The following is a 110185-nucleotide window of genomic DNA, read 5'->3' as shown; positions in this document are numbered from 1 at the left end:
CTTCCCGTTACCTGGAACTAGGAAAGAAGAACCATGGCAAAGATCAGTTTCCACCACTCCGACGGCAACGTTGACGTCTTGGACGTGGACCCCGGAACCTCGCTCATGCGGGCCGCGGTCACCAACGGCGTGGACGGGATTGTCGGCGAATGCGGCGGCCAGGCGATGTGCGCCACCTGCCACGTCTACGTGCGGCCCGAATACCTCGACGCGCTGCCGGAGATCGGCGAGGATGAGGAAGAGATGCTTGAGTGCACCGCCGGCCCGCGCGACGAGACCCGTAGCCGGCTCGGTTGCCAGATCACGGTTGGCGACGGTCTGGAGCAGATCGAAGTCGACGTTCCGGACGACCAGATCTAAGGGCAGGGGCTGAACGCGATGAGTACTCCTGAAAATGTGGTTGTTGTTGGCAACGGCCAGGCCGGCATCCAGCTGGTGGATTCGCTGCGCAAGGAAGGCTACACCGGACCCATCACGCTGCTCGGCGAAGAGCGGCACCACCCGTACCAGCGCCCGCCGCTGTCCAAGGACTACCTCGCCGCCGGCAAGGACCCGATCCCGCTGCCGCTGCGCCCGGAAAAGTTCTTCACCACCAACGACGTCGATGCCCGCCTCGGCGTGCGCGCCACCTCCATCGACCGCGACGCCAAGACCATCGCCCTCGACGACTGCACCACCCTGGCCTATACGAAGCTGGTGCTGGCCACCGGCGCCGCCAACCGCGAACTCACCGTGCCCGGCGCCGCACTGTCCGGCATCCACGGCCTGCGCACCCTCACCGACGCCCAGGCCCTGCACGCCCGCCTCGATGCGGTGCGCTCCGTCGTCGTCATCGGCGCCGGCTTCATCGGCCTGGAGTTCGCCGCCGCCGCCCGCGCCCGCGGCCTGGACGTCACCGTGCTCGAATACGCCGACCGGCCGATGGGACGCGCCCTGACCCCGGTGACGAGCGGCTTCTTCGCCGACGCCCACCAACGCCTCGGCGTCACCCTCAGGCTCGGCGAGGGCATCGCCTCCTTCGACGGCAACGACGCCGGGCACGTCACCGCCGCGGTCAGCACCACCGGGGAACGCTACCCGGCGGACCTGGTGCTCGTCGGGGTCGGCGTCACCCCGCGCACCGAACTCGCCCAGGCAGCCGGCCTGGAGGTGGAGAACGGCATCGTGGTGGACGGCAGCCTGCGCACGTCCGACCCGGACATCTTCGCTCTCGGCGACTGCGCGTCCTTCCCCAACGTCCACGCCGGAGCCCGGACCCGCCTGGAATCAGTGCAGAACGCCACCGACCAGGCCCGCCACGCCGCCCGCGCCATCCTCGGTGCAGGCCCCGGCTCCGGCCCCCGCGGCGAGACCGGCGGCTACGCCGACCTGCCATGGTTCTGGTCCAACCAAGGCCACCTGCGCCTGCAGATCGCCGGTCTGTCAGCCCCCGGCGACCAGACCGTACTGCGCGGGAACCCGGCGGAGGAGAAGTTCTCCGTATTCTGCTTCCGCAACAACACCCTCACCGCCGTCGAATCCGTCAACCAACCCGCCGACCACATGGCCGCCCGCCGCCTGCTCTCCGCCGGCCGCACCCTCACCCCGGAACAGGCCGCCGACCCAGACTTCGACCTCAAGACCTACTCCAAACAACAACCCGCAGCGGTGTAGTTCGGGTCTTTCGGGGAGCCCATGCTCTTGCCGGCTAGCTCGGTGCCGGCGGCGCGGCAGGAGTAGGGAGCCCGGCAGACGTCAGGGGCTGATCTTTGAATCTTGTCCGGGCATACTGGTCTCATGGTCGCCACACAGGGTTCGTTCTCGAAGGAAGATGAGGATTCTGTCGCGAGAATGCGACCCTCCGAGCTTCTACTGAAGACAATGAGCCGGGGGTCACATCGGTTCACACCACCCATTGGACGCCCGTCCTCAGCATCTCCCTGAAAAGAGCAGCTCATGATGCCAGATCAAGAGCATCCCGTTCTAGAACTCGATTCAACCGACTCGTGGAACCTGCTGGCTGGGTCCGAACTGGGGCGAATTGCCGTCTCTGTGGGCGATGTGCCCGAGATCTTTCCCATCAATTACCTCGCACACGAGGGCGTTGTTCTTTTCTGCACGGCGGAGGGGAGCAAGCTGGTAAACCTGACCATCAACCGTCACGTGGCGTTTGAAACCGACGGGTTCACCGAGGATTTCGCATGGAGCGTTATTGTTCACGGCACGGCGGAAATCCTGCCTAATGGGGCACAGACGGAAGCCGCAGAGAAGCTGCTGCAACATTCGTGGATTCCTACGGTGAAATACGTCTTCGTGGCCATCACCCCTGAGCAGGTCACCGGGCGTCGCTTCGCCCGGGGCCCTGCCCCTGATCGCTGGTAATCGCGTAGACGCTAAGCGGCGCGGCAGCCTAACACCAACCGCCACGTTGAGCGCCGAGGGCGTCAGGACGAAACCTTCCATTTCGGCGCCCTCTGACCGCCGCGGGGCGGGAATTATGCGTCCTCCCGTACGGGACAATGGCAGGCACGGGTGGGAAAATGACCCTATGAGCATCAACGTGTCATCCCACGAACCGGCACGGGGAAACTCGCCGGACCCGACACTGCGGCTGACGTCCGTGGTTGCGGTTTCGCGGGAACTCTACGGTGCTGATGCCCCGGCCAGATACACGGTTTCGGCTGCGTTTTCCCGGCGTGTTCTTCCAGCCGAAGCGCGCCTGATACAGGGACCGGCGGCTCACGAGCGGCTCAGGGAGCAGGGTTACGGCCACATCAGCCTGGTGATCACCGATGCGCGGCTGGAGATCGTGAACACCAGCTTGGAAGAGCTGAAAGCCGGCCTGGCCTCCGTCATCGGTTCCCTGATCCGGGAAATCAGCGATCAGACACGCCGAGAGCAGGAACAACTGGATGAAGATGCGCTGTCAAAGCGCCTAGCCCATGAGGCTCGGCGGCAAGAAATCGAGACCCTGGCCCACGAAATTTCCTTCGACTAGCCCTTCCGTAGGGGCAGCATCCCCACTTCTCCGGCGGCTGCAGAAGGGGCTCTAACCGCATTGGTCCCATCTCCTGCCGTGGGTTGTTGGCTCAACGGCGTTTTCCCGGGACCTGCCGAAGAGTTGAAGCAACTGCTGCCTTGCGCTCGGCGATATGTGCCTTCCACAGTGCTCGGGACTTGCCCTTCGTACCGACCCGGTCCGGCCCGGCGTCGGTCATTGGTTGGGTCCAGATCTGGATAACCGCCCAGGTCACCGCCGCCAGCGGCACCGCCAGCAACGCGCCGATGATTCCGGCGAGGATGACACCGGCTGCCAGGGCCAGGAGGATGACGAGGCCGTGCAGGCGCAGGGACCTCCCCATCACAATCGGCTGCAGGATATGGCCGTCGAGCTGGTTGATTCCGATGACGATGGCCACGACTATCAGCGCAACAACGGGCCCGTTGGCAACTAGTGCGACCAGGGCGGCAAGTATCCCGGCCACCGCCGCCCCAACCATGGGTATGTAGGCCCCGAGGAAAACGATGACGGCCAGCGGAAGGGCCAGGGGCACCCTCAGAATGAAGAGAGCCACACCGATGACCACAGCCTCGATCAGAGCGATGATCGTCGTACCCCGCACATACTGGCCCAGCACCACAAGCGTCCTCGCTCCGGAGCTGCGCAGTCTACGCCGGCGTTCACCGTGAAAGGGCCGGAGGAAAAAGTCCCAGATCCGCCCGCCGTCTTTGAGGAAGTAGAAAAGTACAACTGCGCTGAGCAAAACACCCGTGATGACCTCCGCCGCCGTCGAAATCCCAACCAGCGCACCGGCCCCGAACTGGCTGCTAGTGGCAAATGCGGTCACGGCGTCGATGCCCCTGTCAAGCGTTTCCTGGTCCAGCGGTAGGGGCCCGGAAACGACGAACTTCTGGAGCTCCTTGAACCCGTTGACGGCGGCCGTGCCCAATTCGTTCCACTCGCTGCGGACAGCAAAGACGACGCCGGTAACTATGCCTCCGAACACGACGATGGCGGACAGCAAAGTAATCCAGGTCGCCAGTGCACCGGGAAGTCCTTTGCCGCGCAGGAAGGCGACGACCGGATTAAGCGCTGCGGCCAAGATGAGGGCCACCATGAGCGGGATCACGATGAGCTTAAGCTGTATCAGCCCGTAGATCGCAACGGACACGGCGATCAGGAGCAATATGAATTGCGCGGCACGAGTACCTGCCCGACCGAAGCCATCGGCCCACAGGCCGCGGATCTGGAAGGCGCCGCCGGTAGACGATGTTGTTGCCATAGAAACCATCCCCTCATCTCGTGCTGCACTGGTTCCTTTAGGATGCGCCTCCCAACTCGGCCCGCCAAGAACCCGTCCAGTGGGATGAACGGCTGCCCCGGAACCAGGCGGCATCTCGCAGACTGCCAGGTCCCGGCCCAAGTTTCTTTCCCCAGATCGGTTTACCTCCTTTATTCCGGGCTAGTGTGAAAGAGCCGGTGACAATGCCGGCAGTCAGCAGGGATAGCACAATGAATATGGATATCTCCAGCTCCGCACAATTCACCCAACATTTAAAGAGCGTCGGCGGCGACGCCACGGCGTTGAAGAATTTCAGCTATGTCCCCGCGGACGACGAGACGGTCGAAGATGTAGCGCTACAGCTGCGCACTGAAAATATCTCGCATGGAAGGCCTGCCGGAGATCAGTTCACGCTCCACGCCCTGGCAGAGATACTGATCAGCATCAGAGACGAGAAAGCCCCCTCGTTGCCTCCGGACCGGTCCCGGCCCGGGGAGTATCACCTGGAAATCTACCTCGCTGCCGGTTCAGGGACCCGCACCCCCGTGCCTCGGACGGACCTCAACGACGCCAAACTGTGGGCCCAGAAACGGATCGACGCCGTCGGAGCGTCCTTCGGCGCCATCTATTTTCCCACCGGCGGCAGCGACCGCCGCGGCACGGGATCTCTCGTCTCCAGATATGACCGGAACGTCGGCTGGTACGAATAACCCGCACCGTGCGGCTTCTCAAACCCTCTGCTCACAGTTCACACACTCCGGCTCAAACCCGCAGGGCAGCGTGACTTCCTATCGATTAGTGAGGTGAGCAATATGCAGAGATCTTTCGCGTCCGGCGGGGAAGGGCGCAAAGTCGACGCCTCGGTAAAGGCCTACATCATGAACACGCTGGTTGGTAAAGGCCACTTGTTGCAGATGAACAGAATCGGAGCGATCACCGCCGTCACGGCGGAGCTCAACGCAGGCGCATTTCAGACGGTCGTTTGGGATTGGCGTGCCCAGCAGGACCCGGACGTCGGGTGGATCGTTGCCGAATTTGAGACCTTGGAGTCGGCCGAGGGCTTCCACTTCGCCCTGACCGAATCGCTGTACCACGGAGAGTTCGGCAGCAGCATGCGCGACGAAGCCGCGCGGTTCCCTGCGGCGGGAACGATCCTGCCGGAGTAATCCGCACTGTGTTCAGGCGCCACTCGGACCGGCCGTGGCTATCATCGGAAGAGTTCATCAGTCTGCAGAGTGGAGTAACCCCGTGGAACTCGGCGCATTTTCGGTCAGCCTCGCCGTCAAGGACATCGCGGCTTCCGCTGCGTTCTACAAGAAGCTCGGTTTTCACGATCACGGCGGTGATACCGCGCAGAACTGGTTGATCCTGAAGAACGGCGAGACCGTCATCGGGCTTTTTCAGGGCATGTTCGAGAAGAACGCGTTGACCTTCAACCCGGGCTGGAACCAAAACGCCCAAGCGCTCGATTCATTCACGGACGCGCGTGAGCTCCAGCGGAATCTGAAGGCGGCGGGCGTGGAATTTCTGTCGGAAGCAGACGAGGCATCGACGGGTCCCGCGAGCTTCATGGTGCTGGACCCGGACGGCAACCCGATTATCGTGGACCAGCACGTTTAACAAACGTTGCACGACTACGCCCCCGGACCACAGGGTCCGGGGGCGTAGTTCGTTCAGATAGTTAGAGCGTGCGGATGTTTTCGGCCTGTAGGCCCTTGGGGCCTTGAACCACGTCGAATTCCACCCGCTGGTTTTCCTCCAGGGAGCGGTAGCCGCCGGAGGAGATGGCCGAAAAGTGCGCGAACACGTCCGGTCCATCGTCATCCTGGCTAATGAAGCCGAAACCCTTTTCTGCGTTGAACCACTTGACGGTGCCTGTTGCCATGCTGATTATCCTTCTTGGCCGCACCGCCGGCTCCCGGTCGGGAACCTATCCCCGCAGGCGTCCACCTCCAACCTAGGGGCGTCGAGCACCGGCGGCAATACCCCAGTGGACCTCGACGGAAGCAGCGCACCTTTTGAGGGTCGGCGTGAAGTGCGTCATCGCAGAGGCGGATGCAACGTTCAGCCGGCGTCGGAGCGCCTGTAGATGTTGATCAGGATCCCGGATGGCAACGCGCGGGACTCGGCCAGGCTGAGCCTGCTAAACGGGAAACCGTCGCCGAACAGCTTCTTGCCGGTGCCCAGCACCAGTGGGTAAACAACCAGTCGGTACTCATCGATCAGGTCGTGCTCGGCCAGCGTCCTGACCAGCTGGGTACTCCCCCATATGCGGATCTCGCCGCCCGGCTCGGAACGCAACTGCTTCACTGCGGCCGGCACGTCGGGGCCGAGGAGCTGCGAGTTCTTCCAGCCGAACTCGGTCAGCGTGCGCGATGCTACGTACTTGGGGATGCGGTTATATCTGCGGGTCAGTTCACCCAGCAGGCCCTCGGCATTCTCGTCCCACACTCCCCAGGAGCGGGCGAAGATCTCGTACGTCTTGCGGCCCAGCAGCAGTGCCTCGGTCCTGCTCTCCCACTCGCCTACGATGTCCCCGTCGTCGTAGCCTGCCTGCCAGCCGCCGTGCTCGAAGCCGCCTTCGCGGTCCTCATCCGGCCCGCCGCCCGCCTGGACGACGCCGTCCAGAGTGATGAACGCCTGCACCACAACCGTACTCATGCTCTCTTCTCCTGGTCTGCTCCGGGCTCTGCCCTTCCCCGAGCACAGCTTTGAGACCGAGTCGACCCCGGAATCAGCGCCCTGTCAAGGGTGCTGCCACCCACCAAAGGGCGACGTCAGTGCCCAGCTGAGCACCGACGTCGCCCTTTGGGTTGTGGTTGAGGTGGGGAACGAACCTCAGGCGTTAGCTGTCTTCGGCGGCCTTGCGGGAGCCGAGCTGCTCGTCCAGGCGCAGCAGGCCGGGGCCGTCGTCGTTGACCAGCTTGACGCGGCCGATGATCTCGCCGACGGTGGCTTCTTCTTCGAGCTGCTCTTCGACGAACCAGTTGAGCAGCGGGATCGAGTCGATGTCGCCCTCCTGCTGCGCCAGCCGGTACAGGTCGCGGATGGATTCGGAGACCTTCTTCTCGTGCGCCAGCGAGGCTTCGAACGCCTGCAGCACGGTCCCGGCGGAGACAGTGGGAGCGGTGATCGCCTGGATCTTCGGGTGCGCGCCGCGGTCCATCATGTGGTCGATGAACTTGTTGGCGTGGAGCACCTCTTCCTCGGCCTGGGCCCGGAACCATCCGGCGATGCCGGGCAGGTCGACGGCATCCATTTCAATGGCGAGCTGGCGGTAGACCACGGAGGCCTGAAGTTCCAGCGTGACCTGGTTGTTAAACGCTTCTGCAAGTTTTCCTGTGAGTCCCATGCTTCCCAGATTATGCGCCGGTTTGTATCACCGCCACCAAGGTAAGGCAAGCCAAGCTGAGGGAAGCCTGCGCTATCCGTGCGCTCAGCTACCGATGGCGTGGACCGGCACGGCGGGCTTGGCCAGGCCTTCAACAACGACGGCGTGGGGCAGCTTGGCCAGTTCCTGCGGCTTGAGCAGCCGCTTGCTGGTGCGGTTGCCGCCGCCCATCACTACGCGCTCGCGCTCCAGCACCGCTGCGTCGATGTAGATGGTGTGGCCCGAGGTGCCGATGGAGGTCACTCCGCCGATCTCCATCCCGGTTACCGCTTGGGTGGTTTCCGCATCGGCGAAGGAGGCCCGTTTGACTCCCAGCAGCTCGCGGACCGACTTGTTCACGTCCAGCCGGGTGGTTCCCAGCACCACGCAGACCGCGTATTGGGCCGGCTCCACTTTCTTGGACGTCACCAGGATGGTGTTCGCCGACTGGTCCAGCGAGAAGCCGTAGTGGTCGCAGAACGCGGCGGTGTCCGCCAGGTCCGGGTCGCATGCCAGGACCTCGTAGGAAAGGCCGTGCTCGGCGAGCGCCGCCTCAACGGCGGGCAACAGGGTGGCAGTGCTCATGACGCCTGTGTTGCCCCCGCCGTCTTGGTGACCGCGGCCAGAATGGCCTCGCCCAGTTCGGCGGGCTTGGTGAATTGCGGCCAGTGGCCGGTGGGCAGGTGGACGTATTCCACGTCCTTGATATTGACCAGTTCCACCACCTGCGGGGCACCGGCGTCGATCCAGCCTTGGAGCTGTTCCGGCGTGAACTCACAGGTGATGATGGTGGCCGGGACGTTAAACCGGCGCTCGTCGGAGAGGTGCTGCGGGTCTTGGGCGACGCCCCTCGGCTGCGGAATGGCGCGGGCGCGGAAGGCAGCCCGGAGCCCATCGTCCAGATCGGTCAGGTCTTCTTCCCCGAAGAGGCTCCAGTCCGGCAGCGGCACCTCGTCCCCGTCGGCGGGCAGCTCGTCGTTGATCACGCCGCCTTCGCCCAACGGGCCGCTGTCCACGTAGATGGCGCGAAGAATGCGGTCCGGGCGCTGGTCCACCACGCCGTGGATGATGGCTCCGCCGCCCGAATGTCCCACCAGGATCACCGGCCCGCCCAGCTCGTCCACTGCTTTCAGCGTGGCATCAATGTGGTCCCGTAGGCCGATGCCTGCCCGTGGGGCATCCACGGACTCCAGCCCGGGCAACGTCAGGGGGTAGACCCGATGTCCTGCGGCTTCCAGCGGCGGAGTCACCTCCGACCACGACGACGCGTCCAACCAGAATCCGGGTACCAAGATGATGTCCATGTCAGGTGACTCTAGTGCCCGGACCGTGGCCCGGGACACCCCTCGGGCCGAATTCAGGACAGCTTCCGTCCTAAGACTTCCGTACCGGCGGGCTGAGGCCGGGTGACGCTGCCGAGGAGCCCTAGGCTGGGTTGTGACAACATCGCTGAGCCGACCCGGAGGACCGCAGTGGGAATCATGAACGACCTGCTGGGTCCGTCCGCGGTGACGCAACTGCGCACGTCGCTGGCCGTGGCAGCCGACCAGCCTGCCTGGCCGGCCCTACGGGAAGCCGCCGACCGGCTCGAACCACTGGCCCTGCGGGCCCGGGCCGGCCTGCTGGCAGCCGCGCTGATCGACGACTTGGATGCAGGCTACGAGCGGGCCGCTTCGGTTTTCCGCACCGCTTTCGCCGATGACGGCTTCACCGGCTGGATCCTGTGGCCGGTGGGCGAGGCCGCGGTCACCCTGGCGCTCCGGGATGGAGGCCAGCGGGCGTTCGATGACGCGTTGGCCCTGCTCGCGGAACTGACTCCGCGGATGAGTAGCGAGTTTGCCATCCGGCGGCTGCTGATCCAGGACCTGGACCGGGCGCTGGGAGCCATCCGCGGCTGGACGGCACACCCGGACGAACAGGTTCGGCGGTTGGCCAGCGAAGGCACCCGGCCGTATCTGCCGTGGGCCGTCCGCGTACCCGGCATCATCGCCCGGCCGGCGGCGACGCTGCCGATCCTCGACGAGCTGTACCTGGACGGCAGCGACACCGTCCGGCGCTCGGTGGCCAACCACCTGAACGACATATCCCGGCACGCCCCGTCCGAAACGGTGGCCACCGCCGAACGCTGGAGCACGACGCCGGACGACCGCGCGGCCTGGGTAGTCCGGCACGGGCTGCGCACCCTAGTGAAGAAGGCAGATCCCGGCGCCCTCGCCACGCTGGGCTTTACCTCCGGAGCAGTGGCGGTGTCCGCTCCCCAACTGGACCAGAGCATCGTCCGCCTGCCCGGGGAACTGGGCTTCGCCGTCGAACTCCGCAATGAAGCTGCGGTGCCGGCACGCGTTGCGGTGGACTACGTGGTGCACTACGTCAAGGCCAATGGTTCGCTGGCCCCCAAGGTGTTCAAGCTGGCGGTGGCTGATCTGGCACCGGGCGAGATGCGCCGGTTCCGCACATCGCACGGCTTCCGGCAGATGACCACCCGCGTCCATTACCCGGGCCGACATTTGGTCCAAGTCCAGGCCAACGGGACGCTGTCTCCTCAGGCGGGCTTCGACGTCGTGACCTGACAGTGGCAGCCGGCGGACTGCCGAGTTCGCTGAGCGCATGATCGGGCGCTGATCGAGGTTTTCGGCAGTCGCCATTGGGTAACCTTTCTGCAACCTGTTTTTGTTATGCCAGCGGATACACCGCCTCCGGCGGATGCGACAAGTACCGATGAAGGAACGTGTCATGAACTTTGACCTGCCCCCGCCACCGCCAATGGGCACCGCGCAACGCCCCCTCCGTCCCGGATTCGCGAAACTGACGTGGCTCCCATGAGCGCCACGGTCGATCAGCAACGCAAGCTGCACATTTCGCACCACGACGCCGCGGAGATCGGGACCGTGGCCGCAGATTTGGTCGCTGGGCTCGTCGTAGACCTGCCCCGGGCCGTCATCGGACTGGCCACCGGGTCCTCGCCTCTGCCGCTGTACCAATCCTTGGCACGCCGCCGCCTGGACCTGACCGCTGTCCGCTGGTTCGCCCTGGACGAATACATCGGGCTGCCCGCCGGCCATCCCGAGAGTTACGCCGCGGTCATCGAGCGCGAAGTCATCACGCCGCTGGGCCTCGACCCCGCGACGGTCCTGCTGCCGGACGTCGGCCAGCCGGATGTGGATCAAGCGGCCACGGACTACGAGGCGGCCATCGCCTCCGCCGGCGGCATCGACCTGCAGATCCTGGGCATCGGCCACAACGGCCATCTTGCCTTCAACGAGCCCGGTTCGGCCTTGGATTCGCGCACCCGGGTGGAAGTGCTGACCCAGAGCACGCGCCAGGCCAATGCGCGCTTCTTCGACTGCCTCGACGACGTCCCCACTCGCTGCATCACCCAGGGCCTCGGCACCATCATGGCCGCCAAGCGGCTGCTGCTGCTGGTCCAGGGCCGGGATAAGGCCGAAGCGCTCAGCCGGGCCCTGACCGGCCCCGTCCACCCGGACTGCCCGGCCTCCGTGCTCCAACTGCACCCGGACGTCACCGTCCTCACCGACGTGGCGGCGGCCTCACTGCTGCCGGCCGGGGCGTCATCGGCGCGGTGAATTTCGGCCGACGGAATAGCCGCCGGCTAGCCATGTTGTGACTGGTATGCAGCTGCCGTCGATTCCCCTCTCCATCTTGGACCGTGCCAATGCCCGCGCAGGCAACTCGGCGTCTGAGGCCCTGGCCGCTACCGTCCGGCGGGCGCAGCATGCCGAGCAGCTGGGCTACCACCGGTTCTGGGTGGCCGAGCATCACGGCGTGCCCGGGATCGCCGGTTCGGCCCCGGCGGTGCTGATGGCGGCGGTGGCCGCGCAGACCGAGCGGATCCGCGTCGGCTCCGGCGGAGTGATGCTGCCCAACCACCAGCCGTTGGTGGTGGCCGAACAAGCCGCCACCCTGCAGGCGCTCTTCCCCGGCCGGATCGATCTCGGGATCGGGCGCTCCGTGGGCTTCACGCCCGCTGTCCGCTCGGCGCTGCGGCAGGACAAGGACGCCGCGGACCGCTTTGCGGAGGACCTCGCCGAGCTGCTGTCCTACCTCGGCGGCACCGCCGCCATCACTGCCCGCCCGTACGACGGCGGCGCAACGCCGCCTTTTGTGCTGGCCACCGGCAAAGGCGCGGAGATCGCTGCGAAGGCGGGCCTCGCCGTCGTTGTTGGTGGGCCGGCGTTCACCGGGCGCAAGCCGGAGTTGGCCCGCGGCGTGCTGGAGCGCTACCGGAAGAACTTCCGGCCCTCCGCTTATTACGCGGAGCCGTACGTGATCGCGTCGGCGAACGTGGCGGTGGCCGCATCAGCCGAAGCGGCGCGGGACTTGCTGCTGCCCGAGGCGTGGGCGATGGCGCAATCACGCACCCGCGGCGAGTTCCCGCCGCTCGAACCGGTGGACTCCATTCGGGCCTTGCCGGTGACGGAGCGGCAGCAGGCGCTCGTATCCGAGACCCTCGCGGCTGCAGTGCACGGGACCGCAGACCAGGTGGCCGAGCGGCTCGGCCGGCTGCTCGAGGCCACCGGCGCCGACGAACTCATGGTCACCACCAACACCTTCGACACCGCCGCCCTCGCCGACACCGATCGTCGGCTGGCCGGCCTCTTCGGGCTGCCCGGCAAGACGCGCTGAGCGGGCATCAGCGGGCCTTCCGCGGGACGGCGCCCCGCACTAGTCTGAGACCGTTCGGTGGACCATGGTTGAGGGCGGCGCGCATGCGGGTGCTGATCGTCGGGGCAGGGATTGCGGGTCCCACGCTGGCCTACTGGCTGCGGCGGGCGGGACACGAGCCGGTGCTCGTTGAGCACGCTCCCCGGCTGCGTCAAGGCGGCTACCTAGTGGACTTCTGGGGATCCGGGTTCGATGTGGCCGAACGGATGGGCATTGTCCCCCGGCTGATGGCCAAGGGCTATCGGGTCCGAGAGCTGCGTGAAGTGTCCGCCACCGGCCGGCAGATCGCTCATCTGGATCCGCGCAACGTCATCGGCGGGGTCGGCGACCGGTATGTCAGCATCGGCCGCTCCGATCTGGGGGCTGTGCTCTTCGAAGCGCTGAACGGCGAGGTCGAAACGATCTTCGGCGACACTGTCCAGGCGCTCGACGACGACGGCGGGCGCGTGCGCGTCGAGTTTGCCCACGGCGCTCCGCGGGAGTTTGACCTCGTTGTCGGGGCCGACGGCCTGCACTCCCGGGTCCGGTCGCTGACCTTCGGGCCCGGGGAGGAGTTCGAGCGCTACCTCGGCATCACGGTGGCCGCCTTCGACGTGGAAGGCTACGGTCCGCGTGACGAGTTGGTCGCAGTGACGCATACCGAGGTGGGCGTGCAGGCGCTCCGCTTCTCGCTGCGCGACGGTGCGACTATGTTCTGCTTTACCTTTCGCTATGACGGGGACGTGCCGGTGGAGGATGTGGCAGCCCAGCAGGAGTTGCTCCGTTCGCGTCTGCGCGGCGTAGGCTGGGAAGTTCCGGAGATGCTGCGGCGGATGCCCGAGGCCCGGACCTTCTACCTTGATCGGGCAAGCCAGATCCGGATGCCGGCGTGGTCGCGCGGCAGGGTGGCGCTTACCGGCGACGCCGCCGCGTGCCCGTCGTTTTTGGCCGGTCAGGGCTCCGCGCTCGCCATGGTGGAGGCCTACGTCCTGGCGGCCGAACTGCAACTCTCTGGCGGGGAGCATTCCACAGCGTTCGCTTCGTACGAGCGCCAGTTGGCGTCGCTGGTGCGCGTGAAGCAGGATGCGGCGATCGGGCTCGGCGCAGCGTTCGCACCACGCAACCGCGGGCAACTGCTGTTGCGCAACACCGTGCTGGGCCTGATGGGAATCCCGCTGGTCGCCAAGCTCGCGATGGGACGGAGCCTGCGCGATCCGATCGAGCTTCCTCCGCCGCCGAGAGATTGAGACCCCGTGTTGCGCCGTGGATCCGCATTTGGCCGCTAGAATCCGATTGCGGTGAGTCGTAGCCTGCCCAGTCCGGATGCCTCTACGCACCTTTCCTCGTCAGCATCCGGAAGAAGAGGCTATGTTCGCACGTCTGATCGTCGCCCTTGCATCGGCCGCCGCCGCGGTTGGCCTCATGGTCTTCGCCGGACAGCCGGCCGCCGCTGCGGAACCCGTGACGATTCCCGCCGCCCCAGCCTATGAGGCGCCCGTCCTCTACGGATCCTCCTTGGACAGCTATCGCTGGGAGCCGTCCAAGAAGTTCACGGTCTGGCATGATCCATGGGCGTCCACGTACCGGATTGCCCTGCAGTTGAAGAGCGGAACGAGCTGGAAGACGGTCGGCTCCAAGGCGCCGGGCAAGCAAGGCAAGACGACGCTCGGCTACAAGATGGCCAAAGAGGGCACCGTCCACATGCGCATCGCAGCTACCGAGGGCGGCAGGACGCTCGCCTCAAGCCCGGCCCAGAAGGTCACCTGGAAGCGTGACCGGTCCGACATCCACCACCGCTACTCGAACTACACAAAGCCGTTCGCGGAGGCCGAAGGCAAGGTGGCCGCGGGCGATCAAGCCCGGCACGGCGTCTACGTCTGGACCGGCAGATCTGCCCGCATCGGTGCCCTGCAAATGCACAAGAACGGTCAATGGGTCACGGTGCAGAAGCTCGTCTGGAAGAAGAAGAGCAGCGGCACGCCGCCCTTGGCAATTGCGAAGACACCCAAGACGCAGTCCAACGTCACCCGGAAATACCGAATTGTCGTGAACGCCTCGGCGTATGAAAAAGGATGGACTTCCAAGACCGGCACCGTCCGTCACGAGAACCCACGGAGCTACACCGGGTACCGCAAGCTTTCCTATGACTACATGAAGAAGTACTGCCCCAACCAGATCATCACCGTGAAGAAGGGAGGGTCAGCAAGCACCGCCCACTCCGGCTCGCTTCGGATTGAAATGGCACCGGGATACCAGGGCAGCCAGCACAAGGCGATCGCGCTGCACGAGTGCGCCCATATCATCACCTTCCGCCTCTACGGCAACGGCTTGGAGGCGATGGACAGCCGGTTGAACAAGATCTTCAAGTCCAGCAACGGGGTCGAGATGGTGGCCGACTGTATGGCCTACCGCATGGGTGCCGACCCGAAGGCAGCGGTCAACTGGTACACGCAAGACTGCAAGGGATCCCGCGGAACGGCTGCAAAAAACATCTTGGCCGGCAAGAAACCCTGACCGGGAGGCCGATGGCCGTAGGGCGGCCAGCGCGGCCCTGAGGCTCAGCGCGACCGTGGCTGCTCCATACGGACGCCGTGAGGAAGTGCGCTCGGAGTGGTGATAATCGCCTGGTCCTGGATCTCGGCGGTTCCGTCGCTCTCACGCCCGACTCCACGGGCGGCTGGCTGCCCTGCGCTGCGCCCAAGGCGGGGTCAAGCCTCCCACGGCGATAGGCCGCGTTAGCCGGCCAACGAGGACGGGCAGCCTGACGCCGTCCGGCGGGATAGCCGGGTTCCACCCGGACCTCATTTCTGTGGCTGCCGCCGGGTGTTCCGGTCGACGAGTGCATGGGGCTCGACGGTGCAAGGAGCAGGGTGACACAGATAGGGCGGCCTTGTCCGCATCGTTAAGCACGTCGGACCCTAAATTCACCTAAATTTCCTCTTCGTTTGCGAGTGCCCGAGCCCTGATGTAACGGTTAAACCGCAACATTCCCACAAAGAATTGGAGCAAAAAATGACGTTTCGAATTGCCAAGACCGGCCGTCTCGCAGCAGCTGTAGTTACCGCAGGAGTGGTGACCACTGCAGGAGCAGGAATCGCCTCGGCCGCCGAGGACCCGACCGTTGCGGAAGCAGGGGTCACGTCGTCCGTCAACGAAACGCAAGACTCGTTGGTGTCCATCACCGCCGAGAACGTGTACATCTCGCCAAATCTGATTGTCGCCAATCAGCTCGCACCGGTTGAAGAAGCACCCGCCGAGGACGCGCTCGAAGCGCCGGTTGAGGATGCACCGATGGAAGAGCTGCCCGTGACACCGGTTGATGAGGCTCCCGTCGACGAAGCACCGGCTGAAGAGGCACCCGCCAACGAAGCACCGGCTGAAGAGGCACCCGCCAACGAAGCACCGGCTGAAGAGGCACCCGCCAACGAAGCACCGGCTGAAGAGGCACCCGCCAACGAAGCACCGGCTGAAGAGGCACCCGCCAACGAAGCACCGGCTGAAGAGGCACCCGCCAACGAAGCACCGGCTGAAGAGGCACCCGCCAACGAAGCACCGGCTGAAGAGGCACCCGCCAACGAAGCACCGGCTGAAGAGGCACCCGCATTTGGTTGGAAGGCCGTCAAGGCCGAAGCAGATGCTGCTTGGAAGGCCGCTAAGGCCCAGGGCCAAGCTGACTGGAAGGAAATCAAGGCCGAAGGCAAGGCTGATTGGAAGGCCGCCAAGGCCGCCGAAAAGGTTGGCCTACAGGGCAACTGACCCCTCGGTTTTGCCTGTTAGGGGCGGCCTCCCATCCGGGAGGCCGCCCCTTCCGTGGAAGGGGATGGATAGAGCCCCTACTCCTGCGCAGCTGGGCCGCTCCTCAGATAAACACTTCGTGTTTCCAGCTCAACTTCGATATCAACAACTTCATCAGGACTCGCAGCCGACCCCGTCGCCGTCGCGGTCGAACTTGGTGTCCCAGCCCGGATCACCGGCCCTGATGGGTGCAGCGCCGGCGTCCTTTACGGCGGTGCAGTTTTGGTAGAAGACTTTGCCGCCGGCCGGGGCCCGTGCGGGACCCTCCTTGACCGGGGCAGGCTTGGGCTTTAGTGTCGGGGCCGGAGCTACGGAGACCGGCACAACCGCTCCCCCGCCGGCCGGGACGGGCTGGTCCGGGCACGAGGTGCTGAGGACGTTCTTGATCGCCTCCCGCTCCGCCTTGGTCATCCACAGCCCGTACTTGGCTTTCACCGCGGTCTGCAATGCCACATACTCGCAACGGAACGACTTGTTCGGCGGCAGCCAGGTGGCCGCGTCGCTATCGGACTTGGCCCCGTTAGTAGGGCCGTCGACGGCCAACAGGTTCAACGGGTCGTTGGCAAACGCTTCACGCTGGTTCGGGGCCAACTGCTGCGCGCCCTTCTGCCATCCGTCCGAGAGGGCGACGACGTGGTCGATCTGCACAGCGCCGCTGGTGGTGTTTCCGCGGACGAAGTCGATGGTCGCCGCAGTGAACGGATCGGCCAGCACCCCGGAGGTCACCACGCAGCCGCCTGCCTTGAGCACAGCGTGGTCCAGATCGCGTTGAAGGACGTCGTTGCGCGCGTCGCAGCCGTTGCGGTCTGGATCCTTCCAGCCCCTGCCGAACTGTTCCCGGGAGTACCCAGTCTTCGGCGCCCGGCCCTTCACCTCAATGGTGGCCAGCTGCTCCAGCGCCGTGCCGGCAGCGGGTCCCTGTTCAGCTTTGGGCTCAGGCGCCTCGGACTTCTTTTGGACACTGGGCTCCGGCGTCACCGGCGAAGCGGTTCCAGACGATGATTCGGTGACAACGGGGGCTTCAAGGACCGGGGTGCTGCAGGCAGTCAGTCCGGTCAGCAGCACGGCGGCGAAGGCAAGGCGAAGGCGTTTCATATCCCTTCATGTGTACGGCAAGTCCATGCCCAGGTGCTGGCGGACACACCGTTGTGCCGCCCACATAACAGCACCCTCGGCCCCTGCTGCCCTGCAGTTAAGCGCGGCGTCGCTCGTGGGCACCTACTTATTGGCGAAATCATCCGCGGCATGTGTGCGGAGCTAGTGCGCGATCCTCACCTTGCCGGCACCGTTTACGCTTTCAGCCGTCGAGCTCTCCGATGCGCGTTAGGGATTATTTTCCTGTGGGGGGCTCGTCAGAATCGGCTGTGGATGAGGGCCGATACCAGAGGAACAGCAGCACGCCGACAAACGAGGAGGACGAGTGCGCCCAAGTTTTGCCATACGAATCCTTCAATGCGCACGTTGCGGCTGAGCTGCAGGACGAGGCCGAGCGCCAGAAAGAACCAGCCGCCTTGGATGAACCTGCCCATGTCGAGCCCTCTCGCTAACTGCAGGAACTAATGAGTTCGTTAACGCCGCCCCGGCCCGCAGCGACAACGCTCCGGGTCCGCAGAGGCTATGAGCCGAGTTTCAGACCGTTCCAGCCGCCGAGCCCAACGGTGACGCGCTTCTGGATCTTCTTTGAGGAGACCGGGTAGAAGTGCAGGTTGCCCTTCTTGTCGCGGGCCAGGATGCCAGGCTGGCCGGTTGCCAGGTGCCCTTCGGCCGCGGACAGGTGCGTCATGGCCCTCCAGCTTGAACCGCCGACCACCTTGCGGGTCTCTTTGATGAGTTGGCCCTTGCCGTTGGAGCGGTAGAGCTTCAGCTGCCCGGCAGTATCGCGGGCGACCAGATCCATTTTAGTGTTGCCGTCGAAGTCCATGGCCATCACCTGGAGGCTCTTCCAGTTGCCCGAGCTGAGCAGTTTCCGCGGCCCGGGTTTTGCTCCGTCCTTGTTTGCGTACGAGTACAGCTTGCCGTCGCGGTTCTTGGCAATGATGCTGGGGAATTTGTCGGCGGTCTTCCATTGGGTAACGAGGATGGTGTTGCGCTGCCAGCCGCTCGTGCCCAGCGTGGAGCGTTTGAAGCCGCCGTTCTTCAGCCCGTAGTCGACGGTGAGCCGGCCGTCCTTCCAGTTGGCAATCAGGTCTTGGACGCCGTCGGCGTTCCAGTCGGCGATCTCCACGGTCAGGGATGTTCCCCAGCCGGCGGAAACGTAACGGCGTTTGTCCAAATCCCTGCCCCTGGCGGACGGGTAGATGTAAAGCTTGCCGGCGGAGTCCACGGCTACGACGTCGCCTGATTTGGCCTTGGGCGGGGCGATGGCGGCCGGCATGGCTTTCAGGTCGTTGGCCAGCAGCTTCGGCATGTCGTAGGTGTAATGAGTAACGCCCGGCAGGACGGTCATCTTCGTGCTGGTGAACCCGAGGGCCTTGTATTTTTTCTCCGCGCGCTTGGCGGTGCCCAGGGCAGACCAGGTCTTCAAGCTGGTGCCGCCCTTGCCGTCGCGACTGCCGCTAATCCAATGCAGCTTCATTTTCCTTACGGCCGCAGTAGGTGCGGTCTGCATCCCGTCGTAGCCGCCGCCGCCAACGATGGTGGCCCCGCCGCCCTTGATCCATTCCTGGCGGTCCGCGAGGAGTTCGTAGGTGATGAACTCGGCGCCGCCAGAGTAGCCGTGGAGCCAGATGCGGCGGGGGTCGAGCTTGTATTTGGCGATCAAGCTCGTCGCCAACGAGCGAAACCATTCCCCATTTCGGTCGGCGTCCTCCCACCAGGTGATGCCGCCCTTTTTGTCCGGGGTGATGACCGGGACCATGATCATGTTCTTCTTGGCAGCCTCGGCCGCCATCTTCTTCATGACGGAGCCCTTGGTGTGGTGGACGTAGGACTGTTTCGGCTGGGAGTAGTCGCCGTGGAAGACGAACAGGACGCCCACGGGCTTCTTCGTATCGATGCCGTTGGCGTAGACGTGGTAGTTGCTGCTGAGTCCGTTGGGCGCGGTATAGGTCTGATAGGTCGCACTGTACGGTGCCGCGGCCTGGGCCGGGATGCTGACAACCAGTGCTGACGCGAGCAGGGACGATCCTAGGGCCGCTCCGAGGAGTGCGCGAATGAGTGACTTCATCAAACTGGATCCGTTCGTAGTACTGCCGACTGCGGGAATGCGGGGCACGGGTGTCAAGGGATGCAATCGGACGACAGGGCGCACGCGTAAGCGAATCTCCGGAAAACCTCACAGGTCCCCGCGGGTGGGCCGCCTTGGCTGGGTGAGTCAGGGCCCAAGTGGCGAAGCGGCAGGACTCCCTCATGCCAAGAGCCGGCAGTGATGGCGGGTCTTAATGTCAAGACAGCAAAAGGCCCCCACTTCCCTTTGTTTAGAAGGAAGTAGGGGCCTTCGATGTGTGGAGCTTAGGGGAATCGAACCCCTGACCTTTTCATTGCGAACGAAACGCTCTACCAACTGAGCTAAAGCCCCGTGCCACTGCGTTCGATCATAAGTCTGCGGCGCGCCGATCGCCAAGCTGAAAGGATGCAGTGTTGCGCGCCAGACACGCTGCCGTGGCGCCCGGCACAACCAATGCCCCGCCCCAGTTCACCCATTCTTGTAACGAATGTGCAGCGTTCACTGGCGTCCGCGCAGGCAAGTCGAACCCGCGCCATAAACTCTGGCCATGGACAATAAAGTTCTCAAGGCCGTCTACACGGTCTTCTTGGGGGTCATCATCGCGCTCTTCGTGGGGCTGGGCATCCGCACGTTCTATGCTCCACCGGAAGCGCCACAGTTTCCGGTGGAGACGATCTTCGAGAAGACCAACCCGACGGATAAGGAGCTAGCGGAGCAGCGCGAGATCCAGATGCAGCAAGAAGCAGCTTTCCGCGAGTACGACGAAGCATCTGAGATCTACAACCGCAATGTCACCATTTCGGCACTCATCAGCTCGGTTGCCCTGCTCGGCCTGAGCCTGGTGGTGGAGAAGCGCAACCGGGTGTTGGCCAATGGCGTCATGCTCGGCAGCCTGTTCACCCTGATTTACAGCATCATGCGGAGCTTCATGTCCGGGAGCACCACGCTCTCGTTCATCGTGGTGACCGTGGGCCTGGCCGTGGTGCTTTTCCTCGGTTACAAGCGGTTCTTCCAACCACGCGAGAAGCCGAACACTCCCCCGCTCAACGGCAACACTCCGGCGAATGCCGCCTGAGTCAGCGCAGTAAATCCAGCAGCGCCCCCTGACCCCACAAACAGCGAGACCCCTGGCGATCCGGAATCCGGACTGGCAGGGGTCTTCGGCTGTGTGAACAACAAGGTCCGGGCTTCGCGGGCCCGCAGACACTGTCCCTGCGTCGTGAGCTTGGACGGTGTACCTCAGCGGGCTACGGCTTGTGGCTTCGCCCGATCTGATAGCCATTCCAGCAGCATGGCTACAATCCGCGCAAGAGGCAGGCTTATACTTGATCAGAGTGTTCAAGTACCCGGCGAGCTATCGGCAGGAAGTGGTCAAATTGCAGCAACTGGACGCCTCCGACCGGAGGATCCTGCTGGCGCTGGACGAGGACCCGCGGGTCCCGGTGATGATGTTGGCGCAGCGGCTCGGCCTGGCGCGAGGCACCGTCCACTCCAGGCTGGAACGTCTCGCCGCCTCGGGCTGTCTGCGCACCCACTCGGCCCGGGTGCTTCCGCAGGCTTTGGACCGCGGGGTGATGGCGATGGTGAGCGCCGAACTGGACCAGAGCAAGCTCAACGATGCGGTGGAAGCGCTGCGGAAGATCCCCGAAGTGCTCGAATGCCATGCCCCGGCCGGCGATACCGACCTGCTGATCCGTGTGGTGGCACATAGCCCGGACGACCTGTACCGGGTGAGCGAGGAGATCCGGTTCTGCCCCGGCATCACACGCACGTCCACGCAGATGTTCCTGCGTGAAGTCATCCCCTACCGGACCACCGGGCTGCTCAAGCAGGACTGATTTCTAGACGAACTGCACCAGCACGCCGACCACCCAGACGGCCCCGGCCGCGAACGCACAGCCCAACTCCACCAGCATGCCGAGGCCCACGGCCTTGAGCGCTGCCCAACTGGCCCCGACTGCCTGGCCGAAGTGCCGCCGTCGGGCGTATTCGCTGAGCAGCAGGCCTGCCGCAAACCCAATGAACAGCCCCACCACGGGAATCACGAACATTCCGACGACGCCCGTCAGCACGGCAACCAGGATGGACCAGTTGGGCACCTGCCGCTGCTTCAGCCGCCGGCCGGTTAGCACCAGACTGGCCAGCATGCCGGCGGCCACGAACACCATGCCGATGGCGAAGACCACCCAGCCCACCATGTTCTGCAGGGCAATGGCCCATACCAGCAGGCTGATGCCAATGGTGATGGTGCCGGGCAAAACGGGCACGACGATGCCGGCAATTCCAACGGCGATGAGCAGACCGCAGACGACGGTCGCAAGAATCTGGGCTTCCACCCACAACACACTAATAGGGATGCCCCGGCTTTCCGCGGTCGGCCGACGGTCGGCGCCGCTGAGACGGTCGCAAGGCGAGCGGGAAACGTGACGCGTGGACTGCCGCCAAGGACGCCAGCTGCAGCCCCTGCGCGCCGGGGTCTTGACGGCACGGCACGGCGAGGTTGTAGACTGCGCCCACGTTCTGGAAGGGCTCTAGGCTATCCGGTTCGCCGGTGCCGGGAAATCGGAGGTGGGTGCCATGAACTTTGGGGAATCGTTTTGGGACACGATCTGGTGGTTCTTTTGGGCGTTCGCTTTCATCGCCTACCTCTTCGTGCTGTTCGGAATCATCACTGACCTGTTCCGTGACAGGTCGCTGAACGGGTGGCTGAAGGCAGTATGGCTGATCTTCCTTCTTTTCCTGCCCTTCCTGACTTCGCTGATCTATCTGATAGCTCGCGGCAGGGGAATGGCCGAGCGCAGCCACGCAGCGTCGCAAGCGATGCGCATGGATACCGAGTCGTACATCCGCGGAGTGGCTGGCGCGAGTCCGAGTGAGGAGATAGCCAAAGCCAAGGAGCTGCTGGACTCCGGCGCGATCAACCAGCAAGAGTTCGAACACGTCAAGGCGCGGGCCCTCCGGTTAGAGCAACCAAGCTCACCGGGCGCAACACCGGGCGGCGCAACACCAACGAATCCTGGTGCTGACTGGTAACTCGGGCTTGTTGCTTACCGGCCGGCGGGGCCACTGTCGGAGGGGTCGCCGTCGCCGGGTGCGGGCCCATCGGCCCCAGCGGGGCCTCCTTCGTCGCCGCCGTGTCGAGGCTCGTCGGCCTCGGCGTGACCGCCGCGACTGTCCGCGGAGTTCTTGAGGCCAATCTGCACCGCGCCCAGGAAAGCCTTGATCACCAGACCAAGAAGTATCAGCCCGGTGACCATCTGCACGGTGACAGCGATTCGTGCGGCCTGCGATACCGGAGTGATATCACCAAATCCCACCGTGGCCAGCGTGGTGATGGTGAAGTACAAAGCGTCGGTCCGGTCCATCGCTTCCGTGAAAGCACCCGAGTCCCAAATGGACGTAGTGACGTACGAGGCTGCGAACAGGACAATGTACAGCGGGATCGAAGTGGCCAACGCCTCGATGGCACGCAGCCGCGGCGACGGCGACGTCGTCACCGCCCTTATCTGCCAGGCGACCAGCGCACCCAGCGCACCGAGGCCAACCAAAAGCGCTGGCAGGGAGCCATCCCGGTTAAGCGGCATCGTGTAATAAACCACCAGCAGGGCGACGCCGGTCAGGGCGGGACGCAGCAGCACCCACAGGCGCTGCCCACGCCGCCGAGCGGAACTATCGTGGACCGTGCTCATCGCGCACCATTATCCTCCGCGCGCACCTTTGGGCCATCGCCCGCAGCGGGTGACGCCTGGGGCGGAATCCTCCGGCTCGGCCCAGGGAACGGGGCAGTGTACATCCGATGACGGACGGTGCCGCAATGGGCCAAGGCCGCGATCACCGTCGGCTTGCGCCGCCCGTTCCGCTCACCGAATCCGCAGGCCCGTCGGTAGAGCCGCAGAGTGGTGGTCTGTGAAAGCCGGCAGCCGCTCGACCGGACTTTCCGGCCCAACCGGAGCACCGCCGTCGTCCACCATCTGCTGATGGCGCTTGGCGCGCCGCCGCTTCACCAACAGAATGACGACGACGGCGATGGCCACCGCTGCGCCTGCCGCCGCCCACGGGGACGCGAGGATGAGGGCGAACCAGGCCGCGATCGCGGCCAACCCCACCGTGGCGTAGACGACGGCCCAGATCAGGCTGCCGGCGATGACTGCGGGCAGGAAGCGGCGCAGCGGCATGCGGGCGATGCCCGAACTGCCGATCACGGCGGTCTGCAGGCCGACGGTCAGGAAGCATAGCGTCACCGCGAACGGACCGAACCTGGCCGTCATCGCTTCCGCCCGGCGCATCAGCGGCCCGTTCACATGCTTCTCCAGTCGGGTGTGGCGGCAGCCAGCGGCAACGCCGCGGCCCAGCCAGTACGTGGCGTTGGACCGGAGCATCGCACCGCCGAAGAGCGCGGCGATCGCCCAGCCCAGCGGCAGCCCGAGGAAGAAGTCCATGAACGTCCTTTCACTGGCGAGCGGCCCGGACAAGTCAATTCTACGCTCTGTAGAAACACTTGGGGTTGCGCGAAAGAACCGTTGACATCTGTACCCAGGGCAAGCTGGACACCCCAACACCTTCGACTCGGTTACGGCATCACGTCCCCGCTGTTGGGGCCCAGAGTCTGCCCGGTGTAGAGGTCTCCGCCGGGCGAGGAGGCCAGCAGCAAGGCCGTGGGCGCCACCTCATGGACCTGTCCGAAGCGGCCGATGGGAAGCTCCGCCTGTTTGGCGGCCTTCCACTCCTCGGAGAGTCCCTCGATCAACGGAGTAAAGATGGGCCCCGGGGCGATCGCATTGACGAGGATGTGGTGCTCGGCCAACTCCAGTGCCATCGCTTTGGTCATCCCGATCACCCCTGCCTTGGCGGCCACGTAGTGAGTCAAGCCGACCCCGCCTTTGAGCCCGAGCTGCGAGGCGATGTTGATGATCCGGCCTCCGCCGCGCTCCACCATGTGGGGCGCTGCCCAACGCGCAGCCAGGAACACGCCCTTGAGGTCCACGGCGAGGGTCTTATCGAACGTCGCTTCGCTCATTTCCAGCAGCGGCGTCTCGTCGAGAATGCCAGCGGCACTGACCAGGATGTCAATGCCGCCGAACGTTGCAGCGACGTGGTCCATCACCCGCCGCACTGCTTCGCCGTCGGTGACGTCCACAGCGAGGGCTGCGGTGCGGCCGCCGAAGGTGCCGGCCTCGGCTGCTACGGCCGCGGCGCTCTGTTCGTCCCGGTCCAGCAGCACCACATCGGCGCCCTCCTGGGCAAAGAGCAGAGCGATGGCTGCACCGATCCCGCTGCCGCCGCCGGAAATGACGGCGATCTTGTCTGCGAGCTGTCGTTCCATCTCAACTCCTGTCCGACACTCAGCTCGGCCAGCGGACGGTCAGCCCGCCGTCGACAATGAGCTGTTGTCCCGTGATGTAGGCCGAGTCGTCGCTGGTGAGGAAGCGGATTGCGCGGGCGGCCTCGTCCACGTTGCCTACCCTGCCCCACGGGATGATGGATCCGGCGGCGTCGAGGCCTTCCCTGCCCAGCGAGTTCACCGGATCCAGGGACTGCGGGCTCTCGATGAGCCCCGGGATAATGGCGTTGACCCGGATCCGGCGCGGGGCCAGCTCAACGGCCAAGGACCGGCACAGGCCAAGCAGGCCGGATTTGGCGGCGGCATAATGGCTGTGTTCTTCCCAACCGTAAACGCCGCCGGCGATCGAGGACGTGGCGACCATCGCCCCTCCGCGGTCCATCCGCATGCTGCACGAGCGGAAGACGCGCAGGACGCCGGAAAGGTCGACAGCCATCATGTCGTCCCACGCCTCGTCGGTCATGTCGGCCAGTGGCGCCCGGCGCAGAATACCCGCCGCGGCCACCGAGATGTCCAGCCGGCCGAACTCGTCCAGCGCGGCCTGGGCTAGCTTCTCCGTGTCCTCGAAACGGCGAACGTCCATCGGGACGGCGACGCAGCGACCGGCGGCATCCTCGACGGCATGGACCGTGTCCGTCGCGTCGTGGGGATCCGAAGGGAGGTAGCCGATCACACTGTGGGCGCCGGCCCGGGCGTAGGCTACGGCCAGCGCCCGGCCGATCCCGCTGCCACCGCCGGAGATCACGGCGACCTTGCCCTCGAGTCCGTCGTCGCGGTTCACGCGTGCACCGTCCTTCTGTTTTTCTTGCAGTTGGCGTTGGTGGTCATGCGATCACCGTCGTCTTCTGATGGGCATCGTGGATGGTGCGCGTGCCGGCCATGCACAGTGCCGAGATGAACAGCCCGCCGGTGCCGGTGATGATCGCCGCCCAGCCGGTATCCACTCCGGCGGCGAGCAGGATGGACAACAGACCGGAGCCGGCGATGCCGCCGACCGGCGCCATCACGTGGGCCACGTTGGTGCCCATGCCGCGCACATGGGCGGGGAAGGACTCGCCCATGTAGAACAGCAGCGCCGCGTAGGGGCCGGTGAGGAAGAACAGGGTCAGCGCGTACAGCGGGATGATGATTGCCGGGATCCCCGGGCCCAGCAGCATGATCAGGCTGACGATGCCGCCCGCCAGCCAGCCGAGGACGACGGTGCGCTTCCGGCTGATTTTGTCACCGAGCCAGCCGTGGAAGACGTACCCTACGAAGCCCACCGCGTTAGCCAGAACCAGAATGACCAGGGAGTTCTCGAAGGAAACGCCCTTGGCCTCGACCAGAATCGTGGTTCCAAGGACGGAGAAGATCATGATGGAGATCCAGTTGAAGAACCACGACAGGGACAGCAGGATGGTGTGCCGACGCAACTCGGGGGTGAAGACATCCTTTACGCCGGTGGCATGGTGGGCTGCCTCCTCGAGGTCGTGTTCGTCCGCCAGCCGGTGCGCGCCGTCGACGTCGCCGCTGGCACGGCGGCGTTTGACCTCCTGCATGGCGGCAAAGGTGGGCGATTCGGGCAGCCGGAGGGCCAAGGCCACCACGACCAGGGACAGGACGGCGGCCACCACGAAGGTCCAGCGCCAGCCGATGATCGGCAGCAGAAGCGCCGAGAGGCCCGCAGAAATAAGGGCCCCAACCGGCCAACCGCCCTGCACCAGGGAGTACATCAGGCCCCGGCTTTTGGCCTCCTTGTAGATCTCGTTCAGGTAGACCGCGTTGACGACCTCCTCGGACATGGAGAACCCGGTGAAGGAGCGGATGATGACCAGGCTGACGGCGCCGGCGGCGAGTCCGGTCAGGCCGGAAGCCACCGCCCCGCCAAGCATGAGGATGATCAGCGCTCTCTTGCGGCCCATCCGGTCGAGGATGGTGCCGACGAGCAGGGAAACGATGAAAACGCCGATCGTGGCGAAGGTGTTGACGGCAGTCGCTTGCGCGGGTGTCCAGCCGAACTCCTCGGCGATGACCGGCAGCAGGGTGCCGAAGAGGGTGTAGTCATAGACCGAGGCGACCCAGGCGATAAAGCAGACGACTGAGACCTGCGTGATTGTCTTCTTGGTGATGGGGACATTCCACGGCTCGACGGAGCGGCCGCCGGGGGAACGAAGCGATGACATGGCAGTTGCTTTCCTAGACGCAAGGACTCTCAGGAGTCCTTTCGGGGGTTGCGGGCGGCGAAGTCCCGCGCGAGGTCTTCCATGAAGGCGAACTCAACGCCGTCATGCTGTTGGATGTGGTCGAACAGCCGCTCGAGCATGAGCAGGTTCTGCGGCTTGCCCGAGACATCGGGGTGGATGGTGATCGGGAAGACGGCGTAGTCCATCTCGCGGTACACCCAGTCAAACTGGTCTTTCCAGAGCTGCTCGATGTCCCAGGGGCTGACGAAACCGTGGCTGTTGGGGCTGGACTTGATGAACATCATCGGCGGCAGATCATCGAGATACCACGACGCCGCCACTTCAATGAGATCGGTTTCCCGGCCGCGTACCAGCGGCTTCATCCATTCCCGGGCCGACTCGGCTTCGTAGTCGATTTTGGTCCAGCTGTCCCCAACCCGCACGTAGTACGGGGTGAAGTCGTCATGCATCAACGAGTGGTCATAGAGGAAGCCGCGCTCAAGCAGGATCTCATTGGTCACCGGAGAGAACTCCCACCAGGGAGCCACATACCCAACTGGCTTGCGCCCGGAACGTTGCTCGATCAGGTCGGTGCAGTAGTCAAGAACCTCGGTCTCTTGCTTGCGGGTCATGGCGATGGGGTTTTCATGGCTATAGCCATGCACCCCGATCTCGTGGCCGGCAGCAACCACGGCGTCGAACTGATCTGGAAACGTCTCGACGGAGTGGCCCGGCCAGAACCAGGTCACTGGCATCTGACGGCGCTGGGCAAGCTGAAGCAGCCGGGGCACACCGACCTCGCCAGCGAATAGCCCGCGGGAGATGTCGCCCGGGGAGTCCTCTCCACCGTAGGAACCCAACCAGCCGCCGACAGCGTCGACGTCGATACCGACCGAGACGTAAATTCTCTTGGACATAATGTCTCCTCTGGTGGCGGTGGATGTACTTAGAGGTAGCTTTCAAACACAGCTGGGAATTCTTCTGGCGGTTCGCCGTAGGAAAGCAGGACGGCGGTGAGGATGCGAGCCTGGAAGGGGTTGAGGTCCGCCGAGGGGATGGCGCCGGCTTCTACCAAATCGATGCCGCCGCCATCGCCATAGGTCGGGACCACAGGCCCCCACGGCGCCCGGGTGCTGAGCACAACGATGCAGCCGTTACCCGTCGCCCGCTTGACAGCCTCGGCGAACCCCGGCCCCGCGTTGCCAACCCCGGTACCGGCCAGCACGACGGCGCGGCTCCCGAGCTGCACGGCGTGGTCCAACAACTCCGGCGTCGCGCCGGGGTAGGCAGTGATGATTTCCACCCGGGTGTTATCGAATGCGGTCGGCGGGGTCGGCAGCGGCGGGTAGCGGCGGGGTGTAGCTGTCACTACGAGCTGGTTGCCCGCCATGTGCGCCACTTCGGTGCCACCGCCGAAAGGGCTGCCCGCGGTGGTGTGTACCTTGCGGGCGCCCCGGGCGGAACGGACTGTTCCGTTAAAACAGATCAGCGCTCCGGCCCCGCGCAAACGCTCGTCGGCCGCCGCCCGGACCGCCTCTGCGACGTTGCGTGGCCCATCCGCGTCGGGACTATCGGCAGTCCGCTGGGCACCGGTGACCACCACTGGCTTGGGCGAAGCATGCACGAGGTCGAGCAGGAAGGCCGTTTCCTCCAGCGTGTCCGTTCCGTGGGTGACCACCACGCCGTCGGTGTCTGGATCCGCGAGGGCCTGCCCGACCGCCTCAGCAATCCGGCGCAGGTCGGCCAGATCCAGCCGGTAGCTGCCGATGGTCAGTATGTCGCGGGCGCGGACCGTGACATCGCCGTACTGCTTAGGGACCAGCGCGGATGAGGCCTCTGTAGCAACAGCTCCCCGCGTGCCTTGGCTGCGCGAGGCGATAGTACCGCCGGTGCCCAGCAGTTGGATATGGGCCATCGTGCGCCTCCTTCTCGAGCGAGAAGCCGGCTCCGAAGGGTCGGACTGTCGATGCAAAAGCAAGCTGCAACGGCACCAGAATATGACGCAGATGACACAAAGAAAAGGCAAGGGGGCGGCGACGGCGGCGGATGTGGGTTAAGTGCTGGGTTCCTGCCGCATAGGATCTCTCCGGCTCAGGCGGTCACGGCGACGAAACTGGGTGATTGAAGCCCCGCAGATTCCCTGCGGGGCTTCAATGGATATGTACGGTTTCGGCTACAACGCCCGGTCTCTGGCCGGTTCGTCGGCTGGGGACTTATCCAGGAAAGCCTTCACTTCGGAGTCATCGGACTTCGTCCAGGTCTCGCCCTTGGTGCCCTGGTCTTCCCGGCGGGTTTCCGGCGTGCGCTCGTCTTCCTTCCTGAAGCGCCAACCGAAATCCCTGTTCGAGGAGTAGCACATCACAAACCTCCTTCACCTCGATCCTTTAATCGTCCTCCCGTCAACGGCGGAAACCAAGGGTCCTGATGGTGACTGTTCAGCTTGGAGTGCTTAACGAGTGAGGCTCGGATGCGCCGGCGGTCGTCCTGCACCGGCCGGCAGATGGAGAAGGGTGAGGAGTTCCTCGAAACTGTCGAGGTGGTGGTCGGCGCCCGCGGCGGCCAACCTGTCCGGGTGTTGGTACCCGCCGCCTATTGAGATGGGCACGTAGCCGGCTTCCTGGGCGCAGATCATGTCGTACGCGGTATCGCCCACGTAGTAGGCAGCCGTTCCCAGATGCCGAAGTGACGCCAGACATTCGGCTTTGTTGCTGACCGATGCGCGCAGATGATCGAACATTCCGGTCAACCGGTTGTGCCGGATGTCGTGTTCGAGGACGGTCTCGTCCGCAGCAGTCACCACTCCCGTGACCACACTTCCTTGCCGGAGCAGAGTGAGGGTTTCGGCAACGTTGGCGCGGACCGGTGCGAGGGTCTTCATGGACTCGTTCCAGCGTTTCTCGACTTCGCCGGTGTCGCCGTCGGCGATCCCCATGCCCTGGAACCAGGTATTCATCGGGAGCGTGAAGGAGTTCTGGAAGGCGGCGCGGTCCATCACGGGAAGCCCGCGTCCTGCGGTGGCATCGTTTGTGGCTGCGACGGCGCGGTCCACGTCGTCCATGACGGTGCCGTTCCAATCCAGCAGGACAAGTGTGTGGGCAACGGTAGTCACCAGAGAATCTCCTATGTTCGACGAGGGCTACGCCGCTCCTGTCCATGCCCGCTCAGGGGCTCGAGTGGACAGGGGACGTTGGGTCAACAGTGGCACATGGGGCTTGAAAGAATCTTTCAAAACTTTGGGTTGCCTGAAAACTTCATTCACCGTTCATGGTTGGTGAATCGTTGGTTCATGCCGGCTCCTTAGGTTGACTGACATGACCGATAACAAGCCAGGTGGTGTCCAGACCGATGTTCGCCAGCTCATCAGGGGGCATCTGACATCGTTCTCCCCGGCCGAGCGCCGGGTGGCCGACGTTGTGCTGGCGGGTTCGCTGGAGCTGCTGGAGACGTCGGTGACGGAACTGGCGGAACGTGCGAACACCTCCGCGGCCAGCGTGGTGCGCATGTGCACCAGCATCGGCCTTCGAGGCTTCCAGGAACTCAAAACCAGGCTGGCCATCGAGCATGTGCCGGCGGCCCATTTCGACGCCGGGGCGGTGGGCGACGGCGCAGAACTCGCCGTCAGGATTTTGCGCGATTTCGCGTCGGCACTGAAGGATACCGCCGCCGTCCTTGACGTTGGTTCCGTCAGCGGCGTCGTCGGAGAGCTGTTGACAGCCCGCCGCATCCATTTCGCAGCAGTCGGGACGTCGGCGATGATCGCCAGTGACTGCGCCTTCCGGCTGAGCACGCTGGGGTTGAACGTGCTGTTCGTCGCCGATGTCCATGCACAGCACATTCAGGCTCGGATGCTAGGCCGCGGCGATGTCCTGTTCGCGATCAGCCACACGGGCTCGACGTTCGAGACGCTGGCCGCGGCCCGCGCGGCGAAGTCAGCCGGGGCCAGCGTCATGGCTTTGACGAGCTTCACCCGGTCACCGCTGACCGAGCTCTGTGATCACACCATCATTGCCGGCAGTGCAGAGACCCGGGTCCGGGTGGAAGCAGTGACCAGCAGGCTGGTTCATCTGGCCGTACTCGACGCGCTCTACATCATGCTCAAGCAGCAACTGCCGGACGCGGACAGGCATCTGCGTGCCGCCTCCGAAGTCCTGGCCGAACACCGGTTCTGACTTTTACTCCCACTCCCACAAAAGCAAGGTGCAATGAACATGCATGGAATCGTCCGCGGGCCCGATCAACGCGGCCTGCCCGGCGTCGTCGTCTCCAACGGCCAGGATGCGGTGCAGACCGATGCCAGCGGAAATTACACGCTTCCGGACAGGGGCCGGTTCGTGCTCCTCTCCCGCCCGGAGGGCTATACCGCCCGGCGCTGGTGGTCGCCGGCCGGCTCCGAGCCCATCGATTTTGACCTCATCGAGCAGCCCCAGAGTCTCCCCTTCGAATTCGTACACCTCTCCGACACCCATTTAAGTGTCCCCGGCGGCCTGGCTGAGAGCAGCGAACGGCGTGCTGCAGCGCTGTACCCGGAGGGCGGCCTGCCCGACCAGTTCGAGAGTTTCCTCGCCGGCCTGCCGCGAACCGCACCGGACGTGCAGGCTGTCTTCCTGACCGGGGACCTTGTTGATCACGGCTTGGCCGATGAGTACCAGGCCCTGATTGAGATCCTGGACGGCAGCCCGCTGCCCGTCCACACGATCGCCGGGAACCACGACCATATGGACGGCCGGCACGAATCGGTGATCTCCGCGAACAACTACCTGACCAACAGTGCAGACCCGGCGGCTTACGAAAAATATCTGGGTCCCCGCTGGTACAGCTTCGACATCCCCGGACTGCACGTTGTGGCGATGGACTGGCACACCCACGAACTCGGCATCGATAACACGATCCAGGAAGAGTGGCTGCGCAACGACCTTGCGCTGGTTCCCCAAGAGACTCCATGGATCCTGCTCTTCCACGACCAGCCGGGCGAGTCCCTGCTGGCGAATGTCCCCCGCCCGCCGCTGGCCACCTTCTCCGGCCACTGGCACACATCACGGGTGGTTTCCGTGGACGGGACGCTGCACGTGAACACCCCGCCGGCCTTTTTCGCGGGGCTGGACTACAGCCCGCCGTCCTGGCGGCGGGTGACTTGGGACGGACAAAACTTCACCCTCAATACCGTTGCCCTGCATGCTCCTGCGGAGGATGCCCTCACTCCGGTGCTGGCCAAGTCCACCATCGCTTCTACCCCTCACACCATCAGTTCTCCGGACGTTCTCTGGCGGACCTTCCTTGCGGGGTCGGGACACCGGCAGGGGGTCGCCATCGGCGGCGACCGAATCTTTGCCGGTTCCCAATTCGAAGACACCCCCGGCGGAGCCGTGCAGGCCCTCGACCCGGCTACCGGCCGGATCCTCTGGACCTCCCGCACGGACTCCGCGGTCAAGACGGCCCCGGCTTTGGTCGGAGACGTCGTCATCAGCGCCGAAGTGACCGGGGACGTAAGCGCCTACAGCCAAGAGACCGGGGACCTGCTCTGGGTCTGTCCGTCCCCGGACCCGCTGCGGCGCTTCGCCTGGGGCGCACCGGCACCTGCCGCAGGCTGCGTTGTTGTCGGCGACCAGGCCGACCTGCGCCGCATCGACGCCGCCACGGGCAAGGTCATTTGGCGCCGTACGGACCTGGCCCCGCACCACAACCTGGTCAACCATGCGGCGCCGTTGATTGCCGGCGACCTGGTGGCGGTCGGTTACTGGCCTAGCCCTCAATACCCCATCGGCCTGAGTCTGGAAACAGGAGAGGACCAGTGGCCGTCCTCAGCCGACGAATCCGCAGCAGATTTCCGGGAGATCAAACGCCTGCTCGTCATGGGCACGGCTGCCTTGGACGCGTCCACCGGATCAATCCTGCTTCCGGGCTACTCCAGCACCATCTCCATCGACTCCACTTCCGGGGCGCTGAACTGGGTTGCGGAACACGAAGGCAACTTCAGCCCGTCCGCGCCCGTCGCCACGGACCGAGGAATCATAACCACCGTCGGGGGCCACGGACTGGAGATGCTCGACCGCTCCGACGGCCGCAAGCTGTGGGAAGCCCGCGTGGACGACTCGGCGCCCTTCCCGCTCCAGCCCTACGCCAAACAAGCACACCCGGTGCTTGCACCGCCGACCGTGCTGGGCGACCGGATCATCCTGCCCTGCCTTGACGGTGAGGTACGGGTCTTCTCCCTCGAGGGTGAGCTCCTGCACCGGGTCGTGGTCGGAGTCCCGGTCGCCGCGCCGCTGGCCGACGCCGCAAGCGTCCTGATCGGCGTAGGGGTCGACGGCGGCGTCTTCGCCCTGGATAAGAAAGGACTGTTGTGACCATCTCGCTCGCACCAAGTACCAGGGAGGAGGCTGCAACAGCCCCGCCTCCGGACCTCAAACCCGCAGCTGGCACCGGCGCGACACGCTGGCGTCGCTGGGCGCCGGTTGTGCTGGTCTCGCCGATGGCCATCTTGGCATTCATCTTCATTTTCCTGCCCGCGGTTCTAACGTTCATCGGCAGCTGGTTCACCATCCCGCTGGCAGGCGGATCATGGAGCTTCGTCGGGCTGGACAACTACCGGGAAATTTTCAGCAACGGACCCGTGCAGCGGTCCATTGTCAACACCGTCATCTACTCGCTCGCCACGATCGTCCCCAGCCTGGTGCTGGGCCTGATGATGGCCCTCGCCGCCGACTCGCTGACACGGGGCAAGGCGCTGGTGCGCACGCTGCTCTTCCTGCCGATGACCGCGAACATGGTCGCGATGGCAGTGGTCTTCACCTACATTTTTGATTTCCGCGGCGGCGTCGCGAACACCCTGTTGGGAATGATTGGTGCCGCCCCGGTCAACTGGCTCGGCAGCACCGACCATTCGCTGCTCACCGTTGCCCTGGTCGGCATCTGGCGCACCTCCTCGTTCACCATGATGATCTTCTTCGCCGGACTGGCGACCGTTCCCGGCACCATGCACGAGGCGGCGCGGATGGAAGGCATCAGCGGCTGGACTCGACTGGTGAAAATTACGCTGCCGGTGATGAAACCGTCGGTGGTCTTCGCCGTCGTCATGGCCATCATCCAGTCAGTCCAGGCGTTCGACACCGTGCGGGTTATGACCGATGGCGGTCCACAGTACTCCTCCGAGCTGATCCAAACGATGGCCTGGCGCATGGGATTCCAGTATTTCGATCTCGGTGCGGCTTCGGCGCTCTCATTCCTGATGATCGCGGCGCTGCTCGCGGTCGGTCTCTGGCAGCGCCGGGTCCTGGCCGGAAGCGGGGACAAATGAGAGCCACCATCCGCATCGGTAAATGGCTGTTCCTCGCCGCAGCCCTCGTGAGCTCCTTCTTCCCCTTCTACTGGATGGCGCGCACCTCCGTTGCCGGCCATGACGAAGTATTCAATGCCGAGTTCTCGTTCCTCCCCGAGAGCATCACCTTCGAGGCCTATGCCAGGGCCTGGACCGACGGGGCCCTGGGCAACGCCATGCTCGTCGGCCTGCTCGTCACCTTCGCAATTCTGGCCTTGCAGCTACTGACCTGCATCCCGGCCGCCTACGTTCTGGCGATGCACAGGCGACGGTGGACCGGAAAACTCTTCGGCTTCGTCTTGCTGTGCCTGCTCATCCCCGGCCAAGTGACCATGATTCCGCTGTTTATCGGCATCAACCAGTTCAGGCTCGGGGACACGCTGGCGGCGCTGATCCTGCCGTTCGCCACGTCGGTGCTCGGTACGTTCATGATCCGGAACCAGATGATGTCCATTCCCCGGGCGCTCATGGAGGCCAGCGAAATGGACGGCCTGGGACCGGTCAGGACCATGGTCAGCGTGGTCGTTCCCATGGCCAAGCCGGGAATCGCCGCCTTCAGCGTGTACTCCATCTTTGTGCACTGGAATGACTACATGTGGCCGCTGCTCGCAGCCCGGAGTCCCGAAATCCAGACTCCGCCGCTGGCTCTGGCCATCTTCCAGGACGCAGCCACCGGATTCGATTATCCGGCGCTGGCCGCCGGCGCCGCGATTGTCACGGTCCCGATCATCATCGTCTTCCTCGTGGCCCAAAGGCACTTTGTCCGGGGCATGAGCGGCACCGAAATCACCGGCTAAGTTGCCGGCCCCCCTTCCAACCCACTGCACCAATCCCAACCCCAACCAAATCAGCAGGAGCTTTAGAACCATGCGTTTCATCAGCCGTGCCATCATTGGCACCACCGCAGCCACCCTCACGCTCAGCCTTGCCGCCTGCGGCAGCAGTAGCAGCGCCGGCGTGGCAAACCAGCCCGCCGACGGCGCATCCGTCGCTGCCGCCACGGACATCAGCCAGTGCACCGCCGAAGGAACCACCATCGACGTCGCCTTCAACTCTCTGGCCAAAGAGCCCATGGAAGCCGCGGTGAAGGTGATCGAAGACCGGTACCCGGGCCTGAGCATCAATGCGGTACCGTCGGTCTCGACCGACTACGGCGAACTGACCCAGCAGATTGTTGCGGACATCGCCGTCGGCAAGCGCCCCGATGTCATCATGACGGGCCTAGGCCAGATGCAGTTCTGGGTCGATACCTACAACCCGGTCCCGTTGGATAAGGGCGTTCTGCCCGAAACCTACCAGACCCAGTTCCTCGGCGCCGGCACCGCACGGGACGGCGTAACCTACCTGGCGCCAGCCCAGATCTCGGCGCCGGTCATGGCCGTCAACCAGGACCTGCTCGACGCCGCAGGCGCCGGCGACGCCGAAGACATCAAGACCTACGAGGACCTTCTGGACGTCGCGCGCCAGGTCAGTGATCACACCGGCAAGCCATCGGTCTCCATTGCCCCCTCAGGACTTCCAGAGTGGTACACCCAGGGACTGGTCCAGAATTCCGGTGGCACGTTGGTGAACGAAGACGGCACCGCCGCCTTCGGCGACGCCGCCGGAATCGCCGCGCTGGATATCTGGTCCGAGCTCGGCCGGGACGGCCTGGAAGCAGGAATCCCTGCCGCCAGTGAGGCGGTGGATATCTTTACCTCCGGAACGCTTCCCGTCACGATGATCACCACCTCCAACATCGCCAGCATCAGCCAGGGTGTGGGAGACAAGTTCGACTGGATGCCCATCAAGCTGCCCAGCATCGACGGCGTGCAGGACCGTGCACTGCCGGCCGGCGGAAACGGCTACATGGTCCTCTCGGACGATTCCTGCCGGGCGGCGTTCTCCGGCGAACTCATCGGCCAGATCCTCACCCCCGAATCCGTCATGCAGGCCTCCGGGACCCAGCGAAGCTACATCCCCGTCGATACCATCGCCCGGGACGAACTTCTGGCCTCCGACCAGGCGAGCCCGCAGATGACCTTCGCCTGGACGTTTGACAACAAGCTGACCCAGTGGGGCGGCGGATTCCCTGGTGCCCACACGGCCAAAATCTACGACGCCATTGAATTGATGGACCAGCAGCTCCAGACCGGCGCCGAAACCGCCACCGCCGTGCAGGATGCGGTAGCCACCATTGATGCGATCGTTCTGGGCGAAAATTCATGACCGCAGTCCACATTTCGAACGTCAACAAAAACTTCGGCCAGGTCAAGGCACTCGAAGACATCAACCTTGAGGTCCAGTCTGGTGAGAACATCGCCATCCTCGGCCCCTCAGGATCCGGCAAGTCCACCCTCCTGCGCACCATCGCGGGGCTGGAAACCGTCGATACCGGAGAAATCCGCTTCGGCGGTGAACTCCAAAACCGCATTCCTCCCGAGGCGCGGGACGTAGCAATCGTCTTCCAAAGCTACGCCCTCTACCCGCACCTGAGCAGCCGGGAAAACATCACCCTGGGCTTGCGGCACGGAAAGAAACTCAGCCGCGCCGAAGCCGATGCGCGGGCGACGGATATAGCCACCCGGATGCAGGTCGAACACCTTCTCGACCGCAAACCCCGCCAGATGTCCGGGGGCCAGCGCCAACGCATCGCGCTGGCCCGGGCACTGGCCCGACGCAGCAGCATCGTGCTGCTCGACGAACCGCTCTCCGGGCTGGACGCGCAGCTGCACGCGTCGCTACGAGTCGAAATCGCCGGCCTGCTCCAGAGCGTCGGAGCTACCGGCATCAACGTCACGCATGATCAGGCAGATGCCATGGCCATGGCCTCCCGCATCGCCGTGATCAACAAGGGACGCATCGAACAGTTGGGCACTCCGGAGGAGCTTTACCGGCAACCTCAGACCCTCTTCGTCGCAGGGTTCGTCGGCACACCCCCGATGAATCTCTTCGCCGTCGACCCCGCAACCCGCGCCTCCCATTTCGGCGCACACATCGGCGGCGGAGACGAGCCCGTCACCCTGGGTGTCCGGCCGGAACGGTTCCACGCCGGCGAGGGCGACCCCAGATCACCGGAAGTATGGAGAACCGGGGGAACGGTCGTTTTGATCGAACCCACCGGCAGGGAACGAATCGTGCACCTCCAGCTTCCCTCGCGGGAATCATTCGCACTCCTGATGGACAGCGACTCGGTACCCGCCATCGGTGAACACCTGTCAGTATGGTGCGAACGTAGCCACGTGCACGTGTACTCCAACACCACTGAACAGAGACTGGGCAACGCCCGCGAACGAGGAGTGTCACTGCACGAACACGCGCTGGTCAGCAGCATGTAGTCCCGTCAGACGGACGTGGCTGAACTGGCGGGGCCCTCCCGGGAGCTCGACGGTATAGAAAGGGGTGACGGCTTGGTGTACTCCAAGCCGCCGCCCCTTTCGCGTTCCCCAGCGGGAAGAGCGCCCACGGCCATCGGTCTGGACGCTGGGGCCAGGAAGCCTCGAAACGGGACCGATGGCAGCGCATCTGCCGGGCCCATCCAAGATCCGTAAGGATAAGTTGAAACGTCAACTAAATGAGCTAATATAAATGCATCTGCATATACTGCGGTCGGGCAGGTAGACACCAGAGATCCGTAGTGGCCGTCTCACTTCGGCCGCACTGCAGCCGAGGGGGATCCGGACATTTCATTATTCAAAACGCAGAGGAGTATGGCGTGGCGACGGAATCAACAAGGACATTCCTGCCGGCATCCGGTTCAGTCTTAAACGGCCGATTCCAGCTGGAGGGAGTCTTGGGGAGCGGCGCCGAAGCAGTGGTTTACCGGGCGACGGACAGCCGCGGGGGAAGGCCTGTTGCCCTGAAAGTCTTCCGCAAGCCGGCAGATGACGGCGGACAGCGGCGTGAAATCCTGATCCAACGCAAGATCCGGCAGCGGGGCATCGTGGCCCTGCGGGATTATTCACACCACGCCGACGCGGAGGGCCGGCCTGAGTTTGCGGTCTTGGAGCTCGTGGAGGGCTCAAGCCTCAAGAAAATCCTGTCCGCCGGTGCCGCCGACCCCACACTTGTCATATCGTGGGCCGAGAGCCTACTGAAGTCCCTGGCATATATTCACAGTCGGGGAATCATGCACCACGACATCAAGCCATCGAATATCCTGATCCCCCAGCTTCCGGCCGGCCGATTTTCGACGGAGGCCAAGCTGACCGATTTTGGCATAGCGAGCAGCTCCGCCATCCCCTGCACGTCATCCGGCTATGGGACGGCGCACTACATGAGCCCGGAGCAAGCAGACGGCGGCGTGGCAGGGTCCGCGGGAGACATTTATGCGCTCGGACTTGTACTCATGGAGAGCCTGACCGGCACCAGGCCGTTTCCCGGCGGCGCGATCGAATCCTTGCTGGCACGCACCCTTCGCCGCCCCACCATCCCCTCCGTCCTGGGCAGGCGATGGGCCGCCCTCATCGCGGCCATGACGGCCGTAGAGCCTTCGGAGCGCGCAACTGCACGACAGGCCCTGCACCTCCTCCGCCGCGTCCAACATGCGCATTTCCGCGGCCACCTGCCGGACAGCGTGCGCGATATAGGGCAGGACCGTCATCGGCGCTCACTTGCACCAAACGGACCGGCCGTCGCTGAAACGGTCGCCGCCTGAATCTTCGGACATCCCGCGGCAGGGCTACCGCACGCCCTTGATCTTGACCACGAAGACCGCCCCTAGCAGTCCAATGACGGCTGACAGGGCGAAAAGTGATGTGTAGCCGCCGAGGTAGAGCACCGTGGGCGCAGCGATCAGCGGGGCAATGACCTGAGGCGACGAGGCCGCGATGTTGATGACGCCCATGTCCTTGCCGCGGTCGGCGGCGCTGGGCAGGACCTCCGTCAGCAGGGCGAAGTCCACGGCCAGGAACATGCCGAAGCCGGCACCGAGGACCATAGCCGCCGCGATTACTGCCGGCCATGCAGGAGTAACAGCCACGATGATGGAGGCGGTCGCGATGGTCACCGAGGACGCGATCACGAATGGCTTGCGCTGCCCCACTCGGTCGCTCAGCGGTCCGCCGAGCAAGGCCATCAGCACCACCATGGCGGCGTAGATACCGGTCAGCAGGAGCACACCGGCGGCGGGGTTCGGATGCCCCACGGCGTCCTGCAGGAAGAAAAAGAGGTAGAGGGTGAAGATGTTGTTGCCCAGGTTGACCAGGAACCGGGTCAGCCATGCCCAGCCGAAATCGGGGTGTTTGGCCGGGGAGATCCAAAAGCCCTTCAGGAAAGTGGACCAGGCGAAGGCCGGGCGGTCTTTTTTGTCCAGCGGCGTGTCACGGCCGGCAATCACGAACGGAATGATGCTGGCCAGCAGGAACAGCGCACAGTAGATGTAACCGGCGGCAAAACCGCCTGCAACGTTTGCCAACACGGCACCCATCACAATGCCCAGCGTCTGGCCGATGGCTGCCAGCCCGCCGATCTGGCCGCGCTGCCGCCGGGGAACGCGGTCCGGAATACTGGCGGTGACGGCCGCGTAAGCGCCGTTGCAACCGGCCTGCACCAGGCACCAGCCGATCACCATCACGGCAATGTTGGGCGCGCCGGACAGCAGCAGCAGCGCCGCGAAGCCCAGGATGCCGCCGGCGAGCGCCCACGGCACCCGTCGTCCGAACCGAGACGTGGTGCGGTCGCTCAGCGCGCCGAAAATCGGATTCGCGACCAGTGACACCGCAGCGCCGAATCCGGTGGCCAGCGCGAGGACGGCCTCCTTGTTCACCGCATCGAACGTCTGCGATTGCTGAGCCAGCAAGACCTGCAGCGGGCCGAAGAACGCTGCGTTGATGCCGAGATTGGTGAGTACGACGGCGGTCACCCAGCCGGGGCGGACCTTGGCGACGGGTTCTTGGAACGCCGCCGGAACAGCGAGCGCCGGCACCGGCTCGCGCGGTTCCTGGACTGTCATGGCGGCGGCCTCCTCACCGACGACGCGGCATGACCGCAAACCTGTAGTTGTGGCAACAGCGTACAGCCGCTGCCGAACAAGCAGGCACGTTCTAACACCGTTTATAGGTGCGTGGTCGGCAAACGGCAGGTCTGCAGCGGCAACCGGTGCGCTCATCAGCCAGCCGAGGCGGCAGAACGCTGTCTGGCAAGCTTTTTCAAACCGCGCGAGACGCGTACCGGTTCCGGCCAGCGCGGCGGCAGGTTGTCTCCCAGGGTGACGCCTTTAAACTTTCGCCCGAACATCGGAATCACCCACTCCTGCAGCCAATCGCGTTCGCGACGGACCGCCTGCCGCCAGCCGGCTGGCACTAGGGGCTCCGGCTGCTTGAGCCGGAGCGTGTGGTCGACGCCGAGGGCCTCGAGAACTCGGGCTGCCATGTATCTGTGCCCCAGCGAGGACATGTGCAGCCGGTCTGTGTCCCACATCCGGCGGTCCTGGTATCGATCGAATGCCCAGTGGTCCACCAGCACGGCATCGTAGCGGCGGGATAGTTCCCGGACTGCCTCGTTGAACGCCCAGTTTCGACGCCGCATCGGTTCCAGCACCGGCGGCAGCATCACTTCGAATCCGGTGAAAAGGATCAATCTCGCGCCGGTTTCAGACAGTTGCCTGATCGCCGATTCGTACTCGGCCATGAGCTCCGGCATGCTGCGCTTGAACTCCAGGATGTCGTTGCCGCCGGCGTAGAAGGAGACGAGTGTGGGCTCCATGGCGATGGCCGGTTCCAGCTGATCGGCAATGATTTGGTGCAGCCGCTTGCTGCGCACCGCAAGGTTGGCGTAGCGGAAGTCCGGGTCCTGCTTGCCCAGTTGCTTGGCCACCCGGTCCGCCCAACCGCGGACCCCGTTCGGGAAATTCGGATTGTAGTCCCCGACGCCCTCGGTAAAGCTGTCGCCCAACGCTACGAAGAGTCCGCCCACGCGCTCACGCTAGCGCGGACGGGGAAAGCCAAGGCAAACTCCAGATGAAGGTGGAGGTCATTCCAGTGACATGTCTCCGCGGTCAGGCCCAGGGGGTCTCATCGCTACAGATGGGGCGGAAGGTCAGCCGCGGGAGAGTGCCACCTGCGGCGGGTCGAAGATCCACGGCTCCAGCGGCAGGGCGTCCGGCCGGAAGTTGGCAGCCAACTGGTCCAGCGGCGCGTCCGGCAGGCGCAGCGACTCCAGCAGCATGCGGCGCACGGCAGCGGCGTTGAACCCGGCCATTGCCAGGGCATCCAGCGTCACCGCACCATCGCGCTTGGCCAGGCGCCGCCGTCGTTCATTGAGGACCAGCGGCACGTGGGCGTATTCCACCGGCGGCAACCCCAGCAGCTGCGCGAGATACGCCTGCCGCGGGGCGGAGGACAGCAGATCGTCGCCGCGCACCACTTGGTCCACGCCCTGGGCCGCGTCGTCCACTACCACCGCGAGGTTGTAGGCGGGCACGCCGTCGTTGCGCCGCAGCACGAAGTCGTCCACTAAACCGGTGTAGTCGCCGTGCAGCCGATCGGCAACCGTATAGCTGGCGGTGTCCGCACGCAGCCGCAGCGCGGCGGGACGGTTCTGGCGGCGCTCCTCGCGTTCGGCGTCGGTCAGGTTGCGGCAGGTTCCGGGGTAGGCGCCTTCCGGGGCGTGCGGTGCGCTGGGCGCTTCCGCAATTTCCCGCCGGGTGCAGAAGCATTCGTAGACCAGGCCACCCTCGGCCAACTGCTCGAGGGCCCGCTGGTAGATCGGCCCGCGCTCGGTCTGCCGCACCACCTCGCCGTCCCAGTCGAGTCCGATGGCGGCCAGAGCATCGAGCTGCTGGGCCTCGAAACCGGCGCGCGCCCGGTCCAGGTCCTCCACCCGGATGAGGAAGCGGCGGCCGCTGCTGCGCGCGAAGAGCCATGCCAGCACGGCGGTGCGCAGGTTGCCAATGTGCAGTTCACCGGAGGGACTGGGAGCGAACCGACCGGCGGCGCCCAGCGGGCCGGCGGGACTCTGGACTGCTGGCACGTCCCCACGGTAGCAGGCCCGCGGGTGTTGCCGCGGGCTAATATGCTGTAGCCATGAGCGCACCCGACTCCCCCGCGGAAACCCCGATTGCCATCACCGGATCCACCGGCCAACTGGGCGGGATGGTGGCCGGCATGCTGGCGGAGCAGAACCTGCCGCTGCGGCTGATCCTTCGCGATCCCTCTCGAGCGCCGCAACTGCCGGGAACGACGACGGCGCGCGCCAGCTACGGCGACAAGGCCGCGGTGGCGGCGGCGCTGCAGGGCGTCGGGACCCTGTTCATGGTCTCCGCGGCCGAAGCCGAGGACCGGCTTCAGCAGCACTTCACCTTCATCGACGCCGCTATCGACGCCGGCGTGGAACACATTGTCTACACCTCGTTCATCGGCGCGGCCGAGGACGCCACCTTCACGCTGGCACGCGACCACTTCGCCACGGAGGAGAAACTGCGCGGATCCGGCCTGAAGCACACGCTGCTGCGGAACAACTTCTACGCGGACATCCTGCCGCTCTTCGCCGACGAGGCCGGCGTGATCCGCGGGCCGGCTGGCGACGGCAAGGCGGGGTTTGTGGCCCGCGAAGATGTGGCCCGGGCCGCCGCGGCCATCTTGGCCGAACCCATGCCCCACGCGGCGTTCACCTACGAGCTGACCGGTCCGGAATCGGTGACCCTGGCCGAAGCCGCAGCGGCCATTGCTGAGGCAACCGGCCGTCCGACGTCGTTCCTCAACGAAACGGTGGAGGAGGCGTACGCCAGCAGGGCGCACTACGGCGCCCCGGACTGGCAGGTAGCCGCCTGGGTCAGCACCTACACGGCGATCGCCGCCGGGGAGCTGGACCGGGTAACCCACGACGTGGACCTGCTGACCGGGCGTCCGGCGCTCAGCCTGCGCGAGCTGTTCGCCCGGGACTGACCCGGGCCCAGCACCCTACGCGTTCCAGAGGCCGTAGGAATCCGCCAGCGAGGAGATCTTCTCGGCGCGGGCCAGGCGCGGCAGGTAGGAGCCATCGCCCACCACGGCACCGGCCGCGTGCGCGTCCAGCAGCTCGTGCGCCCACTTGATCTCCGAGTCGCTGGGCGAAAGCCCCTTGTTGATGGTGTCGGCAGCATCCGCGAGCAAGCAGAGCTTGCCGGTCATGCCCATGGACGCCGTCACCTTGCAGGCTTCGAGCAGTTCCTCGCCGAGCGCGCCGACGGTCGGACCGTCGATCGGGCCGGGCAGTTGCCCAACGCGGGAGGCAACCACCAGCCGGGAGCGGGCGTAGGCCAGTGCCATCGGTGAATCACTGGCGCCGGTGTCGCGGCGGAAGTCGCCCACGCCAAAGGCCAGCCGGAAGGTGCCCGGCGCGCGGGCGATATCGGTGGCGTTCTCGATGCCGATGGCAGATTCGATCAGCGCCAGGACCGGGGTGCCGGCCTGCAGGCGCATGGCGGTGTGGGTGACCTGCTCGGGCTTCTCCGTCATCGCCAGCATGACGCCGCGCAGGCCCGGTGCCTTGGACAGGGCGGCCAGGTCGTCGGCCCAGTAGTCCGTTTCAATGCCGTTCACGCGGACCCAGGCAGTCATGCCGGTGGACAGCGCCTCCACCACGCGTTCCCGTGCCGCGGCTTTGCCCGCGGCGGGTACGGCGTCTTCCATGTCGAAAATGACCGAGTCTGCTTCAGAGGCGAGCGCCGGCCCGAAATTCGCTTTGTCCGCCGCCGAGGCCAGCAGCCAGGAGCGGGAAAGTTTGGCGGGGAGGGCAGCGGCACGACGGTTTCTGAAAGCGGGCATACCCCTAGCCTAATGTTTCCGCTGCCGGAGCCACCAACGGCGGGAGGAATACCGACTGAGGCGTCTGCCACGTGGTCCGTGCCAACGGCTCCGGCGCATCAGGCGGAGGCCTGGTCCCGCTGCCGACGACGCTTGGCCAGCACGATTCCAACCACCACTGCAACTGCCAGAAGCACCACGACGGCGATCCCCACCGGGGAGCCGGCGGTCGCGGCGAGCCAGGCTTCCAGTGCCGCCAGCCCGACGGTGGCATAAAGCACCGCCCACAGCACCGAGCCGATCACCACGGCCGGCAGATATCGGCGCAGGGGCATCCGGCCCAACCCCGCAGTGGCATTGACCGCCGTCTGGATGCCCACGGTGAGGAAACACAGCGCGACGGCCGGGGCTCCCCAGCGCGCGATGATCGCCTCCGCGCGGCGCATCGGCGGTGAATCCAACTGGCGCGCCAGGCGGGTGTGCCTTCCGCCGGCGGCCACTGCCCTGCCGGCCCAATAAGTGGCGTTGGCGCGCAGCATCACGATGCCAAACAAGGTGAGTGCGGCAAGCCCGAACGGGAGCCTGGCAATCTGCTCCATCAGGTCCGGCTCAGCGAACACGTCTGCCGCACGATGTCCTCCTGTGGGTGGGCGGGTGGCGGCATGGGGAGGCGGTGCCATGCCGGAAGGGGATTCTAGGAGCACCTAACATCATCGCCGGAAGGAATGTCAACGACCGCCGGAGGATGCGTCGAAGCCTGACAACGACGGCGGGGCACCCTTCCGCCGTCGGGCGGGGGAAGTGTCCTACGCTAGATTCATGGCCCAGCTGACGCCCCGCACCGCCGACGCCCTTCCCGCTGCCCAGGCGCAGCGGCTGCAGCGCGCGCTCGACGAAAGCGCCGATGTCACCGTGTTCGTCAATGGCACGGCGGTGAAGCTGCCCGCCCAGGCGGCGGACGCCGTCGTCGACATGCTCCGGAGGTTTGCCCACGGCGACGCGGTGATGGTCAGCTCCTCGGTGGAACTGCTGAACACGTCGCAGGCCGCCGAAGTCGCCGGCGTCTCGCTGACCTACATGCGGCGCTTGACCGATGCCGGAACCATTCCGGTCCAGTACCGCGGGACGCACCGGCGGATCCGGCTCTCGGATGTGCTGGCTTGGCTGGAGACCCGCACCGCGGCTCCGGACCCGGGCACGCCGGAGGCATCGCCGGAAGCATCCGGCGATTCATCTGCACCCGCCCGCCGGTAGCACAGCACAACTCTCTTCCCACGTTCCGGCAGGGGCAGCCGCTGCCGGGGTGCACAGCCGACGCTATCGCCCTTAGGCTGGGTGCCACTGGCCCGGAGGTCGGGCCGGAAGGACAACCAGAGGAGACTCTCATCGTGGCCGACCTGCTTGCTCCGCTCGTGACCCTGCGCAATGGGGCCAAAATGCCGTTGATCGGGCTGGGGACCTGGCCGCTGGACAATGCCGAAGTTGCCCAGACGGTCGAAACGGCCCTCGGACTGGGCTACCGGCTGATCGACACGGCGGAAAACTACCAGAACGAAGAGGGCGTGGGCGAAGGGTTGCGGCGCAGCGGACTGGACAGGTCCGACGTCTTCATCACCACCAAGTTCAACAAGGAGTGGCACAGCGTCGACGGCGCGCGGGCGGCTTTCGAGGCCAGCGCCCGGCGGCTGGGCGTTGACTACGTGGATTTGCTGCTGATCCACTGGCCGAATCCCGCGCAGAACCGCTATGTGGAGGCGTTCCAGGGACTGACCCGGCTGCTGGCGGACGGGAGCGTGCGGGCCATCGGCACGTCCAACTTCAAGCCCGCGCACCTGCAGCGGCTGTTCGACGCCGGGCTGGTACCCGAGGTCAACCAGATCCAATTGGATCCGCGGCACACCCGCAGCGATCTGGTGGAGATCCACCGCGAACACGGCATCGTGACGGAGTCGTGGAGCCCGCTGGGGCGCGGCGGGGACCTGCTCCGCGAACCTGCAGTCCAGTCCCTGGCCGAGAAGTACGGCAAGGCTCCGGCCCAGGTGGTGCTTCGTTGGCACACCCAGTCGGGGCACGTGCCGATCCCCAAGTCTTCGCACCCGGATCGGCTGGCGGAGAACTTCGCCATTTTCGACTTCATGATGGAGGCCGAAGAGCTAAACCAGCTTTCGGCCCTGGACCGCGGCACCAAGGACATCGCCGACGCCGACGTCTTCGGACACTAGGCAGCCTTCGGCCCTGGTGTCAGCGGTCTCCGGATCCTGTGCCGCAGCCGGCCCGTCCGGACGCGCAGCGGGCGCCCCTCCGGTGGGAGGAGCGCCCGCAACGTCACTTCGGGTCTTAGCGGCTTTCGGCCAGGGCTTCCTGCTGGGCGGCGGCCGGCTGGGCGGCGGCCGGGGCCACCGGCGACGCCGGCTTGCGCAGCACCATCAGTGCAACCGCACCCAGCACCAGCGGCAGCACGAACACAAAGTAGATGTTGCCCGGGATCCAGCCGGCATCCACCAGCGCTCCGGCCAAGATCGGCGAGATGATCCCGCCGCAGCGGCCGATGCCGCCGATCAGCCCCACCGCAGTGGCGCGCATCGAGGCGTCATAGTAGACCGGGCCGATGGTGAACATGCCGGCAATGGACGCATTAGTGAGCATGCCGAGCAACACCGCCCCCATGAGCGCCGGGTTGAGGGCGTCGGCCAGCAGAGCGAAGACGGCAAAGGACGCGGCCGCCATGATGAAGAAGACGGTCAGCGTGCGCTTGAGCTCGAAGCGGGCGCCGGCCCAGGCGAAGACCAGCGCCCCGATGATGGCGCCGACGCTGAACAGCACGCCGGCCGTGATGCCCTGGTTTGCCGAGAATCCGGATTCGGTCAGCAGTCGCGGGGTCCAGGAGTTGGCGAAGTAGAAGCTGCCCATGATCATCATGAAGGCGAAGGCCAGCAACACCGTCTTCTTGGCCTGGCCGTTGGCGAAGACCGCCACCAGGTTGTTCTTCGGCCGCCCGGTGCTGACCGGAGCGGCAGGAAGCGCCTCGAGCTGGGGCTGCTCCAGCCGGACCAGGACCTTGTTGATCTCCTCCAAGGCGTTCGCCGGCCGCTTGGCATTGAGGTAGTCGATAGACTCGGGCAGCCACTTGATCACAATGGGGAGCATGGCCAGCGTGATCACGCCGCCGAAAATGAACCCGGAGTGCCATTCGAAGTGCGTCAGGAGCGCGGCCACGATGATGCCGCCTAGCACGCCGCCGATCGGCTGGCCGGCGGCGTAGATGCTCACCGCGGTGGCCCGGCGCCGGGCATTGGCGTATTCGGCCACCATCACGTTCAGGCTGGTTTGCATGGTTCCCACGGCGATGCCGGTGATGATGCGCAGCACCAACAGGACCTCGTAGGACGGCGCCAGCGCGGAGGCGAACATCCCGAGCGTGATCACGGAGGTGGACAGGATGATGGTCTTCCGGCGACCGATCTTGTCCGCGATCTGCGCCACGAAGATCGCGCCGATGGTCATGCCGGCCAGCGCGGAGCTGAGCAGGATGCCCAGGTCCGACCCGCTCAGCCCCCAGGCTTCGGTAATCGCCGTCGCACTGAAGGCCATGACCAGGACGTCGTAGCCGTCGATGAAGTTCAGGGCCAGACAGATGGCAACGATGCCGACCTGCGCCTTCGTCATCGGTGACGCTTCGATGCGTGCCTTGATGTCCATACTGCCCACTTCTCTTCTGAATCTGGTGCCAGGAGCGCCTGCTTCCAACCCCGACGGCGGTGTGTGGCTTCGCTGCGCCCCGCACCGACCGAACGTTCGGAAACTTCGTCCGTATACGGAGGGTTAGCCTACTCGGCCTCCAGTGGAGATCACAATTTGACCTTCGTCACACATTAAGCAATTGATGTAGACGTGAACATGCCCCCTCCCACTGTGGCGCCCGCGGAGGATTCCCTAGACCGCGAGCGCTACCGCAGCTTCAAGCTCCGGCGCGCTTTGCAGTTCCATGGCGCCTTGTGGCAGCAGGAAGTGTCCACCGATGTATCTTCGGTGGCCTACGGAGTACTGCTGGCGCTGCGGTCGGAGCCGGGCATCGGGCAACGCGAATTGGGCCAGCTTGCACAGCTGGACAAGTCCACCCTGGCCGAGCTCCTGAAGCGCTTGGAGCAGTCAGGCTTCATCAGCACCTGCCGCGATGAATCCGACCGGCGGCGCAAGAGCGTGACGCTGGAAGATGCCGGGGAGGAGCTGCTCCGGGACCTGATGCCGCGTGCCCTGCGCGTCAACGAGCTGATGGCGGAAGCGCTGGATCCGGAGGAAGTGGCACAGCTGGATGCGCTGCTGGACAAACTGTTGGCCTCACCCGCAGCCGGAACCGATACCGGCGGCTGACATGCGCTGCGCTCCTTCTGCGTCCCGGGCTTCAGCCATCGGTGCCGTTGCTCTGCTTCTCTGCGGATGCAGCGGGCCGTCCGGGCCGCTTCCTGAGCCGGGCAGTCATATGTACCGCGGAACGCCGCCGGGGTCGGCCTCGGAACTGCAGGAGCCCGGCGCCCTAGCAGATCCCGGATCCACCATCCAGGTGGTTCTCCTCGAGGACGGCACCGAATTCGCCGTCGTCACTTACGGGTCGTCGTCGTGCCCGGTGGTCAGTACTGGCAGTACGGTCATGTCGCCGAACCACGTCGCCATCGACGCCGTCGACACCTATGACGATCCACGCTCAGAGGTCTGCACGGACGATCTCGCGCCCATGACGCACGTTTTCGACGTCCCGCCGGACGTCGACCACCGAAAGCCGTTGACCATAACCATCCTGGGGCAGGACCGGCGGCTCTCCTGGAACGATCCCAGTCCTGGAGCCCCACAAAAGTAGGATCCCGCAAAAGAAGGATCAGGCCGGAGCGTTGGGGGGGGGGAGGCTCCGGCCTGATCCTATTGGGGGGGGAGGATGGCTTGGTGGCCGGCGTATGCCGGCGGGTTTTTCTCTTATTGCCAGGCCTGGTCTGCCCACGCGGCGTCACGCAAGTAATTGCTGCCGGTGAGGTTCCAGAGATCGTCATCCTGACCGTGCGCACCCAGGACGCCGACCTGGTCCAAATCAGCTGATGTTCTTTCGTTCGGGACTTCCGGCACCCTGGATTCGGGTCCGATCGACGAGAAACCGAACGGGCTCATTTTGTCCTCTTTTCCAACAGTGAGGATTCGACCTCAGGCGACCATGCTCTGGCATAGACGCCCAGTGCGGCTTCCTCCCAGGTAGTAAAACCCAGCCGGTTCATCAACAGGTGGGCCTGGCAGAACGTCAGTTGCTGGGCGCTGCGGCTCACGCGGGCCCGATCAGCCCGGTAGAGATACGAGTCAAGGGTCCTGATCCAGCGGCGACGCCAGTTCTGCACGCTGCTCTCGTCCGCGGTGGCTGCCATCAACCGGTGCATTGGTGCTGTGCGGGCGACTAACCCGGCCGTGAGACTGTGCCGAGCCTTCGGGGCCGAGCGGCCCAACTCGGCCGTGGATACCCTCAGGTGGTTGTCCCAGCAATACTCCCAGGAAAGCCGGCTGCGGTCAGGCCACTGCTGCGCTTTCGGCCCGTACATCATGGCCCAGGCGGCATCGCAGAGGAGCAAGGAGGCCAGCGCCGAACGGCCTTGCGACTTACTGAAGCGCTGCGTGGCCCACATGGCCAGCTCGGAGGAAAGTTCGAACACCTCCTCCGCCAGTTCCAATCCGTCCGGTCCGCCGAAGCGATCCAGGTCGGCTTCCGGCACGGGGACAACTGCGTCGCCCGGGGAAGTCTGGATGAAGTCCTCGCTGCCGGAAGGCAGGACGAAGTTCTCCTGGGTCGTCACGTCGGGGAGGATGTCGAGGACCCGGTCCCGGGCCGCCAGCTCAAACCTTTGGAGGCTATCGAGGATTGGACGGCGACCCAGGAACCGGACCTTCAAATGAGGCCCCATCTGGTCGGCGCTGTGGCTGAAGTACCAGCGGCCCACGCCTTCGCGGCGAGCGTGGGCGACCAGCGGCGTAACCAGTTCTCCTATGACGGCGTCGACTACGTCCTGCCTACCCGTGTAAATAGACAGAACCCACCAGTACGGTTTGACGTTCACCGAACTTGTCGGGCGGATGGCTGTCAGCTGGCTCATGCGCTTCTCCTGGTTCGATGTCCTGGTGGTTTGGGGAGGGATAGTCGTCGTCATCCTGGTTGCGAATTCAGCTCAGTGCCGATGAGATGGGGCGGCTTTTTACCAGTCCCAGATAAGGGCGGAAGTAGAGACGTTGACTGACTTTACTGACTGAGGAACCGGACCTAGATCGGCGGCTACTGCCGGGGTGGCCGCGGAGACCGCCCCCAATGCAACCAGCAGCCCTGCCGCGATGCTTGCGATCTTCTTGAACATGTCATTCCCTTCACATGGCTTCGGTTCGTACGGTGGCTAATCCAGCCGAACTGTTCGGCCCGACAACTCCAAGAGTTCCGTGCTAGCGCTCCGCCTGTCCAGCCAATCCACTTGCAACATCCGGACATGCCCTGATCGTGCCTCGAGGCTTGCACTGACAGGTTCCGGACACGGCGTGGAGGGCGTACTTCTCCCCGTAAAACCGCGGAAATCAGGCGGTTAGGCGGTTGGCCGGACAAACACAGGGAGCGGGTGGCATAATGTGGCCATGGCAGCAAGTAGCAGCCTTCGGTCAGCGCAGGATCAACCCAAGAAGTGCCCTAGACTGGCCAAAGAGCCGCCAAACAGCGGCTGTAATAGCAAGCCCTGCGTGATACATAAATGGATCAACCGGAGGAGCGCCCCATGCTGAGCGGGACGGCATTCGAGGTCTATGAATTCGCCGTGGCCCACCCCGGCTGGACCAAGGAAACGGTGTCCACAGCCCTTGGCTACACCATCCGCGACCTCAATATTGCCATCGGGGAACTGGTCAGCCGGCAGTTGCTGCAGCAGCCGGCACCGGACGTGGAGTCCTATGTTGCCATTTCCCCCGACGTTGCGCTGTCGCAGTTGGTGGACTCCGACGAGCGGCTACTGATCGACCTGCGCACCAAGATCAGCGGACACCGTGCCGATATGGCCGCCCTGGTGCCCACGTATTTGGCGGCCCGGAAGCGCGTCTCGCTCGATTCCTCCGTAGAAGTGCTCGAAGACCCCGGCGTGATCCGCAAACTGCTGGTGGACTATGGCCGCGACGTTGCCGAGCAGGTACTCATCAGCCAGCCCGGCTCCGGCTCCTCGGCCGATGTCCATGAAGAGGGCATCCAGAAGGACCTCGAACTACTCAACCGCGGGGTGGTCCGCAAAAATATCAGCCACGCCAGCACCTTGGACCATGTACCCACGCGCAAAGCGGTCGCCGCAATCTCCCCGGCCGGCGGCGAATACCGCACATTGCCCTACGTGCCGCTGAAGATCATGATCTTCGACCGGAACCTCGCTTTGATCGGCCGCCAACTGCACCCGGAAGACCGTGGCGCCCTGGTAGTTCGCGACTTCAACCTCATTCAGGTCTTCATCAACCTGTTCCACGTCGCGTGGGAGTTGGCGGACCCCTATGTGCTCGACGGGCAGGACGGCGACGCGTCCGCCCTCAACGGCATCCAGCATTCCATCCTCAACGCCATGGCAGCCGGGTACTCGGATGAGGTCATTGCCCGGAGACTGGACATCAGCGTCCGCACCTGCAGGCGGCACATCGCCTGGATGCTGGAACAGCTTGGCGCGGACAGCCGTTTCCAGGCCGCGCTGAGGGCTCGGGACGCCGGCTGGCTCTGAGCCGAAGCAGCACTAATAGAAAACTTCTGTTTCCTGTTCTTCAACTTGTCGCGTTATCCTGTGTGAGTGACTTCACAGGATGCAGACGTGGCCCTGCCAGCCGAAACGGAAGTAGCACTGGAACGCGCGACGGCGGCGCACCGGCACCAACATCTCTTCTCGCAGCGGTCGGCCAACATCAAGCAATCGGCCGTCCGCGACGTCTTCGACGTCTCGATGCGGCCCGGCCTGGTCTCGTTGGCAGGCGGCAACCCTTACCTGCAGTCCCTGCCGCTGGAGAAGATCGCCGGTATGGCCCAGCGACTGATCGCCGAGCATGGGATGGCCGCCCTCCAGTACGGCGGCGGACAGGGCACCGAAGAGCTGCGACGCGCCATCTGCGACGTGATGGAGCACGAAGGCATCACTGGCGCAGACCCGGCGAATGTGGTGATCACGGCCGGATCCCAGTCTGCCCAGGATGTGGCCGCCAAGGTCTTCTGTAATCCCGGGGACGTGGTGCTCTGCGAGGATCCGACGTACGTGGGTGCGCTCAACACCTTCGAGGCCTATGAGGTCCAGGTGGAACCGGTGGCCATGGACGAGCACGGCCTGATCCCGTCCGAACTCCAGCGCCGCATCGAAGAACTGCAGGGTGAAGGCCGCGGCATCAAGTTCCTGTACACCATTCCCAGTTTCAACAATCCCTCCGGCATCACGCTGGCTGCCGAGCGCCGGCAGCACGTCGTGGACATCTGCCGCAAGGCAGGCATCCTGGTCCTCGAAGACAACCCCTACGGCCTGCTCCGCTTCGACGGCCAGCCGCTCCGGCCGCTGCGTGCGGACAACCCCGACGACGTGATTTATTTGGGCTCGTTCTCCAAGATCCTGGCGCCGGGACTGCGGATCGGCTGGGCGCTGCTGCCCGATCATCTGCAGCGGAGTTTCTATCTGGCCAACGAGGCGGTCACCCTGTGTCCGCCCACGCTGAACCAGATGCTGATCACCACCTACCTGGCCGAACATGACTGGCTGGGCCAGATCAATACCTACCGGCAGCTGTACGCCGAGCGGTGCGCCGCCATGCTGGCCGCCCTGAAGGAGTACATGCCGGACGGGGCCAGCTGGACCGAGCCGGAGGGCGGCTTCTTTGTCTGGGTGACCCTGCCGGAGGGCGTGGACACCTACCCGCTGCTCTACGACGCGATCGATGCCGGAGTGGTCTTCATCCCCGGCGCGGCGTTCAGCCCCTCGGACAAGCCGTCGAATCAGCTGCGGCTGGCCTTTAGCGCAGTGCCTGAGGAGGCCATCCGGGAGGGCGTTCGGAGACTTGCCCCGGTCCTTGGGAAAGCTATGGCCGGCGCCGGTTCTTGATGTAGCGGTAGTACGCGTAGCGGCCCGCGAAATACAGCCCGATCACGATGATGATGCGCAGGACCGGATGCAGGCCGGGCACTAGCCAGATCATCACATAGCTGAGCAGGAAGACGGCAGCCATAGCCCACAGGGTGCCCTTCCAGTCGATCCTGGGCACGCCTGAGTCATTGCGTCGACCCGAGGGCCTGTTGTTACTCATGCGCCCAGTCTTTCACAGGCCGTCCGCTCCCCGCGTCTTCCCATGACAGGTCGGGACGATACCTCAGGAAGCGCTGGAAACTGCACCATCTGGGCGGATTTCCTGGATGACCCAGCGATTCCCGTCCGGATCACCGAAATAGGCGAAGAGGAATCCGCCGAGATCCTGCGGTGCACTGATGTCTGCGCCGCGCCGCAAAAGCTCGGACCTCGTTGACTCCATGTCCGGGACAACAAGCTGCAGTCCTTCCAGGCTGCCGGGTTGCATGCTGGTCATTCCGGTGCCGATGACGATGGACGCCGAGGATCCGGGCGGCGTGAGCTGGACAACCCGCATGCCCGGGATGTGTTCCACGTCGTGATCGAGGACGAAGCCCATCTTCTCGGTATAGAACTCTTTTGCCCGGTCTACATCCGAGACCGGAACTTGGACGACCTCAAGGCGCAGTTCCATTTCACGGACATTAGCACCCCTACCGTCCCGGCCCGGCGTCCACGAGGATGCCGTCCAGGTCCGCGTGGACCATTGCACCGGGCCGGAACACTACTCCCCCGATCTCGACGGGCACGTTCGTTTCGCCGCTGCTCTCTTTGGCGCTCTTGCGCGGGTTGCTGCCGAGGGCTTTGACGCCGAGCGGCAATTGCGCGAGGGCAGTCCGGTCCCGGACCGCTCCGTTGATGATCACGCCGGACCAGCCATTGGCCACGGCGGCGGCAGCGATCATGTCCCCCATCAGCGCCGTCTCCAGGGACCCGCCGCCGTCCACCACCAGTACCGCGCCGTGGCCAGGGGAGTTGAGCACCGACTTCACCAGGCCGTTGTCCTGAAAGCACCTGATGGTCCGGACCGGTCCGCTGAAGGCGTCCCGGCCGCCGAAGTTGCCGAACTGGAGCGCTACCGAGGCCAGCTCGTCACCGCGTTCGTCGTACAGGTCGGCGGTGGGCGTCAACGCGGGTTCGACGGCGGTGCTTGCCTTGGCATTGCCTGCTGGATTGGTCACGTGATGGTGCTCCTCCTCGCCACACGGCGATCCTAGCAAGCGCGGTGCGGGCGGGCATCAACGCGCCGCGACGAAACAGCTCGCCGCCGCGGCGCCAGCGTCAGTCGAGCAGCAGCGCCGGTTCTTCCATGATGGCGGCGACGTCGGCCATGAACCGGGCGGAGAGGTCTCCGTCCACCACGCGGTGGTCAAACGATCCGCCCAGCGTGGTGATCCAGCGCGGGATGACTTCGCCGGACACCACCCAGGGCTTCTGCCGGATGGTGCCGAAGGCGACAATGGCGACTTCGCCCGGGTTGATGATCGGCGTGCCGATATCGATGCCGAGGGCACCGATATTGGTGATGGACAGGGTGCCGTGCTGCATGTCCGCGGGCTTGGTCTTGCCCGCGCGGGCCGTGGTGGCCAGTTCGTTAAGGGAAACCGCGAGTTCCTTGAGCGAGAGGTTCTGCGCGTCCTTGATGTTCGGGACCAGCAGGCCGCGCGGGGTGGCGGCGGCAATGCCCAGGTTCATGAAGTGCTTGACGTGGATCTCGTCGCCGGACTCCGTCTCCACCCAGCTGGCATTGACACTGGGGTTGCGGGCGGCTGCCCAAATGACCGCTTTGGCCAGGATGAGCAGCGGAGATACCTTGACGCCTTCGAAGTCGCGGGACTTCTTTAACCGCTGCACAAACTCCATGGTCCGAGAGGCGTCCACGTCCACGAAGATGCTCACGTGCGGAGCGCTGAAGGCGGACTCGACCATCGCCTTGGCGGTGGCCTTGCGCACGCCCTTGACCGGGATGCGTTCGATCCGGTTGTCCAGGAGGCCCTTCCGCGGCGTCCAGAACGTGGGGGCGGCCGCTTGTTCCGCCTCGCGCTGGGCCTGGTAGCTGAGCAGGTCCTGCTTGGTAACCTCGCCGCCCTTGCCGGTGGGAGTGATGTCGGCCAGATTTATGCCCAGATCCTTGGCGGCCTTGCGGACCGGAGGCTTGGCCAGCACGCGCGTCAGCAGCCGGGAGACGGCCGCCTGGACTGCTTCGCCCCGGTGTCCGCTGGGGACCGCACCGGGAACGGCTGCGTCGTCGTCGGCGGGAACGGGCGGCACGTGCTGTGCTTGGCCCTGCGGTTCGGGCAAATGCATGGCGGCAGGCGGGGTCGCCTTGCCGGACGGGACCGCGGAGCCATCCCCCGCCGTCGTTCTTGTTCCGGCAGTTGAAGTGGCGCTGCCGCGCCGCAGCCGGCGCCTGACCGGATCGGCCTTCGGGCCGGAACCGACCAGCGGGCCGGCCTCGGGGGTAGCATTCGGCACCGGCTGCTCCGGCGCCGGCGCGGCGGCTTGCGCTCCGGCGGTGGGCTGCGGCGATGCGGCAGCGGGCTCGGCGCCTTCGGGTGCCACGGCGATGATCGGCGTGCCGACCTCCACGGTCTGGCCCTCCGGCACCAGCAGTTCGGACACCACGCCAGCGTACGGGCTGGGCAGCTCGACCAGGGACTTGGCGGTCTCAATCTCGACGATCACGTCGTTGACCGCCACGGTATCTCCGGCCTTGACCTTCCAGGACACGATCTCGGCTTCGACCAGTCCCTCGCCGACGTCGGGGAGGTTGAAAATCTGCGTGTTCGACATGGAATCTCCGATATCAGTAGGCGAGCGAACGGTCGAGGGCCTCGAGCAGGCGGTCGATGTCCGGCAGGTACTGTTCCTCCACCTTGGCCAGTGGGTAGGGCATGTGGAAGCCGCCGACGCGCAGCACCGGGGCCTCTAAGCTCAGGAACGCGCGTTCGGCCACCCGTGCGGCGATTTCGCCGCCGATGCCGCCGAAGGTCGGGGCCTCGTGCGTGACGATCAGCCGGCCGGTCTTCTCGGCCGATGCCGTGACGGTGTCGAAATCGATCGGCGAGATGGAGCGCAGGTCGATCACCTCGACGCTGTTGCCGTCCTCTTCGGCCGCCATCGCGGCGGCCAGGGCGACCGGGACCAACGGGCCGTAGGCCACAATGGTGGCGTCCGTCCCTTCCCGGACCACCTGCGCGCTGAAGGCATCGCGGCCGGCCGACTCGGTGTCCACCTCGCCCTTGAGCCAGTAGCGGCGTTTGGGCTCGAAGATGATCACCGGGTCCTCGCTGGCCACGGCCTGCTGGGTCATCCAGTAGGCGTCGTGCGCGTTGGAAGGCGTGATGATGCGCAGTCCGGGGGTATGCGCGAAGAGCGCTTCCGGGGATTCCGAATGGTGCTCGATGGATCCGATGCCGCCGCCGTAGGGAATGCGGATGACGACGGGGGCGGACAGCATGCCGGAGCTGCGGGAGCGGATCTTGGCCAACTGCGTGGTGATCTGGTTGAACGCCGGGAAGACAAACCCGTCGAACTGGATCTCACAGATGGGCCGGTAGCCGCGGAGGCACAACCCGATCGCGGTGCCGAGGATGCCCGACTCGGCCAGCGGGGTGTCGACCACCCTGTCGGCACCGAATTCGGCCTGCAGCCCTTCGGTGACGCGGTAGACACCGCCGAGCTTGCCGATGTCCTCGCCCATGATCAGCGTCTTCGGGTCGTCGGCCAGGACAGCTCGGAGGCCGCTGGTAATCGCCTTGGCAATGGTCATGGTGGCCATCAGCGTGCCTCCCCTTCAGCCCGTCCGGCGTTGTCCTCGGCGAAGCCGGCCTGGTACTGCCGGTGCCACTCCAGCTCCTCTTGAACCAAGGGGTGCGGATCTCCGTACACGTTGGCGAAGTGGTCCTCGAAGTCCGGGGCCTCCATCGCCAGCACATCGGCGCGCGTGCTGGCCGCGAGCTTGTCCGCCTCCACGGTGACTTGGTCGAAGAAGTCCTGTCCGGCGGTGTTGGTGCTGCGCAGATACCGTTCCAACCGGAGCAGCGGATCGCGTTCGCGCCACTTCTCTTCTTCGACGGCCTCGCGGTATTTGGTCGGATCGTCCGCGGTGGTGTGGGCGCTCATCCGGTAAGTAAAGGCCTCGATCAGCACCGGGCCCTTGCCCGAACGCGCCCGCTCCAGCGCCCAGCGCGTCACTGCGTGGACGGCCACCACGTCATTGCCGTCCACCCGGATGCCGGGGAAGCCGTAGCCGGAGGCACGGTTGGACAGCGGTATCCGCGACTGGACTTCCGTGGGGACGGAGATGGCCCAGTGGTTGTTCTGGCAGAAGAAGACCACCGGTGACTGGTTGGAGGCGGCAAACACCATCGACTCGTGGACATCGCCTTCCGAGCTGGCTCCGTCGCCGAAGTATGCGACCGTCACGGCATCGTCACCGTCGCGTTGGACGCCCATGGCGTAGCCGACCGCGTGCAGCGATTGGGCGGCCAGTACCAGCGTGTAGAGGTGGAAGTTGTTTTCCCGCGGGTCCCAGCCACCGTTGCTGACGCCGCGGAAGAGCCGCAGCACCTTGGACAGTTCCAACCCGCGGGTGAGCGCGACTCCGTGCTCGCGGTAGGTCGGGAACACATAGTCCTGGGGTTTCAGCGCGCTGCCCGAGCCGATTTGAGCCGCTTCCTGCCCGAGCAGGGGCGGCCACAGGAGCAGTTGACCCTGCCGCTGCAGCGCGGTGGCCTCTTGGTCGAAGCGGCGGACCAGGGCCATGTCCCGGTACATGGCGCGGAGCGCGTCGCCGTCGAGGTGGGCTGCAAACGGGCCGTACTTGGCATCCTCGCGGACGCTCCCGTCGGGTGCCATCAACTGCACCAGCGGTGGCGCGGCAGCGGGGTCGCCGGTCACCAAAGACTGCTCGAGTTCTTCGATATCGAATTCCGAGGCGGGCAAGTGCTCAGCGCCCATATGAACTCCTCGCCGATCCGCCGGTATCCGGCGATCTTCGCTGTTCATATATGCCGGGCCGGGAATGCATTCCAGACCCGGCATATATCGGTCGTTTGTCTCGTCCTAGCCTAACGGCAGCGGCCCCGGGGACCCGTGCTATTACCGTCAGGAAACGCCGGGGCCGTTTGTATAGTTCTCACAGAGCGTCAGGAAACGGGTGTTGGCCTCGACCTCGCCGATGCTGACCCGGACGCCGTCGCCGGCGAAGGCCCTGACGGACAGCGCTTGCTTCCCGGCCAGTTCGGCAAACTCCTGTGCCCTCTCTCCCAGCGGCAGCCACACGAAATTGCCCTGGGTCTGCGGAATCTTCCAACCCAGCATGGCGAGCCCGGCGACCACACGGTCACGTTCGTCGACCAGACTTTGTACCCTTTCTACAACTTCGTCGTAGTGGCGCAGCGACGTGATGGCCGCATGCTCGGCCAGGCTGGAGACCGCAAACGGCGTTGCCGCTACTCGCAGGTGCTGGGTGATCTGCGGCTGCGAGATCGAATAGCCCACACGCAGGCCGGCCAGGCCGTGCGCCTTGGAGAAAGTACGCAGCACCACCACATTCGGGTACTTCCGGTACATCGTGACACCGTCGACCACCTCCGGGTCGCGGACGAACTCCGTGTAGGCCTCGTCGATGACCACGATGATGTCGTCCCGGACTGCGCGGACAAAGTTTTCCACGTCGGCTGCCTTCAGGGCCGGGCCCGTCGGGTTGTTCGGCGTGCACAGCAGAATGACTTTGGTCCGCTCGGTGACGGCATCCAGCATGGCTTCGAGGTCGTGCGTACCGTCGGAGCGGTTGGGGATCTGGACGCTCCGGGCGCCGGAGAGTCCCACCATGATCGGGTAGGCCTCGAACGACCGCCAGGGGTAGACGACTTCGTCTTCGCTGCCGTCCTCGTGCTGTCCGGCAAACGTCTGCAGGATCTGCACCAGGGCGCCCAGGCTTCCCGCACCGGTGACAATGTCGTCGGCCGGGACGTCCAGGAAGTGGCCCAGTTCGGTCCGCAGCGCGGTGCACAACGGGTCGGGGTAGCGCATGATGTCCGTCTGGGCGTTCACGGCTTCCAGCACGGCAGGCAGCGGCGGCAAGGGGTTTTCGTTGGAGGACAATTTGTAGGACTGCAGTCCCTCGATGGATGTCGGCGGTTTGCCGGCAGCATACTTAGGCAGCCTGTCGAGGACCGGACGCGGGTGTATCCGGTCTGACGTTCCTGCTGCCTGAACCGCAGCTTCCTTGATGGGGTTCTCAGGAGAAATCATGCCTTTAAGGATACGTGTGCCCCGGCACATCTCATTCAGGGCGGCGACGGCGGGGGTGTGGCAGCATAAGCGCATGGGAAAGTTCGTTGTGCGGGTCATCATCAATGCGCTGGCACTCTGGGTGGCCAGTTGGATCCTGCCCGGCATGGACATCCACGGATCCGCCGCGGCCGACGCGGTTGGCAATGAAATGGTCGGCACGGTGCTGGGTTATCTGTTCATCGGGCTGGTCTTTGGCCTGGTCAACGCGATCGTCCGTCCAATCGTTTCCTTCCTTTCGATTCCCGTGACGATCCTGACACTGGGACTGTTCACCATCGTGATCAACGCGCTGATGCTGGTGCTGACCGCTTGGCTGTCCAGCTTCACCCCGGTGGAGTTCGTCGTCGATTCGTTCTTCTGGACCGCGATCCTCGGCTCGCTGATCATCAGCGTGGTTTCTCTGATTGCCGGCACCTTGACCCGCAGCCGCTGAGTCAGGGCCGTGCTGTCCCGCACCCGCCGGCGCCGGCCCGCTGCTGCGCTGTGCGGCCGGCTGGTGAACCCGTCCGGGGCGGCCGTCCGCCATCCGGTTGGGAGCGGCGGAGCGTGAACAGATGCTGCCGGGCGGCGCCGCCGGCGAGCGCTGCGCCCAGGTACGCTGCCGCATCCTGCACCGAAGGATCCGCGCTCGCATCCATCGCCCGGGCACCCTGCACGTAGTTCTGCAGATCGTGGCCGGGCCCCAGCCCGACGCCTGCGCCCGCAGGAGTGGCCACGGGATCGGTCAGCGTCACGGTGACCTGTTCGCGCCGGTTCGGATTGGGACCGGCATCCGCCCCGGGAACCCAGTCCTGGACATGCTCCAGGTGGACGCTGCGGACGCCGGGGCCGGCCACGATGCCGGCCACCGGCGATCCGGCCGTCAGCACGAATCCCACGTTATGCTCCGCCAGGAAAGCGGGATCCGCGGCGAGGTTCATGGCGTGGATGCCGCCCTGGCTGTAGCTGGTCAGCACCACCAGATCGTCCGCGTCGGCGCCCGCCTCCCGGAGTGCTCGCGACACGGCGTCCGCAACAAACGGGCTGCCGGCGGCGACGGCCTCGGCAACCCCGGACTCGTCGAACGGATTCGCCGTCGGCTGGGCCGTGCCCGCGGCCTGCGTGCCCGGAAGCGCGACCACCCAGCGCTTCTGCCCCCCGGACTCCACCTCAAGGACCTCCATGGTTCCGTCACCGGCTTCGGCTGCGATGGCGGTCCGTTCCAGCAGCCCGGACAGCGAGGCCGGTGACGGTTCGATTTCTTCGACTACCGAGTCCCCGCGCTCGACCTCGATGCGGGAGCCGTGGAGCAGACCGGCACGGCGGCCCGCCGCGCCTAGCAAAACCGCCAAGTGCCGACTCACGGGCTGGTTCCCCCGGCCGCCGTGCCGGCCGTCCCACAGCAGCACTCCCGCCGCCGGTCCGCCCAGCGCCCCGGCGAGCACGGCCGGCCCCTGGTTCAGCAGCCGCTCGCCTCCGGCCAGCGTGGGCCGGCCCTCGTTGGCGGCCATGCCCGCTGGGACCGTGAACCACCACGTCGCAGCATCAACGGCCTGCATCCCGCTGGCGGCTGCCTGCTCCGCGGCCAGGTAGGTGCCGCGAGCCAGCCGCACCTTTGCCGCCAATCCACCGCAGGCGTCGGCGAGTTCGGCCAGCGATCCCACTGCGGCCTGCACGGCTGCTTCGGCCGCCATTCGCTCCGGCAGCAGGGCCCAGCTCGGATCGGCCAGCAGCAGTTGCACTCCTAGCACCTGCTGCCACAGGTGGCCGATGGTTGAAGCGGCAGCTTCGAGTCCGGTCGCGGCCGACGCCAGCTCCTGCCATTCAAACGCAATGCCGCCAACGCCGCCGGCCACCCGGTAGCCGTCATAGCTTCGGTACCCGGCCCCGCCTTCCCACCACCGCGCACCAGTGGGCAGCCAGCCTTCCTCAACCGCCGTCGGCGATCCGGGCAGCCAGTCCGCCTCAGCCACCTTCGGGAGTCCGGCGAACGAAGAAGAGTTTTCCGGTCATCACGGGAGGCGGCCGTAGCGCATAGCGGTCTGCGCAGCGACGTCGGCGGTATTGATGGCACGCGCGGCGTCGCGCAGCAGTTCCGCCGCCTCGGACATCCGGTAGCGGTGCTCATACAGTCGATCCCTGAACGCCTTGCCGGCAGGCGAGACCCACGCCTGAGCGGCGGCCGCCAAATCCGCGCGCACGCCCAGCAGCTCCTGCTCGCAGGAAAGGAGCTTGCCGGGAGCCAGCCCCCATCCCGGGTCGGGCGGCCCGCCCCACCCGGCCTCCGCCGTCGTTGTTTGCCAAAACATCACCCAGACCTCCTTTGCGCCTCCACCATCGACGCTAGGCCCGGCGCTATCCTCGGCGGCGAAGGCAATCCGGCGTTGTGCACGGCGTCGGACGGAGCACCGCTGTGGAGGCGAAGTCACGCAGGAAACGGCGACGTTGAACGTGGAAGAATAAGGGCCATGGCTGAAACTCACCGCGTCCCCTTGGCAGAAGTCACCCCCGCTATCGCGCTCGGTCCGCTGGACGGGCGGTACCACCACGCGGTCGCGCCGCTGGTGGACCACCTCTCGGAAGCTGCGCTGAACCGCGACCGGGTCCACGTCGAGGTGGAATGGCTGATCCACCTGACCAGCCAGTCCGTGCTGCCCGGCGCGGGGCCGCTGACCGAGGACCAGCAGGCTGCCCTGCGCAAGATCGTCACCGACTTCGACGGCAATGCCGTGCGCGAACTGGCCGAGATCGAAGCCGTCACCGTCCATGATGTGAAGGCCGTGGAGTACTTCATCGGCCGCCGGCTCGGCGGGATCGGCATCGAGCACCTCACCTCAATGGTGCACTTCGGCTGCACCTCCGAGGACATTAACAACCTGGCCTACGCGGTGGGCGTCAAGGGAGCCGTGGAGCAGGTCTGGCTCCCCGCTGCCCGCGCCCTGGTGGAGCAGTTCGCGGCGATGGCCCGCGAGCACCGCGATGTGCCGATGCTCTCGCGCACCCACGGACAGCCTGCCACCCCGACCACCTTGGGCAAGGAGTTGGCGGTCATTACGCACCGCCTGAACCGTCAGCTGGACCGGATCGCCAGGACCGAGTATCTGGGGAAGATCAACGGCGCCACCGGCACCTACGCGGCGCACTACACCTCGGTGCCGTCGGCCGACTGGCAGGCCGTGTCCAGGTCCTTCATCGAGGGCCTCGGGCTGACCTGGAACCCGCTGACCACGCAAATCGAATCGCACGACTGGCAGGCCGAGCTGTATGCGGACATGGCCCGCTTCAACCGGATCCTGCACAACGCCTGCACCGACATTTGGAGCTACATCTCCATCGGCTACTTCGCGCAGATCCCCGTGGAGGGCGCCACCGGCTCGTCCACCATGCCGCACAAGGTGAACCCGATCCGGTTCGAGAACGCCGAAGCCAACCTGGAGATCTCCAACGGGCTGCTGGACACGCTGGCTGCCACCCTGGTCACTTCCCGCTGGCAGCGCGACCTCACGGACTCGTCGTCGCAGCGCAACATCGGCGTGGCCTTCGGGCACTCGCTGCTGGCCATCTCCAACGTGGCCAAGGGACTGGACCGGCTCAGCGTGCCGGCCGACGTGCTGGCCGCCGATCTGGACCAGAACTGGGAGGTGCTCGGCGAGGCCATCCAGATGGTCATGCGCGCCGAGGCCATCGCGGGCGTGGAAGGTATGGAGAACCCGTACGAGCGGCTCAAGGAACTCACCCGCGGCCACCGGGTGGACGCCGAGCGGATGAAGGAATTCGTTTCCGGTCTGGGGCTCTCCCACGACGCCGAAGCCCGCCTGCTGGCGCTGACCCCGGGCAACTACAACGGCATTGCCGGCAAGCTGGTGGACCACCTCAAGTAGTCCTCCACAGGTTCTGCGCACGACGGCGGCCGCGCACCTTCCAGCGGAAGGCGCCCGGCCGCCGTCGTGCTTTAAAGACAGAGGATTTCGCTGCTCATGGTGACGCGCCTCACCAAATTCGTCGTTTGGTCACTTGGGGGTCTACAGTCGTTAATACGCCGCGGGGTGGAGCAGTTCGGTAGCTCGCCGGGCTCATAACCCGGAGGTCGTAGGTTCAAATCCTACCCCCGCAACTCCACGATAGAACCCCAGCCCGGGCACCGGGCCGGGGTTCTATTTTTTGTGCGCGCTGCCTGCAGCGGACCGCCCATCGGCATCGACCGACAGCGATGAGACGACGCCACACGGCTTGTGGCGCAGGTCGATGAGCAGCCCCGAGAGTGCTGAATGAGCACCGCCAGGCTTCCTCGCTCCGGCATGTCTGGAGCGTCGGCCCAGGTCCGAGTACCGTGCCTCTTACGGGGCGGTGCGTCCGGCCCCGTGATAGAAGGAGATCGTTATGGCCAAGGCCGAAGACGCATCCACACCGGAGAATGAGACCCCGAAGCCGCTGGTGGAACGCAGCCGCTTCGGCGCGGTGGAACGACGCAAACCCGTGGACGCCGAGGTTGAAGCCCGGCGTCCACCGATTTCCAGCACGGAGCTGAGCAAGGGGCCCACCGAACTAGCCGAACACCGCGGCCCCCGCGTCAACTGGCGGGTGTTCATCATCTCCTCCGCAATCATCCTGGCGTTCTCCATCTGGGCGATGATCGCCCCGGGCAACGCGGCCGGCGTCATGCATACCGCCGTCATCTGGATCGCCACCAATCTAGGCTGGTTCTACGTTGTGACCGTCACGTTGGTGATCCTCTTCGTCCTGTGGGTGGCCCTCTCCAAGGAGGGCAGCGTCCGGCTTGGCCCGGACCATTCACGCCCCCAGTACAACCTCTTCACCTGGGTCGCCATGCTCTTCGCCGCAGGCGTGGGCATCGATATGCTTTTCTACTCCGTGACCGGCCCCATCACGCAGTTCATCTCTCCCCCAACTGCCACCCCGGAATCTGCGGAAGCCGCCCAGGACGCGGTCGTCTGGACCATGTTCCACTACGGTGTGGCCGGCTGGGCGGTGTACGCGCTGCTAGGCATGGCGATGGGCTACTTCGCCTACCGGTGGGGAATGCCGCTGTCCATCCGGGCAGCCCTCTACCCGCTGCTGGGCAAGCGGGTGCGCGGGGCGACCGGCGATGTGATCGACATCTTCGCCTTGGTGGGCACTGTCTTCGGCGTGGCCACCTCGATGGGCATCGGCGTCGTCCTGCTCAACGTGGGCTTCAGTTGGCTGTTCGGTCTGCCGGAGGGACTGGCCCTGCAGATCGCCCTCGTGCTGGTCGCCGTCGTGATGACGGTCGCCGCCTGCACTTCCGGTGTGGACAAGGGGATCCGGTGGATTTCCGAGCTCAACCTGTGGTCGGCCGGAGCGATGATGCTCTACATCCTCGTCACGGGCAAGACGTCCTTCCTGCTTAATGCCATGGTCGAGAACATCGGCCGCTTCGTCTTCACGCTGCCGGAGCGCACCCTGCAGACCCTGGCTTATGAAGAGGACGGATCATCGTGGATGGCCGGTTGGACTCTCTTCTTCTGGGCCTTCTGGCTGGCGTGGGGACCGTTCGTCGGACTCTTCCTGGCACGGATCTCGCGCGGCAGGACGTTGCGCGAGTTCGTCATCGCCGCGATCACCGCTCCGGTTCTCTGCGACTTCTTCATCGTCTCGATTTTCGGCAACAGCGCCATGAGCGAGGTGCTCGGCGGGAATAAGGAATTCGCACAACTCGCCGTCGATAGCCCCGAGCATGGGTGGTATGCGTTGCTCGAGATGTTCCCGGGCGCGCCGTTCCTGATCGGGCTGGCCACGCTGTCGGGCATGTTGTTCTACCTCACCAGCGCCAATTCCGGTGCGATGGTGATGTCCAACTTCTCCTCCTCGATCCCCGATCCGGCCATGGATGGGGCCAAGTGGCTGCGTATTTTCTGGGCCCTGGTCACCGCCTTCCTCACGGTGGCCATGCTGGTGGCCGGCGGTGTGACCACGATGGAATACGCCACCTTGATCTTCGCCCTGCCGGTAACGATCATCGCGTATCTGGTGATGGCCTCGTTCTCGAAAGTGCTCCGGATGGAGCGCGCGGAGCGGGAGGGCCAGGTGCTGCGCCGGCGTTCGGCTGCTGCGCACGGCGGCCAGGTCCCGGAGAAGACCTGGCGGCAGCGCCTGGCCCGCCTGCGCTCCTACCCGTCGAAGAAGGCTGTGGCGCAGTTCGCCGAACGGACCGTGCTGCCGGCCCTGCAGGAAGTGGCCAGGGAGTTCACCAGCCTTGGCTACGAGGCAGAGCTGACCACCACGCCGAACGCGGAAGCCGGCATCGACGAGCACACGCTGGTGGTGAACATGGACGACCACCGTAACTTCCACTACCAAGTGGCCGCGGTCGAGGCACCGGTGCCGACGTTTGGCGGCCGCAGCATGCCGCGGGAGATCGACACCTACTATCGGCTGGAGGTATTTACCCAAACGGGGACCGAGGGCTACGACCTGATGGGCCTGACCCAGCAACAGGTCATCAACGATGTGCTCGACCGGTACGAGGCGCACCTCGGCTTCCTCAACTACTCCAGTGAACACGACTATGCTTCGGTGCTCACGCCCCGGGTGCCGCCGACAACCGAATCGATACCGCTGGTGCCCAAGAAGGCCGACGACGTCGAGAAAGTCGACGAGTGACGACTGCTGCCGCCCGCAGCTGCGGATCCACTGTGCCCCCGATGCAGGGTCCGCCGGCCGACGTCGGCTAGGGTCGTTCCATGGAGAACGGCGATATCACGTTCCACACCCGCAAGTGGGTGCGGCCCGAAGACCTCAATGCCAACGGCACGCTGTTTGGCGGCAGTCTGCTGCGTTGGATCGATGAAGAGGCGGCGATCTACGCCATCGTCCAGCTGGGCAACGGTATGGCGGTGACCAAGTACATGTCGGAGATCAACTTCGTCAGCTCCGCGCAGCAGGGCGACCTGATTGAAATGGGGCTGACGGCGACGCACTTCGGCCGGACTTCGCTGACCATGCGCGCCGAGGTGCGGAACATGTTCACCCGTCAGTCCATCCTGACCATCGAGAAGATCGTGTTCGTCAACCTGGGCGAGGACGGCCAGCCGGCCCCGCACGGCTTCACCGAGATCACCTACAGCCGCGACCGGGTGCCGCGGCAACATCTGGACGCTGTCCGCCGGAGTGCCGAGCAGGCCTAAGCCTTCAAGCCCAGAGGCGCTTCACGCCATGCGCCCCGGCGGGGCGGTTGTTTCCTTCGCGGAGCCAGTTATCGCACGCGGCCGTGGAACCTCGGACCACCTCCTTGCACCAGGGCACACCATCCACTGGCCGATGGCATGCACAGTAGGCGGTGGGATCCCATTCAGGCGGATTCGGACGATGCGCCGAAAAAAACGACCGAACGGTCGTCGGTGAAACCTGCGGCGCGCAATCTGTCCTCCAGCCGCACATCTGCCTTTGCAGCGAATTCCCGGTACAACGCCACCAGCTCCAGCCCATCCCCGCCACCGAACTTCTTCCACATCCGGAAGACGTAGCACACCAAGCATTCCCGCTGCCGGGGAACTTTCTCCGCCAACGGAAGCTCTGCCAATATCTCCCGGAATCCGGTCACGGGCGATTCCACACTGTTTTTGTCCATGTCACACCGTCCTTTCGGCTTCCACCGTCCCAGCCAGGGGTGCCGGAAAAAATGACGTGGGCTGCGGTTGTGAATGGAAGCGCCTAAAAGCGGGGTGTGGAGGGACAGACACCGGGAGGCTCTATCGAGCCTGACGTGGTGTTGCCGAAACAGGGCATGACAGGACCTCCCAAGCCCGATCGGCCGCGCGTAGCCTTCAAAGATGAGCGTTACGAACTTGACCTTGAACAACGGGATCGAACTGCCTGCGCTGGGTTTCGGTGTCTTCCAATCCGCGCCAGAGGAGACAGGCGCTGCCGTCAGGGAGGCGTTGAAGACCGGCTACCGGCACATCGACACCGCCGCCGCCTACATGAACGAGCGCGAGGTCGGGCGGGCGATCGCCGAATCCGGCATCGCCCGCGACGAACTGTTCATCGAAACGAAGGTCTGGATCAGCGACTACGGCTACGACCAGACGCTGCACGCGTTCGACAAGTCCGTCGGCAAACTCGGCATCGAGCAGATCGACCTGTTGATCCTGCATCAGCCGCTGCCGACAGAGTGGGACCGCACGCTCGAGGCCTATCGCGGGCTTGAAAAGCTGTACTCCGACGGCAAGGTCCGCGCCATCGGCGTCAGCAATTTCATGCCAGAGCACCTCACTGATCTGCTGAAGGTGGCCGAGATCGTGCCATCAGTGAATCAGATCGAGATCCATCCGTATTTCCAGCAGCGGGAGTTGCTCGCGCTGGACTCCGAACACGGGATACTGAACCAGGCCTGGTCCCCCATCGGGGGCATCACGTTCTACTACGAGGGCAATGGCGGCAGCACGCTCGACGACCCCACCATCGCCTCAATCGCCGCTTCGCACTCCAAGACACCGGCACAGGTGATGTTGCGCTGGCACCTCCAAGAGGGCCGCTCCGCGATTCCCAAGTCGGTGAAGCCGCATCGGATTGCTGAGAACTTCGACGTCTTCGATTTCGAGCTCACCGCCGAGGAGATGTCCCAGATCGACGCCCTCGACCAGGGTGTGCGCCGTGGCCCCGAACCGGAAACACTCACGCTCGAATCCCACGGCCGGGCCATCCCCGAGGCCTGACATGGGCCACAACCGAACGGAGACCTGATATGGAATACCGCAAGCTCGGACGGACCGGAGTGGCCGTCAGCCCCCTCTGTCTTGGCACGATGATGTTCGGGGCATGGGGAAACCAGGACCGGCAGGATTCGATCCGGATCATCCACCGGGCCCTCGACTCCGGCATCAACTTCGTCGACTCAGCCGATGTCTACTCCGCCGGCGAGTCCGAAGAGATCGTCGGCGAAGCGCTCAAGGGGCGCCGGGATGATGTGGTTCTGGCCACGAAGTTCTTTATGCCGATGGACGGGCAGCCCAACCACGGCGGCGGATCCCGCAAATGGATCATGCAGGAGGTCGAGAACTCTCTGCGTCGGCTCGGCACCGACTACATCGACCTGTACCAGGTGCACCGCCCCAGCCCAGACACCGACGTCGAAGAGACGCTGTCCGCGCTCACCGATCTGGTCCGGCAGGGCAAGGTCCGCTATCTTGGCTCGTCGTCGTACTCCGGCAGCCAGATCGTTGAGGCGCAGTGGGCAGCCCGCGAGCGCAACCTCGAGCGGTTTGCGACCGAGCAGCCACCCTATTCCCTCCTGGTGCGCAGCATCGAGGAAGACGTCCTTCCTACGGTGTTGCGGCACGGCATGGGAACGCTGACCTACAGCCCGCTCGCCGGTGGGTGGCTCTCGGGCCGCTGGCGCAAGGGCGCCGCAAGTACGCCGACATCCGCTGCCCGGCCAAGCGCCCGCTTCGACATGTCCAGCCCGGCCAACCAGCGCAAGCTCGACGCCGTCGAGCAGCTGGCGCAACTCGCCGAGCAGTCCGCCATGCCCCTTATCCAGCTCGCCATCGCCTTTGCGATTAGGCACCCCGGCGTCACCTCGGCGATCATCGGGCCGCGCACCATAGACCAGCTTGAGTCGCAGCTGCCGGCCGCGGACATCACGCTCAGCAGCGAGACCCTCGACCGGATCGATGACATCGTTGCGCCCGGCGTAACCATCAACCCCGACGACAACAGCTATGGGACCACCGAACTCACGTCCGAGGCCCGCCGTCGACCGTGAACAACCCCTCGAGGAGCACGTGGTCATCATTGAGCGGAAGACCGCACTCGTCTCGCGCCACAGGTTGTCCAACCGACGTCATAGTTGTGCTGCGCGGCGATTGCCGCCGTAGGCCGGCAGCCCAGCCTGATCGGGCGAGATTCGGGCACGCCGCGAGCTCAGGAACTCCCGGACCTCGTTGCGCACATCACCCATTCCTCAACGGTAAACCGCATCAGCGCCGCGTGGGAGGCCCTGCCGTTACCTGTTTGCCCGCGCGGAACGGGGCAGAATCCGGACACCCCGTGCCAGCCTGGCTGCGATCAGCGACGCGGGTCTCCACGGGTCTCCACGCGCTCGCTAGCGCTCGCTTGGTCGACCACCGGTTAGAGGGAGGTTACTCGGCTGCCGCGAGCTGGCCGCAGGCGCCGTCGATCTCCTTGCCGCGGGTGTCGCGCAGCGTGGTGGGGATGCCGGCGTCGTTCAACCGGTTGACGAACTCGCGGGTGACGGCCGGATCGGACGAGGTCCAGATGGAGCCGGGCGTCGGGTTCAGCGGAATAGGGTTGACGTGTACCCAGCCGCGGCCGCGCTTGTTGAGCTTCTTGGCCAGCAGGTCGGCCCGCCAGGCGTGGTCGTTCATGTCCTTGATCAGCGCATATTCAATGGAGACTCGGCGCCCGGTCGCCTGGAAGTAGCCGTACGCGGCGTCGAGGGCCTCGTCCACCTTCCAGCGGGAGTTCACCGGGATCAGCTCATCGCGCAGCTCGTCGTCGGGTGCGTGCAGGCTCAGCGCGAAGGTGAAGGGGAGGTTCTCGTCGGCCAGCTTGTTGATGGCCGGCACCAGGCCGACGGTGGAGACGGTGATGCCGCGGGCGCTCATGCCCAGGCCCTCGGGCGCCTCGTCCACCATGCGGTGCACGGCGTTCATCACGCGCTTGTAGTTGGCCAGCGGCTCGCCCATGCCCATAAAGACGATGTTGGTGACGCGCTCGGCGTCGTGGCCGGCGTCCTTCCGCTTGCCACCCAGGCCGCCCTCGGCGATCACGCGGTTGGCCTGGACAATCTGGTCCAGGATCTCCGCGGTGGACATGTTACGGGTCAGGCCGGCCTGACCGGTGGCGCAGAACGGGCAGTTCATGCCGCAGCCGCACTGGCTGGAAACGCAGAGCGTGATCCGGCCGGGGTAGCGCATCAGCACCGACTCGACCAGCGAGCCGTCGAAGAGCCGCCAGAGGAACTTGATCGTGTCGCCGTTATCCGTCTTCAGCCGCTTGACCTCGGTCAGCAGGGTGGGGAAGAAGGTCTCAGCCAACTCCGCACGGCGCTCCTTGGGCAGGTCGCTCATCCGCTCGGGATCGGTGGTGTAGTGCTGGAAGTAGTGCGTGGAGAGCTGCTTGGCGCGGAACGCCGGCAGCCCCAGCTCCTTCATCTTTTCCTGCCGCTCGGCCAGCGTCATGTCGGCCAGATGCACCGGCGGCTGCTTGACCCGCGGGGACTTGAACTGCAGCAGCGGCCGCCCCTCGGTGGTGACGGCTTGATCCCAGCCCTCGGCGGCGGGGCGCACCTGGGGACGGTCGGAAGTTTTTTGGGGAGAAGAAATCTGCGAAGACATTGCCACCTATTGTCGCACAGACAAGATATAGTTCTCCCTTCGCCCGCCAATTGCCCGTCCGGCGGCCGCAGGCGGCCTGTTAAGGCTCCGCCGCAGCATCCGCCCCGGAGGCAGTGGTGTGCCTATTCTGGATCGATGCGTATCTGGAGCCTGCACCCCCGGTTGCTCGACGGCAAAGGCCTGGTGGCGTGCTGGCGGGAGACTTTGCTGGCCCAGAAGGTGCTCGCCGGGGAGACCAAGGGCTACCGGAACCACCCGCAGCTGCAGCGCTTCCGTGCCACTCCGGACCCGATGGCCGCGATCGGCGCCTACCTCTGCGGCATGGAGGCCGAAGCGCTGAACCGCGGCTACACGTTCAATGCCGGCCTCATCCGAGTGAAACCCGAGCTGGCCGCGGGGTGTGCGCCCGGCTCGTTGGCCCCTCCCCTGCCGGTCACCACGGGACAGCTGCACTACGAATTCGAGCACCTGATGGCCAAGGTGGCCATCCGGGATCCGGCTCACGCACTTGCCTTGACGGGCGGAACAGAGTCGCCCCGAATCACCTTGGTTCCGGCGTACGTGCCGGAGCCGCACCCCCTGTTCACCGTGGTCGACGGGCCGGTGGAGGCCTGGGAACGGGCCTGACCCGGACCGGGCGGCCTGACCTCCCGGAGATCAGCCCTTCCGGGCGCGCTTTTCCTGGAACCGGATGATCCGTTCCACTGCTGCGGCCACTGCTTCCGCGCCGGCGGCGAAGGACAGCCGGACGGAGCGGGTGCCGTTGACCGCGTCGAAATCGGCGCCGGGCACCAGTGCCACGCCCTCTTCTTCCAGCAGCGCCCGGCAGTAGTCCGCCGAATCCGCGAAGCCGCTCAGCTGGTCCCCGAGGTCGGCGTACAGGTAGAACGCGCCGTCGGCCGGTGCCGCCGTGCCCCACTGCAGCCGGTCAAGGTTCTGCAGCAGCACCGCGCGCACCTCGGCGAAGGCGGCCACCGCAGCATCGGCCTGCTCGTAGGATTCCTCGCCGAACGCCGCCAGCGCAGCCAGCTGGGCCGGCGCCGGCGGGCACAGCGCCACGTTCCCGGCGAGCGCCTCGATCGCCGGGGCAAGGTCGGCGGGCATCAGCGCCCAGCCCAGCCGCCACCCCGTCATCCCCCAGTACTTCGAAAATGAGGAAATAACGACGCCGGTGCGGTCCAGTTCCCAGGCGCAGGTTCCGCGGGCGTCGGGTTCCGCGGGGTCGGCCGGGTAGGTGATGCCGTGATAGATCTCGTCGCTGACCAGCCGGACGCCGCGCTCGGCGCACCAGGCGGTGAGTGCGGCCAGTTCGCTGCGCGACACCATGGTGCCGGTGGGGTTGGCGGGCGAGGCCAGCACCAGTCCCGTCAGCGGCCCCTGGGCGGCAGCCGCAGCGTCCAGCAGCTCCGGCGTGGGCTGGTAGCGGACCTCGGGCCCGCAGTCGATCTCCACCACCTCGCAGCCGAGCGCGCGCAGGATGTTCCGGTAGGCCGGGTAACCGGGCCGTGCCAGCGCCACCCGGTCCCCCGCGTTGAACGCGGAAAGGAACGCCAGCAGGAAGCCGCCGGATGACCCGGTGGTCACGGCCACTTCCTCCGGCGCCACCTCGAGCCCGTACCAGCGCCGGTAGTGCCCGGCGATCGCCGTCCGCAGCTCGTGGATGCCCAGCGCGCTGGTGTAGGTCAACGCCAAGCCGGAGGCATGGATCCGGGCGGCCTGCTCGGACACGGCCCGCGGTGCGCCGCCCGAGGGCTCGCCGGCGCACAGCGAGATCACGTCCCGGCCCGCGGCGCGCATCTGCGCCACCCGGTCCAGGATGTTCATCACCTGGAACGGCGGAACCTGGGCCCGGCCGGATACCTGCAGTTCACTCACGTCCCGGCGCCCGCTAGGCGGTCTTGGCGATGTACACGTCGCAGGACGCCTTGTGCGTGACCGAGCTGGCCACGCTGCCGAGCACCCGACCCAGCCCCTGCATCCCGACGTTGCCCACCACGATCAGGCGGGCGTTGACCCGTTCGGCCTCGGCCACCAGCGCGTCCTGGGGCTTGCCGAGCACGGCTGTGAAACTGGTCCGCAGCCCTTCCGCGCCCAGCTCCGTCGCGACGTCGCGGGCCACCTTCTCGGCCTTTTCCGACTCGTGGATGAACCACTTGTCGTTGCCGATCTCCACGACTTCGGTCGTATCGGACTCATGGGCGGTAACCACCCGGAGCTCGGCGCCCATGGACGCGGCGAGCTTCGCCGCAGTGCGCGCCGCCTTCATGGCGGTTTCGCTGCCGTCTACTCCTACGATGATGATGCCGGCCATCGGGCCACCCCTTCGAGCACGTCGTCTGGCGGCCACGTGGGCCGTTTCACACCAACTTACCCGCCCCGGGGCCGATCCGCCGGAAACGGCGGACCGCCGTCGTCGTTATCAGTCAACGAACTCGGACTGGGTCTCGATAAACTCCCAGTCCTCTTCCGGCAGCGTGGCCTCCTTCAGGTCCGGCCCGCCGGCCTCGTAGACCGCAGCGGCCGCATCGGGATCCACGACGTCGGCGTTCAGGTTCTCCCGGAACCACTGCTTGTGCACCGTCGGCAGCTTCAGCCACCACTGTTCAATCCGCAATTCCGCCATCTCACGCATCCTCTGCCTCGCCGTACTTCCACCGTAGGTCCGTCGGCCCCAGCGGACAAGGGACGTTCGGTCAAGCGTCGACCGGCGGACGCCGCGGACCACTACCTCCGCCGATAGCCGTTGGCGGGAACCGGCCGGGATGCCAAGGTGGAGACCGTCCGCAACCACCCGCCCGCCAACAGATCCGGCGGCCGTCTTTTGAGAAGGACCCCCATGGACCGCATGGTTTTCATCAACCTCCCCGTCAGCGACCTGAAGAAGTCCACCGACTTCTACACCGGCCTGGGCTACACGCTGAATCCGGCATTCTCCTCGCCGGATGCCTCGTCGCTGGTCATCTCCGACACCATCATGGTGATGCTGCTGACCCGGGAGCATTTCGGCAAATTCCTGCGCAACGGCACCCCGCATCTCGGCTCGGACGCCAAGGAAGTACTGGTGGCCCTCAGCGCCGACTCGACCGAGGAAGTGGACCGGTTCGTGGCCAACGCGACGTCCGGCGGCGGCACCACGTACCGGCCGGCCGAAGAAGAGATGCCTGGCATGTACGGGGCCGCCATTGCTGACCCGGACGGACATGTCTGGGAGATCATGCACATGTCGCCGGAGGCGTTGCAGGGGGTAGCGGAGGAAAACGCCGCCGCCACGGACAGCGGCGCCGGCATCTAGTTCCGCCCGCGCAGGCCGGTGACCTAACGGTGGCCGCCGCTTTCGGCGCGCCAAGAGCCGGGCTAGCGGCCGGTCAGTTCCTGCTGCAGGCCGCGCACTTTGGCGGCGATCTGGTCGCGGACCAGGCGCATCCGTTCCTCGCCGTGGATCCCGCGCAGGCTCGGTTCCTCGATCTCCCAGCGCTCATAACGGGTGCCGGGGAGTTCCTCCAGCTGCGCGTAGCTGCCCAAGATGACCACGACGTCGGCGCTTCGCTGTGCTTCGTCGGTCACCGCCGTCGGGACTTGGCTGGAGATGTCGATGCCCAGTTCCGCCAAGGAGGCCGCGGACTCCGGGTTGACGGTTTCACCAGGCTTGGTGCCACAGGAGTGGACGTCAACCGTGCCGGCCGCGGCGGCTTCCATCAGTCCGGCGGCCATCGGCGATTTTCCGCTGTTGCTGGAGCAGACGAACAGGACGCTGGGCTTCTCGGCTTTGTACCTCATGCCTGCCATTATCTCCGGGCGAACCCTTTGGGTCTGCCCGAACTTCTGGCACAGTAAAGGGAGCAGCCGGCGCCGGCAGCGGTGGCCGGGAGCCGATCGACGCGAAGGGCCGCCATGACTGCCGCAACCACAGGCTCCAGCCGTCCCACTGTCCTGTTCGTGAGTGTGCGCGACGCCGGCCGCTCCCACATGGCCGCCGCCTACCTGTCCCAGCTCGCCGACGGCGCCCTCAACGCGCGCTCGGCCGGAATCCGGCCCGCCAAACGGCTGGACTCCGCCGTGGTTGAGGCGATGGCGGAAGACGGCATCGATCTGTCCTCGGCGCGGCCGGCGGAAGTGACCGTCGAGTCGATCAACAACGCCCAGATGGTGGTGACCTTGGGCTCCGGCGGCGAATGCCCGGTGATTCCCGGCCGGCGCTACGAAGACTGGGATGTGGACGACCCTGCCGGCCAGCATCCGGACGGTGTCCGCGCGGTCCGCGACGACATCAAGCACCGCGTGCAGCAACTGATGTCCGAGCTGCAGCCGGCCCTGCACCCGGACGCTCAGTAGACCTGCCCACGCTCTGGAGGAGCTCAGGATGAACAGCGAGAAGCTCATCATTGTCGGTTCCGGCCCGGCCGGTTACACCGCGGCCATCTACGCCGCGCGGGCCGGCCTGGCGCCGCGGGTCCTGGCCGGCTCGGTCACCGCCGGCGGCGCGCTGATGAACACCACGGACGTGGAAAACTTCCCCGGTTTCCCGGACGGGATCCAGGGGCCGGATCTGATGGAGCAACTCCGGAAGCAGGCGGAAAAATTCGGCGCAGCGGTGGAGTACGACGACGTTGTCTCCGTTGAGCTCTCGGGTCACTTCAAGAGCGTGGTCACGATGGGCGGCGACGAATACCAGGCACCGGCCCTCATCCTCGCCACCGGCTCGGCCTACAAGGAGCTCGGAATGCCGGACGAAAAGCGGCTGTCCGGCCACGGCGTGTCCTGGTGCGCCACCTGCGACGGGTTTTTCTTCCGCGAACAGGACATTATCGTCGTCGGCGGTGGTGATTCGGCGATGGAAGAGGCGCTCTTCCTGACCCGATTCGGAAAGTCCGTGACCGTCGTCGTCCGTCGGGACACCTTGCGGGCTTCCAAGATCATGGCCCAGCGGGCCAAGGACAACCCCAAGATCCGTTTCGAGTGGAACAGCGCGGTCGCCGCGATCCACGGAGACAGCAAGGTCACCGGCGTAACTCTCGCGGACACCGCCACCGGCCGGACCCGCGAACTGCCCGCCGCCGGCATCTTCGTAGCCATCGGCCACCTGCCGCGCACCGAACTGGTCAAGGGACAGGTGGATCTCGACGACGCGGGCTACATCAAGGTGGATTCACCCACCACCGTGACCAACATCCGCGGGGTATTTGCCTGCGGCGATGCGGTGGACCACCGCTACCGCCAGGCCGTCAGTGCCGCGGGCACCGGCTGCTCCGCCGCCCTGGACGCCGAACGCTACCTGGCCGCACTCGAGGATTCGGACAGCATCGCCACCGCGCTGGTGGAAGACGAGACGCACGGTTGATCCGAGGCGTCCTTGGGCTATGAGGCTTCCGGGGCCTCTGTCGAGCGCGCATAGGTCGCCGAGACGCGGCGGTAGACCGGGGTCAGAAAAGCCAGCAGCGCGGCCACGATCATAAAGATCCCCGCCGCTAGGAACACCAGGGCGATGCCGCGGGACGTGCCCTCGCCCAGCAGCGGGGCCAGCTGGGCGGCGCCCTCGGCGGACCGGGCGTACGGGATGATCCATACCTGGGCAATCGGCGCGATCAGGAAAGCGGTGATCGGTGCCGCCGCCGACTCAAACGCCATGGCAAAACCGAACACCCGGCCCTGCCGCTGCAGGGGCACTACCTGCTGGATGACCGTCTGTTCGGCCGCCTCCACGAACGGCACCAGGACCAGGTACAGCCAGATCCCGGCGATGTACAGCCAGGCCCACTCCCGCAGCGTGAACACCGCGCCGAGGACACCCATCAGGACCACCGCGATGAGCATGGTCCGCAGCGGGTTGCGCCCCAGTCCGAACTTGCTGATCAGCCAGCCGCCCACGATGAACCCGGTGGCGCCGAGCGCGAAGTACGTCCCCCACAGCTCCACGGGGAACATCTCCAGACCGTAAGGATCCATCAGTGCCATGTAGACGCCACCGATGAAGTTGTTGAACGTGGAGAACAGGATCAGCGCGAACAGGCCGGTAATGGCCAGCACGGCCGCGATGGAGCCGCGCAGGTCGAATCCGCCGTGCGCGTCAGTGACGGCCGCGCGCACCTCCTCGGGCATGCGCAGGGTGAGCAGGTGCGCGAAGGCCAGCGCCGTAAGCACCAGCGCGACGACGATCGTCCCGCCCATACCGAGCAGCCCGACAGACAGGCCGGAGAGCACCGAGGTGACGATGAACATCAGCCCCTGCACCATGCCCACCAGCCCGTTGGCATTGGCCCGCCGGTCCGGCTCGATCAGGATGGTGACCGTGGTGGACAGGGCGATGTTGCGCATGTTCTCCACCACCGCGCCGGTCAGGATGATGACGGCGAAAATCCAGAACCACGGCTGGGTCAGGTCCACCAGCGAGGTCTCGGATGTCAGCAGGAACATGACCCCGGACAAGAGGAACATCACCAGGGTGAAGCCGGCCGCAAAGCGCATCACCGCCAGCTTGCGGTAGCGGTCCACGAAGGTGCCGAAGCTGATGCTGGAAAGCGCTATCAGCAGCATGTACGCCCCGCCGATCACGCCGGTGGCGATCACGTTGCGCGTCTCCAGGTACACCCAGAACGTCAGGGCGAACCACAGGTAGCTGGTGGTGATGTTGGCCAATGCCGTGTTCACTAGGATCCCCATGAACGTGCGGGATCGCTGCGCAGGGCTGCGCAAGGTCGTATCGACTGCGTCCGGCTCGGCCAGGCTTATTGCGGCGCCATCCTCGACCGACGCCTGCCCTGCCGCCGGGTCCGCTGGGAGGCCCGCGCCGCCGTCGTACGCCGCTGCGGCCCGGGGCTGGACCGGTTCCTCCTCGGTCATGCGCCCCAGTCTACTGACTACCGTCGAGTGACGACACAGGTCCTGCCGGTCGGGAATGGCTGCCGAATTCGAATTCGACCTCATTCGCGCCCGCACTTGGGAAGGCAAGGCCGCCAAGGCAAAAGGCCGGCTCAGCGGCAAGCAGCCCGAACTCTCCAAGAGTCAGGAAGCGCCCACCTCGACTCCCTATACATGGGAGGACAACACACCACTACCGAGATCACCTAACTGTTCAACATCGCCCGCAGCACGATTTACCGCATCGCTCAACGAACGAAGCGGGGAGGGAGGACCTGAATTTGGGCTAGGCGTAGGGTGGAATTCAAACGATAGGAGCACTTCATGAAGAAAATCCTCATGGTACTGACCAGCGTTTCCAAAATCGGCGATACCGGAGAGAAGACCGGCTACAACGTGGCCGAAGCTGCACATCCCTGGAAGGTCTTCAAGGATTCCGGGCATTTCGTCGACTTCGCGTCCATTCAGGGCGGCCAGCCCCCGCGCGACGAGGTGGACTCAGAAGATCCCATCCAGGTCGCCTTCACGAAGGACGAGACCACGCGCGCCGGTCTCTACAACACTGCCCGCGTCGACGTCGTCGATCCCGACCAGTACGACGCCGTCTTCCTCGTGGGCGGCCACGGCACCATGTGGGACTTCCCGGAGAGCGAAGCCTTGCAGAATCTGGTGGCCAGCGTCTACAACGCCGGCGGTTTGGTGGGCGCGGTCTGCCACGGACCGGCCGGCCTGCTGAACGTGGAATTGGAGAACGGGCTTCGCCTCGTCGAGGGCCGGAAGATTGCTGCCTTCACCAACGACGAGGAGGTTGCCGCAGGGAAAGACAAGGTCATCCCGTTCTTTTTGGCAGACCGACTTGAGGAACAGGGCGCCACCCACGTCTCCTCTGATGTCTTTGAGGAAAAGGTGGTGGTTGACGAACGGCTAGTAACCGGCCAGAACCCGGCTTCAGCCGCCGGCGTGGCCAAGGAGATGGAGAAGCTCTTCGCAGAGGTCATCCACCATGAAAAAGCCGAGGAACAGCACGAGACGGAGACTCTGCGCGCCGAAAAGGACGCCCAGAAAAACGCCAAGAAGGCTGCCGAAGAAGCAGAGCACTGACACCAACAGCGCACTGAAACTGGCTCTTCCACTTTTAGCGTGGTTGCAGGTGTTCAGCATGCTTGTTTGGCCGCCGTGTACAACAATAACCGGAGCCGGTAATGGCCATGGTTTCTGTACCCGCGCCCGATTCGTTTGAGGTTCTTGGCGGTCAGATTGGCTGCCTCGCTGCGGGCGTTCGTCACGCGGCTGCGGCAGAACGTGAGCAGCTCGCGGCGCCACATTTTCAAGGTGGCGAACAGTGACTTCGCCTCGCGCATTTTCGTGGCCTTCACCGCGTGCTCCAGCGCTGCCCACGCCCGCTGGAAGTCGTTGATGGTGCGGGTGCGCAGCAGTTGGCGGACGTGTTCCTTGATGCCCCAGACGACTCCTAGTTCGATGCCGGCGGCGATGATTTCCTTTAGCCGCCCGCGCTGGGCCAGGGACATCCGTTCCTGATTGCAGGTGAGCAGTTTCCGGTATTTCCATGCCGGATCGCTGGCCCTGCCGCGACGTCCGTGTAGGTCGTGGGAGCGGCGCCGACGCACGTCGGTGATCATCTGGTTTGCCCGCGCTACCACGTGCCAATGATCGACGGTGATCAGCGCTTTCGGCAGGACCGTCCGCACCGCCCGGCGAAACTCGCTGGACATGTCCATGGCCACCATTTCGATGCGCTTGCGCCACCAGCGTGGCCGGGCTCCGATCCAGTCTCTGACGGCCTGGCCGCGCCGACCGTCGACAATGTCGAGGATCGCCCCGGTGTCAAGATCGGTGAACACGATCGACCACGGCTCGACCCGGATGACTTTGCCATCGTGGTCCTTGAGGTAGCGGACGGTGCGGAAGCGGTGTTCATCGACCCCGAGCCGGCGTACCAGGCGCCGGTCTACGTTTCCTTCCAGCGCAGCGGTGCCGGAGACGATGCGCATCGCGGTCGTCCAAGAGACACCTGCCTGGGAAGCCACCCGGGAGACCGCCCGCAACTCGGCGGCCAGAGCATCGACAATGTCCTCAACCAGACGGGTTGTGACCCGGGCCCGCAGCGGCAGCTGCTCTGTGGTCTGCACAAATGAACGGCGTGAACACTGCTGTTCACGGCAGACCAGCCGGCGCTTGCGGACCAGCACCTCCAATGCTCCGCCGCCGCACTGAACGTCCCGGACACGGTGCACCGGGCGCGAATGCACCACGGAAGAAAACACGCCGCACGACGGGCATGCCCCTTCCCGCTCCAACGGCTCCACCAGCACACGGCGTCCTGCTCGGAATCCTGCTTCCTCGATCATGGCGATTACCAGATCGGGAGCAGGTTTGAGGGCGAGCAGGATCGCGGGCTCGTCTTTCAATTGCGCGAACTGAACGAAGGTTAATTCGTGCAACTTAGGGGGAGCAGTGTTCTTTGCCGCTCGATGGCGGCGGGAATTCTTAGGGGGCGGAACCGGGCGGGACATCGGCAAACGCGGTGACCTGCCCGCCCCGCCGGCGTGCGGAGCGGATCAGGATGCTGACGCCAAGGGCCGTGATCCATAACCCCCAGCCGGTGCTGCCGAGCAGGCCGGCCAGGTCCCAGACGGGGAAACCGGGGACGGCAGTGGCAAGAATGTCGCCCTGATTCAAAAAGTAGATGATGCTGACAAGGAGCCCGACGGCGCCGAGCCAGCGCGGAAGGATTCCTGCGCGCAGGATGATCAGGCTAAGCGTGACCGACCAGCCGATAACGAATAATTGGCCCAGATGCTCTCCCAACAGCGCCCCGCCGAACTGGTGCTGCGCTGTCCAGGCAGCGTCGACGGCCGCCCGGGCTGTGGCATCACCTGTGACGTAGGAACGGGCCAGGGGTGGAACCACGAACACCCAGCGCAGGAATCCGATGAGAGAGAGCAATACCGAAGCCGCTCCCGCATAAGTAGCAACCCGTATGACCGGATCGTCGCGGAGTCCGAGCGCCGCGGGCAACAGCAGAATCGGCACTGCCAGGAGCCCGTATGCCCATGCTGTCGCAAACCAGATCCAGATCAGCCCGGGCACGCCGGCTGAGAAGGCGGGCAGGACAACGCTTGCCGGTTCCCGCAAGATGTCCGGCCAGTCAAATGTCACCGACAGGATTGTGGCCGCAGCGGCGAACGCAAGGGCACTGACGACGAACAATGCGCCAGTGACCCGCTGAAGGCCGACGTCTGAATCAGGTGAGCGCATATCCATAGCGGGCCTCGAATTCTGCACGCCCGGCAACGGGAGCACGCTGAAAATACTGGACGCCGCGCTGAAGGCTGTCAAGAAGGAGGCGAGCGCTGATCACATGCAAATCCAGCAAGCACCTCCGGGGTCCGGTCTCCTCGCTGCTCGCGGTTCATGCAGTTGCCTATGATCTTGTCGCGGTTGAACTCGAAGTAGACTCCGTTGTCAGATGACGGCGACCGCATGGCCCGCGAGAGAATACTCCTAGATGAGTTGGAGGAACCGTTGGGGCCCTCCGGATGCCGCGAGCGGGAGGAGACCCTGGATTGTCGAACATGCCCGACCCAACTGGAACGGTGCAAGAAGCGCCTGGACGGGTCCTGCTCGTCGGTTGCGGGAAGCTGGGTACGCGCCTGGGTGAACGCCTTTTAAGTGCCGGGGCGGAGGTGTTCGCGCTCCGCCGCAACACGGCAGGCCTGCCTGGCGCATTCTCTGCCCTGCCTGTGGACCTCCGGGAACCGGTCCAGCGTGAATTGCCGAGAGTGGATGCGATGGTGATCACCCTGACTCCCGATATTCAAGAGGCCGCGGACCGGTCTAATGGCTACCTCGCCGCGCTCAGGAACCTCGCCACGGCACTGCCGAGTAGGCCGCGACGAGTAGTGTTCGTCTCCTCCACCCGGGTCTTCGAAGGGCGGACAGACCACCGGGCGCTCACAGAAGTGGATACGCCCGCCCCGCTGACTCCACGAGGTAGGACGCTTCGTGACGGAGAGCTTCTCGCGTCTGAGCTCTTCGGCGCGCATATCGTCAGGCCTGCAGGGATCTACGGGCCCGGGCGGGAGATGCTGCTGAGGAAAGTCATCGATGGCGCCCCGGTCCAGTACGCGAGGCGCACGAACCGCATCCATGAGACCGATCTCGTCCGCACCCTGCAAACACTGCTGTTCGTTGAGAATCCGCCACCTATCCTCCACGCCGTCGATCAGACCCCCGCGACGCTGGGTGAGGTCGTCACTTACATCGCGCAGCGGCTGGGACTCCAACCACCCCCGAGGATCCAGCCTGACGTGGCCAGCGGGACCATCCTCAGCGGCGCACTGCTCCTCTCGTTACTTGGAACCTTGCAGTATCCAACGTTCGAAGCAGGGTACGACCACGTCATTGCCACACGCAACGAGCAAACATCCCCCCAAACCTGAAAGAGCGCACGGCAACTCATGAAGTCATGTGCTCTTGAGGCGAGCTGGCCAACGGAGCGTGTCCCGCCTGATCCGAAACCAGGAGCCGGTGCGTCCCCGGGAAGGGGTCACACCGGCTCCTGGCCAAGAGGCTGGGAAGGTCAGCTGCAGGTGTAGGTGACGCCATCAACGAAGTGGGTGCCCGGTCCCAGGTCGCCACAGACCTCCACCATGTAGGCGATGCCTGCGATCGTGATGATGGTGAACAGGATCAGCAGAACGGTGCCGACGGCACCGATGATGATGCCGGCCAGTGCGAACCCGTTCTTGGCGTTGGCACGCTTGGACTGAACCATGCCGATGATGCTGACGATCAGGCCGGCCACGGTCAGCGGACCGAGCAGCGACAGGATAAAGCCGACAATTCCCATGGTCTTGCCGGGAACGGGCTGTCCGGGAGCGGGCTGCCCCGGGTAGCCGTATGGGGCGTTCTGCTGCGGATAGGCCTGCTGGCCCGGACCCGCCTGCGGGTAGGAGGGGTAGGCGCCCTGCGGCGTCTGCGGCTGTCCGGACGTGGTGGGTTCGGGGTATTCCCCGGGGCCGTTAGGGGTGGACATGGGTTCCTCTCATCGTGCGGTGCGGTGCGTGATTATACGATTCATCCTTACCCACGAAACCAGCTAAGCCCAAAACGAGGGCACGAATCAGCCCCGCCCCACCAACGCGTCGACCTGTTGCAGCAGGGCTTCCATCTCGCCGTCGGCCATTTGGTTCTGCTGCGCATCCGGCGAAAAGAACGTTGCACTGAAGTACAGGCCGTCGCCGATCAGCTTCACGGCCTGTGCCACCGGCCGGCTGCCCAGGGCCAGCTCCAACGTGTCCAGCCAGAGTTCCTGGATCCGCGCAAACGTGCTGGCCGCGGCGGGATGGCCCTGCTGGACCAGTCGGGCCAGGGCTACGATCGCGCGGTCCAAGGGTGAGTCGACGTAGTTGGAGGTGCGCACGTAGTAGCGGGCCGCGCCCTCCGGCGCACTGCTGATCCGCTCCGCGTCCGCGGCCGACAGTTCAGCGAGCCGGTCGCACAGCCCCTGAACCATCGCCTCCTTGGAGGGGAAGTGGTAGAGCAGCCCGCCTTTGGAGACTCCGGCTGCCGCCGCGACGGCATCCATGGTGGCGGCTCGCTCGCCCTCTTTGATCAGGATGTCCTCGAAGTTGTCGAGGATCCGGTCTTTCGCACTGGCCATCCACCCATCCTAGGACGCAGTTCTTCCGCTGCGCGGGCATTCCGCAGCCGCCTTGCTCATGTACCGTCCAGACGGTATAGTTGAAGGATCACCCAAACACCTGTCTCCGAAAGATGCACCATGCTTACCGTCACCCAGCGCGCCGGCCGCAAGGAATGGACTGCCCTGGCCGTGTTGATGCTGCCGGTCCTGCTGGTCGCCGTCGACAACACCGTGCTGAGCTTTGCCGTGCCGGCCATCTCGCTGGCCTTCAGCACCAGCGGCACCACGCTCCTGTGGATCATCGACATCTACCCGCTGGTGCTCGCCGGCCTGCTGGTGGCGATGGGCAGCCTGGGCGACCGCTTCGGCCGTCGCAGGATGCTGATGATCGGCGCCGCAGGCTTCGCCGCGCTCTCCGCCTTAGCCGCCTTCTCGCCGAGCGCCGAACTGCTGGTTGCCGCCCGCGCCGGGCTAGGCATCTTCGGGGCCATGCTCATGCCGGCCACGCTGTCCCTGATCCGGAACATCTTCACTGACCGGACCCAGCGGCGCCTGGCGGTGGCCATTTGGGCCGCCGGATTCTCGGCCGGCGCCGCACTGGGCCCGCTGCTGGGCGGCGTACTGCTGGAGCACTTCTGGTGGGGTTCGGTCTTCCTGCTGGCGGTTCCCATGCTGCTGCCGATGCTGGTGCTGACACCGATGTTTGTGCCAGAGTCCCGCGACCCTGAGCCGGGACCGGTGGACGTGGCCAGCATCCTGCTTTCGGTCGCCGCGCTCTTGCCGGTGGTGTTCGCCATCAAACAGTTGGCCGCCGGCGGAGATCTGCCTGCCATCGTGGCAGCCGCAGCCGTCGGCGTCCTGGCCGGCTGGGCGTTTGTCCGCCGCCAGCTGCAGCGCTCGAATCCCATGCTGGATGTCCGGCTGTTCCGCTACCGCCCGTTCACCGGCGCCGTGCTGGTAAACCTCCTGGCCGTCTTCTCCCTGGTGGGCTTCCTGTACTTCGTCTCCCAGCACCTCCAGCTGGTCCTCGGGCTCAGCCCGCTGCGGGCTGGCCTGGTACTGCTGCCCGGCCTGGTGGTCACCATCATCGCCGGATTGCTAGCGGTGCCGCTGGTCCGACGGATCTCACCGCACCTGGTGGTAGCCGGGGCCCTGCTGCTGTCCGCGGCGGCGTACTGGCTGGCGGCCTCCACCCCGGACGCATCGGCAATGACCTTGATGGCTGCGTTCGCACTGCTCGGCGCGGGCGTCGGCGCTTCGGAAACGCTCTCGAACGACCTGATCCTCTCCAGCGTTCCGGTGGCCAAGGCCGGTGCAGCCTCCGCCGTGTCGGAGACCGCCTACGAAGTAGGCTCGGTTTTTGGTACCGCAGTGCTCGGCAGCATCCTGGTCGGCGCGTACCGGCAGCACATCGACCTGCCCTCCGGCCTGACCCCGGAGCAGCAGCACGCCGCCGGCGAGACCCTGGGCGGCGCCATCACCGTCGCGGAGCAGTTGCCGGAACGCACCGCGGCCGCCTTGCTCGATTCCGCAGTCCACGCCTTCGACAGCGGCGTTACCGTTACCGCCGGACTGGCCGCCGCCCTGATGGTGGCCTCCGCCTGGCTGGCCTTCCGGACACTGCGCACGCCGCAGCACCAGTAAGCCCGCGGGCGCCCGGACGGCCGGGCGCCCCGGACGGCCGGGCACCCCGGATGGCCGGGCGGACGCTGGCCCGTCACCCCCATCCCCCGGCGGCGACACCGCCGTCGGCTCCGCCCCGCCATGGCATCCGTCACAAACCCTTGCGTCATACCCCTAGGGGGTATAACTTGGTCGTGTAGTCCCCGGAATGAGGAAGCCATGAACCACACCTCCCTGCCCAGCGTCACTGACCCTGCCGCCGCCGACGAGCACATCGGCCACGCCTACACCTCGGACAAGGACGCCTACCTGCGCCGACTGAAGCGCGTGGAAGGCCAGGTCCGCGGCATCGCCCGCATGGTGGAAGAGGACAAGTACTGCATCGACATCCTCACCCAGGTGGCCGCCGTCAACAAGGCCCTGCATGCGGTGAGCGTCGGCCTGCTCGAAGACCACATTCAACACTGTGTGGTCGGTGCCGCCAAGGAATCCGAGCTCAGCGGCGATCCGCGGATCGTGCAGGACAAGGTCAAGGAAGCCTCGGATGCCATCGGTCGACTGCTGCGCTGACGCCGCCCTCCCCCGAACGCTCACCCCCAGGAGATTTCTATGAGCACCACCACCATCAGCATCGACGGCATGACCTGCAGCCACTGCGTGGACGCCGTCACCGAAGAACTCAAGGCCCTCGCCGGGGTCCACGACGTCAGGATCAACCTGAACAAGGGCGGCATATCCACCGCCACCGTCAACTCCGACGCCCAACTGGACCCCGAACAGATCGGCGAAGCAGTCGCCGAAGCCGGCTACACCGTCGTCGCAAACATCGCTTAACGCGTACGACGGCGTTGCCTCCCGCCGCTGTCAGTCACCTTTATCTGCCAACCACCTAATGCGCCGCGTCCACCCGCGGCCCGCCCACCGAGAATCGAGATGACCAGCTGATGGCCTCCCATCCCGCTGCCCAGGACCCTGTAGTCGACCCGGCTCCGGCCAGGTCCGTAGAACTGGCGATCGACGGTATGACCTGCGCCTCCTGCGTGAACCGCGTGGAGCGTAAGCTCGGCAGGATCGAGGGAGTCGAGGCGAGCGTGAACCTGCCGCTGGAATCCGCCGTGGTCAACGTCCCGCACGGTGTCACCGATCAGCAGTTGCTGGAGGCGGTGAACGCTACCGGCTACAAGGCGCGGGTGAAGCAGCAGCCGGGTTCCGGCCACGCGCCGGCACAAGGGCATGACGGAACCGGTCACGGTGGGCACGCTGCAACGGATCACCCAGCCGGCCACTCCGGGCAGGACCATCTGGCCGAGCAGGCGGAAGGCCACGCCGGGGCCGGAGAGCACGGCGAGCACGAGGACCACATGGCGCACGGCGGCACCGCCGACGAGCTGCGGCCGCGCCTGTGGACGGCCGCCATCCTCACCGTCCCGGTTTTTGTCATCTCGATGATTCCCGGCGCGCAGTTCCCGCACTGGGGCTGGGTGGCCTTCGCGCTCAGCATCCCGGTGGTGTTCTGGGCGGCCTGGCCTTTCCACCGCGCGGCGGCGATTAACGCCCGACATTTGGCCTCCACCATGGACACGCTGGTGTCGCTTGGCGTGCTGGCTGCCTTCTTCTTCTCCGCCTGGCAGCTGTTCATGGATCCGATGCTGACCGAACACGTGCAAGGCAACATGGCCGCGCACGCGCTCTACTTCGAAGTTGCCGTCGTCGTAGTCACTTTCCTACTGCTGGGCCGGTATCTGGAAGCCAATGCCAAGCAGAGGGCCGGCGACGCACTGAAGTCCCTGCTCAACCTGGGCGCGAAGGACGCCACCGTGCTGAGGGACGGCACCGAGGTGAAGGTAGCGGCCGCCGATCTGCTCCCCGGCGACATCATGGTGGTCCGGCCGGGCGAGAAAATCCCCACCGACGGCTATGTGGTGGACGGTCACTCCGCCGTCGACACCTCGTTGCTGACCGGTGAATCCGTTCCGGTCGAGGTGGACGTGGACGACACCGTCACCGGCGCGACCATCAACACCTCCGGCCGGCTGCTGGTCCGCGCCACCCGGGTCGGCTCGGACACCACACTCGCCCAGATGGGCCGGCTGGTCAGCCAAGCCCAGGCGGGCAAGGCCCCGATCGCCCGGCTGGCGGACCGGATCAGCTCCGTCTTCGTCCCGATTGTGCTGGTCATCGCCATCATCACTTTCATCCTCTGGATGGTCTTCACCGGCGACCTGCAGGCGGCGTTCACCGCAGCCGTGACCGTGCTGGTCATTGCCTGCCCGTGTGCCCTCGGGCTCGCCACGCCCACCGCGCTGCTGACCGGCACCGGCCGGGCATCGCAGCTGGGCATCCTGATCAAGGGCCCGCAGATCCTCGAAGACACCCGTCACGTGGACACCATCGTGCTGGACAAGACCGGCACCGTGACCACCGGCCGGCAGGCCGTCGAGGGCGTCGTGGCGCTGGCGGACCGCAGCGAAGATCAGGTCCTGCTGCTGGCCGGCGCTGTAGAGGCCGGCTCGGAGCACCCGATCGCCCTGGCCATCGTGGAGGCGGCCCGGGATGTGGCCGCGCGCACGGCAACACCGGTCGACGGCGGCACCGGCGCCTCGGGCAGCAAAACCGACCCTGAGCTACCGGCCCTTTCCAACTTCCACAGCACGGCGGGCGGCGGCGTCCGCGGCACCATCACCGAACCTGATGGCAGCACCAGCACGGTGGTGGTTGGCCGCAATAACTGGATGGACGAAAACGCCATTGCCCTCTCCGCCGACCACCGCCGGATTCTGCTGGAGCAGCAACAGGCCGGTTCTACAGCGGTGTGGGTCGCCGTGGATGGAACGGTCGCCGGGATCGTCAACCTCCAGGACACCGTCAAGGAGCACTCGGCAGCTGCGATCGCCCGGTTCAAGGAACTCGGACTGCACCCCATCCTGCTCACCGGCGACAACGCCGCCGTCGCAGCCGAGGTGGCGGCCGAAGTCGGCATCGCACCCCAGGACGTCTTCGCGGACGTGCTCCCGGAGGACAAGGTAGCCGCCATCAAGCGGCTGCAGGCTGAGGGCAAGACCGTGGCCATGGTGGGCGACGGCGTGAACGACGCCGCCGCGCTGGCCCAGGCCGACCTGGGCATCGCCATGGGCGCCGGCACCGACGTGGCGATCGAGGCCGCCGACCTGACCGTGATGGGCAGCGATCTGGTCCAGGTGGTGCAGTCCATCGAGCTGAGCCGCAAGACACTCTCCACCATCAAGTCCAACCTGTTCTGGGCCTTCGCCTACAACACGCTGGGCATCCCGGTGGCGGCCTTCGGCCTGCTCAACCCGATGATCGCCGGCGCCGCGATGGCCGCCAGTTCGGTGCTGGTGGTGGCCAACTCGCTGCGGCTGCGCCGCTTCGGCCGGTAGGCGGTGGGACTGCCGCCGCTTTGACCGGCTTCCCCTCCGCTTCGGACTCTGGCGAATCCCGCCCTGACCTGCGCAAACGTCGGCCACGCAGCGTGGCGTCATCCCCGTGGGTTCCCGCCACGAAGAGTAGAGCCGGAGTGGATGACAAGTTGGGGCTTCGCTGCCGTCCCGCTGGCTAATGTTGAGAAAACCCCGCTCACCCAACCGTAACGGAGCCACAGATGACGCTTGGAGAAAAACTCAGGGCCGCCCGGAAGAAGGCAGGGCTCTCCCAAGAAGAGCTCGCGCAGAAACTGTGTGTCTCCCGCCAGGCGATCACCAAGTGGGAGAACAACAAGGGCATCCCGGATGTAGCGAACCTCAAGGCGCTGTCGGCCCTGTTCGATGTCAGTGTCGACTACCTGCTGCGCGATGGCCACGAGTTCTCTGCGCAGATCATCCGCGAGCCAATCGACATTACCCAGTACAAGAAGTCAGGCAAGGAACGCGGCACGTTCGATGCCGCGGTGCGTGCCAAGTACCCGAGCGCCGAGGTCATCCACCCGCTGACCCGGCGTAGAAAACTCACTACGTGGGAATCGATCGTCGACTTCGTGGTCCAGCCGGGCACGCTCAACGCGGCCGACTCGCTGCGTGACCTCTCCGGCTACTACGTGGTGGATCTGGGCGACCGGCACCTCTTGGTCAACGTCAGCAGGGAGTTCGTTGAAAGCCGCGAACTCACCGCCAAATTCGACAAGCGGAAAAAGGTCATCGGCGACAACGTCTTCACCAAGGCCCCCTACACGCTCCAAGGTCCGGGCTAGACGGCCGTGCCGTAGCGCACGGCCGCGCGGGCACGGGCCTTGGCTGCTTCTTCCTCGCGGTTCTTCGGCGGCGCCACCGTCACCAGGTCGTCGAGCAGGTGCGCGGTGATGTGCGCGATTTCGTGCACCGCCTGATTGAACGCTTCCTCGTTGGCCTTCGACGGCTTGTTGCTGCCGCTGACCTTGCGCACGTACTGCAGCGCGGCAGCCTCGATTTCGGCATTCGTCGCCGCGGGTTCGAAATTGTGGAGCTGGCGGATATTCCGGCACATGGCAGGCCTCCGGTGTGCGTCGTGGATGCTGGCTGGTTCTAGTCTGCTCCACCGCCGCGGCATCGCACCACCCCTTCACACCGCTGCCTCAGTGCGCGCCGACGATCTCCACGAGGGCGAACGAGAGACCGAAACCTACGGCGATCGCGATGCCGGTGGCAGCGCCGGCGTCCCGGATGCCCTCCGGCACCATCCGGACCGTCACGTTCGTCAGGACGCCGCCGCCGGCAAAGGCGAGCACGAAGGCAACCACCTGCGGAGGCACGAGCGTGAGCAGCAACGTGAACACGGCCACGGATAGGCCGCAGAGGATCGTCATGGTGATCCAGGCGGTCATGACGTGGCGGCGGGTCAGGCCGGCCTTGCGCAGCGGTCCGGTGTCCGCCATGGCCTCGGGCACGCCGCAGAGGAAGACCGCGGCAAGCATAGCGGCGCTGATGCCGTAGCCACTGACCAAGCCACCGGAAATGATGATGGATTCGGCGACCACGGACAGCCCGATCACCAGGAACCGGGGCTCGTGGAGCGGTGGCGCGGACAGCCGCGTGTCCCGTCTGGCCCCGTTCACCACCCACGACGTCGCCACCGCACCGCCGACCAGCCCGGCTCCGACGAAACCGCTCCCGCCGGCCAGCCGGCCGGCTTCGTCGATGAGCTTGTAGGCGACGGCCGATAACAGGGCGCCGGCGCCGAGGCCCGTCAGCACACCGAGCAGCACGCTGTTGATCCGCCACCGCAGGGCAAACAATCCGCCCAGGAAGTAGGAGGAGCCAGCAAGCAGGCCCCAGCCAAATGCCTGCAGCATCGGCGTCCCTTTCGGCTTAGGCGCTAAAGCACCGCGCCTAGGCATCATCCCCGAACCGGTCAGGGGATGGCAAGGGCTACGCAGGTGGCAGGCACCTGCGCACAGTACGACGGCGGGGCTCGGCAGTGTGCCGAGCCCCGCCGTCGTTATGGGGTTCTGAGAGAGGACCGCAGGTGGCTAGCGCTTGCCGGCCGGCTCCTGCTCGCGGGCCGTTTCGCTCTTCGGTGCGACCGATGCCAGCACCGGCTTGCCCAGCATCGAGATCACCACGGCGCCGATCAGCATCGGGATGATGAACAGGAAGTAGAGGTCGGTGGGCTGCCAGCCGCCGTCCATCAGAGCGCCGGCGATGATTGGCGACGCGATCGCGCCGATGCGGCCCATGCCGATGACCAGGCCCAGTGCGGTGCCGCGCACCTCGGAGGTGTAGTAGGTGGGGCTGATGGCCAGCATGCCGGCGATCGGGGCGTTGGAGCCGAAGCCCACCAGGGCGGCGGCGAACAGCGCGCCGGCCAGCGATCCGGTGGAGAGCGAGAACGCGCCGAAGGTCAGGCCGCCGATCACGAAGAACACCGCGAGGACCTTGCGCATCGGGAAGCGGGCGCCGAAGGCGCCCAGCACGACGGCGCCGATGATCGCGCCGACGCTGAAGAGCACGCCGGCGGTGATGCCGTCCTGCTGGCTGAAGCCGCTGGCGGTGACCAGCTTGGGGGTCCAGGAGTTGGCGAAGTAGAAGCTGGCCATCAGGATGAAGTACGCCAGCGAGATCAGGATGGTGCGGCGGGCGTTGACGCCGGTCAGCACATCCGCAAAGCGGGACTTCCTCTTGGCCGGGGCCTCCGGCAGCTCGGGCAGCTCGGCGACCACTGGCTGGTCGATCCGGCGCAGCACCTTGTTGATGCGCTGCAGGGCATTCTCCGGGCGGCGCACCAGCAGGAAGTCCACCGACTCGGGGACGGCCTTCATGATGAACGGAATCATGACCACGGTGATAACGGCGCCGAAGAGGAAGGCGGAGCGCCAGCCGAACGCGGTGATCAACGCGCCGGTGGCCATGCCGCCCAGCACACCGCCGATCGGCTGGCCGATGCTGACCAGGGCCAGCGCGGTGGAGCGCCGCTTGGCGTTGGAGAACTCGGACGCCAAGACGTTGGCGGTCGCCTGCAAGGTACCCACGGCCAGGCCGGTGATGAAGCGCAGCACCACCAGCACTGCGTAGCCGGGTGCAAAGGCGGAGACCAGCATGCCCACCGCGACGATGGCCGCACCGATCACCAGGGTTTTCTGCCGGCCAATCACGTCCGCGACGCTGGACACGAAGATGGATCCAATCGCCATGCCGATCAGCGCGGAGCTCAGCAGCACGCCCAGCTGGCTGGCGCTCAGGCCCCAGTCCTCCATCACGGCGTTGGCGCTGAACGCCATCACCAGGACGTCGAAACCGTCGATCATGTACAGCGCCATACAGATGGCGATGACGCCAACCTGCGTGCGCTTCATCGGAGCCGCCTCGATGCGGGCCTTGATATCCATAGCTGGGCCTAACTTGTTGCTGGCGCGGCCGCTGCGAGCGGCCGCGTGTCTAACTGAACGTCCGGTAAGTTCGTTGAGCCATCAACTATATGACCTGCGCGACCCCGCCCTGTGCCACACGCCATAGATATGTGAGCAAGCTCTCGTGGCGGGGGTTACAGCTCCTGCCCCTGGCTTTATCGTCCGGGCTGGCCTGCCTCCCGCGGGAGGAGCACAGTGAGTGGTGAAGGCGTCCAGATTCAACCGGGGCAACCCCGAACTGAACAGGAGAACATCATGAAAACAGCAGTCCTCGGAACCGGCAGGGTCGGCCGGACCATCGCAGCACGCCTAGCCGAGCTCGGCCACACCGTCACCATCGGAACCCGCGATCCTGAAACTACGCTGTCCCGGACCGCGGCAGACGCCATGGGCACTCCGCCCTTGGCTGCCTGGGCCGCCGACAACCCCGGCATCGATGTTGCCCGATTCGCCGACGCCGCAGCCGGCGCCGAGCTGATCGTCAACGCAACCAACGGCGGCGCCTCCCTGGACGCCCTGGCCCAGGCCGGCGCGGAAAACCTCGACGGCAAAGTCATCCTCGACATCGCCAACCCCTTGGACTTCAGTCACGGAATACCGCCGACCCTCTTGGTCAAGGACACTGACTCCCTCGGCGAGCAGATCCAGCGGGCCTTCCCCGCGGCGCGCGTGGTGAAGGCTCTCAACACCCTCACAGCCGACCTCCAAGCCCGCCCAGGACTGCTTTCCGACCCCGGCACGGTCTTCGTTTCCGGCAACGACGCCGACGCCAAGAACACAGTCACCGGGCTCCTGAAGGACTTCGGTCATCAGGACGTCATCGACCTCGGCGACATCAAAACCGCCCGTGGAGTCGAAATGCTCCTGCCAGTCTGGCTCCGCCTCTATTCCGCGCTCGGGACGCCCCAATTCAACTTCAAGATTGTCCGCTGACCTCTGAAGGTCAGCGTGCCGGACCGGCAGATCAACCGACTTCTCTCGACCTTGTGCGTTTCCGCCAGAAGCCCCGGCCGTTCCGCCTGCGAGGATCAACTTCGGCCCCCCTCTGGTCCCGCCCCTCGCGGCCTGTTGAATTCTTGCAGGAGCTGGCCTTAGAGTCGCATGAATAATGCTTTGCCCGTCTGGTGATGGGGTCAATGATGGATAGCGCAGAGCAGGTTGCACCACGTCCAGTCGGCATCGTCATCGATCTGGCCGACGTGGATGCGGGCATGTTGCCAGAGGTCGGGGGCAAGGCCGCCAACCTCGGTGTGCTCCTGGCTGCAGGATTCCCCATCCCGGACGGCTTCTGCGTCCGCACCGCTGCCTACCGGCAGGCAGCGGCCGCTGCAGGGCTGGGCCCGGCAGTTGAGGCGCTGCAGGCGTCTGCCGACAGGCCGGGCGCGGAAACCGGACAGACGGCGTCCAATCCGGGGGAACCGGACCTGGCCGGGTTCGCGGAGCAGATACGCACCAGGCTCGAAGCCACCCCGATACCCGAGGACATCGCCGAAGCCATCCTTGCCGCCTACACCCGTCTGGGCGAGGACACTCCGGTGGCTGTGCGGTCCTCCTCCACGGCAGAGGACCTGCCTGAAGCCAGCTTCGCCGGCCAGCTGACCTCTTATCTCAACGTCATCGGACCGGACGCGCTCCTGGCCGCGGTCCGCGGATGCTGGGTCTCCCTGTGGACGGAACGGGCGGTGGCCTACCGTGCGGACCACGGGATTGCCCAGGACTCTGTCGGCATCGCCGTCGTTGTTCAGAAAATGGTCGATGCCGCCGTGTCCGGGGTGTTGTTCACGGCCAACCCGCTGACCGGACGGCGCCAGGAGACCGTGGTCGATGCGGCGCCCGGACTCGGCGAGGCACTGGTCAGCGGGGCCGTGAACCCGGACCAGTTCAGGGTCGATGCAGCTACCGGTGAAATCCTTGAGCGCAGGTTCGGGGACAAACGCATCGAAATCCGGGCCACCCCCGGTGGCGCCACCCGGCGTCTGCAGCTGCAGGACGGCCTGCAGCAGGCGTGCCTGACCGACGAGCAGGTTCAAGACCTTTACAGGCTCGGCGCCCTCGCAGAGGAACACTTTGGCGAGCCGCAGGATCTGGAGTGGGCCATCGAACCGGACGGCGAAGTGCGGGTGGTGCAATCCCGTCCGATCACCACGCTGTATCCGCTGCCCGAGCCATACGACCGCGACGACGGTGCCCGCGCCTATCTGTGTGTCAGCCTGCTGCAAGGGCTGACCCGGCCGATGACGCCCATGGGCATGGCATCCTTCGACATGATCGCGAGCAGCAACCGGGCCGCGTGGACAAGCTACGGCGAGGCTGTCTACCGGTTTGCCCAAGTCGGAATGCGCATTTATCTCGACGTCACCCCGCTAGTGCGCAGCAAGGGCGGCCGCAGCGGCATACTGCGCTTGATGAAAGCGGCGGATGCCAGGTCCGTGGACGTGTTGAGGCACCTGGCGGCCGACCCCCGGTTCTCGCTCATCAGGGAGTCCCGATCGGCGTCGCTGAAGACAACCTTCCGCGCCTTCCCGCAACTGCGCCTGCTTCCCCAGGTCCTGCGTGCGATGGCCAACCCCGCCGCAGCGATGGCACGGGCAAAGGGGTCGCGCAACGAGTTCGAACGAATGCTGGTGCTGCAGGAGCCAGCCTCCAGTGCCCGGCGGCTGGACTTCGTAGAGCGCGTCCTCGGCAAAGACGTCACCTCCGTCCTGGTACGCGAATTGCCGCCGCCCGCTGCCGGGTACATTTGGCTGGGCCTGGCCCGTTTGGCGCTGGGCCGGCTGGCGCAGACCGGCGACCTGCAGACGGTGCTGCGGGGCTTACCGCACAATGTGACCACTCAGATGGATCTGGACCTCTGGCGCACCGCCAGTGTGATCCGCGAGGACGCTCAGTCGGTCCGTACACTCACGGAGGAAGACCCCCAGTTACTGGCCCGCCGCTATCGTGAGGGCGCGCTGCCCGCCGTCTGCCAGAACGAACTGCGCGCTTTCCTCGCCACCTATGGTCACCGCTCCGTGGCCGAGATTGACCTCGGCATCCCCCGATGGTCCGAGGACCCGGCCCATATCATCAACGTCTTGGCCAACTATTTGAAACTGACGGACCCGGAGCTCGCGCCGGACCGGCTATTCAAGCGAGCCGCAGAAACGGCCGAAGCCAAAGCAGCCGAGCTGGCCGCGCGGGCCCGCGGCAGGTCCAGACTGCGGGGAAGGATCGTGGCGCACAGCCTCCGACGCGCACGCGCCACCGCCGGCATGCGCGAGTCACCCAAGTTCCGACTTATCGCCACCCTCGCTGCCCTCCGCCAGCAGCTTCAACTGGTGGGCAAGGAACTCGCCGATGCCGGCCGCATCACGGCCCCCGACGACATCTTCTTCCTCGACTTCACCGAAGCCCGCGTGGGTCTGCGCGGCGCGGACCTGCGCGGACCCATCGCCGAACGCCGCCGAAACTACCAGCGCGAAATGCGGCGCAGGCACATCCCCCGGCTACTGCTTTCCGACGGAACCGACGTCGAAGCCGCGATGGCTGCGCAAACCCGCGCGGTATCGCCCGCGGACGGGCAGCTGAGCCCGGGAACCCTGGTCGGGGCGCCGGCCTCCGCCGGCACGGTGACAGGCAAGGCCAGAGTCATCCTGGACCCGGTGAGCGCGCGACTGGAACCCGGCGAAATCCTCGTTGCCCCGTCGACGGACCCGGGATGGACACCCCTATTCATGACCGCCGGAGCACTGGTAATGGAAATGGGCGGGCCCATTTCCCACGGAGCCGTCGTCGCCCGCGAGTACGGAATACCCGCCGTCGTCGGAGTACCCGATGCAACCACCCGAATCAGAACCGGTGACACCCTTTCCGTGGACGGCGCCGCGGGAACGATCGTCGTGGAAGCATGACTTGGCGCTTCAGTGCCCGTTCACCCGTGGTGCAGGCTGCCGACGTCGCCTCGCGAGCTTGGGGCCGCGCAGCTCGTCGGAGCGGACCAGGATGACGCCGCCCACGATCAGGGCACCGCCGAGCAGCTGGATGATGGCGGGGAGCTCGCCCAGCAGCAGCCAGGCCCAGATCACGGCGAACAGCACCTCGGTCAGCGAGACGAAGGAAGCCACCTTGGAGCCGAGCGCCCGTGCGGCCATGATGCCGGTGACATAGGACAGCACCGTGGACAGCAGCACCAGCCCGGCGAGCGGCACCCACCACTGGGTATTCCAGCCGGCCAGCTGCACATCGGCAGTGCTGAAGGCCATCGGCAAGATCTGCACCGCACCCAGGACCACAATGGCGGCACCGCCCACCAGCAGGCCGCCGGCGGCCAGCACCAGCGGGGGCAGCGAATCGTTCTGCTTGGCGGTGATGAAGAAGTAGACCACCAGGCAGACTGCCGCGCCGAGTCCCCAGAGGACGCCGGCCAAATCAAGCTTCACCGGCCCGAACACATCGAGGACCAGCATCAGCCCGGCCACCGCCAGCACGGTTCCGGCGATAGTTGCCGGGCGGGGCATGCGGCGGCTGGTCAGCCAGAGCCAGAGGACAATCAGCACCGGCGCCAGGAACTCCAGCAGCAGCGCGACACCCACGGACAGGGTGGCCACGGCGTTGAAATAGAACAGCTGGCAGCCGGCCACACCGATCAATCCGAAGAGCACAATGGTCTTCCAGTTCTTCTGCAGCTGGTGCCACCGGCCGCGCAGCATGATCGCGGCGGGCAGGGACAACACCAGCGCCGCGGCCACCATGCGCACGGCCACCGCGGAGGCGGGTGTCCAGCCGGATTCCAGCAGGGCCTTGGCAAAAGATCCCGAGAGCCCGAAGACCGCGGAGGACGCCAAGGCAATGCCGACGCCGGCCGCGGCGGAGCCGGGGCGTGGCAGGGCTGTCTGGGTGCGCTGCTCGGCGGTGGTGGAAGCCATGGGTGGTCCTTCAGGGATGTGCGGTTCTCCCGGCGCAGCGTGGGCCTGTCAGGAGTCATAAGCGGTATACTCCTTACAATAATACCGCTAAGGTTCAGGAGTCAAGATGGTTTTTGCTCATGACACGCAGCATTCGCTGGTGGACGCGGCGCGGCTGGTCAACACGGCCGAGGTGCATCCGGACAGCCTGGCCAGCGTGGCGGAGCTGGACGCGCTGGTCGACGAGTTCGGACTGACCGGCTCGCGCACGCATTCCGACGAGGAACTTCAGGCGGTCCGCTCGCTGCGCCTGGTGCTCAAGGAGGCCTGGTCAGCGCCGGAGGACCGCGCCGTCGCCATGGTGAACAAGATTCTGGCCGACGCCGGTGCCATCCCGCAGCTGATCAAGCACGACCAGTGGGACTACCACCTGCACGCCACCAGCCCCGCCGCACCTCTGGACGTGCGGATTGCGGTGGAAGTTGCGATGGCGCTGGTGGACGTGATCCGCGAGAAGCAGCTGGACCGGCTCCGGACCTGCGCCGCCGACGACTGCTCGGCGGTACTCGTGGACCTGTCGAAGAACAGATCGAAGCTTTTCTGCGATACCGGTAACTGCGCCAACCGCACGCATGTGGCCGCTTACCGGGCGCGGAAGTCGGCTGCCGCGAGCTGACTACCCGGCGTGCTGCGGGCCAAGCGCCCGCTCCCCCACGGCTGGCCTACCGGTTGCCGGCCGAAAAGGGCGTGCCCGGGTCCAGATCGATCACGGTGCGCAGCGGCGGCAGCACCGAATCTTCCCAGGTGGCGGTGAACTTCATTCCCTCCGGGCCGTTCAGCTGGGCCTTGGACTGGATCACCGGCCCGTGCTCGTAGAGGTAGGCAGCCACGTTGAAGGCCAGTTCCACCAGCACGTTCGGGTCTATGTCCCGAAAATGCACCTGCACGTCCGGCAGGCCCAGCTGGTACATGCCCAGGCTGTCCACCACCATGGCGCCTTCGTCGTTGCTGACCAGGAAGAACCGCATGTTGACCGGGCCGGCAAGCGGGTGGGCGGCCTCCAGTTCGTCCGGGCTGCGCCAGTGGGCGTTGTGCAGCCAGCGGATGGCGGCCGGGCTGGTCTCCGCGGCCAGCAGGCGCAGCACCCCCTGGAAGGACTCCACGCGCGGTTTCGGTTCGAAGCCGCTGGCCAGCACTTCCGTGACCAGGATCCGGTGGCTGCAGCCGGGCACCTCCTGCTCCGCATCCGGCCAGGACCAGCTTTGGTCGGTGGGCGTGGCTTCCAGTGCTTCGGCGGAGGGCAGCTGCCCACGCGGAACGGCCAGGCCGGTGCTCAGATGGACGGTCTGCACGCCGGCGGAGCCGTTGATGTCGAAGGAATGCTCTGCGTGCGGCAGCAAGGCCACGCCGTCGGAAAACGTGGCGCCGGGAAATTCGACCAACAGCCGGTTCCGGAGTTCATCGTCGAAGAGGCCGGGGTCGGAACGGTACCAGAGCTCCGCCGCGAGGGTGGTCTTCGCTTCGGGGGCGTGCTCGGCGTTCGCTGCTGCGGTATTGCCGGGGTCGGCCGGGAAGGGATGGTGCGCGGAAGGGTCACCGGAAGTCATGCTGCCAGCTTGTCAGGCCCGGGCGGGCCCGCGCCAGCGCATCAGCGGGTGGCGCCGTCGCCGTCGTCGTTATGCGACAGACGGTTCCCGGCCTGGCCAGGATTCTTGGCGTCTTCCGCTGCCTGCTGCGCTTCCACCTGGGCCCGGCTCTGCGGCGTACCCGGGGCCGGTACGCTGCCGGCGCCGCCGGGGATCTTGGACGAGCTCCGGTGGATTCCGGAGCCCTCGCTGAGGTGGCTGGGGTTCTCCTTGGTGGACATGGTCAGCACCGCCACCACCAGCAGGGAGGCGATGAAGGCAATGCCGGCAGCGGTCACGCCGAGGTCCCAACGCAGCAGGTTGCCGGACCCGCCGGTGGCGAAGACCATGGTGAGGAAACCGGCGATCACGGCCAGCACCGCCGAAAAGATCAGCGGGCCCTTGACGGACATCCGCTTTTCGTCCGGGCGTCCAGACGCGTTCTTGCCCACGATGATTCCTCCTGCTGACGGGGTAAAGCCATATCCAGTCTACCGGTCGTAGAAGTGGTACAGGGGGTGCCGGTGGCCGGCGCCACACTGGCTCGGCCCGGGCGGGCCCGCTCAGCCGGCTGTGGGTTGCCGCGCGTCGTGGCGCAGGCTCAACGCGGCGATCAGCAGCACGACGGCGGTGATGATCGCCGCCCCGCCCAGCACACCCAGCAACGCGTGCGGGCCGAGGTACGAGAAGAACGGCAGGGCGATGCCGAAGCCCACGGACACCGCCCCGGTGATCAGCCAGTCGCGGGCCAGCACCGACCCGGCGCCATCGGCCCCGGATGTGGAGCCGGGCGCGGCGGCAGGGCCGGCGCCTGCTGCCGGCCGGCCCTTCGCTGCACCGGGCGGCCGGTTGCTCCAGCCGAGCATCAGCTCCGCGCCGCCGGAGACCAGCAGCGCCGCGGTGGCCAGCACGGTGAACATCGGCACCGTCTGGAACACGCAGGCGAGGACGCCGGTCACGGCCAGCACGGCGGCCTGCAGGAGGAGCAGCTGGCGGTGCGCCGCGGCGGCCGGCTGGCGGGCCAGCAGCCAGACCGCCCCGCCGCTGAGCAGCAGGAAGAGTCCGCCGGCCACCGCCATCACGGTTCGGCCGGGCTCTTGCCAGAAGATGGTGATGGCGCCGAAGGCAGCGGCCACCAGGGCACGGATCAGGACCGGCTGCCAGAACGCGGCGGCCTGGGTAGTACTCGGGATCGTCACGGCTTCCAGCCTAATGCGCGCCGGTGATCATCCACGCATCGTTGCGCACCCGCCAGCCCAGCGTCGCGGCGCGGGCCGCCGTGTAGCCGAGCGCGAACGCCGCCCACAGCCACAGCAGGCCCTCGGTGCCGGTCAGCCCGGCCCGGTCCACCCATACCAGCAGCGGCGCATAAACGGCCAGATTCACGACGCCGGCGATGGCCAAATACCGTGCGTCGCCTGCGCCGATCAGCACGCCGTCCAGCACGAACACGAACCCGCAGATGGGCTGGCTCAGCGCCAGCACCCAGATCGCCGCGGTGAAGGCCTGGTGCACGGCCGGATCGGAGGTGAAGACCCAGCCGAGCACCGGAGCAACCGCGGCCAGCAGCAGGCCGGTCACCGCACCGAACCCGATGCCCCAGACGATCATCCGCCGGGTCAGCGAGTGGGCCAGCGCCTTGTTCGACGCGCCCAGTTCCTTGCCGATCAGGGCCTGGGCGGCGATCGCGATCGCGTCCAGCGCGAAGGCCAGGAAGCTGTACATGGTCATCACCAGCTGGTGCCCGGCCAGGCTGACCGGGCCCTGCGAGGTGGCCACAAAAACGGTGGCGAGCAGCGCAATCCGCATGCTCAGGGTCCGGAGCATCAGCCAGGACCCCACGTGCGTGGTGGCCTTCAGCCCTGCCCAGGTGGGCCGCAAGGGCACGGAGTATTTAACCGCCCCGCGGTAGACGATGACCAGGTAGACCGCAGCCATGCCCCACTGCACCATGCTGGTGCCCATCGCCGAGCCGGCCACGGAAAGTCCCATGCCGTAGACCAGCAGGAAGTTCAGGCCGATGTTGACCAGGAAGCCGACGCCGGCCACCAGCAGCGGGGTCTTGGTGTCCTGCAGCCCGCGCAGCACGCCGGTGGCCGCCAGCACAATCAGCATGCCCGGCAGGCCCGGCATCGACCAGCGCAAATAGTCCACGGCAAAGTCCTGCACCGGTCCGGTGGCGCCCATCGCAGCGAGCAGTCCGGGCGCGGCCATCCAGCCGGCGACGGCCATCACCACGCCGACGATCAGCGCCAGCCAGATCCCGTCACGGCCGACGGCGTAGGCCTCCGCCAGCCGGCCCGCGCCCAGTAGCCGTGCCACCGCGGGCGTGGTGGAGTAGGCCAGGAAGATCATCAGTCCGACGACGGTCTGCACCACAGTGGCAGCCAGCCCCATGCCGGCCAGTTCCGCCACGCCAAGGTGTCCCACGATGGCCGAATCGGCCGCGAGGAACAGCGGCTCGGCGATCAAGGCCCCGAACGCGGGGATGGCCAGCGCAAGGATGCGCCGGTTCAGGCCCTGTCCCTGCTGCTTTGCAGCCGTCTTCACCGGATTCACGCCTTCCAGCTTAGGCCTCCGGCCGAGTGGATTCGGGCGTGATGAACCGGCACCGCGGACCCGGAGCATTCGCCAAGCGGACATCTCGAGTGGCCAATGGAAGCTCCAGCTGTTCGGCAAGCGCTACATAGGCGGCATCATAGGCAGTAATAGAGTGCCTCAGCTCCCAGATTCGTCCCGCGAGCAGGCCGAACGGCCATGTCTGGAGGGGCCACTGCTGCAACTCAGCGAAGGCAGCTGCCGCACGAATGCCCGTGAGCCGCCCCGTCAGCTCTTTTCGGCGCAGAACGTTCGCCGCTTCGAACAACGCCAGTTCGGGCGCATGGTTCTGGTCTGACTTCAGTAGATTGTGCGTCCACGCGCGTTCCGCGGGAGCTCCCACCAACGCTGCCAGCATGACTGAGGCATCTACGACGAGGCCAGTTGGAGAAGTCACCGACGATCTGTGTCCAGGGCTTCAAGTATCTCGTCGGTGGTCAAGCCATCATCTGTGTTCAGCACGACATTCGCTTCGAGCCCCCGGACGAAATCTGCCGGTGTGGGACGGACCGCCAACTGCGCCAATTCCGCCTTGAGGTACTCCTGCAACGATTTGCCCGACCGGCTAGCCTTGACAGCCAATTGATCCCTGACCTCTTGGGGCACATGGCGGATGGTGATGGAGACCGACATGATGTAAGTCTACGCCGGTGCATGCATTTTGCAGGCACACCTTTCACCTGTTGACCGTCGGCAGAGCAAGACTCCAAACGTCACGCGCTGGTGCCCGCTCGGCGCAGGGCGAGCACCGCCGTCGTGCCCGCGATGGCTGCGAGCGCGGCGGTGAAGGCTGCGACGCCGGTCCAGCCGAACTGGCCGAAGAAGAGGCCGCCGACCCAGCCGAACAGGCTGGAGCCTGCGTAGTAGAACAGGTTGTAGAGGCTGGAGGCCTGGGCCGCGCCTACCGTGGCGAGCCGTGGCGTCCAGCCGGACGCGATCGAATGGGCGGCGAAGAATCCCGCCGTGAAGAGCAGCAGCCCGAGCACGATCAGCGGCAGCGAATCGGCCAGCGTGACCGCCAGCCCGGCAATGCTGACCACGATCCCGCCCAGCAGCACCGGCAGGCGGCCGGTCCGCACCGTCAGCCCGCCGGCCACCCGGGAACTCACCGTGCCGGCCAGGTAGGCCAGGAACACCAGTGACGCCAGCGACGCGGGCAGGAAGAACGGCGGCCCCTCCAGCCGGAAGCCCAGGTAGTTGTAGACGGCCACGAAGCCGCCCATCAGCAGGAACCCCTGCGCGTACAGCGCCAGCAACGGCACCGAGCGCAGGTTGGCCAGGATCCGCTGCCCGAGCCCGGGGCCCTGCCCGCGCCGCAGGGGACGGAAGCCGCGCGGGGACGGAGCCAGCCGGACGAACAGCACCGCGGCCAGCGCGGCCGCGAGGCTGACCGCCAGCACGCCCGCGCGCCAGTCGGCCCACTCCCCCACCGGTCCGGCGATCAGGCGCCCGGCCAGGCCGCCGACGGTGGTGCCCGCCACGTAGGTGCCGGCGGCCACCGCCGCGTGCAGCCGCTGCACCTCCTCATTCAGATAGACCAGTGCGACGGCGGGGATCCCGCCCAGCGCGGCACCCTCCAGAAAGCGCAGCGCCAGCAGGGCTGGGAAGTTCGGCGCCAGCGGCAGCAGCAGGCCCAGCACCACGGCGGCGCTGATCGCCCAGGTCATGGTGCGCTTGCGGCCCGCACGGTCTGCCACCGCCGACCACGGAATCACCGCGAGCGCCAGGCCGATGGTGGCGGCGGAGACGGTGAGCGCCGCGTCGGCCGGGCTGACGTGGAAGCTGCGGGCGATGCCTGGCAGCACGGCCTGCACCGAGTAGAGCTGGGCGAAGGTGGCGAAACCGCCGAACAGCAGGGCCAGCAGCATGTTGCGGTAGCCCCGGCTGCCTTTCGGGTGGCCCGCCCAGGGTTGCTCCGCACTACTCACGGATCCGATGCTAAGCCAGAAGCGAGCGCCGGCCGGAATTGTGTGGCTGCCGCTGGCACCGCCGGGTTCGGGCTTCGGGTGGCCACCGCTGGCGCCGCCGGGTTCCGGCGCCGGACCTCCTCAGTGCCGGCCGCGTCGCAGCAGCCGCCCGCGGGGCACCTCATCGGTGACCGGGACGCCGCGCAGGAAGGTGTGCCGGATGACCCCTGCGAGGGTCTTGCCGTCGTAGGGACAGACCGGGTTCTTGTGCCATAGCGCCGCCGCGTCCACGACGAAGGACTCCTCGCCGGCGAAGACGGCGAAATCGGCGTCGGCGCCGATGGCAATCCGGCCCTTGCGCTCCAGGCCAGCGATGGCGGCCGGCCGGGCGGACATCCAGTCCACCACCCGTTCCAGTGCCACGCCCCGTCTGCGCGCCTCGGTCCAGACCAGCGGCAGGCCCAGTTGCAGCGAAGCGACCCCGCCCCACGCGGTGCCGAAGTCTCCATGCTCCAGGTCCTTCAGGCCCACGGGGCTGGGCGAGTGGTCGGAGACGATGCAGTCGATCGTGCCGTCGGCCAGGCCTGCCCAGAGCAGCTCACGGTTGGCTTCCCCGCGGATAGGCGGACAGCATTTGAACGCGGTGGCTCCATCCGGGATGTCTTCGGCCGTCAGCGTCAGGTAGTGCGGGCAGGTCTCGACGGTGAGCCGGATCCCTGCGGCCTTGGCCTCGGCGATCTCCGCCAACGCGTCGGCGGAGGACAAATGCACGATGTGCACGCGTGCCCCGGTGCTGCGGGCCAGGTCGATCACCTCCGCTATCGCCGCGGTTTCCGCGCTGCCCGGCCGGGAGGCCAGAAAGGACGCATAGATGGTCCCGGCAGGATGCGGCGCCCGGTCGATGGTCGCCGCATCCTCGGCGTGCACCAGCATCAGCGAGCCGCAGGTTGCCAGTTCGGCCAGGTCCTTCTCCAGTTCCGCCGGGCCCAGCGGCGGGAACTCGTCCACTCCGGAATGGATCAGGAAGCACTTAAAGCCGAAGACCCCCGCCTCATGGAGCGGCCGCAGGTCTGTGCCGTTGCCCGGCACCGCGCCGCCCCAGAAACCGACATCCACGAAGGCCTGGTCGACGGCGGCGGCCCGTTTCTCCTCCAGCGCGGGCACGGTCACGGTGGGCGGGATGCTGTTCAGCGGCATGTCCAGGATGGTGGTCACACCGCCGGCCGCTGCAGCGCGGGTGGCGGAGGCAAACCCTTCCCACTCGGTTCGCCCCGGCTCATTGACGTGGACGTGCGTATCCACCAGGCCGGGGATCAACGTCTCGTCGGCTGCAAGTTCGAGCGTGCTGGCGCCCCGCAGCCCTGAACCCAGTGGCGCAACTGCCACGATGGTCCCGGCCCGAACACCGATCTCCCGTGGCCCTGTTCCGTCCGGAGTCATGACCCGGGCGCCCCGCACCACAAGGTCGCAGACCTGTTCCTCGTCTTCGGTCAACGGACTTGCTCCTATCTCGCATCGCGGCCGTATCCCTAGAGCATGATCTGGCGGTTGACATCCTTGTACAGCAGGTAACGGAAATTGCTCGGACCGCCGGCGTAGCAAGCCTGCGGGCAGAACGCCCGGAGCGACAGAAAGTCGCCTTCCTGCACCTCCACCCAATCGCCGTTGAGCCGGTACACCCCCTTGCCTTCGAGCACGTAAAGGCCGTGTTCCATCACGTGCGTTTCGGTGAAGGGGATCGATCCGCCCGGCTCGAACGTGACCACGTTGACGTGCATGTCGTAGGCCAGGTCATCCGCGGGCAGCATCCGGGTGGTGCGCCACCTGTTTTCCGTATCCGGCATCGGCACGGGCTCGATCTCCTGCTCGTTGCCGAAGACCGGCTCCGTGCTATGGCCCTCCAGCGGCTGGTAGGCCTTGCGGATCCAGTTGAATTGCACGGGCGCATCGCCGTCGTTCATCACTGCCCATGCGACACCGGCCGGGGCGTAGGCAAATCCGCCCGGGAGCAACTGGCGACGCTCACCGTCGATCGTCACGGACAGCTCGCCGCTGACCACGAAGATGAAACCCTGCACGGTCGGTTGCTCTTCCGGCCGCCCCGATCCTCCGCCGGGATCCACGTCCATCAGGTACTGCGCGAACGTGCTGGCGCCTCCCGGGACCGGTCGGTTGAGGATCCAGGCGCGGGTGCCGGCCCAGCCGGGCAGCATGCTGGTGACGATGTCGCGGAGTACGCCGCGCGGAATCACCGTGTAGGCCTCGGTAACGATGGCCCGGTCGGTGAGCAGGTCGGTTTGCGGCGGCAGTCCGGCGGGATTCGAGTAGTAGTGGTGCGTGGTCATGGTGTTCCCTCCGGCGCGGAAACTCTGGGTGGGTAGGCCAGCGAACGGAGCCGCGCCACGGGGACCTCCACCAGATGGAGGAACTCGGCCTCCTCCACCGCGCCGCAGGTCAGGGCGCGGTCGAGGAAGCGGGCGAGCGCGCGAACAGTGGCGGGTTCATCCAGGACCGTTCCCTCGATCCCCTGCACGTAGTTCCTCAGCCGCGTGGCCGCGGCCTGCATTCCGCCGCGGTAGAAGGCATAGGTGGCCAGGAAACGGGTGGCGAGCTGGGCCGGGTGCAGGTCCCAGCCCTGATAGATGCCGCGTTCCAGGTGCCGGCGGACCAGCCTGGCATGCAGCGCCCAGGCCGCCCTGACGTTCCCGGGGTCGCCGACCGGAAGGATGTTCGTCGAACCGTCGGAAAGGCGCACGCCGGTTCCCGCCACGGCAACCTGCATCACGCTCTTGGCGTGGTCGGCCGCCGGATGCTCCATCGATTGGTAGCCGGCGGCGATTCCCAGCGAGGCGCTGTAGTCGTAGGTTCCGTAGTGCAGGGCCGAGACCCGCCCGGCGCCCTCGTGGATCAGCCGGGCCACCGGCACCGTGCCGTTCGCGGCGAGGATCAACTGGGGCGTCTCCACCTGGACTTCGAAGCGCAGCCGCCCCGGTGTGAGACCGTGCGCGCGCTCCAGTTGCTCGCTGGCGTACACCATGGCCCGGACCTGGTCCACGGTGCTGACTTTGGGCAGGGTGAGCACCAGCCCGTCGGGCAGGCCGCGTCCGCCGGCCCGTTCGGTCAGGGACGCGATGAACAGATCCAGCGTGCGCAGTCCGCGGGCGCGGGTGGCCGCCTCCAGACACTTGAACCGGATGCCGATAAACGGCGGCGCGGTGCCTTCAGAAGCCGCCCGGGCCACCAGCTCGCCGGCCCGCAGCGCCGCGGCGTCTTCCTCCTCGTCGTCGCGCTGGCCGTAGCCGTCCTCGAAGTCCAGACGCAGGTCTTCGATCGGTTCGGTCTCCAGCTTGCGCCGGACCAGCTCCGCCAACCGGCCCGGTTCCCCCAGCTCCAGGGACACCGCCAGCTGTTCCAGCCCGCCGTGGGCCTTGGCAACCGCCAGCGCCTCGGCACCCCACCGAGCGGGCAGCTCCGGGACGTATGCGTCGGCGGGAATATAGACGGTATGAACTGGCTGACGGCCCGCGGGCTCGCCCGGATAATGGGTGGCGAGAAGGCGGTCGGTGGCGGCAAGTTCGGCATCGATTTGGGCCACCGCGTCCGGCCCCAAGGCCAGGCGGCGGGCCATCAGGACACCAGCTCGTAGGCCGGCAGGGTCAGGAAGTCCACAAACTCCGCACCGGTTGCCAGCTCACCAATGAGCCTGCTGGCGGGCAGGTAGTGGCGCTCAAAGTCTTCGGGAGCCACTTCCCCGCGCAGCCGCTCGGTTTCCTCGGCCAGCAGCTTGTCCACCAGTTCGGTGCTGACCGTGTTTCCGGTGTCCGCCAGCACCACCTTGTTGTGCAGCTGCTGCCAGATCTGCGAGCGCGAGATTTCGGCGGTGGCGGCGTCCTCCATCAGGTTGTGGATGGCCACCGCTCCGTTGCCGGACAGCCAGACGGCGGTGTAGGCCACCGCCACGTAGAGGTTCAGCCGGAGCCCGGCCTCGGTGACCTCGCCGCCTGCGGACGGAATGTCCAGCAGTTGGTCCGGCGTGACCTGCACGTCCTCGCGCAGCCGGTCCAGCTGGTTCGGCCTGTCGCCCAGCACGACATCGAACACTTCCTGGCAGATCGGCACCAGATCCGGGTGGGCCACCCACGAGCCATCGAAGCCGTCGCCGGCCTCCCGCGTCTTGTCCGCGCGGACCTTCTCCACCGCCCGGGCGGTGGTGTCCGGTTCGCGTCGGTTCGGGATGAACGCGGCCATCCCGCCCATGGCGAAGGCGCCCCGGCGGTGGCAGGTCTTGACCAGCAGCTCGGTGTAGGCCCGCATGAACGGGGCCGTCATCGACACACTCGCGCGGTCCGGCAGCACAAAGTCCGCGCCGGCGTCGCGAAAGTACTTGATGATGCTGAACAGGTAGTCCCAGCGGCCGGCGTTCAGACCGGAGGCATGGTCGCGGAGTTCGTAGAGGATTTCCTCCATCTGGAAAGCCGCCGGGATGGTCTCGATCAGCACCGTGGCGCGCACGGTCCCGCGCGGGATGCCCAGGGCGTCCTGTGCAGCGGTGAACACCTCGTTCCAGAGCCTGGCCTCCAGGTGGCTCTCCATCTTGGGCAGGTAATAGAACGGGCCCTGGCCTGTGGCGGCAAGATGCGCCGCGTTGTGGAAGAAGTGCAGACCGAAGTCCACCAGCGCGCCGATGGCGGGCGCGCCGTCGATCAGCAGGTGCTTTTCCGGCAGGTGCCAGCCGCGCGGGCGGACCACCACGGTGGCCAGCGGCGCGTCGGTCCGCAGCCTGTACTCTTTGCCCTCGGCGGAGGTGTGCGACAGCTCGCCCCGTGCGGCCCCGTAGAGGTTGAGCTGGGCATCAATCACGTTGTGCCAGGTCGGCGCGCAGGCATCTTCGAGGTCCGCCAGCCAGACCTTGGCACCCGAGTTCAGCGCGTTGATCGCCATCTTGGCGGGCGACGCGGGCCCGGTCATCTCCACCCTGCGGTCCTGCAATGCCGGCGGAGCCGCGGCAACGCTCCAGTCGCCGGTCCGGATGTGTTCGGTTTCCGGCAGGAAATCCAGCCTGCCGGATTGCGCTGCGGCGCGGCGGTGCTCGGCACGGCCGGCCAGCAGCGCGTCCCGGGTGCCGGCGAACCTGTTGTGCAGCTCCTCGATGAAGGCCAAGGCCTCCGGCGTGAGGATCTTCTCGGCGCCGGCCACCGGCGGTTGGTCGGTTATCGCGATCGTCATCGTGTTCCTCCCTGGGGGATCGGTCTTGGGTCGGCCGCCGCCGTCGGGCTAGCAGAAACCCGGCATGGTGGCCCAAATCTTGTGGTTGGCCGGGCTCCCCTCGCGCTGGATGGCCGCTTCGATCAGCCCGTACGGCCGGTCGGCTGCGAAGAACACCTCGTTCGGGTTGTCCAGGCCGAACGGCTGCAGGTCCACGGCGAAGTGGTGCTTGTTGGGCAAGGACATCCTGATCTCCTCGATCTCCGGCTGCGCCTCCAACACCAGCCGTCCCATCTGGAACATGGTCTGCTGCAGGGCCAGCGAGTGGGTCTCGGCGAAGCCCTTGAGCAGCAGCGACCGGACATTGGCGTAGACGGCATCGAAGTCCACCTCCGTGCTCCGGTAGCGCCAGCGCGCCGTGACGTCGGTGGCCAGGATGCGGTCGGTGGTTTCCTGCAGCGTGGTGTATCTGTCCCGCGGGAAACCGTGGAACTCGCTGCCGGTGGACTTGAGCACCGTCAGGCCCTGGAGACCGGCCACCACGGTGGCCCCCGTTTCGGAGATACCGACGACGGCGGTGCGCACCTCGCTCTTATTGCGCGAGAAGGCGTGGTCATGGTCGTTGATCCGGTCCCAGAAGTACTGCTCGGCCGACCAACGCCCTCCGGTGATCCAGTCGAACCTGCCGGTGAAGTACCGTCCCAGCCGGAGCAGGAATTCCTCGGGGGTACCCACCCCGTCCCGGGCCAGGGCATAGACGGTGTTCTTCTGCGTATCCGTGGCCACCACGTGCGCATTGTCGCCGGCCACGTGTGCCTGCTCGAAGTCTCCGTGCAGCTGGGAGGTGACGTTGAGGTCCTGGATCTGGTGCCGGTCGGTCTCCCGGGTGATTTTGACCAGGCGGACTTCCGCCTTGCCGTACTGGTTAGGGCCCAAAACCACCCGGGTGGACGCTCCGGTGCTGGCGGCTGCGCTCATCCTGGCTAGCTCCCTCGGTAGGTTGAGTAAGCAAACGGACTGATCAGAAGCGGTACGTGGTAGTGCTGGCCCGGATCCTTGATCTCGAAGGTCACCTCCACGGACGGAAAGAACGTCTCCACTCCTGCCGCCGCGAAATACGGCCCTGTCTCGAACCTGATCCGGTAGACCCCGGCGTCTACTGCCTCCGGCCCGAGGGTCTTGATCCGTCCGTCGCTGTCGGTATGCCCGGAGGCAACTTCCCGCCAGCCGGACATCGATTGCGCCTCCAGCAAGGCTTTGACACCGACTGCCGGCCTCCCGGTGCCGGTGTCGAGGATGTGGGTGGTGATATGGCTGGCGTTCACTGCTCGATCACTCCCTCGAGCCGCAGCAGGGCGATCTCACGCAGCTGCCGGCCCACCTCCGCGATCTCCTCCTCTGGCGAGTTGTCCAGCCGGCTATTGAGCTGCTTGAGGATGTCTTCCGTGCTGCGGCCCGCGGCGCGGATCAGGAAGACACGGCCAAACTTTTCCTCGTAGGCCAGATTCCGCCGGCGCAATTCCGCCTGAACCGCACCGTCACACGACACCCCGGCCTGTTCATCGCGGGACATTTCCGCTTCGGCGCTGGCGCCCCCTGCACGTTCGCCGATGCGCGGGTGGCGGGCCAGCGCCGCATCGATTTCGGCCACGCTCCAGGGATCCGCCGCGGTTTCGGCCGCGGCCAGCAGCTGCTCCTTGCCAGAGAACGGGCGGGCAGCAACCAGCTCCGCCACCCAGCGGGAATTATCCACGCACGGAAGCAGCAGCGCGGCCGCCTCGGAAGCCGGAAGGGAGTTGAAGGACGATAACTTCATGGCAGGCGTCAGCTCTTTCGTCAGTTTCCACCCCAGCGCTGAACACCCTTGACCATCGCCAAAAAGCGACTTGATTCGATGTTTAAATGGTGGAACTCGTCAGGTGGGCCTCAGTCTAGGCCAAGCCGCCACCCTTGTGAACAGCATGGATACAACGGTGGCATCCCCCGGCGTGCATAGAGAGGGCCGATACCGTTGCTGTGGCAACTACTGGTCATATCGTCGATTACCGGTGATTCAGAATATGCCGTCCGACGTAGGTCGGTTCAACTAAGGCCTCCGTTGCCAGCTGCTCTGTTTCGATGCGGGCGGCTGCCCGGGCGCGACGGTGAATGACGTACTCGGCCACGGTGACGTTGATGACCGCGGCCGCTCCCGTGATCAGTACTTGGAATCTGATGCCGGGCTGGCCGGCCAGGATCTCAGGTCCGATGATGATGAGAGCCTCAGTGCCGGCGGCTGCGCCAATTGCGTATGCACGAGTCATCCATGCGCTGTGTCGGACGAGGTCGCGTCGACGAATCGCGTAGAACAACCCGAGGACGATGCTCGACACCATCGAAAAGCCGATGATCAACCTCAGAAAGAGGAGCGCGGCACCGCTATCTGCCGAGTGGCTATAGAAGACCGCCATCCAC

The 110185-nt window shown here is 65.9% G+C and carries 116 protein-coding genes, 2 tRNA genes and 1 pseudogene (2 of these 119 only partly in view); 52 read left to right on the top strand and 67 right to left on the bottom strand.

Annotation, left to right across the window (positions count from 1 at the left end):
• The 5 genes from MNQ99_RS02225 to MNQ99_RS02205 all read left to right on the top strand — a co-directional run.
• Positions 1-21, top strand: partial view of a cytochrome P450 gene (locus MNQ99_RS02225; protein WP_241914278.1) — the 3' portion only. The gene continues 1299 nt to the left of window position 1, outside the view; only the last 21 of its 1320 coding nucleotides appear in the window; the start codon falls outside the window, past its left edge; the stop codon is at positions 19-21.
• Between the two features lie 12 nt (positions 22-33).
• Positions 34-360: a 2Fe-2S iron-sulfur cluster-binding protein gene (locus MNQ99_RS02220; RefSeq protein ID WP_127512280.1), complete on the top strand. Its 327-nt coding sequence runs from the start codon at positions 34-36 to the stop codon at positions 358-360.
• 18 nt (positions 361-378) lie between these two features.
• Positions 379-1653 carry an NAD(P)/FAD-dependent oxidoreductase gene (locus MNQ99_RS02215; protein ID WP_241914277.1) on the top strand — a complete coding sequence of 425 codons (1275 nt, stop codon included), beginning with the start codon at positions 379-381 and terminating at the stop codon, positions 1651-1653.
• 282 nt (positions 1654-1935) lie between these two features.
• Positions 1936-2361, top strand: coding sequence for a pyridoxamine 5'-phosphate oxidase family protein (locus MNQ99_RS02210; protein ID WP_241914276.1), 426 nt, complete (start codon positions 1936-1938; stop codon positions 2359-2361).
• A gap of 166 nt (positions 2362-2527) precedes the next feature.
• Entirely contained in the window at positions 2528-2977 is a 450-nt protein-coding gene (locus MNQ99_RS02205) for a hypothetical protein (protein ID WP_241914275.1), read from the top strand.
• A 91-nt stretch (positions 2978-3068) separates the two neighbouring features.
• Here the strand turns inward: MNQ99_RS02205 and MNQ99_RS02200 are convergent, their stop codons facing one another.
• Positions 3069-4262 carry an AI-2E family transporter gene (locus tag MNQ99_RS02200; RefSeq protein ID WP_241914274.1) on the bottom strand — a complete coding sequence of 398 codons (1194 nt, stop codon included), beginning with the start codon at positions 4260-4262 and terminating at the stop codon, positions 3069-3071.
• Between the two features lie 230 nt (positions 4263-4492).
• On the opposite strand from MNQ99_RS02200, the gene MNQ99_RS02195 reads away from it, so the two are divergent.
• From MNQ99_RS02195 to MNQ99_RS02185, 3 genes are all read left to right on the top strand, one after another.
• Positions 4493-4972: a hypothetical protein gene (locus tag MNQ99_RS02195; protein WP_127512276.1), complete on the top strand. Its 480-nt coding sequence runs from the start codon at positions 4493-4495 to the stop codon at positions 4970-4972.
• Between the two features lie 102 nt (positions 4973-5074).
• Positions 5075-5428, top strand: coding sequence for a hypothetical protein (locus tag MNQ99_RS02190; RefSeq protein ID WP_241914273.1), 354 nt, complete (start codon positions 5075-5077; stop codon positions 5426-5428).
• Positions 5429-5510: 82 nt separating this feature from the next.
• Positions 5511-5882 (top strand): VOC family protein, encoded by a 372-nt coding sequence (locus MNQ99_RS02185; RefSeq protein WP_241914272.1) that lies wholly within the window; start codon positions 5511-5513, stop codon positions 5880-5882.
• Between the two features lie 61 nt (positions 5883-5943).
• On the opposite strand, the gene MNQ99_RS02180 is transcribed toward MNQ99_RS02185, so the two are convergent.
• The 5 genes from MNQ99_RS02180 to MNQ99_RS02160 form a co-directional block, all read right to left on the bottom strand.
• Complete coding sequence (locus tag MNQ99_RS02180; protein ID WP_127512273.1) at positions 5944-6147, bottom strand: cold-shock protein; 204 nt, start codon at positions 6145-6147, stop codon at positions 5944-5946.
• Between the two features lie 179 nt (positions 6148-6326).
• Positions 6327-6923 carry a dihydrofolate reductase family protein gene (locus MNQ99_RS02175; protein ID WP_241914271.1) on the bottom strand — a complete coding sequence of 199 codons (597 nt, stop codon included), beginning with the start codon at positions 6921-6923 and terminating at the stop codon, positions 6327-6329.
• A 184-nt stretch (positions 6924-7107) separates the two neighbouring features.
• Positions 7108-7614: a ferritin gene (locus MNQ99_RS02170; RefSeq protein ID WP_241914270.1), complete on the bottom strand. Its 507-nt coding sequence runs from the start codon at positions 7612-7614 to the stop codon at positions 7108-7110.
• Positions 7615-7698: 84 nt separating this feature from the next.
• Positions 7699-8217: a YbaK/EbsC family protein gene (locus tag MNQ99_RS02165; RefSeq protein ID WP_241914269.1), complete on the bottom strand. Its 519-nt coding sequence runs from the start codon at positions 8215-8217 to the stop codon at positions 7699-7701.
• Positions 8214-8936: an alpha/beta fold hydrolase gene (locus MNQ99_RS02160; protein WP_241914268.1), complete on the bottom strand. Its 723-nt coding sequence runs from the start codon at positions 8934-8936 to the stop codon at positions 8214-8216. The genes MNQ99_RS02165 and MNQ99_RS02160 overlap by 4 nt, the downstream gene beginning before the upstream one ends.
• Positions 8937-9113: 177 nt before the next feature.
• Here MNQ99_RS02160 and MNQ99_RS02155 point away from each other — a divergent pair, with 177 nt between their 5' ends.
• From MNQ99_RS02155 to MNQ99_RS19000, 6 genes are all read left to right on the top strand, one after another.
• The gene (locus tag MNQ99_RS02155; protein WP_241915239.1) at positions 9114-10202 is read left to right on the top strand and encodes a DNA alkylation repair protein; all 1089 of its coding nucleotides are present in this window, start codon (positions 9114-9116) and stop codon (positions 10200-10202) included.
• 249 nt (positions 10203-10451) lie between these two features.
• Positions 10452-11216 (top strand): glucosamine-6-phosphate deaminase, encoded by a 765-nt coding sequence (locus MNQ99_RS02150; protein ID WP_241914267.1) that lies wholly within the window; start codon positions 10452-10454, stop codon positions 11214-11216.
• Positions 11217-11262: 46 nt separating this feature from the next.
• Positions 11263-12276 (top strand): MsnO8 family LLM class oxidoreductase, encoded by a 1014-nt coding sequence (locus tag MNQ99_RS02145; RefSeq protein ID WP_127512266.1) that lies wholly within the window; start codon positions 11263-11265, stop codon positions 12274-12276.
• An 83-nt stretch (positions 12277-12359) separates the two neighbouring features.
• Positions 12360-13541: an FAD-binding domain gene (locus tag MNQ99_RS02140; RefSeq protein ID WP_241914266.1), complete on the top strand. Its 1182-nt coding sequence runs from the start codon at positions 12360-12362 to the stop codon at positions 13539-13541.
• 121 nt (positions 13542-13662) lie between these two features.
• Positions 13663-14808, top strand: a complete 1146-nt coding sequence (locus MNQ99_RS02135) for a hypothetical protein (RefSeq protein WP_241914265.1) — start codon at positions 13663-13665, stop codon at positions 14806-14808.
• Between the two features lie 498 nt (positions 14809-15306).
• Positions 15307-16050, top strand: coding sequence for a hypothetical protein (locus MNQ99_RS19000; RefSeq protein ID WP_277883585.1), 744 nt, complete (start codon positions 15307-15309; stop codon positions 16048-16050).
• A 153-nt stretch (positions 16051-16203) separates the two neighbouring features.
• Here MNQ99_RS19000 and MNQ99_RS02125 read toward each other — a convergent pair whose 3' ends face one another.
• The 3 genes from MNQ99_RS02125 to MNQ99_RS02115 all read right to left on the bottom strand — a co-directional run bounded on the left by MNQ99_RS02125 (position 16204) and on the right by MNQ99_RS02115 (position 19606).
• On the bottom strand, positions 16204-17184 hold the full coding sequence (locus tag MNQ99_RS02125; protein ID WP_241914264.1) for a GmrSD restriction endonuclease domain-containing protein: 981 nt from the start codon (positions 17182-17184) through the stop codon (positions 16204-16206).
• Positions 17185-17704: 520 nt separating this feature from the next.
• Entirely contained in the window at positions 17705-19255 is a 1551-nt protein-coding gene (locus MNQ99_RS02120; protein ID WP_241914263.1) for a hypothetical protein, read from the bottom strand.
• Positions 19256-19533: 278 nt separating this feature from the next.
• Positions 19534-19606: transfer RNA gene (locus tag MNQ99_RS02115), tRNA-Ala, on the bottom strand.
• 196 nt (positions 19607-19802) lie between these two features.
• Here MNQ99_RS02115 and MNQ99_RS02110 point away from each other — a divergent pair.
• Both MNQ99_RS02110 and MNQ99_RS02105 read left to right on the top strand, forming a co-directional pair.
• On the top strand, positions 19803-20330 hold the full coding sequence (locus MNQ99_RS02110; RefSeq protein ID WP_241914262.1) for a hypothetical protein: 528 nt from the start codon (positions 19803-19805) through the stop codon (positions 20328-20330).
• Positions 20331-20631: 301 nt separating this feature from the next.
• Entirely contained in the window at positions 20632-21093 is a 462-nt protein-coding gene (locus tag MNQ99_RS02105) for an Lrp/AsnC family transcriptional regulator (protein ID WP_241915238.1), read from the top strand.
• 3 nt (positions 21094-21096) lie between these two features.
• Here MNQ99_RS02105 and MNQ99_RS02100 read toward each other — a convergent pair whose 3' ends face one another.
• Positions 21097-21591 carry a DUF456 domain-containing protein gene (locus tag MNQ99_RS02100; protein ID WP_127512260.1) on the bottom strand — a complete coding sequence of 165 codons (495 nt, stop codon included), beginning with the start codon at positions 21589-21591 and terminating at the stop codon, positions 21097-21099.
• Positions 21592-21832: 241 nt separating this feature from the next.
• Between MNQ99_RS02100 and MNQ99_RS02095 the strand changes: the two genes are divergently transcribed.
• On the top strand, positions 21833-22288 hold the full coding sequence (locus MNQ99_RS02095) for an SHOCT domain-containing protein (RefSeq protein WP_127512259.1): 456 nt from the start codon (positions 21833-21835) through the stop codon (positions 22286-22288).
• Positions 22289-22302: 14 nt separating this feature from the next.
• On the opposite strand, the gene MNQ99_RS02090 is transcribed toward MNQ99_RS02095, so the two are convergent.
• The 9 genes from MNQ99_RS02090 to MNQ99_RS02050 form a co-directional block, all read right to left on the bottom strand.
• Positions 22303-22944, bottom strand: coding sequence for a potassium channel family protein (locus MNQ99_RS02090; RefSeq protein ID WP_241914261.1), 642 nt, complete (start codon positions 22942-22944; stop codon positions 22303-22305).
• A gap of 171 nt (positions 22945-23115) precedes the next feature.
• On the bottom strand, positions 23116-23694 hold the full coding sequence (locus MNQ99_RS02085) for a DedA family protein (RefSeq protein ID WP_241914260.1): 579 nt from the start codon (positions 23692-23694) through the stop codon (positions 23116-23118).
• A gap of 131 nt (positions 23695-23825) precedes the next feature.
• On the bottom strand, positions 23826-24578 hold the full coding sequence (locus MNQ99_RS02080) for an SDR family oxidoreductase (RefSeq protein WP_127512256.1): 753 nt from the start codon (positions 24576-24578) through the stop codon (positions 23826-23828).
• Between the two features lie 19 nt (positions 24579-24597).
• Complete coding sequence (locus tag MNQ99_RS02075; RefSeq protein WP_241914259.1) at positions 24598-25377, bottom strand: SDR family NAD(P)-dependent oxidoreductase; 780 nt, start codon at positions 25375-25377, stop codon at positions 24598-24600.
• A 43-nt stretch (positions 25378-25420) separates the two neighbouring features.
• Positions 25421-26758: an MFS transporter gene (locus MNQ99_RS02070; protein WP_127512254.1), complete on the bottom strand. Its 1338-nt coding sequence runs from the start codon at positions 26756-26758 to the stop codon at positions 25421-25423.
• 29 nt (positions 26759-26787) lie between these two features.
• Positions 26788-27675, bottom strand: coding sequence for a polysaccharide deacetylase family protein (locus tag MNQ99_RS02065; protein ID WP_241914258.1), 888 nt, complete (start codon positions 27673-27675; stop codon positions 26788-26790).
• Positions 27676-27704: 29 nt separating this feature from the next.
• A complete protein-coding gene (locus MNQ99_RS02060; RefSeq protein WP_241914257.1) occupies positions 27705-28673 on the bottom strand; it encodes an asparaginase in 969 nt (322 codons plus the stop codon).
• Between the two features lie 258 nt (positions 28674-28931).
• Positions 28932-29117 (bottom strand): hypothetical protein, encoded by a 186-nt coding sequence (locus tag MNQ99_RS02055; RefSeq protein ID WP_127512251.1) that lies wholly within the window; start codon positions 29115-29117, stop codon positions 28932-28934.
• Between the two features lie 90 nt (positions 29118-29207).
• On the bottom strand, positions 29208-29867 hold the full coding sequence (locus tag MNQ99_RS02050) for an HAD family hydrolase (protein WP_127512250.1): 660 nt from the start codon (positions 29865-29867) through the stop codon (positions 29208-29210).
• Between the two features lie 202 nt (positions 29868-30069).
• On the opposite strand from MNQ99_RS02050, the gene MNQ99_RS02045 reads away from it, so the two are divergent.
• The 7 genes from MNQ99_RS02045 (at position 30070) to MNQ99_RS02015 (ending at position 38709) form a co-directional block, all read left to right on the top strand.
• Entirely contained in the window at positions 30070-30927 is an 858-nt protein-coding gene (locus tag MNQ99_RS02045; protein ID WP_127512249.1) for a MurR/RpiR family transcriptional regulator, read from the top strand.
• Positions 30928-30960: 33 nt separating this feature from the next.
• Positions 30961-33102: an outer membrane protein assembly factor BamB family protein gene (locus MNQ99_RS02040; RefSeq protein ID WP_241914256.1), complete on the top strand. Its 2142-nt coding sequence runs from the start codon at positions 30961-30963 to the stop codon at positions 33100-33102.
• Positions 33099-34052 carry a carbohydrate ABC transporter permease gene (locus tag MNQ99_RS02035; protein ID WP_241914255.1) on the top strand — a complete coding sequence of 318 codons (954 nt, stop codon included), beginning with the start codon at positions 33099-33101 and terminating at the stop codon, positions 34050-34052. Before MNQ99_RS02040 ends, MNQ99_RS02035 begins: the two co-directional genes overlap by 4 nt.
• Complete coding sequence (locus MNQ99_RS02030; protein WP_241914254.1) at positions 34049-34870, top strand: carbohydrate ABC transporter permease; 822 nt, start codon at positions 34049-34051, stop codon at positions 34868-34870. The genes MNQ99_RS02035 and MNQ99_RS02030 overlap by 4 nt, the downstream gene beginning before the upstream one ends.
• 70 nt (positions 34871-34940) lie before the next feature.
• Positions 34941-36281 (top strand): ABC transporter substrate-binding protein, encoded by a 1341-nt coding sequence (locus tag MNQ99_RS02025; protein ID WP_241914253.1) that lies wholly within the window; start codon positions 34941-34943, stop codon positions 36279-36281.
• On the top strand, positions 36278-37390 hold the full coding sequence (locus MNQ99_RS02020; RefSeq protein WP_241914252.1) for an ABC transporter ATP-binding protein: 1113 nt from the start codon (positions 36278-36280) through the stop codon (positions 37388-37390). Before MNQ99_RS02025 ends, MNQ99_RS02020 begins: the two co-directional genes overlap by 4 nt.
• 377 nt (positions 37391-37767) lie before the next feature.
• Entirely contained in the window at positions 37768-38709 is a 942-nt protein-coding gene (locus tag MNQ99_RS02015) for a serine/threonine-protein kinase (RefSeq protein ID WP_241914251.1), read from the top strand.
• 24 nt (positions 38710-38733) lie between these two features.
• Here the strand turns inward: MNQ99_RS02015 and MNQ99_RS02010 are convergent, their stop codons facing one another.
• The 3 genes from MNQ99_RS02010 to gluQRS all read right to left on the bottom strand — a co-directional run bounded on the left by MNQ99_RS02010 (position 38734) and on the right by gluQRS (position 41993).
• On the bottom strand, positions 38734-40005 hold the full coding sequence (locus tag MNQ99_RS02010; protein ID WP_241914250.1) for an MFS transporter: 1272 nt from the start codon (positions 40003-40005) through the stop codon (positions 38734-38736).
• 155 nt (positions 40006-40160) lie between these two features.
• Entirely contained in the window at positions 40161-40967 is an 807-nt protein-coding gene (locus tag MNQ99_RS02005; RefSeq protein ID WP_241914249.1) for an SGNH/GDSL hydrolase family protein, read from the bottom strand.
• A 123-nt stretch (positions 40968-41090) separates the two neighbouring features.
• Complete coding sequence (gene gluQRS / locus MNQ99_RS02000) at positions 41091-41993, bottom strand: tRNA glutamyl-Q(34) synthetase GluQRS (RefSeq protein WP_241915237.1); 903 nt, start codon at positions 41991-41993, stop codon at positions 41091-41093.
• 83 nt (positions 41994-42076) lie between these two features.
• On the opposite strand from gluQRS, the gene MNQ99_RS01995 reads away from it, so the two are divergent.
• A complete protein-coding gene (locus MNQ99_RS01995; RefSeq protein WP_241914248.1) occupies positions 42077-42937 on the top strand; it encodes an SDR family oxidoreductase in 861 nt (286 codons plus the stop codon).
• 15 nt (positions 42938-42952) lie between these two features.
• On the opposite strand, the gene MNQ99_RS01990 is transcribed toward MNQ99_RS01995, so the two are convergent.
• Positions 42953-43798, bottom strand: a complete 846-nt coding sequence (locus MNQ99_RS01990; RefSeq protein ID WP_127512240.1) for an HpcH/HpaI aldolase/citrate lyase family protein — start codon at positions 43796-43798, stop codon at positions 42953-42955.
• 98 nt (positions 43799-43896) lie between these two features.
• Complete coding sequence (locus MNQ99_RS01985) at positions 43897-44457, bottom strand: DedA family protein (protein WP_338423111.1); 561 nt, start codon at positions 44455-44457, stop codon at positions 43897-43899.
• Between the two features lie 139 nt (positions 44458-44596).
• Here MNQ99_RS01985 and MNQ99_RS01980 point away from each other — a divergent pair, with 139 nt between their 5' ends.
• Positions 44597-45031: a helix-turn-helix domain-containing protein gene (locus tag MNQ99_RS01980; RefSeq protein WP_127512239.1), complete on the top strand. Its 435-nt coding sequence runs from the start codon at positions 44597-44599 to the stop codon at positions 45029-45031.
• Between the two features lie 134 nt (positions 45032-45165).
• Positions 45166-45999 carry an aldo/keto reductase gene (locus MNQ99_RS01975; protein WP_338423110.1) on the top strand — a complete coding sequence of 278 codons (834 nt, stop codon included), beginning with the start codon at positions 45166-45168 and terminating at the stop codon, positions 45997-45999.
• A gap of 115 nt (positions 46000-46114) precedes the next feature.
• Here MNQ99_RS01975 and MNQ99_RS01970 read toward each other — a convergent pair whose 3' ends face one another.
• Positions 46115-47476 carry an MFS transporter gene (locus tag MNQ99_RS01970; protein ID WP_241914247.1) on the bottom strand — a complete coding sequence of 454 codons (1362 nt, stop codon included), beginning with the start codon at positions 47474-47476 and terminating at the stop codon, positions 46115-46117.
• Between the two features lie 198 nt (positions 47477-47674).
• On the opposite strand from MNQ99_RS01970, the gene MNQ99_RS01965 reads away from it, so the two are divergent.
• Together MNQ99_RS01965 and MNQ99_RS01960 are read left to right on the top strand one after the other, a co-directional pair.
• Positions 47675-48148: a MarR family winged helix-turn-helix transcriptional regulator gene (locus tag MNQ99_RS01965; RefSeq protein ID WP_241914246.1), complete on the top strand. Its 474-nt coding sequence runs from the start codon at positions 47675-47677 to the stop codon at positions 48146-48148.
• 109 nt (positions 48149-48257) lie between these two features.
• Positions 48258-48632, top strand: a complete 375-nt coding sequence (locus MNQ99_RS01960; protein ID WP_241914245.1) for a hypothetical protein — start codon at positions 48258-48260, stop codon at positions 48630-48632.
• A 113-nt stretch (positions 48633-48745) separates the two neighbouring features.
• On the opposite strand, the gene MNQ99_RS01955 is transcribed toward MNQ99_RS01960, so the two are convergent.
• Positions 48746-48934 (bottom strand): hypothetical protein, encoded by a 189-nt coding sequence (locus MNQ99_RS01955; protein WP_127512235.1) that lies wholly within the window; start codon positions 48932-48934, stop codon positions 48746-48748.
• On the bottom strand, positions 48931-49902 hold the full coding sequence (locus tag MNQ99_RS01950; RefSeq protein ID WP_241914244.1) for a lantibiotic dehydratase C-terminal domain-containing protein: 972 nt from the start codon (positions 49900-49902) through the stop codon (positions 48931-48933). Before MNQ99_RS01950 ends, MNQ99_RS01955 begins: the two co-directional genes overlap by 4 nt.
• A 660-nt stretch (positions 49903-50562) precedes the next feature.
• Between MNQ99_RS01950 and MNQ99_RS01945 the strand changes: the two genes are divergently transcribed.
• Together MNQ99_RS01945 and MNQ99_RS01940 are read left to right on the top strand one after the other, a co-directional pair.
• Entirely contained in the window at positions 50563-51537 is a 975-nt protein-coding gene (locus MNQ99_RS01945; protein ID WP_127512233.1) for a helix-turn-helix domain-containing protein, read from the top strand.
• A 66-nt stretch (positions 51538-51603) separates the two neighbouring features.
• Positions 51604-52890, top strand: a complete 1287-nt coding sequence (locus MNQ99_RS01940; protein ID WP_241914243.1) for an aminotransferase-like domain-containing protein — start codon at positions 51604-51606, stop codon at positions 52888-52890.
• Here MNQ99_RS01940 and MNQ99_RS01935 read toward each other — a convergent pair.
• The 7 genes from MNQ99_RS01935 to MNQ99_RS01905 all read right to left on the bottom strand — a co-directional run bounded on the left by MNQ99_RS01935 (position 52868) and on the right by MNQ99_RS01905 (position 59172).
• Positions 52868-53092 (bottom strand): hypothetical protein, encoded by a 225-nt coding sequence (locus MNQ99_RS01935; RefSeq protein WP_127512231.1) that lies wholly within the window; start codon positions 53090-53092, stop codon positions 52868-52870. The genes MNQ99_RS01940 and MNQ99_RS01935 overlap by 23 nt on opposite strands.
• Before the next feature lie 63 nt (positions 53093-53155).
• Complete coding sequence (locus MNQ99_RS01930; RefSeq protein ID WP_241914242.1) at positions 53156-53545, bottom strand: VOC family protein; 390 nt, start codon at positions 53543-53545, stop codon at positions 53156-53158.
• Between the two features lie 19 nt (positions 53546-53564).
• Positions 53565-54092 (bottom strand): ribonuclease E activity regulator RraA, encoded by a 528-nt coding sequence (gene rraA / locus MNQ99_RS01925; protein WP_241914241.1) that lies wholly within the window; start codon positions 54090-54092, stop codon positions 53565-53567.
• Between the two features lie 100 nt (positions 54093-54192).
• The gene (locus MNQ99_RS01920) at positions 54193-55704 is read right to left on the bottom strand and encodes a dihydrolipoamide acetyltransferase family protein (RefSeq protein WP_241914240.1); all 1512 of its coding nucleotides are present in this window, start codon (positions 55702-55704) and stop codon (positions 54193-54195) included.
• Positions 55705-55717: 13 nt separating this feature from the next.
• A complete protein-coding gene (locus MNQ99_RS01915; RefSeq protein WP_241914239.1) occupies positions 55718-56692 on the bottom strand; it encodes an alpha-ketoacid dehydrogenase subunit beta in 975 nt (324 codons plus the stop codon).
• Positions 56692-57873, bottom strand: coding sequence for a pyruvate dehydrogenase (acetyl-transferring) E1 component subunit alpha (gene pdhA, locus MNQ99_RS01910; RefSeq protein ID WP_241914238.1), 1182 nt, complete (start codon positions 57871-57873; stop codon positions 56692-56694). The genes MNQ99_RS01915 and pdhA overlap by 1 nt, the downstream gene beginning before the upstream one ends.
• Positions 57874-58020: 147 nt before the next feature.
• A complete protein-coding gene (locus MNQ99_RS01905; protein WP_127512226.1) occupies positions 58021-59172 on the bottom strand; it encodes a histidinol-phosphate transaminase in 1152 nt (383 codons plus the stop codon).
• A gap of 73 nt (positions 59173-59245) precedes the next feature.
• Here MNQ99_RS01905 and MNQ99_RS01900 point away from each other — a divergent pair, with 73 nt between their 5' ends.
• The gene (locus MNQ99_RS01900; protein WP_127512225.1) at positions 59246-59647 is read left to right on the top strand and encodes a phage holin family protein; all 402 of its coding nucleotides are present in this window, start codon (positions 59246-59248) and stop codon (positions 59645-59647) included.
• Position 59648: 1 nt separating this feature from the next.
• Here the strand turns inward: MNQ99_RS01900 and MNQ99_RS01895 are convergent, their stop codons facing one another.
• Positions 59649-61166, bottom strand: coding sequence for a hypothetical protein (locus MNQ99_RS01895; protein ID WP_241914237.1), 1518 nt, complete (start codon positions 61164-61166; stop codon positions 59649-59651).
• Between the two features lie 39 nt (positions 61167-61205).
• Positions 61206-61502, bottom strand: coding sequence for a hypothetical protein (locus tag MNQ99_RS01890; RefSeq protein WP_127512223.1), 297 nt, complete (start codon positions 61500-61502; stop codon positions 61206-61208).
• Between the two features lie 159 nt (positions 61503-61661).
• On the opposite strand from MNQ99_RS01890, the gene purB reads away from it, so the two are divergent.
• The 4 genes from purB to MNQ99_RS01870 all read left to right on the top strand — a co-directional run bounded on the left by purB (position 61662) and on the right by MNQ99_RS01870 (position 66359).
• On the top strand, positions 61662-63074 hold the full coding sequence (gene purB / locus MNQ99_RS01885; protein WP_241914236.1) for an adenylosuccinate lyase: 1413 nt from the start codon (positions 61662-61664) through the stop codon (positions 63072-63074).
• Between the two features lie 159 nt (positions 63075-63233).
• Positions 63234-63307, top strand: a tRNA-Met gene (locus MNQ99_RS01880).
• A 266-nt stretch (positions 63308-63573) separates the two neighbouring features.
• Positions 63574-65835, top strand: a complete 2262-nt coding sequence (gene betT, locus MNQ99_RS01875) for a choline BCCT transporter BetT (protein ID WP_241914235.1) — start codon at positions 63574-63576, stop codon at positions 65833-65835.
• 80 nt (positions 65836-65915) lie between these two features.
• Complete coding sequence (locus MNQ99_RS01870) at positions 65916-66359, top strand: acyl-CoA thioesterase (protein WP_127512220.1); 444 nt, start codon at positions 65916-65918, stop codon at positions 66357-66359.
• A 164-nt stretch (positions 66360-66523) separates the two neighbouring features.
• Here MNQ99_RS01870 and MNQ99_RS01865 read toward each other — a convergent pair whose 3' ends face one another.
• Positions 66524-66802: a hypothetical protein gene (locus MNQ99_RS01865; RefSeq protein WP_241914234.1), complete on the bottom strand. Its 279-nt coding sequence runs from the start codon at positions 66800-66802 to the stop codon at positions 66524-66526.
• Between the two features lie 202 nt (positions 66803-67004).
• Here MNQ99_RS01865 and MNQ99_RS01860 point away from each other — a divergent pair, with 202 nt between their 5' ends.
• The gene (locus MNQ99_RS01860) at positions 67005-67889 is read left to right on the top strand and encodes an aldo/keto reductase (protein WP_241914233.1); all 885 of its coding nucleotides are present in this window, start codon (positions 67005-67007) and stop codon (positions 67887-67889) included.
• A 29-nt stretch (positions 67890-67918) separates the two neighbouring features.
• Positions 67919-68938: an aldo/keto reductase gene (locus MNQ99_RS01855; RefSeq protein ID WP_241914232.1), complete on the top strand. Its 1020-nt coding sequence runs from the start codon at positions 67919-67921 to the stop codon at positions 68936-68938.
• A gap of 81 nt (positions 68939-69019) precedes the next feature.
• Here MNQ99_RS01855 and MNQ99_RS01850 read toward each other — a convergent pair.
• A pseudogene (locus MNQ99_RS01850) lies at positions 69020-69133 on the bottom strand (transcriptional regulator); the annotation flags it as partial.
• A 181-nt stretch (positions 69134-69314) separates the two neighbouring features.
• Positions 69315-70532, bottom strand: coding sequence for a dual-specificity RNA methyltransferase RlmN (rlmN, locus tag MNQ99_RS01845; protein WP_241914231.1), 1218 nt, complete (start codon positions 70530-70532; stop codon positions 69315-69317).
• 135 nt (positions 70533-70667) lie between these two features.
• On the opposite strand from rlmN, the gene MNQ99_RS01840 reads away from it, so the two are divergent.
• Positions 70668-71159: a pyrimidine dimer DNA glycosylase/endonuclease V gene (locus tag MNQ99_RS01840; RefSeq protein ID WP_241914230.1), complete on the top strand. Its 492-nt coding sequence runs from the start codon at positions 70668-70670 to the stop codon at positions 71157-71159.
• 30 nt (positions 71160-71189) lie between these two features.
• Here MNQ99_RS01840 and MNQ99_RS01835 read toward each other — a convergent pair whose 3' ends face one another.
• The 3 genes from MNQ99_RS01835 to MNQ99_RS01825 form a co-directional block, all read right to left on the bottom strand.
• Positions 71190-72356 carry an aminotransferase class I/II-fold pyridoxal phosphate-dependent enzyme gene (locus MNQ99_RS01835; protein ID WP_241915235.1) on the bottom strand — a complete coding sequence of 389 codons (1167 nt, stop codon included), beginning with the start codon at positions 72354-72356 and terminating at the stop codon, positions 71190-71192.
• A 64-nt stretch (positions 72357-72420) separates the two neighbouring features.
• Complete coding sequence (locus MNQ99_RS01830) at positions 72421-72843, bottom strand: universal stress protein (protein ID WP_127512214.1); 423 nt, start codon at positions 72841-72843, stop codon at positions 72421-72423.
• A 108-nt stretch (positions 72844-72951) separates the two neighbouring features.
• Positions 72952-73155, bottom strand: a complete 204-nt coding sequence (locus MNQ99_RS01825; protein WP_127512213.1) for a hypothetical protein — start codon at positions 73153-73155, stop codon at positions 72952-72954.
• Between the two features lie 213 nt (positions 73156-73368).
• On the opposite strand from MNQ99_RS01825, the gene MNQ99_RS01820 reads away from it, so the two are divergent.
• Positions 73369-73824: a VOC family protein gene (locus tag MNQ99_RS01820; protein WP_241914229.1), complete on the top strand. Its 456-nt coding sequence runs from the start codon at positions 73369-73371 to the stop codon at positions 73822-73824.
• A gap of 62 nt (positions 73825-73886) precedes the next feature.
• Here MNQ99_RS01820 and MNQ99_RS01815 read toward each other — a convergent pair whose 3' ends face one another.
• Positions 73887-74309: an arsenate-mycothiol transferase ArsC gene (locus MNQ99_RS01815; RefSeq protein ID WP_241914228.1), complete on the bottom strand. Its 423-nt coding sequence runs from the start codon at positions 74307-74309 to the stop codon at positions 73887-73889.
• 114 nt (positions 74310-74423) lie between these two features.
• Here MNQ99_RS01815 and MNQ99_RS01810 point away from each other — a divergent pair, with 114 nt between their 5' ends.
• A complete protein-coding gene (locus MNQ99_RS01810; RefSeq protein ID WP_241914227.1) occupies positions 74424-74864 on the top strand; it encodes an arsenate-mycothiol transferase ArsC in 441 nt (146 codons plus the stop codon).
• A 28-nt stretch (positions 74865-74892) separates the two neighbouring features.
• Positions 74893-75870: a thioredoxin-disulfide reductase gene (gene trxB, locus MNQ99_RS01805; RefSeq protein WP_241914226.1), complete on the top strand. Its 978-nt coding sequence runs from the start codon at positions 74893-74895 to the stop codon at positions 75868-75870.
• 17 nt (positions 75871-75887) lie between these two features.
• Here the strand turns inward: trxB and MNQ99_RS01800 are convergent, their stop codons facing one another.
• Positions 75888-77189 (bottom strand): MFS transporter, encoded by a 1302-nt coding sequence (locus MNQ99_RS01800; protein ID WP_241915234.1) that lies wholly within the window; start codon positions 77187-77189, stop codon positions 75888-75890.
• 522 nt (positions 77190-77711) lie between these two features.
• On the opposite strand from MNQ99_RS01800, the gene MNQ99_RS01790 reads away from it, so the two are divergent.
• Positions 77712-78488: a type 1 glutamine amidotransferase domain-containing protein gene (locus MNQ99_RS01790; protein ID WP_127512208.1), complete on the top strand. Its 777-nt coding sequence runs from the start codon at positions 77712-77714 to the stop codon at positions 78486-78488.
• Between the two features lie 53 nt (positions 78489-78541).
• On the opposite strand, the gene MNQ99_RS01785 is transcribed toward MNQ99_RS01790, so the two are convergent.
• On the bottom strand, positions 78542-79768 hold the full coding sequence (locus MNQ99_RS01785) for an ISL3 family transposase (RefSeq protein ID WP_422387513.1): 1227 nt from the start codon (positions 79766-79768) through the stop codon (positions 78542-78544).
• Between the two features lie 127 nt (positions 79769-79895).
• Positions 79896-80666 (bottom strand): DUF4386 domain-containing protein, encoded by a 771-nt coding sequence (locus MNQ99_RS01780; protein ID WP_241914225.1) that lies wholly within the window; start codon positions 80664-80666, stop codon positions 79896-79898.
• Positions 80667-80947: 281 nt separating this feature from the next.
• On the opposite strand from MNQ99_RS01780, the gene MNQ99_RS01775 reads away from it, so the two are divergent.
• Positions 80948-81850, top strand: coding sequence for a sugar nucleotide-binding protein (locus tag MNQ99_RS01775; protein WP_338423109.1), 903 nt, complete (start codon positions 80948-80950; stop codon positions 81848-81850).
• Positions 81851-81990: 140 nt separating this feature from the next.
• Here the strand turns inward: MNQ99_RS01775 and MNQ99_RS01770 are convergent, their stop codons facing one another.
• Together MNQ99_RS01770 and MNQ99_RS01765 are read right to left on the bottom strand one after the other, a co-directional pair.
• The gene (locus tag MNQ99_RS01770; RefSeq protein WP_241914224.1) at positions 81991-82446 is read right to left on the bottom strand and encodes a DUF4190 domain-containing protein; all 456 of its coding nucleotides are present in this window, start codon (positions 82444-82446) and stop codon (positions 81991-81993) included.
• A gap of 87 nt (positions 82447-82533) precedes the next feature.
• Positions 82534-83073: a TetR/AcrR family transcriptional regulator gene (locus MNQ99_RS01765; protein WP_241914223.1), complete on the bottom strand. Its 540-nt coding sequence runs from the start codon at positions 83071-83073 to the stop codon at positions 82534-82536.
• Between the two features lie 120 nt (positions 83074-83193).
• Here MNQ99_RS01765 and MNQ99_RS01760 point away from each other — a divergent pair, with 120 nt between their 5' ends.
• From MNQ99_RS01760 to MNQ99_RS01740, 5 genes are all read left to right on the top strand, one after another.
• Complete coding sequence (locus tag MNQ99_RS01760) at positions 83194-84699, top strand: MFS transporter (protein WP_241914222.1); 1506 nt, start codon at positions 83194-83196, stop codon at positions 84697-84699.
• Positions 84700-84897: 198 nt separating this feature from the next.
• Positions 84898-85248 (top strand): metal-sensitive transcriptional regulator, encoded by a 351-nt coding sequence (locus MNQ99_RS01755; protein WP_241914221.1) that lies wholly within the window; start codon positions 84898-84900, stop codon positions 85246-85248.
• 39 nt (positions 85249-85287) lie between these two features.
• Entirely contained in the window at positions 85288-85512 is a 225-nt protein-coding gene (locus MNQ99_RS01750) for a heavy-metal-associated domain-containing protein (RefSeq protein WP_127512198.1), read from the top strand.
• Positions 85513-85622: 110 nt separating this feature from the next.
• Positions 85623-88076: a heavy metal translocating P-type ATPase gene (locus tag MNQ99_RS01745; RefSeq protein ID WP_241914220.1), complete on the top strand. Its 2454-nt coding sequence runs from the start codon at positions 85623-85625 to the stop codon at positions 88074-88076.
• Between the two features lie 221 nt (positions 88077-88297).
• Complete coding sequence (locus MNQ99_RS01740; RefSeq protein WP_241914219.1) at positions 88298-88882, top strand: helix-turn-helix domain-containing protein; 585 nt, start codon at positions 88298-88300, stop codon at positions 88880-88882.
• On the opposite strand, the gene MNQ99_RS01735 is transcribed toward MNQ99_RS01740, so the two are convergent.
• The 3 genes from MNQ99_RS01735 to MNQ99_RS01725 form a co-directional block, all read right to left on the bottom strand.
• On the bottom strand, positions 88879-89154 hold the full coding sequence (locus MNQ99_RS01735) for a DUF2277 domain-containing protein (protein WP_241914218.1): 276 nt from the start codon (positions 89152-89154) through the stop codon (positions 88879-88881). The two genes, MNQ99_RS01740 and MNQ99_RS01735, sit on opposite strands and share 4 nt — an antisense overlap.
• Before the next feature lie 88 nt (positions 89155-89242).
• Positions 89243-89959 (bottom strand): ZIP family metal transporter, encoded by a 717-nt coding sequence (locus tag MNQ99_RS01730; RefSeq protein ID WP_127512194.1) that lies wholly within the window; start codon positions 89957-89959, stop codon positions 89243-89245.
• Between the two features lie 177 nt (positions 89960-90136).
• On the bottom strand, positions 90137-91492 hold the full coding sequence (locus MNQ99_RS01725; RefSeq protein ID WP_241914217.1) for an MFS transporter: 1356 nt from the start codon (positions 91490-91492) through the stop codon (positions 90137-90139).
• Between the two features lie 276 nt (positions 91493-91768).
• Here MNQ99_RS01725 and MNQ99_RS01720 point away from each other — a divergent pair, with 276 nt between their 5' ends.
• On the top strand, positions 91769-92446 hold the full coding sequence (locus tag MNQ99_RS01720) for an NADPH-dependent F420 reductase (protein WP_241914216.1): 678 nt from the start codon (positions 91769-91771) through the stop codon (positions 92444-92446).
• A gap of 206 nt (positions 92447-92652) precedes the next feature.
• Positions 92653-95403 (top strand): PEP/pyruvate-binding domain-containing protein, encoded by a 2751-nt coding sequence (locus tag MNQ99_RS01715; protein ID WP_338423108.1) that lies wholly within the window; start codon positions 92653-92655, stop codon positions 95401-95403.
• 9 nt (positions 95404-95412) lie between these two features.
• Here MNQ99_RS01715 and MNQ99_RS01710 read toward each other — a convergent pair whose 3' ends face one another.
• On the bottom strand, positions 95413-96417 hold the full coding sequence (locus MNQ99_RS01710) for an EamA family transporter (RefSeq protein ID WP_241914214.1): 1005 nt from the start codon (positions 96415-96417) through the stop codon (positions 95413-95415).
• 106 nt (positions 96418-96523) lie between these two features.
• Between MNQ99_RS01710 and MNQ99_RS01705 the strand changes: the two genes are divergently transcribed.
• Positions 96524-97072 (top strand): CGNR zinc finger domain-containing protein, encoded by a 549-nt coding sequence (locus MNQ99_RS01705; protein WP_127512189.1) that lies wholly within the window; start codon positions 96524-96526, stop codon positions 97070-97072.
• A 46-nt stretch (positions 97073-97118) separates the two neighbouring features.
• Here the strand turns inward: MNQ99_RS01705 and MNQ99_RS01700 are convergent, their stop codons facing one another.
• The 15 genes from MNQ99_RS01700 to MNQ99_RS01630 form a co-directional block, all read right to left on the bottom strand.
• Entirely contained in the window at positions 97119-98003 is an 885-nt protein-coding gene (locus tag MNQ99_RS01700) for a DUF4261 domain-containing protein (RefSeq protein WP_241914213.1), read from the bottom strand.
• A gap of 41 nt (positions 98004-98044) precedes the next feature.
• Positions 98045-98473, bottom strand: a complete 429-nt coding sequence (locus MNQ99_RS01695) for a hypothetical protein (protein ID WP_241914212.1) — start codon at positions 98471-98473, stop codon at positions 98045-98047.
• 111 nt (positions 98474-98584) lie between these two features.
• Positions 98585-99220, bottom strand: a complete 636-nt coding sequence (locus tag MNQ99_RS01690) for a hypothetical protein (RefSeq protein ID WP_241914211.1) — start codon at positions 99218-99220, stop codon at positions 98585-98587.
• Positions 99221-99230: 10 nt separating this feature from the next.
• Positions 99231-100580 carry an MATE family efflux transporter gene (locus tag MNQ99_RS01685; protein ID WP_422387483.1) on the bottom strand — a complete coding sequence of 450 codons (1350 nt, stop codon included), beginning with the start codon at positions 100578-100580 and terminating at the stop codon, positions 99231-99233.
• 10 nt (positions 100581-100590) lie between these two features.
• Entirely contained in the window at positions 100591-101016 is a 426-nt protein-coding gene (locus MNQ99_RS01680; RefSeq protein WP_241914210.1) for a type II toxin-antitoxin system VapC family toxin, read from the bottom strand.
• Positions 101013-101252, bottom strand: coding sequence for a FitA-like ribbon-helix-helix domain-containing protein (locus MNQ99_RS01675; RefSeq protein WP_241914209.1), 240 nt, complete (start codon positions 101250-101252; stop codon positions 101013-101015). The genes MNQ99_RS01680 and MNQ99_RS01675 overlap by 4 nt, the downstream gene beginning before the upstream one ends.
• Positions 101253-101332: 80 nt before the next feature.
• Positions 101333-102487, bottom strand: coding sequence for an MFS transporter (locus MNQ99_RS01670; protein ID WP_422387512.1), 1155 nt, complete (start codon positions 102485-102487; stop codon positions 101333-101335).
• Positions 102488-102667: 180 nt separating this feature from the next.
• Positions 102668-104020, bottom strand: a complete 1353-nt coding sequence (gene allB / locus MNQ99_RS01665) for an allantoinase AllB (RefSeq protein WP_277883584.1) — start codon at positions 104018-104020, stop codon at positions 102668-102670.
• A gap of 35 nt (positions 104021-104055) precedes the next feature.
• Entirely contained in the window at positions 104056-104871 is an 816-nt protein-coding gene (locus MNQ99_RS01660; RefSeq protein WP_241914208.1) for a bifunctional allantoicase/(S)-ureidoglycine aminohydrolase, read from the bottom strand.
• A complete protein-coding gene (locus MNQ99_RS01655; protein WP_241914207.1) occupies positions 104868-106154 on the bottom strand; it encodes a DUF6986 family protein in 1287 nt (428 codons plus the stop codon). Before MNQ99_RS01655 ends, MNQ99_RS01660 begins: the two co-directional genes overlap by 4 nt.
• The gene (aceB, locus tag MNQ99_RS01650; protein ID WP_241914206.1) at positions 106154-107752 is read right to left on the bottom strand and encodes a malate synthase A; all 1599 of its coding nucleotides are present in this window, start codon (positions 107750-107752) and stop codon (positions 106154-106156) included. The genes MNQ99_RS01655 and aceB overlap by 1 nt, the downstream gene beginning before the upstream one ends.
• Positions 107753-107800: 48 nt before the next feature.
• A complete protein-coding gene (pucL, locus tag MNQ99_RS01645; protein ID WP_241914205.1) occupies positions 107801-108709 on the bottom strand; it encodes a factor-independent urate hydroxylase in 909 nt (302 codons plus the stop codon).
• A gap of 5 nt (positions 108710-108714) precedes the next feature.
• Positions 108715-109056 (bottom strand): hydroxyisourate hydrolase, encoded by a 342-nt coding sequence (uraH, locus tag MNQ99_RS01640; RefSeq protein WP_241914204.1) that lies wholly within the window; start codon positions 109054-109056, stop codon positions 108715-108717.
• Complete coding sequence (gene uraD, locus MNQ99_RS01635) at positions 109053-109547, bottom strand: 2-oxo-4-hydroxy-4-carboxy-5-ureidoimidazoline decarboxylase (RefSeq protein ID WP_241914203.1); 495 nt, start codon at positions 109545-109547, stop codon at positions 109053-109055. Before uraD ends, uraH begins: the two co-directional genes overlap by 4 nt.
• Positions 109548-109773: 226 nt before the next feature.
• On the bottom strand, positions 109774-110185 hold the 3' portion of the coding sequence (locus MNQ99_RS01630) for a DUF2306 domain-containing protein (protein ID WP_241914202.1). Its footprint extends 323 nt past the window's final position; only the last 412 of its 735 coding nucleotides appear in the window; its start codon lies beyond the right edge, outside the window; it ends in the stop codon at positions 109774-109776.

The organism is Arthrobacter sulfonylureivorans, assembly GCF_022637435.1.
GTDB classification, from domain to species: Bacteria; Actinomycetota; Actinomycetes; order Actinomycetales; family Micrococcaceae; genus Crystallibacter; species Crystallibacter sulfonylureivorans.
Note: the sequence above shows the minus strand (reverse complement) of the source record. Positions and strands in the feature narration are given on the sequence as shown.

Bases quoted from the DNA above. Each gene is read 5' to 3' on its own strand.
- MNQ99_RS02220 (WP_127512280.1), top strand. From the start codon at position 34: ATGGCAAAGATCAGTTTCCACCACTCCGACGGCAACGTTGACGTCTTG.
- MNQ99_RS02215 (WP_241914277.1), top strand. From the start codon at position 379: ATGAGTACTCCTGAAAATGTGGTTGTTGTTGGCAACGGCCAGGCCGGC.
- MNQ99_RS02210 (WP_241914276.1), top strand. From the start codon at position 1,936: ATGATGCCAGATCAAGAGCATCCCGTTCTAGAACTCGATTCAACCGAC.
- MNQ99_RS02205 (WP_241914275.1), top strand. From the start codon at position 2,528: ATGAGCATCAACGTGTCATCCCACGAACCGGCACGGGGAAACTCGCCG.
- MNQ99_RS02200 (WP_241914274.1), bottom strand. From the start codon at position 4,262: ATGGCAACAACATCGTCTACCGGCGGCGCCTTCCAGATCCGCGGCCTG.
- MNQ99_RS02195 (WP_127512276.1), top strand. From the start codon at position 4,493: ATGAATATGGATATCTCCAGCTCCGCACAATTCACCCAACATTTAAAG.
- MNQ99_RS02190 (WP_241914273.1), top strand. From the start codon at position 5,075: ATGCAGAGATCTTTCGCGTCCGGCGGGGAAGGGCGCAAAGTCGACGCC.
- MNQ99_RS02180 (WP_127512273.1), bottom strand. From the start codon at position 6,147: ATGGCAACAGGCACCGTCAAGTGGTTCAACGCAGAAAAGGGTTTCGGC.
- MNQ99_RS02175 (WP_241914271.1), bottom strand. From the start codon at position 6,923: ATGAGTACGGTTGTGGTGCAGGCGTTCATCACTCTGGACGGCGTCGTC.
- MNQ99_RS02170 (WP_241914270.1), bottom strand. From the start codon at position 7,614: ATGGGACTCACAGGAAAACTTGCAGAAGCGTTTAACAACCAGGTCACG.
- MNQ99_RS02165 (WP_241914269.1), bottom strand. From the start codon at position 8,217: ATGAGCACTGCCACCCTGTTGCCCGCCGTTGAGGCGGCGCTCGCCGAG.
- MNQ99_RS02160 (WP_241914268.1), bottom strand. From the start codon at position 8,936: ATGGACATCATCTTGGTACCCGGATTCTGGTTGGACGCGTCGTCGTGG.
- MNQ99_RS02155 (WP_241915239.1), top strand. From the start codon at position 9,114: ATGAACGACCTGCTGGGTCCGTCCGCGGTGACGCAACTGCGCACGTCG.
- MNQ99_RS02150 (WP_241914267.1), top strand. From the start codon at position 10,452: ATGAGCGCCACGGTCGATCAGCAACGCAAGCTGCACATTTCGCACCAC.
- MNQ99_RS02145 (WP_127512266.1), top strand. From the start codon at position 11,263: ATGCAGCTGCCGTCGATTCCCCTCTCCATCTTGGACCGTGCCAATGCC.
- MNQ99_RS02140 (WP_241914266.1), top strand. From the start codon at position 12,360: ATGCGGGTGCTGATCGTCGGGGCAGGGATTGCGGGTCCCACGCTGGCC.
- MNQ99_RS02135 (WP_241914265.1), top strand. From the start codon at position 13,663: ATGTTCGCACGTCTGATCGTCGCCCTTGCATCGGCCGCCGCCGCGGTT.
- MNQ99_RS19000 (WP_277883585.1), top strand. From the start codon at position 15,307: ATGACGTTTCGAATTGCCAAGACCGGCCGTCTCGCAGCAGCTGTAGTT.
- MNQ99_RS02125 (WP_241914264.1), bottom strand. From the start codon at position 17,184: ATGAAACGCCTTCGCCTTGCCTTCGCCGCCGTGCTGCTGACCGGACTG.
- MNQ99_RS02120 (WP_241914263.1), bottom strand. From the start codon at position 19,255: ATGAAGTCACTCATTCGCGCACTCCTCGGAGCGGCCCTAGGATCGTCC.
- MNQ99_RS02110 (WP_241914262.1), top strand. From the start codon at position 19,803: ATGGACAATAAAGTTCTCAAGGCCGTCTACACGGTCTTCTTGGGGGTC.
- MNQ99_RS02095 (WP_127512259.1), top strand. From the start codon at position 21,833: ATGAACTTTGGGGAATCGTTTTGGGACACGATCTGGTGGTTCTTTTGG.
- MNQ99_RS02090 (WP_241914261.1), bottom strand. From the start codon at position 22,944: ATGAGCACGGTCCACGATAGTTCCGCTCGGCGGCGTGGGCAGCGCCTG.
- MNQ99_RS02085 (WP_241914260.1), bottom strand. From the start codon at position 23,694: ATGGACTTCTTCCTCGGGCTGCCGCTGGGCTGGGCGATCGCCGCGCTC.
- MNQ99_RS02080 (WP_127512256.1), bottom strand. From the start codon at position 24,578: ATGGAACGACAGCTCGCAGACAAGATCGCCGTCATTTCCGGCGGCGGC.
- MNQ99_RS02070 (WP_127512254.1), bottom strand. From the start codon at position 26,758: ATGTCATCGCTTCGTTCCCCCGGCGGCCGCTCCGTCGAGCCGTGGAAT.
- MNQ99_RS02065 (WP_241914258.1), bottom strand. From the start codon at position 27,675: ATGTCCAAGAGAATTTACGTCTCGGTCGGTATCGACGTCGACGCTGTC.
- MNQ99_RS02060 (WP_241914257.1), bottom strand. From the start codon at position 28,673: ATGGCCCATATCCAACTGCTGGGCACCGGCGGTACTATCGCCTCGCGC.
- MNQ99_RS02055 (WP_127512251.1), bottom strand. From the start codon at position 29,117: ATGTGCTACTCCTCGAACAGGGATTTCGGTTGGCGCTTCAGGAAGGAA.
- MNQ99_RS02045 (WP_127512249.1), top strand. From the start codon at position 30,070: ATGACCGATAACAAGCCAGGTGGTGTCCAGACCGATGTTCGCCAGCTC.
- MNQ99_RS02040 (WP_241914256.1), top strand. From the start codon at position 30,961: ATGAACATGCATGGAATCGTCCGCGGGCCCGATCAACGCGGCCTGCCC.
- MNQ99_RS02030 (WP_241914254.1), top strand. From the start codon at position 34,049: ATGAGAGCCACCATCCGCATCGGTAAATGGCTGTTCCTCGCCGCAGCC.
- MNQ99_RS02025 (WP_241914253.1), top strand. From the start codon at position 34,941: ATGCGTTTCATCAGCCGTGCCATCATTGGCACCACCGCAGCCACCCTC.
- MNQ99_RS02020 (WP_241914252.1), top strand. From the start codon at position 36,278: ATGACCGCAGTCCACATTTCGAACGTCAACAAAAACTTCGGCCAGGTC.
- MNQ99_RS02010 (WP_241914250.1), bottom strand. From the start codon at position 40,005: ATGACAGTCCAGGAACCGCGCGAGCCGGTGCCGGCGCTCGCTGTTCCG.
- MNQ99_RS01995 (WP_241914248.1), top strand. From the start codon at position 42,077: ATGAGCGCACCCGACTCCCCCGCGGAAACCCCGATTGCCATCACCGGA.
- MNQ99_RS01990 (WP_127512240.1), bottom strand. From the start codon at position 43,798: ATGCCCGCTTTCAGAAACCGTCGTGCCGCTGCCCTCCCCGCCAAACTT.
- MNQ99_RS01985 (WP_338423111.1), bottom strand. From the start codon at position 44,457: ATGGCACCGCCTCCCCATGCCGCCACCCGCCCACCCACAGGAGGACAT.
- MNQ99_RS01980 (WP_127512239.1), top strand. From the start codon at position 44,597: ATGGCCCAGCTGACGCCCCGCACCGCCGACGCCCTTCCCGCTGCCCAG.
- MNQ99_RS01970 (WP_241914247.1), bottom strand. From the start codon at position 47,476: ATGGACATCAAGGCACGCATCGAAGCGTCACCGATGACGAAGGCGCAG.
- MNQ99_RS01965 (WP_241914246.1), top strand. From the start codon at position 47,675: ATGCCCCCTCCCACTGTGGCGCCCGCGGAGGATTCCCTAGACCGCGAG.
- MNQ99_RS01960 (WP_241914245.1), top strand. From the start codon at position 48,258: ATGTACCGCGGAACGCCGCCGGGGTCGGCCTCGGAACTGCAGGAGCCC.
- MNQ99_RS01955 (WP_127512235.1), bottom strand. From the start codon at position 48,934: ATGAGCCCGTTCGGTTTCTCGTCGATCGGACCCGAATCCAGGGTGCCG.
- MNQ99_RS01950 (WP_241914244.1), bottom strand. From the start codon at position 49,902: ATGAGCCAGCTGACAGCCATCCGCCCGACAAGTTCGGTGAACGTCAAA.
- MNQ99_RS01945 (WP_127512233.1), top strand. From the start codon at position 50,563: ATGCTGAGCGGGACGGCATTCGAGGTCTATGAATTCGCCGTGGCCCAC.
- MNQ99_RS01935 (WP_127512231.1), bottom strand. From the start codon at position 53,092: ATGAGTAACAACAGGCCCTCGGGTCGACGCAATGACTCAGGCGTGCCC.
- MNQ99_RS01930 (WP_241914242.1), bottom strand. From the start codon at position 53,545: ATGGAACTGCGCCTTGAGGTCGTCCAAGTTCCGGTCTCGGATGTAGAC.
- MNQ99_RS01920 (WP_241914240.1), bottom strand. From the start codon at position 55,704: ATGTCGAACACGCAGATTTTCAACCTCCCCGACGTCGGCGAGGGACTG.
- MNQ99_RS01915 (WP_241914239.1), bottom strand. From the start codon at position 56,692: ATGGCCACCATGACCATTGCCAAGGCGATTACCAGCGGCCTCCGAGCT.
- pdhA (WP_241914238.1), bottom strand. From the start codon at position 57,873: ATGGGCGCTGAGCACTTGCCCGCCTCGGAATTCGATATCGAAGAACTC.
- MNQ99_RS01905 (WP_127512226.1), bottom strand. From the start codon at position 59,172: ATGATTTCTCCTGAGAACCCCATCAAGGAAGCTGCGGTTCAGGCAGCA.
- MNQ99_RS01900 (WP_127512225.1), top strand. From the start codon at position 59,246: ATGGGAAAGTTCGTTGTGCGGGTCATCATCAATGCGCTGGCACTCTGG.
- MNQ99_RS01890 (WP_127512223.1), bottom strand. From the start codon at position 61,502: ATGTTTTGGCAAACAACGACGGCGGAGGCCGGGTGGGGCGGGCCGCCC.
- purB (WP_241914236.1), top strand. From the start codon at position 61,662: ATGGCTGAAACTCACCGCGTCCCCTTGGCAGAAGTCACCCCCGCTATC.
- betT (WP_241914235.1), top strand. From the start codon at position 63,574: ATGGCCAAGGCCGAAGACGCATCCACACCGGAGAATGAGACCCCGAAG.
- MNQ99_RS01870 (WP_127512220.1), top strand. From the start codon at position 65,916: ATGGAGAACGGCGATATCACGTTCCACACCCGCAAGTGGGTGCGGCCC.
- MNQ99_RS01865 (WP_241914234.1), bottom strand. From the start codon at position 66,802: ATGGACAAAAACAGTGTGGAATCGCCCGTGACCGGATTCCGGGAGATA.
- MNQ99_RS01860 (WP_241914233.1), top strand. From the start codon at position 67,005: ATGAGCGTTACGAACTTGACCTTGAACAACGGGATCGAACTGCCTGCG.
- MNQ99_RS01855 (WP_241914232.1), top strand. From the start codon at position 67,919: ATGGAATACCGCAAGCTCGGACGGACCGGAGTGGCCGTCAGCCCCCTC.
- rlmN (WP_241914231.1), bottom strand. From the start codon at position 70,532: ATGTCTTCGCAGATTTCTTCTCCCCAAAAAACTTCCGACCGTCCCCAG.
- MNQ99_RS01840 (WP_241914230.1), top strand. From the start codon at position 70,668: ATGCGTATCTGGAGCCTGCACCCCCGGTTGCTCGACGGCAAAGGCCTG.
- MNQ99_RS01835 (WP_241915235.1), bottom strand. From the start codon at position 72,356: ATGAACATCCTGGACCGGGTGGCGCAGATGCGCGCCGCGGGCCGGGAC.
- MNQ99_RS01830 (WP_127512214.1), bottom strand. From the start codon at position 72,843: ATGGCCGGCATCATCATCGTAGGAGTAGACGGCAGCGAAACCGCCATG.
- MNQ99_RS01825 (WP_127512213.1), bottom strand. From the start codon at position 73,155: ATGGCGGAATTGCGGATTGAACAGTGGTGGCTGAAGCTGCCGACGGTG.
- MNQ99_RS01820 (WP_241914229.1), top strand. From the start codon at position 73,369: ATGGACCGCATGGTTTTCATCAACCTCCCCGTCAGCGACCTGAAGAAG.
- MNQ99_RS01815 (WP_241914228.1), bottom strand. From the start codon at position 74,309: ATGAGGTACAAAGCCGAGAAGCCCAGCGTCCTGTTCGTCTGCTCCAGC.
- MNQ99_RS01810 (WP_241914227.1), top strand. From the start codon at position 74,424: ATGACTGCCGCAACCACAGGCTCCAGCCGTCCCACTGTCCTGTTCGTG.
- trxB (WP_241914226.1), top strand. From the start codon at position 74,893: ATGAACAGCGAGAAGCTCATCATTGTCGGTTCCGGCCCGGCCGGTTAC.
- MNQ99_RS01800 (WP_241915234.1), bottom strand. From the start codon at position 77,189: ATGGGGATCCTAGTGAACACGGCATTGGCCAACATCACCACCAGCTAC.
- MNQ99_RS01790 (WP_127512208.1), top strand. From the start codon at position 77,712: ATGAAGAAAATCCTCATGGTACTGACCAGCGTTTCCAAAATCGGCGAT.
- MNQ99_RS01780 (WP_241914225.1), bottom strand. From the start codon at position 80,666: ATGCGCTCACCTGATTCAGACGTCGGCCTTCAGCGGGTCACTGGCGCA.
- MNQ99_RS01775 (WP_338423109.1), top strand. From the start codon at position 80,948: ATGCCGCGAGCGGGAGGAGACCCTGGATTGTCGAACATGCCCGACCCA.
- MNQ99_RS01770 (WP_241914224.1), bottom strand. From the start codon at position 82,446: ATGTCCACCCCTAACGGCCCCGGGGAATACCCCGAACCCACCACGTCC.
- MNQ99_RS01765 (WP_241914223.1), bottom strand. From the start codon at position 83,073: ATGGCCAGTGCGAAAGACCGGATCCTCGACAACTTCGAGGACATCCTG.
- MNQ99_RS01760 (WP_241914222.1), top strand. From the start codon at position 83,194: ATGCTTACCGTCACCCAGCGCGCCGGCCGCAAGGAATGGACTGCCCTG.
- MNQ99_RS01755 (WP_241914221.1), top strand. From the start codon at position 84,898: ATGAACCACACCTCCCTGCCCAGCGTCACTGACCCTGCCGCCGCCGAC.
- MNQ99_RS01750 (WP_127512198.1), top strand. From the start codon at position 85,288: ATGAGCACCACCACCATCAGCATCGACGGCATGACCTGCAGCCACTGC.
- MNQ99_RS01745 (WP_241914220.1), top strand. From the start codon at position 85,623: ATGGCCTCCCATCCCGCTGCCCAGGACCCTGTAGTCGACCCGGCTCCG.
- MNQ99_RS01740 (WP_241914219.1), top strand. From the start codon at position 88,298: ATGACGCTTGGAGAAAAACTCAGGGCCGCCCGGAAGAAGGCAGGGCTC.
- MNQ99_RS01735 (WP_241914218.1), bottom strand. From the start codon at position 89,154: ATGTGCCGGAATATCCGCCAGCTCCACAATTTCGAACCCGCGGCGACG.
- MNQ99_RS01730 (WP_127512194.1), bottom strand. From the start codon at position 89,959: ATGCTGCAGGCATTTGGCTGGGGCCTGCTTGCTGGCTCCTCCTACTTC.
- MNQ99_RS01725 (WP_241914217.1), bottom strand. From the start codon at position 91,492: ATGGATATCAAGGCCCGCATCGAGGCGGCTCCGATGAAGCGCACGCAG.
- MNQ99_RS01720 (WP_241914216.1), top strand. From the start codon at position 91,769: ATGAAAACAGCAGTCCTCGGAACCGGCAGGGTCGGCCGGACCATCGCA.
- MNQ99_RS01715 (WP_338423108.1), top strand. From the start codon at position 92,653: ATGGATAGCGCAGAGCAGGTTGCACCACGTCCAGTCGGCATCGTCATC.
- MNQ99_RS01710 (WP_241914214.1), bottom strand. From the start codon at position 96,417: ATGGCTTCCACCACCGCCGAGCAGCGCACCCAGACAGCCCTGCCACGC.
- MNQ99_RS01705 (WP_127512189.1), top strand. From the start codon at position 96,524: ATGGTTTTTGCTCATGACACGCAGCATTCGCTGGTGGACGCGGCGCGG.
- MNQ99_RS01700 (WP_241914213.1), bottom strand. From the start codon at position 98,003: ATGACTTCCGGTGACCCTTCCGCGCACCATCCCTTCCCGGCCGACCCC.
- MNQ99_RS01675 (WP_241914209.1), bottom strand. From the start codon at position 101,252: ATGTCGGTCTCCATCACCATCCGCCATGTGCCCCAAGAGGTCAGGGAT.
- MNQ99_RS01670 (WP_422387512.1), bottom strand. From the start codon at position 102,487: ATGCTGCTGGCCCTGCTGTTCGGCGGTTTCGCCACCTTCGCCCAGCTC.
- MNQ99_RS01660 (WP_241914208.1), bottom strand. From the start codon at position 104,871: ATGACCACGCACCACTACTACTCGAATCCCGCCGGACTGCCGCCGCAA.
- MNQ99_RS01655 (WP_241914207.1), bottom strand. From the start codon at position 106,154: ATGGCCCGCCGCCTGGCCTTGGGGCCGGACGCGGTGGCCCAAATCGAT.
- aceB (WP_241914206.1), bottom strand. From the start codon at position 107,752: ATGACGATCGCGATAACCGACCAACCGCCGGTGGCCGGCGCCGAGAAG.
- pucL (WP_241914205.1), bottom strand. From the start codon at position 108,709: ATGAGCGCAGCCGCCAGCACCGGAGCGTCCACCCGGGTGGTTTTGGGC.
- uraD (WP_241914203.1), bottom strand. From the start codon at position 109,547: ATGAAGTTATCGTCCTTCAACTCCCTTCCGGCTTCCGAGGCGGCCGCG.